Source organism: Pedobacter steynii, from assembly GCF_900103665.1.
Taxonomy (GTDB): domain Bacteria; phylum Bacteroidota; class Bacteroidia; order Sphingobacteriales; family Sphingobacteriaceae; genus Pedobacter; species Pedobacter steynii.
Window position 1 is genome coordinate 1 of sequence record NZ_FNGY01000016.1, and the last position, 115,343, is coordinate 115,343.

Genomic DNA, 115,343 nt, shown 5'->3' on the forward strand with positions numbered 1-115,343 from the left:
TCAAAAACATTGAATTCTTCCTTTTCAGACTTACTCAACTATATGCTTAAAATCGGAAAAACATATTACTGCTCCACAACATTTGGCATTGATCCATTTATTTTGAACAGAGGTGTAATCCAGAGCAAATGGAACATCAATTACAAAATATCCTTCATGGGCTTTCTCACTGGAACAACCTAAAGCATCAAACAGGTTTCTAATGTCATTAGTTTCTATCGCAGAATCAAATATCACAACTTGTACCGTAGAATTCCCAGAAGGTTCTACGGTATATCTATAGGTTAACCGCTCTTGACCTTCATCAAATTCTGCATAAACAATATCATCAGCTGCCACACTGGGGGCATAAAAAGGAATACTATCGAGTTTGTACAATCCCTTCTCTTTATCAATAATTACAGCCCACATTGTTTCAACGGTTTCTTGATCCAACACATTACTATAAAATTGAAAAAGTATTTTTACGTATTCTTCTTCAGCCATTTTGATCTATGGATAACTGAATTTATGCTTTTTTGGAAGAAACTAATAAATCACCTGCTTCTACATCCAAATAAACAGCGATTTCAAACAATTTTTTAATAGATGGCTGGGCCGAATTTGTACACCAACTGGAAACAGTTTCTGGTGCGATCTTTAAAGCATCGGCCAAATCTTTGTTCGTCTTCTTTTTTTCAGCCAATACTGACTTGATACGGTTATAAGTTGTTTTACTCATATAAACTGATGTAGAACAAATATAGCACTCACGAAACAATCACATTATTCATATTAATAACGTATTACGTCAATATATTAATGTTATTTATTATTTAATTTGTGTTTTACATTAACAATCACTAAGTTTGATAAAAATTGTTATTAATTAAATATTATACTTTTGTAATTCTAGTTACGAAAAATTAGGATTGCATACGAGCCTCGCAGCTAAATCTGGTAAATTTAATCTCAGCGAGCGTAAGTGTAGCATCCACCACCCTATAAATTAATAGGGCTGGTGCTCGCTTATGTATGTTGCTGAGATCCATTCCGAAAGGTTTGGTGGTTTACCAGAACCTAGCTGCAACAGATTAAGCGAGTTACCAGCCCTATTTAAAACAGCTGTGATAATTATTTAGTCCGAGGCTTGTTATTAAAACCCTTTAATAATGAGCAACAAAAGAAACCTTCGGTACAATCAGCTTACGGATGAGCAGATCCTAAACCCTCACACCTTCATTGCGGACTTTTGCAGACATGAAATTGACATTGAAGCATTCCGCACACAAATCCACGACCTGATTCGCTCAGCATGCAGTACCACACTGCATGGTAAAAGCGAAGAGTATTTTTATAATTACAGATGTTTACTTAAACTTCTAGAAGCTGGACACATCTTCTTTTGTAAGGGTACAAATCACTCGCTTCACAGTACTTCTTCCAATGCCTCACCTTGCGCAAAAGACCTCACGCGCTATTACAATGTATTAATAAGTACCCATTTTAAAAGCCTTTCTCAGGAAGAGATCAAAAATACCCATTGCTTTTTCAAAGACTTTTTCAGTTTTCTAAGCCTGAACGAATGGCGGTTAATGTTGAGCCGGATTGTAGAATATGCCTATCGTCAGGTGACCATTGATGAAGTTATTGAAGATGGAAGTGCGATGGTACTTGTTAAAGAATATCTGGAAAAGTTGATAGAGGTCATCTATCTGATTGACATTACTCAAACGGAACCCTATGTAAGCCATACCACAACCGTAAACTAAATCACTCGCACCCTTAAAACTAATGTTATGAATGAACAGATTAGCAAATACAGGATCAATGAATATTTGTACAACCTAGACGTGTGGCAATACCGCAAAGCAATACAACTTCTTCCGAAAATCTTGGGTGTTTCCTTAAACACATTTCACAATTACAGGAAGATTCTAATAAATGATGTTCAGGACATTCCCTACGAAAAAGTAGTCCTCATGGAACAATTGTTTGACTTTGAGCCAGGAACACTGGCAACGCAAAATCCGGGAGCCAGAAGTTTAAAAGAACTCCTCCATTGAGTGTTAAGCTTCTTACCACAAAGGCCTTTTCCGTAAACACCAAAGCAAAAACCCAATTGGGCAATGAGCCAAGGGATTTTGCAGGCCGAAAATGCGCGTGGGGCTATCCTATGCAAAGAAACCTTGCTAAACATAATAATAAAGATAGTATCCCCTACTGTATCCTCATTTCGCCCTTGAAATAGCTTCTACAAGCGAAAGGATCCCCGGAGGATCCTTCAAACCCTCATAGCTATAGCTTAGAGGCCATAAAGTAGGGTTCTACCCAACTTCCGCTTGCTCCTTTGACCCTTAATGCCTTAAAATAGACTACCTCAGTTTTTTTACATTAATCAGTAAACTCAAACACCATAAACTTACTAAATGTCCATTTTACAGAATTGTCGGTAATATCGGCATCAAATTTTAACATATCTTCGGTATAAGGTTCAAAAAGGGCACTTACAAAGCCTTCATTCTTAGCAATTTCATAGAGATGAACCAAAAGCATCTGAGCGTGTTTTAAGAATTTTTCGTGACGTGTTCCCTGATCTAGAATTTTTGAAAACTTAAGCTGCAATTGAAAAAAATCATTCTTCTCAATTAACGAATTGATATCTGCCGCAATTTGTTCACATTTTTCATTTTCCTTAATTACATGTAATAATTCATATTTTAATACCATGTTAAGAACAACGCTTTCATAATCCCCAATACTTTCGTGAAAACTGGCTGTCTTGTCCAGAAAGGAACACGCCTTAAGGATATCTGCTCTTCGGTCAACACTAATTTCCCATTTAGCGCTCAGGCTTTTGAAAGACCAGTTCTCAAAAAAGAGTTTGGTATAAAAGCACCTATAAACCCACTCTATTTTCAATCTACTAAGGTTACCCATTGAATGGATGTCATTATGCTTAAAAACATATTTCATCAGCGAATCAAGCCGTTCAAAATAATTATCCTGAATCAGTTTCCATTCGTCAAGCACTTTGGGCAGAAACCTCCTCCTACCTTCCCCAGTCCACGTATTTAAATTTTTACTTAGGTCATTTAGTAAAAATTCAGCCCCTACCTCTAGAACTCGAGCATATCCTAGTATCCTTGCTTTTGGGTTTTGCCGTTCTGACTCGACAATGCAGTTAACCCTATCACAGAAAACCATAAAGTTCTCATTTTCATCCCCTTTGCACTCCTTTATCCAGGCGTAAGCTTTTTCGAGTTGAAGGTATGAACCAATATCCTTTTTATTCATTATTTCTTCAGAAGCCTCTTTAAAAGCCTCTTTGCTTAGAATTCCTACTTCATATTTAGCCTGAAGAATAGAATATGCGAGACCTGTCTGAAGCTGTAAGTCAAATTCGCTACATCTCTTACTCGCTGCAAGTAAAAGGTCAAGAGATTTATGAATCTTACCTTTGTGGTAATAAGCCAACCCACAAACTAATTCAAACATTGCAGGAACATTTTCTCTTGGATGAGATCGTTGCTCTATCTGAATTATACCTTCAAAATTGGCCTGATTAAGCAAGTGTAAGCCGTGATCTGTAATAAACCGTATATTTTCTTCGATGCTATGGACATCCCTATTACTATCTATGAATATACCCGAAATAGAATCGGTATGCCTCAATAGGTCAAGATGGTTATTTACCGTTTTAAAAAACGAGCCCTGTTGAAGTGTGTTGTTATACATTCCTTGAATAACCTCTGAAGTCAATACTTTGCAAAACCTGACCTTGAACTGGTTTGGATATTTTCCAAGTTTATATTTCTCATACAATAGATTTCGAACTAAAGAAGATTCCTCTACATAAAAAATATCGTTACGAGAGTCATAAACCACATAGTAAGCGGGCATAACATAATTACTAAGATACCCTATATTGCTCACATCTAACGGGAATGAAAGAGAGCCATCTACATTAAGCTTGATTTTCGCAGTGGCCTTTAGCTGAATAGCAAAGCGAAAGTTGGTATAGCGGTTAAGTTCCTTTACCTCCACGATCAAATCAATCCCTTTATCTCTTTCTGTTTCCGAACGTAGCTCAAACTGTTCAGGTGGGAACAGAGGAGCCAATTTCTGTCTAGATACTGTTTCCAAATCTTCAGCTCTGCTTGACGCAGGAAGCGGTAGATTTCCAAAAAGGGCTTTATTCATTTGGTAGATTTATTTAAGTATTATGGCAATACAGTTATTAGCTTTTATCTATTAGCTTTTAGATTCAAATAAGTACGATACTCCTCTTGTATCATCCCAGCATTTATAAAATTATCAATTTCAGCACCGTACTCATCTAATGAAAAATCGATAGCTTCATCTAGTGTAGAAAAAGTGTTTATAATCCCTAGCGGCTCATCTGGATCCAATGTCGAAAATTCGTATACATCAATGAAATCTTCATTACCTTCATCAAAAGACTCAATGTAAGCAACGCTAAACTCACCATTATCTTCTTTCTCAAGGCTTATCCATCTCAAAATGATATAACTATCCTCTTGTTTGTATCCAAGCCACTGCTCTACTTTTCGACCTAGGCTTAGGTTCGTCCTAAGCTGTTCATTTTGTAAAAAAATCATAAATCCAAAGTCTAATGTTCATAATTAAGCCACGGTGTCAACTAGTCTTATATTTTTCCAAGTTTCAATTGCCCAATCCAAATCTTCCTCGTCATCAAAATATATAGCAACCTCTAAAACCTGCCTGTCTATAATTGAAAAACCATAAATGACCCTATAGCTTTTATCATTGTCATCTTCCTGTATCATATAACCTAACCTTGCAACTTCAGCGTCCGAAAAATCAAAAGTCATCAATGTTTTAGACACTGTCTGATTCCTATTTTCAATATCCTGGTTCCGCTCTGCATATATTGCCTCCTTACTTTTACCTTCTTCATTCCAGATTGCAATTCTTACAGACTTGTCACCAGTCGTATACAACAGATCACGACTTTCCTCCACCCTTCTCTCAAACAAATTATTAATGTCTATCAGCCAGTTTTCAGTTAATTTATGAGTAACCATATAATCATCTTCCATCTCAAAGTCTGAAACCTTATACCATTCGGTACTATCTTCAGTTTTTTCATAAACAGAACCAATTCCTTTGAATAAAAGATCCTCGATGGATGGATCAATTTTCAGAATTGTCGATGGATTATAAATCCCTATATTGCTGGGATCATCAGTATATTCTTCACCTTCAAATCCTGTAAAAATTCTCCAGCCACTATCTTCCGGACTCATTCTTTTTTCACGGTACATAAATCGTGGCTTGATTTGCTCATCCACAACCATTTTTGAAACCATTAATCCACCAATAGGCGGAAAGTTCTCAAAATTATTCTCTCGTTTATCCTCTTTCTTTTTGAAAAAACTCATATTTAAGTTGTTCGTACATTGACACTAATCTCTTGCTTTCAAACTCACCGTTTTCGCTTTACTTCTGCAAAAAAGATAGTAAATATTATTTAAATATTTATTATCTTTTTTATTAAAAAACGCTATGCAAACCAATATCAATAATAGAATAGGTGTATATATCCCACAGCAATACATTGATCAAATTGAAGAAGCAAATAAATTGTCGGTAAAGTTGGCACATTAAGGCCGAGTGTTTTTCGAAACACTCGGCCGTTAGAAAATCAATCGCCTACATTTAATAGGTAATCTTAATCTACAAATGAGCTATAAAGATTAACTAAAAAAATGCTATATCTTTAGTTAACATTCTAAATTATGCGCATCACAAAACTTAAAATACAAGGTTTCCGTTCTTTTGGTACCGAGTCAATCATCAAGATTTCCGGTAACCTAAGTACATTCATCGGTCTTAACAGCTCTGGCAAAACAGCTGCATTAGAAAGTCTCAGGAAGCTTTTTGGAAACACAAATCAAGAGCGTGAACTTTCACTTGAAGATTTCCATGTCGCTCAAAATGAAGACACTAGTAACACTGAAAACAAATCGCTATCCATTGAAGTTCGGATTGAATTTGAGGAGGAAGAACCTGAGTCCATTCCACATTTTTTCAATCACATGGTGGTTGACGATGAGGGCAAGAAACCTTATTTGAGATTACGGCTCGAGAGTACATGGACAAAATCGCTCGTTCAACCCGATGGAGATATCGTTTCAATGCTCTATTTTATAAAGGTTCCTGAAGGTGAAACGGAGGATGAGGATACAAAGCAGTTGTTTCCTAATTATCTGAAGAACCTTTTCCAGGTAATTTATGTTCCAGCAATTCGAAAGCCATACGACCAAATCAGGTATGCGACTGGAACAATGCTATTTCGGGTTTTAAGAAATATCAATTGGGAAGATAGTTTTAAGGAAAAGTTCAAGGATCAAATGAATAGCATTTCAAACGACTTCAAAGAGATCAATGAAGTGAAAGCTATTCAAGAATCTATATCCGGATACTGGTCTAAATTCCATAAAGATGAGCGTTACAGCTCAAGTGACCTAAATTTCGGTGGAAACGATGTAGATTCCGTTTTGAAAAAACTAGAAGTATCGTTCAGTCCATCAGCAACCATAAGGCCTTATTCGGTCAATGATTTAGGTGAGGGCTATCGCTCCCTATTTTATCTGACACTAGTCTGCGCCTTGCTTGATTTAGAAGAAAAGGCAATCGGAAACCCGGATGAGATTGGAATCACTAAACCGCTACTTACGATTTTGGCCATTGAAGAGCCGGAAAACCACATCGCTCCCCAGTTGCTTGGTCGCGTCATTAAAATTTTGAGCACGATTGGGGAAAAGAAAAACTCACAAATTTTTATTTCCTGCCATACTCCGGCCATTGTGAAGCGGATTCCACCTGAATCAATTCTACATTTCAGAATAACTAGCAAATTCGAAACAGCTGTCAGTAATATTGTACTGCCAAAAAAAAGTGATGAAGCATACAAATATATTAAAGAGGCAATACGTAACTATCCAGAAATTTACTTCGCTAAACTTGTTGTAATCGGAGAGGGCGATAGTGAAGAGGTATTGTTCAATCGCTTAATGCAGGTTAAAAATGTGGATTTTGATGACAATATTATCACCTTCGCTCCTTTGGGACATAGATTTGTAAACCATATCTGGAAGTTACTTAAGACCCTTAGTATTCCTTTTGTAACACTTTTAGACTTGGATACAGAACGTGAGGGTGGTGATTGGGGACGGATAAAATATGTTTGTCAACAGTTGATGGACTTCGGGGTAAAACGTGAAGACATTCTTTCTCTCGAAGATGGAAAGGTTATGAGTACGAAAGACTTTGATGAGCTCCATAAGGTGAAGATCAAAGTAAATGAGATCCCAATTATCAAAAGTTGGGTAAAGTTCTTGGAGTCATACGATGTTTTTTATTCATTTCCACTGGATCTCGATTTTTTAATGCTCGAGCATTTCACTGAAACATATAAGAATGCTATTCCAAAGAATGGCGGACCTGAAATCCCAGATGAAGAAAATGAAGAAGCTGAATTTAAGGAAAAATTGTCCACAGCAATACAGGCGACTCTGAAATCGAAATCGGCTACAGGAGCAATTTATTCTGAAAGTCAAAAGAGATTAATGATATGGTATAATTATCATTTTTTAGGCCGAGGAAAACCTTCAACGCATATACAAGCACTATCACTTCTAAAAGATAATGAGATTCTGAAAAATCTTCCTCCTGTATTTAATGCCATGTTTACCAGAATATCAGAAAAATTGAAATGAGACTAATCCAACCTAACGAATGGCATCCTGCTGACGGACTTGAATTAGAAGATAACGCTTTAGAGGTTGTCACTTCCAATGAAAACAATTTGGTTGTTGCGGGACCTGGTGCTGGTAAAACTGAATTGTTGGCGCAACGTGCCTGCTATTTATTACAGACTAATACCTGTAAATATCCGCATAAAATACTCGCCATTAGCTTCAAAAATGACGCTGCCTATAATCTGCGTGAGCGAGTAAGGCAGCGATGTGGCGAAGAGGCTTCAAAAAGGTTCGATTCTTTCACATTCGACTCATTTGCAAAACAAATTGTCGATAGATTCTGCGCGGCAATACCGGCTGACTACCGTTTGAGCAAAGATTATGAGATCATAATTCGGGACAATAGGATCAAAGACCTTTATAAGGCTGCATCATTGGATTTCTTCAATACAAAAGAGCATTTGATTAAATTTCATACAGAACAAGCATTGCCCATATCGGGCGGAAAAAATGAAGACATATATCGCAAAGCTGTCTGGAAAGATTTATTAACTGCTCAACCTCAACAATTGGTGTCATTTCCGATGTTAATGAGGATCGCTCAATTACTAATCGACACTAATCCACTAGTTAAAAAGTACCTTCAACAAACCTATCACTTTGTATTTCTTGACGAATTTCAGGACACCACCCAAGTTCAATATGATTTCTTCAAATCATGCTTTTTAGATAGCCCCTCGGTTTTTACTGCTGTAGGTGACGACAAACAAAGAATTATGGTTTGGGCGGGTGCGAAGATCAAAGTCTTCGAGGAATTTCTAACCGATACAACCGCGCAAAGTATTGCCCTAAGCTTGAATTTTCGGTCCGCGCCACGACTTGTTGAGCTTCAAAACTACTTGACGGAACATCTTCTGAACAAGCCAGATAAGGCGATTCCCTCAAAAAAATGGAAGGCTGATCAGGGTGAATGTGATGTTTGGCTGCTTCAAAGCCAAGAACAAGAAAAAAAATATCTCTTCAAAAAGGTAAGCCGTTGGCTGCAAAATGACTCTGTAAAACCACGCGACATCTGTATTTTGGTGAAGCAGCAACTGGAAGCTTATGTGGGCGACCTCATAAAATATTTCAATGAAAATGGAATAAACGCTAGGGACGAAACCATCTTACAGAACCTAATCACTGAAGATTTCGTGATTTACATTGTCAATTCGATGTATTTTCTAATAGATAAAAAAAATGGCGATGCTAAACGTTTAGCAATGCAATTTTTGGGAAACTTGCGAACTGAATTCTATGATGAACAACTGTTAAGGCTAGATTTGGGTTATAACAATTTCGTAGCTAAACTAAGGGGAAATTACCGCCGTCCTTTAACTGATAAACTGATGAACGATCTGATCCAGGAAATCGTTGACTTTGCAGGTATTGATAGAATCAAATCACATTTTCCACAATATAAAGTTGGAAGCTGTTTTTCTGAAGATTTGGAACGGGTTAAAGCCTTTATTAAAAATTATTATGCGATTCATAAAACATTAAAGCCCGCTTTAGATGGTTTTATGGGCGTGAATACCATTCCCGTAATGACTGTACACAAGAGCAAAGGCCTTGAATACCATACCGTAATCTTCGTTGGCCTTGAAGATGGAGCTTTCTGGTCATTCAATACTCAGGCAGATGAAGACAAGTGTACATTCTTCGTTGCACTATCAAGGGCGAAGGAACGTGTTGTCTTCACCTTTAGCAAGACTAGAAATTCTACAAGGAATTCAAACCAGTCCTTAAAATCCATCAGAGTACTATTTGAAGAATTACAAAAATCTAAAATTGCAAATATTCAAGAGATCAAATAATTCAACTATCAAAAAAAATGCTTATTTTTATGTCATAGCACTTGCAGCTAAAACGTACAAATAAAAGGTGAGCGATTCGGTGAGTACTAAATCCAAAACCTTCCAGATAATGAATAAACCCTGATTTTCGCACTAGGTGTGAATCCCAGCGGGATCACGAAAAGCCTCAGATTTCTCTGAGGCTTTTTGCATTTATATTAAAATAAAGATTGTGAAAATGGATCAATCTCAAATTTTCCGTAGCAAGAATGCTAGAAGAACTCTATATCCTTAACATATCTGAATAGATTACTATGCTATAGTTTAATTTTATAATTCAGCTATATAAAATTATATTTATATAGCTGAATTATACTTCCGGACTAAATCTACGCTGGTAATGGAGAAACAAGACTCAATTTTTTATCTCACCGCCAAAAAATTTTGGCAGACGGTAGTCAGTAATGAAGCGAGGATAGATATCTCTCAATTGCAATGGCAAATAGAGGTACATAAGAGAATGTTGAGTATTTTTCATGTCGGAGATTATTATTATGTTCTTTTTAATGTCTACAGGGGAGAAATAGAACACACAAGCGTGGAAGTTACAAATGTATTGGGGTACACGCCAGAAGAGATGACCATTCATCGTTTTATGGGAAATATACATCCTGAAGATAAACCCTATTTTTTATGCTTTGAGGATAAAATCGTTACCTTTTTTAATCTCTTGCCTAAAGATAAAATCAAGAATTATAAGATACAATATGATTTAAGATTGAAAACTAAGAGTAATAAATATATCCGAATATTAATACAATATTTGCCTTTGGATTATGACCAAAATAATTTTTATCGTAGTTTCCATATACATACTAATATCACCCACATTAAGCCGGAGGGTACTCCCCGTTTTTCGATTATAGGACTTGATGGAGAACCGTCTTACTACAATATACAGGACACAGAAGTCTTTACCAAGTCTTATGATCTGTTTACCAGAAGAGAACGGGAGATTTTAAAACTCATTGTAGAAGGTAAAAATAGTAAAACAATAGCCGAGGAATTGTACATAAGCTTACATACTGTTAATTCGCACAGAAAGAACATTTTGAATAAAGCTGGTGTTAAAACACCATTGGATTTGGTAAGAAGGGTTATAAGTGAAGCTTGGATGTAAGCTATACAAAAATCACTAGGACTAGGTATTTTTTCGTGTTTTTAGAAGACCTAATTTTATATTAAATATCAAGCAACAGGGTAGCTGAAAACTGCAAATTGAAAGAGTAAGCAAGACTTAAATTTAATTTTATGGCTAAAGACAACTTACCAATTGGAACAATCATGCCTTACGCAGGAGAAACGGTTTCATTAAACAACAACAATTGGAAAATTTGTGATGGGGATAGTGTTTATAAATCACATTATCCAATACTATGGAGCGTATTAGGTAATAGATGGGGTAAACACGAGGTTATAGGTGCAGACGTCAAATTCTCGTTACCTGATTTGAGGGGCGTTTTCCTTCGTGGCGTCAATGCTGACAGAACCGATAAATTTAAAGACCCCGATGTTGAATTGAGAACTGCGGTAACTGATGATAAAAGAAATGAAACTGGAAGTTTCCAATTGTCTGATGTTGGACAACATCAGCATTATATAAATCAAACCACAGAAGCAAATAAAGACGAAGCGGGCCCTCGAGATAATGTTGGGCCAATAACTCACGACCCGGCTGCAATTTACAAAAGTGTATCGCTTTTACCTGTCCCAACCGAACAAAATCCACATAATGAAACACGACCTTCAAATGCGTACGTTCATTATATTATAAAAGTAAAAGACGAATAGGCGCACACAACATCAATTTGGCAGCTAAAGTACTTTCATACAAGGTTCAATATCAGAAATTCTATTGAACCCTGTATACTAAAACCCCACCACATCTCCTACACTTAAACGGTTATCTGCTATTCAAATCGGCCGCACCGCTTAAAATTTGAACAATGGACAGAAAAGATTTATAAAAAACAGTTTATTGACAACTGGAGTAGCTTTGGTTCCTAACGAAATCTGGGCTCTTGACAAAAGCTTTAATGTGGGGATAAAAAGTTTGAATAAATTTGTTTCAAAATCCAACTTAAAAAGGTTTAAAATTTCTGACATTGGGACAAAGTTTTTTGAAACAGAATTAAGCATTGTAAAACCTACAACAAATTTCAGTCTACATAGAAAATACTTCATTTCCGAAAATATAAAAGTTATTTGCACACCTACACTTTTAGAAACAGACAATAACGAAAGTTTAGTATTCATACCCGAACTTTACAAAGACAAAAAACACAATGGTTTTATTGTAAAAGTTTGCGAAAATGGATGGTGTGAATTTAATGAACTGATAGTTTTGCTTCAATTTTTAGGAGATAGTTCAGCACATCTTTCTTTATAGCAGCAGAAACACTTCCATAGTCATTGATCAGATAGACTCTATTTTCCTTCATTTTGCCCGGAATACTAATATTCCTTTTGCGATGATCACCTACTCTCACTATCCTAATCGTATAATATCGACCAGAAGAAGAGTGAATTGTAATTTCATTGAAATCTGATAAATCCGGGTTATTATTCATATTCTTCTGCCCGGTTTCGGCATTAAGATAAATATCAGTGTTATCTATCTTGTAATGGGGATTATTATTATCGAAATTACGATAGGTTTGGGTATTGCCATGCTTTAAAATAAAATTTTTCACAGCCTCGAACCGATCAATCGTGAAATCGTCGGTTATATCAATAAAGTGAGCTTTATTAAAAGCAAGACATGGTATTAAGCAGGTAAACAGTAAAATATATTTCATGTCGGGCAGCGTTTATTTGTTTTATCCCAGGCTCTGTAAAAAAATGTTAAGATCTTCCTCTTTATCCAGTTCCAGTTTTTTGTATAAAATGATACTAAAACATCTTGTTTACAACGATAATCAAAAAAGTTATTTTTATCACAAATAAAACATGATCAGGCACATAAACCCAAATTTATTTGTACATAAACTTAAGTTTAGTAAATACGAAACAGAAATCGCAATTCTTGATATCGTTTTGTACAAGAAATTTAATATCAATGCACATATTTACACATTCGCTAGTCAATGAAGAGCTAACAAAATAGCCATTGCATTAATTGTGGTTGGAAGATAAATCAGGAAAAGATTAATTCCGGAATTAACCGGACAGCAAATGCCAGCCCTTATGATAACAACTATAATAAAGGTGATATTTATCAAAAACATGTTGAACGCTGATCGCTAATCTTTAACCAGGACCTCCGGGAAGATGTGCTAATTTATTCTTCAGAGACAGGTATTCTGTTTCCAAATTTCGAAAAGCTTTGTTGCTGCGCTTCAAGCATAATTCTATCTCTTTTTTCCGGGTTAAATATTTGGGCTCAACCTGATCAAACCTGGCTTTTAAGGTGATGTATTTTTCCTGAGCGGCCTGTTCTTTGGCACTTTTTACGGTCCCATTTATATTTCCCAGATAGATGCTGTTTGAAATCTGCTTTCCATCAGCTGATTTGAAGCAGGCATAGGCCTCTATGGGCTCATGAATGTAGACTTCACTTAAAGGGAGAATCACCTCACCGGAATCCCTTCTTGATGCATTCAGGAAGGATCTTCCATATTTTCTTGAGGGATAATAGAGCAGAATCATGAGGATATCATCACCGTCATGCCCTCCCGTATAGCTTTCCGGATTCCAGTTTAAGGTCAGTTCTGTTTCCGTTTTACTCATGCTGAAATCCCTTGCTCCGGGAAGCGTGCCATAACTGAGTACTACCTTGCTATAATCTACACTGATGTTAGGATATTCTCCCTGCAATGCCTGTTTTTTATTGTAAGAGACCGCCAGGTTGTGTGCATTTTTTACCGTTCCCCTGGCTTCCAGTTCAAAACTATTCCGAATAAACTCTTTCATCGGTTTTACAAGGCTCATCGTGACCTGCATCGCCTGATAATTGGCCAGTTGTTTAATGCTGGGTTTGCCTTGTTCACCGATCATCCGGCAGACTGCCTGTCCTTTAAGCATGTAGTACACCATACCTCCGATTTTCCCATTGGGATGACCAAAAGCGCTATTTGATAAGATTGCCATAATTTATAAGTTAATTGTGTAATTAAATATAGGTTTAATTTTTAGTTACAACAATAGTCGCATAACATTTGTTTTAACAGGAAATGCGGAAGCTGCATATAGCCTTTATAAAGACTCTTGAATTTTATGGAAATTAAAATAACTCTGAACGTTATAATGACAGCCTTTGAATGGGCTACAGGCCGGCTGAGGCCCTACCAACTCCCCTATAAAACCGCCATAAAATTCGCGTAATGGAAGAGCGCGTATAAAATCTTCCATTCATCTTTTTTGGCGAAAACAATACCTCAATAAAACACGAAATTGAACTATCATATAAAGAATAAAGAATATTCATAACTTCATACTAACCTAAATGTATCGTTTCGCAGAAACGAGCTATACGAAATAAACTAACGCTCATGCCAAACAATCTTCCCGTAGTAAATTGGGTCACGCTAGAAGGTGACTTTAAGGATTACCGTCCGGCAATTGGACCTGATGGTAAAAAAGTGGTCTTTGAAAGAAGCTTTAACGGCGAGACTCAGCTCTATATGGTCCAAGACCTGCAAGGCAACAATCCTCAGCCGCTTTTACCTCAGCAGGCCACCCTTGCTCAAACACGACCGGACTGGAACTGGATGAACAATACTATAGTGCTGAATATTAGCGATCAGGACAATGTCAGTGTCTGCACCGTTAATGCCGATGGATCTGATTTGACGAAGCTTTCCGGGACGGAGCGTTACTACTATCCGCAATGGGCCTCCCTATCTCCGGATAGCAACAACGGCTTTGTCGTTATGAATAATACCGACCTGGGAAACCCTAAAAGTACCCTTATAGACGGGCTCGGCAACATTATTCCCGGCTACATTGATATGAATGGAACGGATTCAAATGGAAAAGACATTTTTGGGGGCATGCCCGCTGTTTTTCCGGGTCAGAGCACATTGATTGCCTTTGCCGGGCAATCAAAATGGACACCTGCGACTAAATATAACCAGGATAAGAATTACATTTTCCTGAACACCGAAAATAACGGTGTATTTACTTCTTCGCCTATGGAGTCCTCAGCTTCTATCACAACATTCGACCCGGATTTTCAAGGTCGCGCTCCCGCCATCTCTCCCGATGGGAAGTTTATTGCTTTTGAGAGTACCCGCAATCATGGCTACTCCATATATCTTTTCAATTTGTCTGATCCAGACGCTATAGCTGTTCAGCTGACAGACACATCTGTTGCGCCGAATGCCCAGCACCCTAAATTCTCTCCTGATGGCCAACGCCTGATTTTCTGTGCAAATAACCCGGAAGTAAGACAACGCCGCATCGCCTGGATTGACATTTCGGAGTACTTATAATGCCTGTTATGGTTTTTACTTCCGTAAGGGTGATAATACCAAGTCCTGGGTATTAACAGATAACTAGAAGTAGACAAATGACAAAATTCACAGAAAGTACAGACAAAAAATTTGCTCAGGATATCATCGCAGGAGCGCCTAAACAGTCAAAAGCCTGGCTTGCGTTTGATCAGGAAGTTGGAGAAGTTGAAGCCAAAATTCCATTGAAATATAAAGAACTTATTTCAATAGGAGTTGCTTTAACCACTCAATGCCCATATTGCATAGAACGGCATATTAAACAGGCAAAAGAACTTGGGGTAACTCGGGAAGAAATCTCAGAAACGATTATGATTGCAGCTGCACTGCGTTCAGGTGCTGCAATCGGTTATGGTTTACTGGCAATGAAGCTATTTAAGGAATAAGATGAATTCAATTTTAAAAAGGGAACTACAACATTTCTTTTTGTTTTTCCCTTTTTAACTGCTGTATGCACTTGTATTGTTGGTTGGCTGCGGTGTGTTTATTTTTCCAACCCATTTTTTGCATCAGGCTTACCATTGGTTCTCTATGGAAGAAAATGGCTTTTAAGATACGTTGGCAGTTCCTGGTGATCTTTGCAAGCCAATACGCAATTTTTTCGTCCTTGCCTGGTTCTTTTTTCAACTCGAATGTAAACGTTTCGCTTTCTCTCAGATATTTCTCACAGTCTTCAACCGGAATGAGCTTATTATCTCTTAGCCTTTTCAGCCAAATGTTCCTGGCAATGGCAAATGTATATGTTTTAAGAGATGAGGTCAGCATAAAATCCGGCTGTCTTACTTTTTGAAGTAATACGATAACGGTTTCTTGATAAACATCTTCTGCATCTGCAGTAGTTCCAAAGTTTTGGGAAATATATTTAGCAACAGGAGGGAAATATAATTTATACAAAACTTCAAATGAAGCATTGCTTTCACTCCTAAGGTCTTCTAAAAGGTTATTATCAGATATTTTTCGCATTTGATTATATAATTTGTCACTTAACTATACCCAAATTGATGCAATATCACCCATTTTTTCTATTTTTCACCACCTGAAGAATAAAGGTTTTAATCCTTATAAACAAGCCCCAACTTTTTAAGTATTTCAAAGGCATTCACCAGGTTAAGATCACGCACAGGCAGGCACGCGAACATTTGGTACTCATCGAAATGGGTCCCTATCGCGATGAGCTTAAGGCCAGAATCATTCAAATGACCATTAAAATAGCGTAAAATAGCGGCTTCCCAATCAGCGTCATGAGTTACGTCTTCAATTTGTTGTTCGCCTGGATAAGGTAAAACAATGCCTAATTCCTGTACAGCTCCCAGCTTATTTACCTCCATAATTCCAATTTCTGCCCATTCCTTCCATTCAAAAGAGACGGACCTGTTTGCCTGCGCTAATGCTGAAGTAATTTGTTTCCATACCCACTTTAAATCAGGCGTCTTCTTAGCTGGGAGCTTTTTCGACGAAATTTCAGCTTCTTTCTCCGTTAAAATGAGAAAAAATAGATGGAGTAGTTCTGCCCGAACATCCATTTCGCTAAATTTAGGACCTGTCACCAGCTCGTATTCCATTCGTCTCCACAATACATCCAGCTCCTGCCAATCATCCTCATCCATAGTACCCTCGAAAAATTCCTTTTTGCGTACATGATAGAGCAGCTTTTTTACAGAAAGAACGTCTCCCTCAATTGACGCCTGGTAGGATCGTTCATCCCTAAAATTTGTATTCAATACAATCCGGTCTGGAAAAATATCATGTGTGACCTCTTCTTCAGCATCAAAATGAATTTGACCTTTTTCGCTTCCATACTTAGAGGTAATGAGCTGGACACTGGATATGGCAATAGCGTGCATCTTTTTTATTTATAGTGTGAGATTTATCAGTAAGGCAACTTATGCCTCAAATTTGCATAAAATTTTTTATCAATAGTACTTTCACCTCATGTGGAAACCTGGCTGTAACCATAGGTTCGACAGTTGGCGGATTGGCAATCCTGAAAGTTGGAATTCATCAGTTGCCCTGGATAAGCGTTATTCTGCTTGGCTTCTCGTTGCCGGCATCCTTCTTAAAATGAGCATTCAGTTGAAATAAAAGAAACCCTTTTGTAAAGAACTACGACCGGAGGGCGATCTCGCCCTCTCCTCTTATCCCTTAATTTAATGATAACACCTTACAGCTTCTATTTCCAGATTTTGTTGTTTCCAACGAACAGCGCTAAACAACTCCGTATTTCTCCCCTGCCTAAAAATGATCGACGGTTTCTACAAAACTTCCTGTCGCCTACATTTAGGGATTTTTCCATTTCGTTAAATGCGCAAATTCACATTACACTAACGAACTCTGCTATGAAACAACTGATCCGGCAATTAAAGGAAAAAATACTTTCGTACCAAAAAAGCTTTTACCGGTTTAAATCAATCCACAGAAAAATCATGTCTGAGTTATAAATGGCCAGCTGCGAAACAGCGCTGGCTCCTCCGCGAACAACTAAGTTCAAAATCCCTAAGCCTGTCATTATGAAGAAAATACTAACTACGCTACTCATCTCCTCCTGTTTATTGAATGTGACCGCACAAAATTCCTTACTATCCATTGGTACAGGAATCAATATTCCGGGTAAGACCATCAAAGAAAACACTGGCCTGGATAATGGATATGGCTTTAACGGCAATCTATATGTTCCCTTGTTTACAAAATCTTTTTCCATCGGCTTCAATGCCGGAGGAGAATATTTTACCGGAAACAAGCGACATGAGCTCAACAGCTATACTCCTTTCCAAATTACCGGACAAAGCAGCAATCCGGCAATTGGGCTTACAAACCTGGGGAGCCCTAAACAATCCGGCTTTAAAGCAGAAGGTGGTGCCCAGGCAAATTTAACTTTTGGGCCAGTCACCATTTCACCAATTTTGAATGCCGGTTATTTCAGCATGAAACAAAAAGGATTTTCTGCTACCCAAACGAGTACGGTAAATGGAAAAACTAATGAATACAATTTATACAGTCAGGCGGAAACTAAAACCACCGGATTCGTGATTATACCTAAACTGCGTTTCAGCTATTTCCCCGGGAAGTTTGGGTTTTATGTTGAAGGAGCATACAGCAACGGTCCGACAGTTAAAAATGAAAGCATGGTGTTTAAGCCACAGGGCAATGCAGATGCTCAGGGCTTTTACAATATTGATCAGATGCTGACTGGAACCAGGCAGCCTGCAACCAAAAACACCACATTTAACAGCCTTGCATTCAATCTTGGGATCAGTTTGGCACTGGGAAAAAGCAATTCCGAAAAAGAAACCAGAAGAGAAACAACAGCACCACAAGCCAGAGGAGAAAAGGAAATCAAAAGTACTGAGCAAATAAACGATGATTTGGACGCCTTTGCCGGACTACCGCTTATCAAACTTGAAGGTAGAACGGACGACCGGCAGGAATGTAAGCCCGTAATCCGGTATCCAAGACAAGGACAACGTTTTGGTGAAAAGGATCCGATAAACCTCCGTGTACACATTCCTACCAGTTATACCGGCGAAAAATCCATCCGAATTTATAAAATCTCCGACGATGAGGATTACCTAAGTAAGCTAAACCCCGGAGAAAGAGCGGGCCTCAGCGACCGCATGAGTCTTACCGTAAACACGCTGCTCGAACAAAGCGGGAAAAACAAACCATTTGTTAAAAGTTTAACTAAGAACGGCAATGAATACAGTTCCGTTCTTGATGGATTGGAAAAAGGCAGCTACATGGCTTTAGTTGGAGCAGACAACTGCCATGCAAACCCTGTTTCCTTTATTATTGGTTCCGGTTTACACCGCCTGGATGTATTGATTGATACTGCCAGATGTAAAGGTTTTAATGCCGCCGGACAACCTGTTTATACCATCGCCATCACCTTGAAAAATTTCAGTACAGCTGCAGAAAACATCACCTACGACTTTAACAACGCGGCCAACATCGCACAGAACGCAGCAATTCCAGGTAATTTAATTGCAAATATCGTATATGCCGGTGCAAACGGGACCATCAGCCTTTCGGCAGGAACATATCCGGCTAGCTTAGCGCCAGGTGTACAGCAAACCTTCAGCATTGACTATACTCCGGCCAATGTGAATGCAACCTGCTTAAATCTGAATGTTTACACCAGCAGCTTACAAGGCAATGCAACCGTCAATGACAATACCTTTTATTGTACACCAGTGATACAATGTGCTTGTAATTATTGCGATTTGATCAAATGGGAATTCTCAAAAGATAAAGTTACTGCGACTACCCAACTGACCAATAATAGCATCAGCTTATCTACCACCATCACTGCTCCTAATGTCAACATCAAGAACTTCAAAGCCGAGCTCATTAGTTTTACCCATGTTTCCGTAAACGGTACAGAAGAGTGTTTCAGTTGTAATAAGGACAGTCAGACTTTTGGAAATTTCAGTTCCGGAACATTTACTTCTGCAGGCTGGGGCACATTAAATGGTTTGTTTCCTGTCATTCCTGCCGGAGGAGGCAATACGCACCATACCCTGAGCTGGTTCTCTTTATCTCCACCCGTTACAGCACTTTCAGGCTCCAAAATAGACCTTAATATTTCGGCGCCTCCGTTCAGCACCTTAGCCTGTTGCGATGATGTGATCAGATTTTGTATTCGCTATAGCTTTACAAATGAGGATTGCCAGAGCTGCAGCTTTGTAAAATGCTATCAGGTTACCAGAAAACATAAATAATTAAGCGCTTTTAAATACATTCCGATGAACCCATCAAAAGCATACCGTTTATATACAGTAGCAGATCTGCTTTTGATCGCTTCATATCCATTAAAAGACAAATACACTCCTATGAAAAACATAATTTATAAAATATTCCTGTTGCCGGCATTAGTGCTTTTTGCAACAAATATGGTAAAAGCGCAATTGCCCTTAGCCTATGGTGATGCTGTGGCTACCCACAGCCCTATTCAAAATAGTGGTGTAGTTTTAAGAACTGTAAAAACTTCCAATACCTCAACCGCAACAACCGGTGCCAATTGGAATACACCCGCTATGACTCCGGCCGGCACCAAACCTTCAAACTGGAGTGCTCCAGGCTGGACGGTTCAAAAGCTGGGTTCTATTTTCGGGGTTACTATAGACGATAAAACTTCCGCACCTAATATTTATGTTTCCTCTACACAGATCTACGGAGGATCAGTACTCAATCAGAGTAAAATTTTCAGGATAGACGGAACCAGTGGCATTCCCACTCAGATATTCGATTTCTTAAATAAAGACCGTTCCTTAGGGAACTTAAAATACCTGAGAATCGGGACGGTGGAAAACATTTACGTTTCAAACTGGGACGGCGCCGGCTCCATCAACCGGATCAAATCCATCAATAACGGGGTAACCTGGACTGCGGCAAATACTTTTGTGGCAAAAGATAGCGGAGGCCCGTTAAAAAACACCATGCCCTACGGTATTGCCATCCGAAAGCTTAGCGGAACCGGAAATCCATATCGGTTATATTATTCCAGGATCAGCCTGCTGCAGCCCTATAGCGCAAATGACATCTGGTCGGTTGAGCTTGATGTAAACGGGGATTTTGATACCGCTACGGAACAGATGGAGACGCTAAATATCTCTTTGATGGCCGGCACTTCCACGGCCAGCTTCCCATACAACAATGGCATAGCCGTGATCTCCGACATGGCCTTTTCAGAAAGCAAGAATTCATTACTCATTGGTCAGCAAACCTGGCAGAACAGCAACCCGGCTACCTCTCAATTCGCCGTAATGGGCGCACATAATTCTAAAGTAGTGGAGTTCGACAATCAATTGCCTCTGGGAAGCCATTTATGGAATGTAAATACAAATTTATATCCTGCAGGAAATGGGGTGAACAAAAACTGTGCAGGAGGTGTCAGTTATTCCAATAACATCATGATGAAAGATGAACTTTCGTTTGCCTGTGACACCACCATATGGTTGTCGACGGACGCAATGTCTGCCCCCAATCCTTTGGTTTACGGAATCCAGGGCATGAGAAGAAGCCCAACGAATACGCTATGGAATTCCATCTGGATTGACGCCGATGACAACACCACAACCTGGGATAAAACAAGATTAGGAGATGTGGAAGTCTATAAGAAACCCCTAAACTGCAGCCCATGTTCCTGCGGCAGCTGGCAAGGAGGACCAACCTTAGGCGGAACCGCTATCCCTGCTACAGGAGGGACAGCCGCCGTGCCTTTAACCTACCCGCTTCAGTTTATTCAGGGAAATGTTTCCGGACTCCTCAATGCCGTTTATAACTGCAACGGCAATTGTGGGGCATCGTATTCCTGGCAAATCCTGGCCGCAAGCGGAGTCACTGTCGCAACAGGTACCAGTTTACCACTGGATTTAAAGCAATATAACAGCAAACTCAATTGTGGCGCCTATATCTTAGTGATCAAAGCAAAATGTGGGGATAGCGAATGTGAGAATCTGACCATTCCAATTACCATCATCTGCGAACCGCCCAGCTGCTGCCGTGCCGAAATCACCATTAAACAAACCGCAGCATCATTTAATGTCGTGACGAATCTCGCAAATCCAAATGCCTATTCTACCGGATCGGGTACATTCAGTATTTCCACAACCACACCGATGACTGAAGTTCGCGTCAGTGTAGAAGAGTTCCGATTGATCGCTTCCTCCCCAAACTGCCTGAACTGTAACAATCGCCCGGTAACCTGGGGCAACATCTTATCCGCCAGCTTAAATGCACAGCCCATGAATTTAAGTGGCTATATCGGTCCGGTAACCGGAAGTATCGCAGCGGATTACCGCGAGGCCGTATTAAATTCAACGGTTCCCATCTCCTTAAATCCGGGCATCCTTAACATAAAACTATCACTGCCAACTGTCACAGAGCTCAGCTGCTGCGAGGTCAAAGTATACCTCTGCTTAAAGTTTACCTTTAAAGACATCAATTGCAGGGAATGTGTACAGATGGTTTGCGGAGAATTCGCATTAAATCCGCGAAAACTAACCAGCCCAGGCACGGCTACACCCATAGGTCCTGCACATATAAAAACTTTCAAAGTTGAACATTAACAAGATGCGCTATATAAAGCCCCGCAGCCTGAAACGGTTGCCAGGCTTTCTTTTTCTAATCGGATGTTTGTCATCATCTGCACAAACCTTTACGACTAAAGGGACTTCCCTCTACGATTATTACGGATATTATTTCAGACAGGAGTTTAACATTGAAGTTACTGGCTTACCTGCTGTTGCCGACAGCAGTTTTGGCTTGACCTCTGTTTTACTCAACCTGCGTCATGAGCGTGTGAGTGATCTAAAAATAACTTTAGAAAGTCCGGATGGAGCCAGTATCTGGCTAACCAACCGTAATGGAAAAGATTCCGGAGCACATTATATCCATACCAGATTTTCGCAATTCGGCCAGTCGGGATTAATCAGTGCAGCAAGGGCACCCTTTACCGGGGATTACCGTCCGGATGGGCAACTGGAGTTTTTAAACCATGGACAAAATCCAAACGGCACCTGGAAACTGTACATAGAAGATTTAAAAAAGGATTTCAGCGGTGATCTGGACAGCATCCAACTGCTGTTTAGCCATCAACCGGCAAAGGCAATCATTAGAAAGAAGTGTGATTTTGAAAACATCGGATTATGCGACTGTCCGGATGGTGCGAAAAACTGCGATCTGCTGCCCGATTTAGTCATCATTCCTTTTTTTACGGAAAATCAGATTCAGGAATATGCATGGAATGACCCGGTTTACCCCCGACAATTACGACTTGCGGCAACCATAGCTAATATTGGTTATGGGCCGATGGAAATAAAAGGGGCAAAAGCTGAAAAAGAAGGCAGGCTATCCGTTAATCAGAGAATTTACAACCGAAAGAATGGCAAGCTCGCTTATCAGGATTTCCCTGCCGGAACGATGTATTTTGAGGACAAACCCGGGCACAACCATTATCATGTGGATGATTGGGTGGAATTCAGGCTTGTTAAAATCAGTAATAAAAAAAGAACGATCCTTACAAAAGGATCTAAGGTTAGCTATTGTTTGTTTACCACAGGCATCATTTATCAGAGCGATGGATTCAGTACCATTAACGGAAAGAAATATGGAGAAAACATGCCAAACTATGGTCTTGGGTACTACCCTTCCTGCAATTTTGATAAACAGGGAATCAGCGTTGGCGGCTATGACACTTATGGAATGTTGTATGAAGGTCAATACCTGGAACTACCTGAAAATCTGCCAAACGGGGACTATACTTTGGAAATAGAAATCGATCCGCACCATTGGTACAGGGAAAGCGATAAGAAGAATAATGTTTTCAGTATGAAGGTTCGTGTCGGAAAACAAGTCGTTTACCCCAGTCGAAGATAAGTAAAGCCGCTCTTCCCGCGATTTTTGCTTATTTTTACAAAAAAATCGAGTAATATGCCTTTTACGTCCTTAGGTTTATCACCTGCTTTAACAAAAGCACTGGTAGATCAAAATTTCACAGTACCCACTCCTATTCAACAAAGTGTTATACCCGCTATATTAGCTCATAAAGATGTTTTAGCCATTGCCAAAACAGGCTCCGGAAAAACGGCAAGTTATGTTTTACCGCTGCTAATGAATGTGCAAAAGACATTCGGACAAAAGAACCGCCACGCAAATGTATTGGTTTTAGTGCCTACCCGTGAGCTTGCAGAGCAGGTGAAAAATGTTTTTATCACTTTTAGTCAGCCGCTTCCCGAATCTATTAAAACGCTGGCTGTTTATGGTGGTGTTTCCATCAATCCACAAATGATGGCCATGCAAGGGATCAATATATTGGTTGCAACACCAGGCCGTTTATTGGAACTGGTAGCTTCAAATGCAGTTCATTTATCGGCTATTGAAACATTGGTACTGGATGAAGCAGACAAAATGCTGAACCTCGGATTTAAAGAAGAGCTGAACAAGATCTTATCACTTTTACCTGAAAAGCGTCAGAACATATTGTTGTCTGCCACATTGAGCAAAGATCTTCAGCATATCCACCAAATCCTGTTACATGATCCGGTGGTGATCAAGATTGAAGCGGAAGAGGAATCTTTGGACCTGATCAATCAGGTGGCATACATCGTTTCAGAGGAGAAGAAAGGTCCTTTTTTACGCTACCTGATCAACCATCATGACATGAAACAGGTATTGGTTTTTGCTTCTTCAGTTCATCAGGCGGATGCCATCGTGAACAAGCTCCGCAAAAACAACATTGATGCAAAAGCCATTCACAGCAAAAAAAGCCAAGGTGCCAGAACCGAAGCTTTACAACATTTTAAATCGGGTAAACTGCGGGTCCTGGTCGCCACAGATTTAATGGCCAGGGGAATTGACATTAATTTCCTTCCCTTTGTGATCAATTATGAGTTACCCCGTTCTCCTAAAGACTATGTTCACCGCATCGGCAGAACCGGTCGCGCAGAAGCCGCAGGAGATGCTATTTCGCTGGTTAGCCAACAGGAACTGCACCATTTTGAGGTGATTCAGAAAAAGATGGGTAAAAAGGTGAATTTGATTGACGGAGAAAATATCCTATAAAGCTTTTTCGGGATGTCCCGGCCGACATGATTTTAGGGTTAAGCTATTGATTTTCAAGATTAAAATAGTAATTTAATACTAACAAGCTCTGGATATAGACAGAGATGGCATAGATTATTAACCATTAAAATCAATAAAATGAAAATCGTAAAAATCGTATTATGTGTTCTTTTCGGTCTGATGTTTCTCAATGCCGGATTAAGCAAATTCTTCCATTATATGCCCATGCCGGAAATGACGGCAGAGCAAATGAAATTGATGGAAGCATTTGGCAGGATTTCCTGGCTGATGCCTCTGATCGGCGCAATTGAAATAATTGGTGGTCTGCTATTTATGTTACCTAAATACAGGGCCCTTGGTGCTATTGTCATTTTACCGGTAATGGTAGGCGTTGTGCTCCATAACGCTATTTTCGAACCATCTGGTCTGGCCATCGCATTGCCGTTTTTCTTCATCAACCTTTGGATGATTGGAGATAACTGGAATAAATACAAACCTATGATCAGCGATTCAAAGGTTTAATGATTTTTATTTGCAAACCGGTCGTATAGAGATCTACACGACCGGTTTGCTGCATTGATCTCCTTACTGCTTCAAAACCTTTTCAATTACTTTATCTAATTTCGGCTTATCACTTGCATAAGCTTCCAGGTTGTAAAGCCTTACTTTTTTAAATTCAATAGGATGGCTTTCACTCTGCAAAGAAATATAACCACCGGTTAAGGCTTTGCCATCTTCTTTCATCTTCGGATCATAATTGGCAACATTGCCACCACCGATTTGAGGTTTTGTATATTCCAGCACCACTTCCTTATCAATAATATGTTTAATCACTGAATCTCCCAAAACCAGGAATTTGGCGGTCACCCATTGATCACCGGCATAAGTCTTAGATTTTGAATCTAAACAATGTGGCGTAAATAGCTTCCCTTCATAAAAAACGGTTGTACCGGGAGTACATAAATTGCTCGTAGGACGGATATGTGTACCATCACCGCCTAAAATCTGCGCTTCTACAGAAATAGGAAAATCCTGGTTTTTAAGCATCGTTTCCGGTGCCTGACAGTGCAGCATCGCTCCGCTATTTCGCAAAGCCCAGCCTTCACCTCCTTTGGCCTGTTCCCCAACAAAACGATAGGTGACCTCCAGCAGATAATAAGAGAAAGGTGTTTTGTAAAACATATGCCCGTATTGCTGATCGAAATTTTCATAGCCATCATAATTCACTTTGATCAGGCCATCTTCGACACGAAAAGTATTCGCATAATTTTCGTTGTAATCATGTTTGGAAATTTTGATGTTCCAGTCTTTCAGGTCTTTTCCGTTAAAAAGATCTATCCAGCCCTTTTGGGCGGAAGAATGGTTGACAAATAAGAAAGTCAGGGATACAAATAGCGACAAGCCGATTTTTAGTTTCATACTTAAAAGCAATGGTTAGGCTTTAAAAATAGGAATTAAAATTCGCAAAAAATTCCAGAAGTTGATTTGTTTCCAGAAGCTATTTTATAAGTTTTAATCTCTCGATGAACGATTTTCCTTTGGTTTGAAGTTCATCATGATCTTTTTTTTGCGATAATAATCAGATCTGTTACCCCTGCTCCTTCCTGCATCAGATAGTCCTTACGTTGCAGGTTTACAATTTCAAACCCCTTTACTTTAAGCCCGTCGACAAGGTAGTCTTCCTGATGAAAATGAATATACATTTCTGCAATCCATTAATTCAAATGTGGCTGTTGGATTATTTGCTTTAGCAAGATCAATCATATTCAAAGATAGGTCAATGCCTAAGATGTTGAAATCAGGGCGTTTCTTTAACAAATATTTAATGATGTTACCTGGTCCGCAGGCAAGTTCTAAAATATCAGCATTTTCTTTTGTGATATGTTCACAGAATAAATCGAAGGATTCGTGATACAATTGCGTATCCATGAATTTATCCTGATATTCATTTGCACGTTTATTAAATACCGCTACGGCATTTTTTGTCTTATCCTTATTCATAGTGGTTCTGCAATTGATTACCTTGACCATTAAGTTAAAGATATATTCTCTTCTTTGTATAAGACAATTATTTCCATCTTTACAAAACAATATGCAAAACTATATTTTTGAAATTCAGTTAAAGGTAAGAGATTACGAATGTGACCTGCAGGGCGTGGTAAATAACGCGGTGTATCAAAACTATCTGGAACATGCCAGGCATGAATACCTGTCCTCAAAAAAGGTTTCCTTTAAGGAACTGGCAGAAAAAGACATCTTGCTCATGGTGTCCAGAATAGAAATGGACTTTAAAAGATCACTGACCTCCGGTGATACTTTTTCTGTGAAACTAAGAACAGAACGCCAGGGATTGAAGCTCCTGTTTTTTCAGGATATCTTTCGCAGTGCCGACAATAGCTTATGCCTTCAGGCTAAAGTTGAAGTGATTGGCAAAATAAATGGTAAACTGAACAGAGGAGACATTTTTGACACCCTGGATTTTAATTAAAAGGCTTACCTTCTTTCAGCAATTCTTTCTTTATACCGTACAATACATCGTTCAAATAAATGTTCTTTTCTGCTTTTTGCTCATGGTATCGTTCCAGTGCTTTGATACTGGCATAATGAACCACATTTACAATATAGCCACCTGAAATCGGGTAACTCTTTACAAGTTCAGGAATGTCAACCGTTTCCTCTTTTTCATTACAAAACCGGACGTCCCTCGGGAAGGCCAGACGCCATATTTTAGCCCGCTCCTCTGCTTCCGGTAAAGAGAATTTAAGGACCGCATTGAACCTGCGAATAAAAGCATCGTCAATGTTGTTCTTCATATTGGTGGCAAGAATCACCATTCCATTATAATCTTCAATCCTTTGAAGCAGGTAAGATACCTCCTGATTCGCATATTTATCATGGGCATCCCTCACATTTGTCCGCTTTCCAAATAAAGCATCCGCCTCATCAAAAAACAGGATCCAACCTTTATCTTCCGCCCTGGCAAAGAGCAGTTCGAGGTTCTTTTCCGTCTCTCCAATATATTTTGACACAACCATAGACAGGTCAATCTTATAGACATCTTTACCAACTTCCTTGCCCAGTAAGCCCGCAGTAAAGGTTTTTCCGGTTCCAGAAGGGCCATAAAGCAAAGCGCGGTAGCCTCTTCTCAGGCGATCGCCCATTCCCCATTCCCCAACCAGCTGATCATTGTATTTCAACCAGCTTTTCAGTTCATTGATCTGTTCTTTAAGTTCATCATTGATCACGAGATCTTCCCAGCCGAGGTCGGTATGAATTAGTTTTGCCGGAAAATTCATGCTGAATCTTGGCGGAATGGGCTTGCCATAAATGAAAGTATCCAAATACTCCGATGAGAGTGTAATTTTCCCACTCATTACCGGCTCTCCGGATGGCTGATCAGTTAACCATAGGATCTTGTTCTTCTCAAACAAATGATCCGGCCAAAACAGACGCTGAATCTCCAGACGCCGCTCAAAATCATCATCTCCAAGCAGGAAAACAGCTGTTTCCCCAGTGGGTATGAAGCCCCTGAAATCTTTTCCCCGTACACCTCCTATTCTTTGGAAATCTCCGGAATCCTGGATTTTATAACTGATCACCCGGTCAAACAGATCGGATTGAACATGCGGGACGAGTCCAATCATCAATAAAACGGCCTCATCGGAATTGAGTTGATGCTCCTGAATAAAGTTCGCCAAAGCCGCCGACCATTTGCCGGTATCCAGCACAGGCTCCTGATGGTCTTCATCTGAAGGGAACCAGGTATTGAGGCGATATAAAATCAATTGTTCCAGATACCTCAATTCTTCAGGGGCATTCCGGTCGGTAAAGGTTTGGGGCATATGACTTGAATTTATATTTTTTGTAGGATCATCTGGTGTTGTTTCTCTTTCATTATCGATTAACGTTCCAGCTTCGGCTGGATCAGACACTGCCGTAGCTGTTAAATCCGCGCCTAAAGAAGGCTGTTCCGTCCGACTGAATGGCCCTTCATTTTGATTTCTTCCAAGAATTGATTTTAACTTCTGTAAGTTCATTATCTATCGGTTAAGCCATTTTTGTGTCGCCGTCAGGTATTTCGAAATCTCCTTTTTCCGGAGCTTCCGGCTTTTCTATTTTCGGCTCCGGCGCCTTCACTTGATCCGGTATACAATTGCTCTTTTGATTAGGGTCTACATGTTTGCTCTCGCCGCAGCAATAGTTAAACATAAAATTCCAGCGCTCCGGCGGACAATTTGCCGGTCGGTCTACGTTTCCAGGCACAGGTTTCTTCTTAAAATAGTTTTTAACCTGATCGATGGAGTCTGAGCTCACGCAGGCATTTTCCCCTCCGGCTGCTGTGCCCGGAACCGGGCCGCAACCTTCCCATTGTCCGTTTTTCCAGCTCAAGGTAAAAGTCTGGTCATTCCTGTCAAAAGGCCCGCCTGGCTGAACGGCTGTTGCAGGGCTTTGTTCTTCCTGTTTTTGAATGTGCCTTTCCTGTATTTCTTCTGAATCTGGCTCCGGTTTTTCCTGAATTTCCTTATCTGCGGCCATCCTGGCATCGTTTGTCCCCTGCTTTTCATCCTCAGCGGAGGTCGCGAGGCGTTGCACACTACTGATGCTGCGTTCTTGTATTTCTTTCTTTTCTGAGGGCTTATTGACCACCTGGTCTGCAACTGCATCGGCCTCGTGCTCATGCTGATCACCAGGCTCATTTACCGTTAACTTGGCCTGAAAAAAACCGCCTGCAGTTTTCGCTGCAGCCTGTCCCTGCTGATTGCCGAAAAACGGTTTTTGCTTTGCGTCATCATGCGTATTTGCATTGCGCTGACGATAGACTCTTGAGCGATAAGGCATAATTTTAAGATTTAATCGTTAAAATAAAACAGGGCTTTTTCCCAGGCGTTCGTCCCTATACTAATCCCCAGCTTCTGCCCTTCTTCATTTCCCCGGGGAAAATGAATTCCCCCATACACCCGTGACAATCCTGCCTGTTCGGCAGCACTGGTAAATGTGGGCCAGTCTAAGCGGACTTCCGTACAGGGCACCTTACCCGGCTCGATAACAGAACTACCTGTTTTCAGCGTGGTGCAACCTCCAAAATGGTCGCTTCCCGTAAATTGCCTCAATACTGTGGCCGCAGCCCTGCTAAAACTGCTGTGTCCGGACACATGTTCGGGAAAGGGAGGTGTTTCAATATAGGAGACCCATTGTTCTCCTTTGATCGTCTGTGTCCCCTTACCCGGACCGCCCCAGGCCTGTACCTCCAATCCTTTATAAATTGTTCTGATCGCCGTTATCGGACGCACAGAATTGTAGTAGTATTTCGCTTCCCAGCAGGCGATTGAGGCATCAAACAAAGCATTGCTCAGGGCAAAAAACAACTTGATACCATCGGTATTCCGGTATTGTTCCCTTTCGGCAATAAATTGCGCGATCTCACACCAATGCCCCGGAGGACTAAAAGTTCCAGGGCCATCCGCCCAATAAGAAGCAATTGCTTTCTGCTCCTCCGTCAGTGCTGCGCTGATTTCCAGTACTTCTTTCACCTGTGGCCGGAAATCAAAATCTTCCTTCCGGAACGGGGGGGCCGGCCGGAACTGCCAGTTGAAATTTAAAGAGAATGATTTCAACAATCCCCAATGTGGACACAGGAATTGCTGGATAGCGCCCCCCTCTTTTCTCAGTGGCTGCCAAAAGCTCAGGTCGTTAACCTGATCCGGAGTGTTGACCGGCCAATAACCGGTATAATCAGACCAATGTGGCATGTGTAACGTGCCTTGCTGATTGGCACCATCCCCATGCCCCCTTTCTATCACCAGACGGCCAACCAGGTTGCCAATTCCCTGAGGCAGGGAGATGTCCAGGGTCGTATCATCCGGATCATAATCACAGGTACACATCAGGTCGCGGAACAGGTCTTTTTTTTCTGAAGGAAGTGCCAGCCAAAACAGGTCCATCAATACCCGATAGGCAGCATAGCTGAATGCTTTTCGGGTGTTCTCTTTTACACATTCCTGATCTGCCATTTTAATGTATTTTGCCGTCGTGGTACTGATGGCGCATTTATCAAAGACAGACCATGCATCATACATCGCAGTATGTGCCATCGCCAAAGCCCTGGCTGCCAGTGGCGGCGAAGTTTTAGTGAATTTAATGGCATCGAGGATGAGCTGATTCCATTGAAGGGCGAGTGGTTTTTCTGACATGGTTGTTTTTAATTTAATTAGAACAAAACGCCGTTATTATAACTTCTCCTGATTGCACTCCAGTTCTGATCGTCCTTAACGACACAATAGACCCTGCAATCAGGAGTGATTGGCACAGTCCTGAGCCAGCCGGAACATCGCGGACAAGGAACCCTTTCTGAGAAAATTGCCGCCAGCGTAAAATTACCGGCTCCAAATCGCCGGTTGGCTTCGATGAAAATCATATCTTCAGAATGGAGTCCCCCTCCGGGTATATTAGCAGCGGCCACATATTCGATGCTATTGTTAACCAAAAATTTTGCCACTGCAATATTGCTGGCTCTAAAATTAGCGACCGTGGTACCTGTAGCCGTTCTCAAAAGACAAGCAGGAACCCGAAGATCATCTGGGGTTGGCCCTACACCAATAAAGGGCATTGAGCCTCTGGTAAGGCCGAACATCAAGGATTTTTCGTAGCAAATACCTTTCTTTTTCTCACATGCATCCGGATTAATCCGATCCTTTCGTGCAGTCTGTAGCATCCCATTTGGAGATGTTGTAGCGGGACCGGTCGTTTGATGGGTATCAGGATCCTCTGTTAGTACTTCAGGTGATTTCCTGCCTTCCACTAAATTTTCTGTAGCTGTTCCATCGCTTACGCCATCTTCAAATTTAGCTGCAATCTGACCCGGTGCTGAAGGACTGACAGGCGCCGGTTGTGGCCGGGTAGGAAACGGAATTACCCTTCCTGGTCCGGCAGGTGCAGCAGGTGCGACCGGTTGAGGTTGTGGTTGTGGCCGCGGCGGCGGTATTGGTTGAGGTACCGGCGTAGGCTGTGGTGTTGGTTGTGGAGTTGGCTGTGGCGTTGGTTGTGGTGTTGGTTGCGGAGTTGGCTGTGGAGTGGGTTGTGGTGTTGGCTGTGGTTGCGGAACACCTTGAGGAGCGCCTTTTAGGAAATTGGCAATTAAGGTAACGAGCTCCGCCAAAAGTGCCATCAGGGCTTGCAGTACCAATGCCACACCCATTGCGATAAAACTTGCTACCGCAGTTAAAATGTCGATCTGGCGTTTTTCACAAAGCTGCCTTGCAGTATACAGGCGTATCAGGCTGATGATGACGGTAGCGCTTTCCGCAGCAAGGAAAGAAGTCATCAGTAACTCTCCTAGGGGCGCCATCGTAGCCACTCCTGCGAAGAAACCGGCCACAATACCGGGAACTACGCCAACTTCGGCCGCCGCAATTCCGCCCAGGACCATTTCTACCAGGATCACTATAATGGCTACGTATCCAATTAAAAGCCCTACAACATAGTTCAGCCTCCTCCATAAGGCCAAGGGGAAATCCAGCAGAATCATAAAGTTGGACCAGATATCATGAAGGCATCCAAGTGGATCATCGAAGAAATTCCTTGGCATATAAAGGCTGTCAACGGCGGTTGCCCAATCGTCGTACCAGAGTTGACTGAATTGTCTGAAGATCGCCCTGATCGTTGCAGGTGGCCAAAACATATTGACCACAGTGGTCCATAGCAATTTCTTAACGTCCAGTTCGGCCCAGGCCCTGGAGATATAGTACACAATCCCACTGCCCACTTCATCGAGCGTTGCGGTGCGTCTGTCTTCGGCATCTATAGGTACTCTTTGAACGGTACCGCTATCCCCTTCCTGCGCAGCTCCACCCGGGTAGTTTTGTCTTGCCATGTCATTTCCCAAAGTTTCTGCACGGCCGGGGGCTTCAGCGTCTAATTTCGCAGCAATCTGGTCCAGAAATGGCTGGATGGTGGCCTGTGGATCTTCAAACAATTTAGTGAAGTAATCAAATACTTCTTTAAGGCTCCGTACCATGGAAATCACCCTATCGATCGCGAATCCAATTACATTATCGGCGAAGGACCGTACCGCAGCCAATATCTCCTGTATCATGCTGGTCAGGCGTTGCCAAAGATCCGTCCAGAAAGCGCTAAACTGAGTCCATAAAGACCGAAGGCCACTAAAAAGCGAGCGGGCACTTTCTTGTACCCCTGCCGGCAACAGGTCAAATGCAACGTTGTCAAATAATCCTTCTATCGTCTCAAAAGTGTTGGTAATGAATCCAGAAACGGTATCCCAAACCCCTTGTCCGAATTGCAATACGCCATTGATGACGGAATTAATCCCCGTCCAAAGCGCAGAGGCACCCTCTTTTGCTGAATCCCAGATATTCCCCAGGAGATCGGCGTTCATCATTGATAATGCCGACATAAAGCCTGACAATGGCGTGGTAATGAAGTGGATTAAGTCGCCAAACCCGTTTTTAATGTCTTCAAAACTGGTCCGCCCGAATTCTCTGACACTGTCCCATTTTTCATTCAGCCAATTGATTCCGGTATCAACCAAATCGCTGATTTGTTCAAAGACCCAGTCTACTGCAGCGCTGGCCTGGTCGCCCACCCATTCTGCGCCATCGGCAATCTGCCCACCTACCCATTGTGCACCGTCAACTACGCCACCCGCCGCATCAGATGCCGTATCACTTACCCAATCTGCAGCATCACTCATCCAACCCGGCAACCGTTGAATTTTCCTTTGGGCGGGCTCAGACTCACCATTTTGTTGCAGGGTATGCGTCAACTCGTGTGCCAACAAGTGTTTTCCTGAATCTGATTCGGTATCGTACTTTCCTGAGTTAAAATAAATATCATTGCCATGTGTGAATGCCTGAGCATGTAAATCTTCACTCATTTGCTGGGCATTACTGCCGGTATGAATTCGCACACCAGAAAAATCAGCTCCAAATGAAGATTCCATCTGTGTGCGGGTGCTTTCCGGTAACGAACTGCCTGTTCCCGAAGAAGCGTTCAAATTACTTTCAATCGATGTCGGGGCGACTTGCGCGGAATGATCTTCTTCCTTTTTTTGTACTTTCTGTTCCTCTTCCTTTTCGCAGCTGGCACATTTACGCTGAACCGGTTTTTCATCTCCGGGAGGTTCTCCATTGCTCTCAAAAATCGGTTTACGCCGGAGTTCTAATGGTGATTCCTGAACCAAATCTTCCTCTTCTTTCTTTTGCAGTTGCTCTTCGTGCTCACAAGCGGAACATTTTGCCTGTATCACCGGGGTAACGGGACCGACCAATGGTTTGGCCTGAACGGCCGATTCTTTTTTTGTCAGCACCTGAGGTGTTGCGAGTCGCTGTACCACCTGATCTGCTCTGGCATCAGCTTCCTGTTCGTATTTATCGTTGGGCTGGCCTACGGTCAGTTTCCTTTGCACAGGGAATGAATTGCTGTTCTGCTTTTGAAAAAAGGGTGTTTCTGCAGAGGTATCACTGAGCAAAGCAGTATCCGCCCCCTTATTAAAGAAAGGAGTTCCGGATTTGGCGGGTGTTGCCACTGACTTCGCTTCGCCAGCTTTCATAGTTTATCTTTTAATACAACATTAAATCTTCTTCTATCTACACAAGGCTTGCTTCTACCTCCACTCTACCCGGATGACTTCCTTAAGCCAGGGCAATTTTATCATGCTTAAATTCCAGGGCAAATGATCCAGTAACACATCGATCGCTGCCTTCTCTACCTGCAAACCTATTTTTCCTTCCAGGACCTGTAGCTTTCCTGTTCGCTGTAAAAACCCTTCACGAAGGCCCGCAGGACTGGTATTCTTTAAGATCTCCCATGAAGCAATGGCTGCTTTCAATAAGGTATCGGCTTCTTCCATTTCCAGGGCAGACAGTTTAATACGTTTCGGTATCGGTTGATCGATCGGGTAAGCACAAAGGATTTTAGGCATCAGGAGTTCATACTCGTCGGCTTTCTTTTCGCCAGTGGCGAGATAATGCAATAAATAAATTGCTTTTTCCTGGGTATCTATGTTTAAAAACCGTTTCTCCTGCAGTAAACCAAGCAGCTGGAACAGGGAGTTCAAAAATGGATGGAGCAATACCAAACCGGCAGCGGTAGTAAAAACACCTTCCTGGATTTCCCCCTCCTTTTGATCCCGGACATTTACTTTTTCTTCCGGAAAAGATTTGTCCGCTGCCTGATCAATGTCTTCCGTGATACCGGTTGCTAAAAACACCTCTGTCTTGCCTTGTTCGGCAGCGCTGATCATTTCATGGATCTTAGACTCCAATACGGCCAGCAAAGCACTTCCACTTGTTTCAGCAGAAACCCTTAAAATCTGCTTCAACATGGCTTCATAACTCAAATTGAACACCCGGATCAGTTCCGCTGTTTTCTTTGCAGATCTGGATTTTTGCGGGGCAACTGACCAGTCTGAGATGCGGTCATTCATCTGATGGACCGCGGTAAAGAGTTTCGTTTGCTTTTCAGCCGTCAGTATTTCCACCAGTTTTTTCAGAAATGACAAGGGGTGCTGCCGGATGACCCTTAATACAAATGTATCATTCCCGCTGATCTCCCTTCTCAGGATTTCGGTACCCGCATAATCTGTAGCCAGCTCTTCCAGTATCAAATCGTACCATTTTGGATTGACCTGAGTCACCGTCCATGGCAAATATCCATTTTGCATATAAAAAACCCATTGCCTGTAAGCATTCGCCGGGGCGGAGCGTTTAACGGTTCTTAGCCCATCACCGGCCAAGACCTCTCCCTGAAAAATGGCTTTTTTGATTTCAGTTTTGAACAGCTCATAAAGATCAGGATTCCAAACGATCTGGCTGATTTGAGCCTCAGTAATCACACCGAGGTCAATTTCTATCCGGTCCAAAGAAATAACCTCCTCTTCTGTAGCCATTTTATCAAACTCATGCTCGAGCAAAGGGACGAGATACTTCCAGAACTGATCGCTGAATTGCTGTTGTATCTGAAAACTATCCAGCTGTTTATCCAACTGAAGGTCAATCTGCTGTTTTCTGATCAGGTGCTGCATCTCATTTCTTGTTAGTTCCTGTGAATACTGTCTTTATTTCATCGATATGCAGATTGGGCAGGTACTTTTTCAACTCCAGGCCATCCCAATGGTTAAAAATTGCGGCAACATCTATTTTTGCCTTCCTCATTTTTTCAAAAGCCGGGTTTAAAAGCTCCAATCCTCCGGTTTTTCCCTTTTTGAAAAACAAATGATCCAAAGTGTAGCCTGTTACATCTTCCAATAAATGGAGCACCTGATGTCTGTTGAGTGCCGGAACTTCTTTTCCGGAAGGCTTTTTATTTTGGATGATGTCCGTGACAATTGCTTCAAACTGAGCAATGTCCGGCGCTTTCTCCTGAAGGAAGGCCTGAACAGCCGCTACCAGTTTGTTTTTCTTTAATTTTTCGGCAATGTGTTCGGTGCGTGTCCGATAAGCTTCCACACGGTTTGCCCTGAAAACACGCTGATCCGCAGCGCTGGCCAGGGATTTAGGAATGGGCGCTGTACTGACCTTTTCCTTCTGCTCACAAGCGATAAATTCGTATTCCTCACATTGTTGTGTCCTCCAGCAGAAAGTCCTGTTGATCTGGTTCAGGAAGGCATTCGGATCTTTTTCTACTTTCGTTTCTTCGAAACAAGGACTTGGTTCCGGGTTCCCGTTTCCGCAAGGCAGACAGGTATCGCAATCCTTCAGACATTCATAATTTCTTCTGAACAGCAGTTTGAGAAAATCACAAATGGAAAAGTCCGTTTTGCAACCTTTCTTTCCGGCCAGCCAAAGGTGCCAGTTCTTATATTTACTTTCAAAACAACAGAAATCGTGTGGGGCCAGCCAAAGGATACGGAGCATCACATGGGCAGGTGCAAGCCGGTAAAGCATATCTTCCATCAACATACGTCCGGAGGCCGTACGGAAGCGCTCAGGCCATGCAGGCAAGACCACAGTTGCAATAAACGAGTACGGGTCATTGCCAGGAATAAAACAAATGTCTTTTTCTTCCGCGCAGGGATCATCATCACTGGCCAGCCATTTATAACCGCAATGACGTTTCTCTTCTCCACACCAGGAGTTTTGCCGGCATTCGCAATCTCCATAACAGCGGGGCCTTAGCAGGATATGTTCGGCCACATGTAAGCCTTCTGCATTGCTGAGTTTTTTTGTACGGTCGATAGCACTGCAGGCCATTTGTGCGGATTCATAACACTGTGGATTAAAGGCAATGCGATCGCCGGTGATCCTATACAAGGCAGACACCTGTTCATATGCTGACGCTTGTTCATGGGTACCTGTTTCCCCATGCGTCTGCGTTCCCGGGCGGCGTTCCTGAAGATTAAAATGAAGGGCGATGCCGAAAGAATTGCATTCGCAATCCGATACCCCCTGATAGTTTTCAAAAATGCGCAATAAGCGCCGGACCTCTGCAAGCACCCGAAGTGCTTCTTCGCAGGAAGCATAACTGCAAGGCGATTTCCAGGCCGTATAAGCCCCTGGCTCTTGCCCCTGTTCTTCACAACCACAAGGATCTTTAACCTGTTCTTCTTCCTCACAGGTACTGATACCCGGGAATTTCAATTCTATTTCAAAACGGTTTCTTTCTGTCTTTTCATCTTTACGTTTTACCAAAGGAAAGAAGTAAACAAAAGCACTTAATGTCGTCTTCCACTGGGCCAAACCATAATCTTTTGAATAAGATTGAAGAATGACCTTTCCTGCAGCGTCTTTCAAAAACAAGATACCGTTCTCTTCGGTATACACACTATCTGCCGCCCCTATACTGTCCAGTGCATCCATCAGGGAATCACAAGACACCTCGTTATCCAATCTCTGGAGCGCAAAAGGCTGACCGCCCCCGTCTAACAGCAACAAGGTTTTTTCTTTCGTGGTCAATCCATAGGATTGTTTTTCCATTAAGGTATTAAACTGCCTGTAGATCTCATTCAGGACTTCATTTCTTTTCTTAGCAGTATCATAAACACAAGGATGTACGACCAGATCTTCCCCGCAATTCAGGTAAAAGGTATAACAACAATCTTCCCTTCTCTGGTAGTTATGGAAGCCTTTGCCCGACTGTACTGCGCAGATAAATTTCTCCACCCCATCTTTACCCCAGGCTGAAGCTTCATTCATAAACCTAACACTGCTTTCTGCCAATACCTCACGCAGGTAGATCCTGTAAAAAGGCCCCTTTTCCTGGTCACATAAATCACAGTCTACATAGAGGTTTCCTGCAAAGCGAAGCAAGGCAATAAAGAACATAAAGTCTTTCATCGCTGCTTCCGGCGAATCATAATACTTCAGGCTTTGCCATGCTCCCGGATCTTTAGGATTGCTATAGGTACTGAAATAATAAACTTGCTTAACCGGCTTCCCTGTTTTACAAGGGTCGTTTGCGGCGCGATCTACTGCTTCACAGAACAATTGGCCAAAGGCCTCCGAGCCATACTCCACCCGTTTAATGGGATAAGTTTTGATCAGGTTGACCATAGTCTCCCTCAATGACATTCCTCCCGGATGACTTTCAATTTCCTTTTGAGTGGCTACCGGGATAAAGACAAGCGCCGTCTGATTTACCGCAGCAAATTGGCTTAGCGTTTGGGAAGGCTCATCCAGACTGATCTGATTGGCATAGCTATTCAGATCAGTGGCCAGTTCCAAAATAGAAAAGTAGTTTTCTTCAAAGGCCTGCAGGGCAAGCGTTTTAGAGGCATAGGTTTTCCAGCTCTCCAACAAAACGATTTCCTGACCGTTCAACGCTCCGGAAGTATACCAATAGTTGTGTGCTTTTAACTGATACCGGTATAATGGCGATCGGGAATTACCTTCTGAGATCTCATGAACGATATCTCCCCCCAGGCAAAGCTGCAGGTATTTCAAGTTGCGCCGCAGTGTTCTGGTCAGCTTCCTTCTGCTTAAACTGGCTTGTTCCTTGTCCGTATATCGGTCGAGGTAAAAAGCCAGAACATTGTCTTTGTCGACCAGCCGATAGACATACCTACCATCGCCATTGGATTCATCTACCGCTACCGCAGTACGGTAGGCAGGAGATTTAGTATTTCTTTTCAATCCGGCGATGTCCTTTTGCAATTCCAGCGCCTTAACCAGGGATTCCTCCTGCTGAGCAGCAGTATCCGCACTGGCAGCGGCATCAGCACCTTTGCTCATGCTCCTGCTAACCAGGTCAACGGCAGGCGTCTGGTTGTTTTTCTGCTGCACTCCCAGGAATGTACGTTCTCCGTTGCGCTGGATTTTTAAAGATGGAATGGCCTGATGAAATGCCTTTGCCGCTTGCAATCCTTCCGCCGGAGAGGAATATTCTAAGCTGCTTCGGAAATGGAAATCTGAGGCAGGATCATAACCCAACCGGTAATTAAACCGCCATCCACTGGCCACCGGTTCTGTTTTCAAGGTAAATTCGCGCTTCCGCACCAGGGCCACAATCTGCGCCTGCATCCTGGTCGCTTCTTCTAAAGTACTGAAATCGGAATAACAGGTCGCCTCCGGTTCATTGTTAAACACAATGCTGATTTTAAAACTACCCGATTCAGGACTGATCCGGTAATTGGCTTCATCTGCTGCAAGACTGATCACAAAATAGCAATGCTGGCGCGCGTCCTTCGCCGTTCCGAATTCCTTTTCCGGATAAAATTTAAAAGTGTTGTCGTTGTCCAGCAAATCATAGGTAAACAAGTCAGGCTTTCCAACAATGGTATTGTTGATGTCAATCTTGAAGGATTTAACATTCACAAATTTCAATGCCTCAGGATTCGTTTTGTTGAAGTATAAAGTGCCGGTTCCTGGTTTTACCTTTTGATCGCTCTGCCAGTTTTTCGCTTCATTGATTTTTGGGATCAGTGCTTTTATTCCAGCTTCGGCTTCCACCACACTGGCAAAGGAAGAAGCATGATTTTTAACGATATCACCATTATAATCAACCAGATGCAAGCCATACCTATAGTTACTGACAAACACATCTTCTTCGCTGGCTGTACCCTGGAACATCCGGTTAAAACTCGCTTTTACAGCATCCGCTTCCTGCGAGTTTTTATATTTTGTGACAAAAGGAACCACATTTCTATCGTCGTATTGCAGCTGTACAACGTATGCTTTCTCATGTGCAATGTACTGGGTTTTCAGTTTGTCCGGATCGGATAATGCTGCGAATACGCCTTTTGCAGCATCCTCTGCTTCAGCCCTGGAATCGAATTTCTCCGTCAGCGCAAAGAAAGTCTCCCCGGCAATTTTAACATTGACCAGGTACTGTTCGTCATATTGCTCCACCACAAAATTACAGAGGCTGTGCAACTGCTTATCCTCAATTCCAGCTAAATATTTAGCCTCCAACTCAAAGCCGGAAATGTTACTATTGTTCCATTTATTCTTAAAGTAATCATAGCCCTTTCCGCGATTGGCACTGAGCTCATCGTAATTGGACAGGAATGCCTCTTTCGCTTTAATGGTAGCTGTGGAACGTTCCTGAGCATTGAGTTTACCAAAGGAGAACAAAGCAAAATCGGTAAAACGCTCGGCAAAACGCGACAACAGGTGATCAAGAAAACCGTTCCTTCGCGTGGAATACAATTGCTGATCTTCAATTACCCTTTGCAGGTATCCTTTGGAAGAGACAATATTGAGCTCCAGATCAAAGGAAACATGATCGGCATCTTTAATAAAACTGCGGTAATTCTCATCAAATGTCCCGACATAAACCACTGAGCTTAAATGCAGTTCAGCAGCTTCAACTGTTTTAAAGCTTTTATTGCTGATCAATGAAAATTCATCGGACGAACTGTTGATGTAATAATAGATACCCGAAGTTCCTTCATTCAAAAAACCATGCTGAAACTGACGGTTATACAAGTCGTCCTTTAACCCGTTGATGGCAATTTTTTGCCTGGCCATTGATGGAAAAGTATAACCAGGAACTAAGGAAGGATCCACTTCTTTCGTTTGATTTTCACTGATCAACGCTTGTAAGTCTGCCTTTGAAATGACACGAATCAGAATACTTCCCGCTTTCCCCAATCCATTCAGCTCCCCTGCACCCATTGCAAACCGAAGCAGTTGGTTCAACTCCGGCAAGGATTCCAGTTCATTCAGAAAATAGGTACGTTGCAGATCCGGATCTCCTGAAGAAGACATCGCAAATAAGGACCTGATGTTTTTTAACTGCGCCAGATATCCGGCCAGTAACTGGTCAAAGAACAAGAGATAGCCCCTCAGCTGCAATGCCTGTGCTTTCCGATGGTTAGATGCATCTTCTGGCAATCCTCCCTCAGCAATACCATACACCCTTGGAAAGTCGTCCTGCAAGAGGAAATATTCGTCCAGATCGCTGTGATAAATGCCCTTAGGAATTTCTTTATCCAGGTATGCCGAAGGCGATTGGTACAAGACCTTGCCATTATGCGTAAAATTGATGTTCAGCAAGCCCTCGTACTTTTTAGCGTCAAATTCAATCGCCAATCCATTTCTGGTAAACTGAAAGCCGGAACAGGCCATGGAAAAATCAGGAATGTGGTTTTCAGGGAGCTTGAATTTCCAGTTGGAATTGGTTTTCAATGGTTTCTCCTGACAATTTCTTAGTCCGAGGTTGTTTACTTTTTTAACGCCCCCGGTTTCCAGTATGACCTGGTAAACATCAGAAAGATGGATTTCCTTTTTTAGTTTGAGTTTCATCAATTCCTCCGTATCAATAAAACCATGGCTTTCATTGACATCGTAAGGGCGGCCTGCAAAGATCTCATCTATGGCTTTATCCTGATCTAAAAGCTGCTGTAGCGTGTAAAACTGTGGAGAAGGCGAAAAGAAATCCCTTAAACGCTGCGTAAGGCTGAGGTATGTCTTTTCCGGATCGGTACCCTCTTCGAGTTCGATATCTGCACATACCCCGATCGAAAGCTTACACATCAGATAGACATCTACAAAATCCTCGCAGAAATTGCGGTGTGCCATCAATGTGCGCTTTACTTTATCAATGAGCGCATCGAAATAGCGCTTTGCATCAGCTTCCGTCTTGAAATCTGTTGCCGCATTCTTTTCCGGTTCAATGTAAACATGGTAAAGGCCGTTTAAAAATTCTTCACATTCCCGGTTTCCGGTCGACATCCCGTGTGTACCCGTTCCTGTTTTACAAAAATCATATTGATCTGTAGCAGGGCTGAGCCAGGCGTTCTTAACCCCATCAATGTCGATCAGTAATTTACGATAGTCGATGATCGTTAATGGATTGCAGGCCAGGATCTGCGCCGGACTAAAGAAATTATCGTCTTTCCCTGTTTCTGCAGGATTGCGCGTAAAAATATCTACCGCCGGCAGGTTTGTGCGGTAGCCTAAATCCAAAAGTGAATAACATAGGACTTCCAGTATGGTAATTCCAGGATCATGCACGTTATGGTCTGTCCAGATTTTTCCGGACAAGCGGCCAAGGTATTCAATCCCTTCTGTCCGTAATTTCTCAAAATCGAGGTACTCCGGAAAACCAGAATTGTTCTTGCTAATCACTTTGATATTTTGTTCCTCGTTTGCCATAATCATGCGTTGGGTCGAAAATTAATTTGATCCTTACAATAATCTCCAATGGGTTGAGGTCTGTTTTCGCATGGCGGATACTCCTTGGTATTTCCCCAGCTTTCGCAGTCCTGCTGCAAAATGCACACATCAATATCTCCCGCTATCAAAATAGAGCGCGGACTGATCGGGCAGATTGACTTTTGTTCAGCATTCACAATTGCCCCCTCATCTTCCTCATGCTGCATTTTTAATTCCACAAGGTAATCCAGGTAATCACGTGTTTCCAGGAAACCCACCATGTCCGACTGGTTGATGCATTGCCCAAAGCTGAGCTTATCGAATTCACCGATCGCCCATGGTGCCAGAAATGTTCTCAAATCCTGTTTCAGTTTTTCTTTATAAAAGTTTTCATCCTTCCCCTGATAGAGTTTTACTTTCAGACAGAAATTCACTTTTTCATACCTGGGGTTCATCACCCTTAGTCGCGCAAAAGGAGAATTTCGTTGTTTCAGGTAGCTTTGTATTTCTTCCAGCAGGCTCACCGGAACCCTTGGCTCAAACTGCTGTGCCGCTTTCAATTGATTCAGATCAGGGATCACCGCCAGCAATACATATCCTGGTGCCATTGGCATATCGTTCTGATACCGGTGCGCATTTAAGGCAAAGCTATGGTTGATACACTTTACCTTAAATAACTGAGGGAAAGCTTCTAAAGCCAGGCGTTCGTAATCAAACTTCTGAATTGCCCTGCCTTTATGCCTTAGCAATTCACTCACACGCGTATAAAAATGACCTTCGCCTTCGGATACCCTTCCGCCAAAAGAATCGAAAGGCTGACTTAGCTTTTTAACCGAAGCATCAGCTTCATTCAGCTTAGCCAATGCCCCCGAAGGCAAGGCTTGCGCCAGGCGAAGTTTGTCATTCGCCTCCGCATTGGTAAAGGTCGCCCTGACGGCCTGGGTATAGATCGCCATCGTCTCACTCACAGATTTACTACTGTAAGGAATGGCTGCTTTTATCCAGTGTAAACCTTTTGGAAGGACGGTATTTTCATCGCTCATATTGGCGGGCAAAGCGAATTTGATGATACCGGAAGTGGTCAGTGCATCGGTATCATCTTCCAGCACTTCAAATCCTTTACGCAAAGCTTTCCATGAGTTGTTTTCCAGGTAATACCATTGCACTTCAACCCTCTCAGATTCTGAATCTGCTGTGGCTTCCGCCAGCTGAAACAACACGTTCAGGTTGCTGCCAGGTTGCAGGTCTTTAAGACCAATAAACAGGCTGCCTTCTTCGCAAAACGTTGGGAACAGTGCGGGTTGCAATTCCAGTTCCTCAGGTTTATAAGTATCCGGAAAAGGATACAGGTGAATCAGGTCAATGTCTTTAATCGTTGCGGTAGCGGTATAATCCAGCGCGATGTTTTTTAACACCGGTGTCCATGGTTCGGCAGGAATGACGGCCTGAAACTGGTCATTGCCGGCAATGATGGTACTGATGGCCGCAATCTGATCCCGTAAAACGGTTACATTTCCCGTCAGGTTTTTATCGGTCGGGTGCAGGAAGCTTGGCCCATAAACGATTTCGCGAATCTCTTCAGCACCAGGATCATTGATCGGGCCGTCCCCATGAGGGCCGATTTTTGAAATGATCCCATCAGGGTTATCGTTGACCAGGTTTTCCACAAGATTTGCGATAACACCAGCCGCAAGCAAATCGTTTTTAATGTCGTTGGTACTAAATACAATCAGGTTGCCATTATTGATGTCGTAATAAATCGCATCTTCCAGCTTGTCGTCCTTAGGCCTTCCCAAAGCCATCATTTGCCTGGCCAGTACATAAGAATATACTTTATGACAAAAATCCTGGTTCTGCAGGTTCAGGCGGACAAAACCATTAAAGCTATCCACACCATATTTCAGAAATGGCTTATTGTCTACCACAAACTGCTGATTCAGACCAAAGAAAGAAGGCTCCAGGTGAATCGTTTGTTGAAAAGGATTTGCTGGTGTACAACTGCTGAATTTACCGTCGTCTGCAAACAACCTGCGGTCATTATATTTCTTAGCCAAGATCGTTACTTCTACTGTAGTGGCATTGCCATGTGTGGCTTCCCCTTTCCATGTCCCGTTTTCAAGGATGGAGAGGTTGATCAGGAACTTGTTGACATCCAGTCCGAATAAAGCCCCGTCTTTTAAATAGCCTTTATAATAATCCCTGAAATCAGTGGGTTTGTCTTTCCAGTCCAGATTGATGTAAATGTTGTCCCATTTTTTACCGAACACCTCTTTGCTGCCAATGTAAAAATTAGGACCTATCAGATTGGCATTGGTCGAAAAAGGTGGATCCAATGGGTTTTTAATGTCAAAATCGATCACCTCAGGTCTTGTTCCAAATGGATAAACGGGTCCGTTTACATGCTGTACACTTTCGTCATTTTGCACAATGAAGTTCTTCATTCCGCAAACCTGAACATGGATTTGGGTCTGGTTATCTGCTGCAATTTTCACATTTCTAAAGAAATGATATAAAGAAACCTGTTGAAACTGCTCTTTTGATTTCTTTTCACAACATTCCTCCTGACTGCTCCATTGCACGTCCTGTTTCCATTTCACCTTATCGTTCAGTTCAATTTTAACCACTGGCATGGTTGTGCCGAAATCTTCCTTCAATGCTTCTGCATTGTAAAAAGTAACCGCCTTTTGTTCCGGTAATAAGGTGGCAGTGATCGTGATTTTAAAAGCCCCGTCATTCCCTAAATTCAGGGGACTAAGTTTAATCAGCGGAACTTCTGCCGGACTGATCCATTCCTTTTCTCCGCTAAAAAGCACGTTTAAGGCCTTACCTGGCTTAAAAATCTCCGCCAGCATCTTTCTTTCTTCCTCATCAGGAATTGCCTTGAAAAACTCGGCCTCAGTTAATGTCTTTTCATACAATAAGGTAGCTACCGGACAATAACATAGCTTTTCTTTGCCCGGAATGGGCGTTTTGATCAGGATCCCATCCAGTGCGGCCTTTAGCTCCTTACTGATGCCTTTCTTCCATGCAGCAGCAATGAGGTCCCTGTTGATTTCATAATAGACCTGATTCAATGCTGCCCTCACCTTATGGTACAGCGCAGTTGCCGCAAAGAAATGCGGGGATTTGTTTTTTGCGGCCGTTCCAGCCCCTGTTCCCGGAGTGGTATGTTCCTCACAACATGGACTTCCTTTAACGGAAGCATCCGCCATCAGATAACTGCAACAATCATCCAGCAGGTTACAGGAAAGTGTAATGTTCACCGTTCTCGTTCCTTCACTCAGCAGCAAAACCGGAGAAGCGAGTATAAATCCCAACCTCGCATTGGGGTAAGGTTTCACAAATTTATGCTCCGGATCGATGTACTTACTGTATTGCGCACCTAAGGTTGGCCAGCTTGCCGGCACATCGTCTTTAAAGGCTTTAGTCAGGCCATCCGCTTTGCTGGCATCAGGCGCAATATATAAACCTTCCACAAAGGTATCGTCCCCATGGATCTGGTTATTGAGAAACAGCGTCCGCTGATCGGCAACCTGCGTTTTGTTGACCACAATTTCTTCATCAAGAGCAAACAGGATCTCGGTTTTGTTGCTATCCTTGCCATCTTTAACTAGCAATCCTTCTTTTAACAGGTATTTGTCCAACTGATTCTGAATCTCAAAAACAAGGTGCGCATGATCAGGTTTTGCCCCTTTCGGTTTCAGCGCTAAAACCTCTTTATAAAAGAAGTCCAGGTGTTTTTTAGAGAAAGAATTCAGGTCTCCCTGAAGGTGCTGAAACAGTTTTAAAAAGGAGAACAACAGCGCCAGATGCGGGGTATGTTTTTCTTTAAGTTCTTCTTTCAAAGGAAAGAAACTCTGCTCCATGCTTAAATCCGCGGTGCTTTCAATGAGTTGTATCGCATCCAGAAAGGGAGCCACCAACCCAACCATTTCATTGCGGAGCGCAATTAAGCGTTTCCGTTTCGTTGTTCCTTTCTCCGCAAATCCAGCTGCATCAAAATTGGCATAGGTATCGGTAATGTCCAGGCCCCAGACTTCATTGTCCAGCAGCTCGTTGAAATTAAGCGGTTTAAGCTGGTACCACTTTACACCGGCATTTAAGTCGACGATAAACATCTTGATCGGGTCAGTCAGCTTGTCTTTGATCAGTTTATCCAATAGCAGTTCTATCGGCAGGCCGGTATCCCTGAATTTTATGCTCCAGGTATTCAGCGGCCTGATGACGGTCTGAAAAACGTAATTGAACAGCAATTGCAGACTGGCTTTTCCTGGTCTTTTATCAAACAGCTGATGGTAAAAGGCAAGTTTATCGTTCACCTTATTGCGGTCGTACTTTAAGATGGCGCTCAAGGTAAATGGCAGGCTCGATTGGAAAAATGGCTGCCAGTCGGTCACCTTCATCTGCGGATCATAGTAATTGATGTGCCTCGACAACTGCACAAAATAATCCAGCAGGTCGGCCAGACTTCTGCCATCTATTTTCGCAGCCCCCGACAACAGGTCGTCCATTACCCGCTGACGCTGGCTGACGCCCGGATCATTCTGAAAAGGATGTATAGCTGAGCTGCATTCCATCTAAATAGGCTTTAATGCTTCATTTTTATAATAATCATACACATAATTGAACCTCGAATTGGTGCCCGGTATGGAATATTCCACACTGATCGTAAAACGTCCTTCGATGAGGTCAAAAGATTCACTCGCCGTTACCTCTATTCTTTCCGCTTTGATGCGGGGTTCATAAAACAGGATCGCATTGGTAACCCGGTCTTTGAGGTAACCGATCATAGAACTGTTCAAAGCTTCAAATACATAATCGTTCAGGTCGCAACCATATTGCGGCTGCATGACCCTTTCTCCCAGAGAAGTAGACAGCAGGATATTTAAGCTCTGCTCAATATCTTCCGCTCCGCTCACCATTTCGGCAGCCCCTGATTCCGGGTTAAACTCCGGAGGAAATGACCAGCCGGTTCCAAGAAATGATTTAAAAGATTTGTCCATATGCCCTGTTATTTAACCCATCATTTTATTTAACCCCCAATTTGTACCGTTGGTAATCCCGCTACGATCACGCCACCATGTGCAGTCAGGTCTCCCTGTCTTGCCGCAGGTCTGCCACCAATCAATACCGTTGCCGAACCTTTGACAATGGAATCCGGCGGACCGGTGCAGACCAACAGGTCGCCAACCACTGCTGCCGGCATACTGCCAATCAAAACCGTAGGCACACAAGGTCCCGAAACCGGGCCACCTACATGTGGCACTGGCCCTGTGAACATCGGGCAAACGTGCATATCGCTGATTCTTGCTGCTGAAGGCATAATTTTATTAATTTATCTTGACCAATGAACCACTGATTTCTGTAATCCCTGAAGAGGAAAGCTTTACCGCTGCGCCTTCCAATCCCAGGCTCGTATCTGCTTTCAGGGAGATGGAAGCCGCCCCGATAGACAAGCTTGCCCCGGCGCTAAGCGTCAGGTTCATCCCCGCTTTTATTTCCACATTGTTCGGGCTCTCCATCGAAACCCCACTGCTGTTCATCGTTACTTTATTGCTGTTCTGGTCTTTAATTTCGATTTTACTTCCCTGTTCATCCAGCTGAATGCTGTTTCCTGCAGGGGTATCTATGGTAATCGTTTTCGTATCGTCGTTAAAATGAATGCGCATATTGCTGCGGGTAAAAAAGCCTTTTTCGTGGTTTACATCCTTTCCCGGCAGTGGTGCTTTCTTTGCGCTGCTATTGAGCATGCCCAGCATCACGGCATGACGGGGATCATCATTGATAAAGCCGACGATCACTTCATCATCAATCTCCGGCCGGAAAAAAGAACCACGGGACACTCCTGCATCCAGGCAGGCAATCCTCACCCATGTGCCATTGGAAGTATTGTCGATCACCGGAATCTTCACCAGAATCCGGTCTTCTCCTTCCGGATCGTTCTCCAGCTGCAATACTTTGGCAATTTGTAACCCTTTAATGCCGCCAATTAAACCAGCAGCAGAAAAGTCATTGATGTCCGGATGAACGGCACTATAGCGCTCGGGATCGAGCCCAAACTGAATGTGGGTATACCAGGAACCATCTCCCATATCCTGCTTTACAGCAGTCACATAGGCGTTCCCGTTGAACCTCTCGCCAACCCCGCTGAGCCTTAACATATTTCCAGGTTTTATCCCCGAAAAGCCGGTTACCCTTGCCCTGCCCCTGATTTTTGCCAGGCGGCTGCGCAATATCGTTCCCTCGGCCCAGTTTTGTAATTCCTGCTCCATCAGGTGGCCACTATGGTTGAGCTCAAATTTATCGAGATCTACCGCCGCCGCCAGGTCTGCTCCCGAAACATTTCCATGTTGGGTAAAGGAACTTGCTTCCGAAACATCGGCTTTAAACAGGTTTTGTGTCTTATAATCCCAGGAAACGGCCTCTACATTAGCCCATTGTGTCCTTGCATCCATTTCCGCTTCAAACTCAATGATGGAAGATCCATAACTCACCTGTAAAACCGGTGCCGCTGTCGTATCCGGCCGGGAAACTTTGACGGTGCCATCGTCCACATTGACCAGCATGCCGTTTGCTTCTGCCCGGAGTAACATAAAGTCCCAATTGCTCAGGTGGTGTTGTACGAGTTCCTTATGTTGCAGACTGGTCGTGGTAATGTCTCCCTGCAGGCCGCTGTAATCCCCAATCAGCCGATCGAAAACCTCACTATCTTTGACATTCAGGAAATAGCGGCTATGGCGACCAATCGTCATGCGTAGCGCTAAATCCCGGCATTCTATCAATAACTGGGTGTTTCCGTTTTCTTTTACCTTGATGGTATGTTTGGTGATGATCCCTTTAAAGGCCTGGGTATTGTTGCCGTCGAAACCCATTTTGATAATGATCTGTTTTCCGGGCACAAAATCTTCTTTATTGCTGATTTCAAAATCGGCCAGTGCCGCATCCCCATCTTTCAGGAGGATTCTGGCAGTAGGTATCCGGTTGATTTCCTTTTCAATGGAAATGCTCAGCACCTCATACGAAGCATCCATAGCCGCACCGTCCAGCAATATATTGAAACTGGATACATCATGCGTCGAGGGATTGGGTATGATCAGTTCTTCCATCAGATTTCATTTTTATTAAAGGGTGGAAAATAGATGTCGTTCCCTGATTTCAGCTTTTTAAGCGAAATGAGGTTGTTGGCTTTGGCGACCTGCATAAAGTATTTCGGGTCATTGTAAATCGAATACGTCATCAGGTCTAAGCGGTCTCCCTGTTTGATCGTCCGGTGGTGGGTAAGGTCCGGCGAAGCCGGTGCATCTTCGGCAATCCGTGTTTCCCGGGACTGGTAATCCAGGAAAGTGGCGCTTAACTTCGCCCTTAATGGGGTACCATCCGGTTTGAACAGGGTATAATTTACATCCAGGTTCGTGAGCACACAGCGGAACCTGATTTCCGATCCCCAGATGATCAGCAGGAAATTTGGCCGGTGAATGTCGCCCTGGTAATTATAAGCACAGTTCATGAAGATTTTCAGCTGTTCATAAACCGGCTTTTCTTTATATTCCTTCCAATAGCCCTCCATCGTGCCGGTGCCATCGAGGGTAAACTCCAGTTTAAGCTCTTCCGGTGCTGTGGATTTAAATTTTACTTCCGGTGCACCACTTCCGTGTGGGCGCTGTACATCATGTTCAATCTTATAATTTTTGGTAAAGGTTTCGGGATTGATGGGCGCAACGAAAGCAGGTTTATTCGTCTGCTCCGCATCCTTGATCTGGAATTTGCGGTCAGTAAAGGAATAAATCAGTAGTTTCTCCAGTTTTCCGGACATGTAATCAGCGCTCATTTCTTTCTTTTATAATTTCCAGTACCTTTTCAACACAAGTTTTCACCAGCTCCTCAGAAGGAGGAACACCATTATTTGGCGCAGAACCGCTATTGAGGTCCTGCAATACCGTGGCTTTGATCACCAATTCTCTTATTTCAATCGGCATATTATGATTTTTGAAAGATCAGACGGTTATAATTCAGTTCCAGGGTTTCGATCAGGACATCCCCTCTCGTTCCGTTCAGCTCGGCGATTTTCCAGCTTCGCGGCCATACATTGTTAATTTTCCAATGCATCAGACTTTGATGCTGTTCGTCCAGCAGGCTGATGACAACGGTCTCCAGTGTTTCATAAATCTGGTCGTCAAAAGCCTTTTTCAGCCAGTCTGTAAGGCCTGAAGTCCCCGGTGCGAGCAGTCCGCGTTTTAAAATCAGCGGGCCATACTTACGCCGGGTAGGGATCACATGTTCAAATCTGTTTTCCCCACCTTCTTTTACGGTTTCCGTATCGATGGTGGCATCTAAGCCTGTTACAGACTGAAATTTCACATCTACAGATTTCGCGCCCTGCAGCTCAAAATTCACTGCAAAATGAAAGTTGACGGTTTGATAAGTTTGATCGGCCATGGTTCTGCTGGATTTATTTTTTCGCCTCTACGATGGACAACCCTTCATGTACCAGCTCTATCGTCTCGATGGCTACTTCATTGGCATCCGATTTCAGATTGGTGGATTGCACTTTTGAAGGCCAGGCCCTGGACAATGTCCATGAAATGATCGGCTGATGTTCCTCGTCCAGCAAGCGGATCGTGACATCCCTCCTGAACTGCTCCTTTCCTTCCTGGAACATCATTGTTTTCTTCCATTGTTCAAAAAACTCGAAATCGCCGAGAAAGGTTCCCCTTTTCAGGACCACATTCGCATATTTGGTAAGTCCTGGTTGTTTTGTTTTATTGTAAGTCGGGCTGCTGCCTTCCCTGTATTCAATTACCTCCGTTTCAAAATCAAGTCCGCTTACTTCTGTAAACCCGATTCTTGTTCCTCCCCAATCCAGTTGAAAATGAAATTTAGGAAGAGGATAATTCTTTTTAGGATCCGTTGCCATAATGGTAGGTTTTATTTTTATGGTATTTATTTACACTTATTTGCAGGATTCACCTCTTCAATTGCTTTCTCCAGACTTTGCTTGCAGGATAATAAAGCATCTCTTTTCTCTTTTGCTGCATCGAGGTCTTTTTTAAGCTGAACCACCTCATTCTTTAATTTTTTATAGTCATTTTCCAGGTGGATGAAATACTCATCTTCATCTATTGGTAAAGAGATACGTGGTTCCAGGCAGCAACATTCTTTCGCATATCCGCTATGTTCAATTTTAGCCTGCTGCTGCGGATAAGGGTTAGGATTAGGCTGCTCGCCACAGGTACCTCCGCAATTGAATTTCTTCTTCCAGTAAAGGATCACTTCTTTCAGTCCATAATCTTCGCAGATGCTGAGGTGCATGCCATAGGCAAGTTCCAGCGCGGTTACAATCTGTGTAATCAGGACATCCCGGGTCAGGATCACCGCATCGAGTTTCGCCCCGTAATTTTCAATACACTTCATGATCCCTACTCCTGGTGCCAGTTCCGGTCTTTTCAGGCATTGGATGCATTGAATCAGCTTATCATAAGAAGCTTTCAGTTTATCCACGCGGATATACAGGTCTTCCGTCATACAGAACAGGATTTCAATGGCATCGTTCGTTTTCTCTGTCACCATGCAGACCTTACAGAGGTGCAGGGTAAACAGTTCTAACTGGCGACAAAGCGCATCGGCTTTTTCATCTGTTGCTTCCCAATCCGACCACCATCCTTTAAGCCTTTCCAGCTCTTCAACGGTCAGGTTATATTCTGTTTCTTTATTCTGGGCATCTGCATTAGCCTGCTTCCAGTCGGCCGTAACCTGCACCAGATCTTTTACCCAGGCATCATAACAACAATCCCCTCCAGGGGTCTCATTTCCTGGATTTTTATGACAACAATCAAATATATCTCTGTCAATGTTGCATATTTTATCGTAGACTAACATAGTAGTGATTTTAATGATTTAACAAATTAGCGCCAGCCCATCAAGGCTTAATCGCAGGATGAATTATCTGAAGGGTTTTCACAGGAATAGACCTCCGTAACCTCTTTACAGATATCGCAGATGTCGCATTTACATTTTTTAAGCCTGTTGTCATCGTCGCCTTTCTCGCCATCACAGCCACAACCGGCAATGCATTTACATTCATGGTCACACAGGTAATCTTTGGTTTCATCCAGCGTGCCCACCTCATTGCGTTTGTTATACAAGGCATAACCAGACTGGGTAACCGTTTTGGTAGACAGCACAAAATCTTCCTGTGCCTTTTTCAGGCTTAGTCCTCCGTTAGTGGTTTGCGCCAGAATCAGGTCGTCAAACGCTTTCGCGTTGGCGGCAAAATCCTGTTGAAATTTCTCCAGGGATTTGATATTGGAAAAAGATTGAATGCCTACAATTTCGGCAGCAGAATTAAAGATGATGTCAATATCCTGGCTCAGGCCATCTGGTATCGTAATCAGATCGTCCAGAATCTGACAAACATTGCGACATGGGTCTGGTCTTCTGGCCGAATCTTCCTGTTTCGTCTGGTCATTACAATCGTCGCCCTCGCTGCAACCTAATATTTTCATTTGCACTGCGCTGCAGCTGTCCTTTCTGCAGCCATCCAGTTTCCCTGCGGCTTCCCTCAGTTCTCCAAACTTTGCTTTCGCTTCTTTTGCCGTTTTCACTACCGCTTTTAATGCAAGCACCAATGCGTCATTCTGAGCGATATCAGCAGTTACATTTTTCTTTATTTCGTCTGAAGCCGTGATCAGCTCCACCCCGATTTTGAGTTCCAGGTTCCTGACCAGCAGGTAGTTTTTTTCAGTTTTCACAAAAGCGCATTTCCTTTTCTGGTAGATCATTACCGCACCATCGTAGGTCAGCTCGCTTTCACCGAGCTCAGCGACCTTCCCTTTCAGCCTTTTGCAGTAGTCCTCCTTCAGCAGGTGGATCGTCTTTTGTGTTGCTGTCTCTGCTTCTGCATCATTGCAATTCCCATTTTGTGGTTCCCGAGAACCTGAGCTTTCTATAGACATGACAATAGATTTAAGTTCAATAAATAACAATTCGATGATTAAGACTCAGCCAGCATTTTATGCATAAACCTGAGGATAATAAACTCTGCCGGACGAACAGCGGCCATACCGATTTCGACGATCATCCTTCCCTCCCAGAGGTCGAGCTCTGTCATCGTTTCCCCAAGTCCGATGTGTACAAAAAAGGCTTCTTTAGTGGAAGCGCCCATCAGTGCGCCTGATTTCCATTGCTGGGTCAGGTAGTTTTCGATCATCGATTTCACCCTTACCCAGGTATTGCGGTCGTTGGGTTCAAAGACGAACTGTTCCGTTGCATTTTTCACAGATTCTTCGACCATACTGAAGAAGCGTCTTACCGGCACATAACGCCATTCATTGTCGTTTCCGGCCAATGTTCTCGCGCCCCAGATGATGGCCGGTCCACGGCCTGCAAAAGAGCGGATCACATTGATGGATTTACCCGCCTGAGCATCTACATTGAGCCCCATTTGCTCGCTATGCGTAACGAGGTACTGCGGCCGGATGGCATTGGCAATATTGATATTCGCCGGTGCTTTCCATACGCCGCGCGCATTATCCACCTGTGCATATACCCCAACCATCGCCACAGAAACAGGCAATAACATCTGGATATTCGTAATTGCACTTTTAGCCTGAAAATATTGTGCATTTTTTGTCGCCAGCAACTCAGAGAGTTTCGTTACGCCGGCAATGCCTGTTATTTTAACCAGATCATCGTTGTCTTTAGACTGATCTCCGACTACTTTATAGTTATAATCGACTCCTGAATATATTTTCGGGAAATATACCGCAGCGTATTTCAGAAAATCGGTAGGGCCTGATAAGGTATCACGCAGAGCCTTGATATCCAGTTCCCATTCTTCCAGATTGGCCACGTCATGGTAAACATCCAAAACGGTAAACCGGTCCTGCAGCTCTACACATTGCTGAATCGCCTGGGTATGGATGTCGTAATAATCTGTCAGCGTTGCCAGGTTAACCGAATCCGGAAAGACCAGTAAGGTAACCTCATTAATTTTAGCCACCTGTTTTAGTCCGGCCGACAAGTCTGCCGCCATCACCAACCCTCCGGTATCCGTATAATTCCCTACAGAAGTGATCCAGCAGGCCCCTCCACCGTTTCCGAAAAACAGCTGCAGGGAGTAATACATGAGAAATTTAGACCGCTTCGTTTCGTCAATCTTCCCATTCACCTCATTTTTACCGGCAGTGGTATCAAAAACGACCGTCAGGCTTTCCTTTTCAGGATCAGGGTAGCCAAAAAACTGTTCATACTGCAACAGGGATTCGATGCGCCAGGGCTTATTTTTCAGGTCATCGGTCTCTTTCCATTGCGCTTTTTCGGTATAACCGATAAATGCCGGAATAGCTGTTTCTACTGATGCAATAGAAGGTGGGAGATGCGGAATTTCCTCAATATAAACTCCCGGAGTTTTATAATCTTGCATAACAAATGTTATTTAGTTTAAAATTTTAAATACATTTTTAGATTAAGGTGCCAATGGAAACAGGGTTGATTCCTGCACCATGATATCACTATACAGTTTATTATTTTCAAAGGTTAAAGTCTGATAAGGTTCTGGGTTGGGCAGGTAATACAAGCTGTTATCGGGCTTACGAAATAAGGTCTGGCTATAGGTCAGCGATCTCGGCTTTTTAGCAACGAGTGCCCCATTTTTGTAGAGTAGAAAATCCGGATGAAGACCTGATTTCAAATTCTTCCTGCGGTTATTGATGTAACGCCAAAAGGACGGTTTGCTTTTAAAATTGAGCTCAAATACCGGCGGAAGCGGGTTTACGGTCTGATCAGGTTGTTTCCTCGTGATCAGACGGCCAAGATTGTCGATCAGGTTATACGCCGGTACCGATGTTTTCACTTTCATTACAATCAGCGCGAGGCTGTCCCTGATCTCCTGTTCATCCTGGTAAAAGAGGAGTTTATGGGTTTTGTTATAACCTCCGTTTCCGGTTACCTTGAGGCTATACACCATTTTATCTGTGATTGCAGCGGCCGGAATCTGTAATACTTTTTTAGGATCTATGGCCAGCTGAACTTTACGAAAGGGCTGGCTTCCTTTAAACTGATATTTATCGATGGTATTCCCATCTTTATCTTTGAGCAGGAAGTCTGCTTTGGTAACTGCACTGCCTTTTGGGAAGGCATAATAGAAGTTGAGCGGCAATAGCAACCTGTCATTTTCATTGGCAAAGGCCTTGCCGGACAAGGAAATCCATTGTACCGCATCGGCATCGTCTTTATAAAACTCCCGGTAGTCATTGGCCGCGAATTTGGTCAGCTCCCCCTGTTCGTAAGTTGCACCTGCATCAAACGCGGTAATATCGGCAGATAAAAAAGGAAAAACTCTTGGCCCCGTCACGGTATTCTCATTAGAGAAGTAATAAACAGCCGGCAAAACTCTTTCCATTTTAGCATTCGTAAAACCATCCAGACGCTGACTTTTCTTAACTGCCAAGACGGAGATACACAAATCATCGGGTAAAGTAAACTTAGGTTCATAAACAACCGTTCCTCCAGGTAATTTCTTAGAGATTACCTGAACGGCTACTTTAAATCCGGCATAAGCAGGGATTAATTTCAAATGATAATTATCAAACAGTACCTTGGTTTTTTCGGGTATCTCAAAAGCAATTTCATCTTCTATATTTTCGGCATCGCCATCAAAGCGTTGCTTTAAAAAGTTCAACCGGTCGGCCTGTGCGGGAAAATCAAATATGCTCTTCCCCTCTTTATCTGTCAGATAAAATTCATGCAGCAGTCGCATTTCAAATAAGATCTTATAAACCGTATTCATCAGTTGTGCCCGGATAAAGTGGATATATTGGTTTCTATTTCTTCGATCAACGGTACTTCTCTCACGGTAGCATGTTCAGAGATGGCTACCAGTCTGAGTTTATACATGGCAAAAGGAACCTGTCGTCCGCCCAGTGAGCCCCATAAATGGTTGATCTGCTCGAAAGTGAGTGTATATAGTTCCATGGTAAAGGTAAGGTCTTCGGTATCGCTGGGATCTGTTGATCCTCCGCTTCCCGAACTCGCAGAAGCGAATGAGGTTTTGCTCTGCAGGAAACGGATCACAGCAGAAAGTCTTTTGAGTGCCAGGACATAGCCATCGCCAAAATAATTACAGCTCAATAGCACGTACAGGTTTAAGTAGACCGGGGCATTTTCATAAATCGCCGTTCCGGAAGGGAAACGTTTTAAAGGAGATTGATTTTTGAGGGTGCTTTCTTCTTCAATGTTGACCAGACTGATGACAATGCTATCGGTCAGACTGGTGCCACTTGCTGTTTCCGACAAACCGATATTGTCAATGATGACATTCGCAGCATTGTCGCCCTTAGCAATAAGGTAACTGGTCAGTTCTGATTTTAACAATTGGAGCGTCTTGTCAATCATGGCTAAATAATTATCAGATTAAAGCTCCGCAAGTTTTGGGGTAACTACAATAGCTACCATTAGTCATTTGTATCAAAAAAGATACCCGCAATTCCTAAGTGGATGCGGGTATTGATTTGTAAGATCATGATGGTTTCTTTTGATTAAATGATATGAAATGACATGGCGAATTTCGTAAGCTGACAGAGGTTATTTATTTCCAGCTTTCTAATGATATTCTTCCGGTGATTGTTAACCGTATGCGTAGATATGTACAGGATCATGGAGATCTCACAACTGCTTTTCCCCTCCACAATCAACTTGATGATCTCTTTTTCCCTTTTGCTTAACAATTCAAAGCGGCTATGGTATTTTTGCGCATAATCTGCTTCTTCAAGGCTTTCTGATCCGCAGCCGGAGATGTTCAGCTCAAAAGCATAATGAAACAATATCGGAGAAACTTCTGTTTCAGCGGAGGATGTTTTAGCGGAAGATGTTTCAGCGGAGCAACAAAGCCTGGAGGTCGAGAAGTGCCATTTATAATCCGATTTTTTTGACGGCCTCAAACGTTGAAAAAAGAAATGAACCTTCCAATGCTCCTTTTCCCGGATGGCATCAAACAAGTCCGGTTCGATGACAAGATCATCTTCCGGAGGAAAGAAAAATTCAAAGTAAGCCAGCCAAAGCCGATGTGCTTCTTTATCGTTTTGGTTCAGGAGCCTCGATTCTACTTGATTGGCATAATTACTTACCATTACTTTTTGATTATCTACCAGCACATTTCCAAGAAAGTAATCGCCAATTTCAGTTGCATGAAATTTCTTTTGCATGATCAGGCTAATGACATGATGCATTTGTTCCGGGCAAGTCCCCACCTGCTCAACCGGAATAGAATGTACTAGATTCATAGGGTATGATTCTTTAGTAAGCGTACTGCACAACACCCATGTATTGTAAATTGTTTTTAATTTCTTTTTAAAAATAAATTTGTTTTTAAAACGCAGACAACAGACACATACATCTATATTTCAAGTCATTACATCATAGAATTAAAATCAACCGCTTCCTTAAAACGTTTTACAATCGCCGCTTAGCGAAAATCGGGAGCTCTTTAACTCACATCATCACCAATGCAAATGCGCTAAAACCCAACATGGCCCATGGGGCATTATGAATGGTTCCCAAAATAGATCGGGAGGCTATTGGCAAATTCAGATGCTTCTGTTGCTGTTGCGATCATGTAATTTTGCTCAATGCTTTACCGGCGATAAAATTCCGGATACGCCGGACTGAGAACAGCTTGTTCTATTCCTGATAATCAGTGATGATATAAGTAATTCCATTGCTGTCCAGGTAACTTTTCAGCACTTCCAACCCTGTCCATAGAAAAGAAGCAGCAAACTGACAGATGTAGATTCCATCTATTTCAAATATGACAATCAGGTTGGGCATCTGCCCTTTATTTTCCGGATGTCTGAATTGCCGGTTTTCCTTACCTTGAAAACTATATTTTTTTTCAAAATACGGATTCCGTTCCAGCAGGCCAGCAATCTCCTGAATTTGTCCGGTAGTAAAATCAGCCTTTATTTTATACTCAAAACCCATTTCTTTTAATTTTCGGAAGGAGAATATTTCTCCAATGTGCCTGATTAATGTTCTTTTATTGCGGCGACCATCAAAAAAATCGGCCTGCGTTTTTCATCTTTCATCTCCGGATAAGCGATTAATGTTTCTTCAGCGGGCTTTGGCTCAGAAATCCTTCTCAAACGAAATTGGGAATCGATCAGTGCATTAAAGACCGTTTCCACTGTCCTATGGTATTTAGTAACCGTATGACCGAGAAAACTTGTTCGTCTGATTCCTTCCTCCTGATAATGGTCTAATGGCCAGTGCAAGCGGTTTCCAGCCTCATCTACATACCAGTCCTGCTCAGGCCTGGAGGTAAATACAGGATGTTCCTGTGAAAAAATAAAATGTCCGCCTGGTTTAAGGCAATGGTTTATTTTCCGGCAGATCAGGCTAAAATCTTTCACATAATGAAATGCAAGGGAGCTGATCACGACATCAAACTCCTCCTTAGAAAAGTCGATGTCTTCGATTGCCATCTGACGGTATTCGATATCAAGGCCAACAGATTTATTTTCCGCAGTTTCCAGCATCTTCTCCGAAAGGTCAATTCCAACCACTCTTTTTGCGCCTTGTTGTTTCGCATAGATACAATGCCAGCCAAAACCACAGCCCAGGTCAAGAACTGATTTCCCTTCAAAATCAGGCAGCATTTTTTGCAATACCTGCCATTCCCCTGCAGCATTTAATCCTTCAACAGAACGTGGCATATTGCCATAGCTGACAAAGAAACCGGGATCGTCATATTTATTTTCTTTCATCTTGGATGGGTTAAGGGCTTCAAAAAAGGGAAAGCTTTCAAAATTTAACACTAGCTTTAATAAACAAAGATGCTCATCATTTGTTGAGTATCCATCTATTTATTTAAAACCAAACCCTACATGAAAACAATTCTCAGTTTCACAATTACGCTATTTTCTATGGCATTATTGAGTTGCAACAGTCAAAAGGCCGGAAACAATTCACAACAACAGGTCAATCCGGATGCCAAAGTAATGGTTGGTGGCGACAAAGATGAGCATGGCTGTAAACCTTCTGCCGGTTATCAATGGTCGGCCATAAAACAGGAATGCATACGTCCATTTGAACTATCAGACAAGTTGAAAGACCTGACAGACGATACGATGGCCGCTTTCCTCCTCTTCTCTGAAAATAAAAAACAAGTCGAGATTTTTGCAAAGGACTTTAAAACCCCATTGGTGATTAGCGCTTCCGAAAATGAGGTGTATATCTCCACGGATAAAATTTACAAACTACAAAAGGACGCACAAAATCATTGGGTGCTGTATAAAAATGAAGCTGGGAAAGAAAAAGCAATTCTACAACAGGGCTAAGCACATCTCTAAAAAAACAGGTTTCCTTCGGGAAACAAACCGCCCGCTGAAATTCTCATTTCAGCGGGCGGTTTCGTAAAAAAGATCAGGTTTACCAGGCGATGCCGTAATCTTCACCATGGTTGCTTGATCCGCCCCAGAAACTACCATGTTTCCAGTCGAAATAAATGGCATTGATTGGTCCGCTGGTACGGTCAGAAAAACTTAAGGTATATCCCATTCTCTTTAGCTCTTCCCTTGCGGTGGCTGTAGTATTGCTATTTAACAGAATCTGACCCGGTTTAGGCTTTCGGTCTTCCGTTTTTGTACCTCCCAATGATAACCATAGCTGATTGGTATTGATATTTGCTGCTTCTGAAGCCTGTTGAACATTCATCCCAAACTCCGTCACATTTAAAAAGAATTGCAATAAATTCTGATCCTGCGTATCTCCACCCTGTACAGCTGAAGACAAAAAAGGCTTTCCATCTTTTAATGCAAGTGATGGCGACAGCGTTACCCTTGGTCTTTTTCCCGGGGCAAGAACATTGAAAGGGTTCAATGTGGAATCCAATACAAAGCTTTGCATGCGCTGGCTCATCCCTATTCCTGTTTCACCAGCAATACAAGCCGGAAGCCAGCCACCACTTGGGGTTACAGAGACCACCCAGCCCTCTTTATCAGCCGCTTCTATAGAGGTGGTTCCTGCCCATAACCGTTCATGGTACACCTCCTCCGGCGAATTGTTCAGTTGACCAAGATCGTGCTTAGGCGCAAAATTTCTTTTGTTGGTATCCAGTTCATACCCTCTTTTTTTAAGGAGGTTCAGGTAGGGATTCACCTTACCTTCAAATGGATATGGATTTCCGGGACCGATATCTGGATTGTTTTTATCGAACTGAATCAATTGAGCCCTTTGTTTGGCGTATTCCTTACTCAACAAGCCTTTAATCGGCCCTTTAGGATTGGTTGCAGGGTCGCCATAGTAAAAATCACGGTCTGCGAAGGAAAGGTTCATCGCCTGATATAGGGTATGAATATATTTCGGGCTATTGTAGCCCATTCCTTTAAGGTCAAAATTTTCCAGGATATTTAAAGCCTGTAACATTGCCGGCCCTTGTGTCCATTGCTGTAATTTATAGACATCCACACCTTTATAATTTACGGTCAGGGCTTCTTCTTCCAGGGGCTTCCATCTGGCAAGGTCTTCCATGGTAATCAAGCCTCCCTGCTCCCGGCAACCACGTACAAATTCTTTGGCGATATCACCTTTATAGAAGCGGTCGTAAGCAGCCATTAAAGCTTGTTTCCTATTCTTTCCTTGTTTAAGGGCTGTTTTTTCTGCCTCCACCATTTTAGTTAGCGTGGCTAGTAAATCCTTTTGTACAAAGATCTCCCCTGCTTCCGGAGCTTCTCTTTTTTCTCCCTGATGGGTCAGAAATACCTTTTTACTATAAGGCCACTGTTTGATCAGATCCTTTCCACGTTCCATGCTGTTTGCGGCTTGTGCTTCGATCGGATAACCTGCAGCCATTTCCATTGCCGGGGCAAGTACCTGTTCCAGACTAAGGGTTCCATAATTGATCAGCATATAGATGAGTCCTCCCGGTGTACCCGGTGTAGTCGCGGCCAGGGCACCATATTCCGGGGGGAAGTTATACCCTTTATTTTTAAAGAAATCTACCGTTGCACCCGTTGGTGCCACGCCCATGGCATTAATGGCAATGACCTTTTTAGTTTTAGGATTATAGATCAATACCTGGGTTTCTCCACCCCAGCTTAAGGTATCCCACATCGTGCAGGTTGCAGCGAGCATCGCACAGGCCGCATCAACGGCATTTCCCTTTTTTTGAAAGGTCATTGCCCCTGCTGTGGCCGCTAAAGGTTTACCCGTAATGGCCACCCAGTTGCGGCCATGCAATACTGGCTTTTGCGTTTGTTGTGCAGACAATGGCAATATAGACGCTGCCGAAAGGAACAATGCGGAGAATAAGTGTTTCATAAAAATCTATAAGTACTTAAAATTACTTAATTTTGAAAGAAGCCCAAAGAACAATAACTAGTGGCTTGTCACAATATAGCTACCGGTTGCTGTGCGTTATCGGCCATAAGCTGTCCGCTAATGGACAGTAAAAACAGCCAATACTGTTAATCCGCTTATTTAAAGCACTATAGCAACCCACTTAAAAATGGCATACGATTCGTTTATAGGAAATCAAATCAAGAGCTATGTTTAGATTAAACTTTAAAATTGCCTTCAGAAATCTATGGAAAAATAAGGGATACGCCTTTATCAATATCCTTGGATTGTCTATTGGCATGATGAGCTGTATCCTTATTTTCATTTTTATCCGTCATCAGTTGAGTTTTGATAGTGGTTATAAAAACGAAGACCGTATCTATCGTTTTGTGACCGACTGGAAGTACAACAGTTTTGAAGATCATAGCCAGGGCATTCCTGTTCCGCTCCCTGATGCTGCAAGGAATGAGTTTGCTGCATTCGAAAAGGTAGCTCCCATTACAAAAAGTAACGGTGTGGTCCGCATTAAAGATGAGTATGGAAAGGATATCGTAAAGATGTCGAAAGAAGTGTACTATACAGAACCTGATTTTTTCGATATTTTCGACATTGCCTGGATCTCCGGCAAGCCGAAGGAGGCCATCAAGGCACCCAATACCGTGGTACTTTCTGAAAGTACGGCGAAGCTTTTTTTCGGGACTGCAGAAAAAGCAATGGGCAAAAGCATCTTTTTGGGCAGAAAAACCATTCTGAAGGTTACCGGCGTATTTAAGGACCTTCCCGGGAACAGCAGCTTTACTTTAAATATAGTGGTCAGTAATGCCAATAATCCAAATAAAAAATGGGCCGCATGGGATTCCGTAAGTTCAAATATAGAATGTTATGTTTTGCTGAAAGCCGGAGTCTCCCTTTCTGACCTGGACCAACCCCTGCAGCAATTCAACGATAAATACTATAAACGTAAAAATATAGCAGGCAATCAAACGAATGCATTGCAAGCCTTAAAGGACATTCATTTTAGCGATCGATATGGCAATTTTGCCGAGCGGACCGTCACCAAAAAGGAAATTTATGGATTGGCCATCATTGGTTTGTTTCTGATCCTCACTGCCTGCATCAATTTCATTAACCTGGCCACTGCACAGGCGATCAACAGGTCTAAGGAAGTGGGTGTCCGTAAAGTGATGGGCAGTAAGCGCAAGCAGCTGGTCCTTCAGTTCCTGACGGAAACCTTCTGCATCACTTTCCTGGCTCTGCTCATTGCCTGTGTTTTAACAGAATTTGCCTTACCTCAGATGGAGCAATTGTTTAAAGCCAGGATGTCTTTCAGCCTGCTTGAACATCCTGTAATTTTCGTCTTCCTTCTTTTGCTGGTGGCTTTGGTTAGCTTGCTTGCCGGATTCTACCCCGCACTGGTGATGTCTGGTTTTAGCCCGGCACTGGCCATAAAAAATAAAGTGACCGTCAATTCCGGAAGCCTGAGCCTGCGCAAGGTGCTCGTAGTAGTACAATTTTCAATTACCATCATCCTTGTGATTTCCACCTTAATCATCTTACAGCAGATGAAATATATCAGAGAAAAACCGCTGGGCTTTAATAAAGAAGCAGTTGCGATGATTTATGTACCTGGAGATAGTCTGAGTATGGGGAAATTCGATACGTTCAAAGAAAGGGCTTTACGGATCCCGGGGGTAAAAATGCTGAGTTTTGGACAGAAAGCCCCTTTGTCTATGGATATGCAAACCACTAATTTCTCTTACAACGGAAAAGAGAATAAGGATTTTGAGCTCCGGCTGTATGCAGCCGATGAAGATTACTTTAAGCTTTTTGAGCTGAAATTTGTGGCCGGAAAAGCCTTCCGAAAAAGCGATACGATTTCCGGCTATGTGGTCAATCAAACCTTCCTGAAAAAAATCAATGTATTAAAACCTGAAGATGTTTTGGGCAAAATCATTGATCAAAATGGTAGAAAAGCAGCGATTGTAGGGGTTTTAAAGGACTTCAACGACCAGAGCCTGCAGCAAAGCATTTCTCCGCTGGCCATTTATAGCGAAAAAGACAACTATTACAGGATCGCCGTCAAGATAGATGGCAAGCAGGTATTGAACACGATGGAAAAGGTGGAAAACTTATGGAACAGCACTTTTCCGGAGCAGGTTTATCATGCCCAGTTTATAGACGATGCCATTCATGGTTATTATGAGAATGAGCGTGTGATGGGGATTTTGTTTCGCGTCTTCGCCGGAGTGATCATTTTTATCTCTTTCATCGGCTTGTTCGGACTGATTTCTTTTGTCGCCTCGCAAAGAACAAAAGAAGTCGCCATCAGAAAGGTATTGGGCGCCTCTACCCTGGAAGTGGTTAAAATGCTCAACAGTTCCTTTCTGATCATGGTATTTATCGCCAATCTGCTCGCCTGGCCCCTTGCTTATTTATTTGTATCCAAATGGTTGTCCGGTTTTGCGTACCGCACAGAAATCAGCATCTGGCCTTTTGTATTGGCGATGTTGACCTCGATGCTGCTGACCCTGATTACGGTCAGCATCCGGTCCTATAAAGCAGCCGTAACCAACACCATCGATGCACTTAAATATGAATAGTAGTTTACCGTTTTAACGGGAAGGAAAACCAGTCTGTGCGCCAGGCAAAGACCGGCAACCAAAACTAAATTACAACCGACGCTCAGATTCGTCAATTGGGAGGTCATTAATACTGGCATAACGTTTTTCCATTAAGCCATCTTCATTGAACTCCCAATTTTCATTTCCATAAGCCCTGAACCACTGTCCCTGTTTGTCCTGCCATTCGTATTCAAACCGCACGGCGATTCTGTTGTCGGTATAAGCCCACAATTCCTTTTTCAGCTTATAATTCAGCTCTTTTTCCCATTTCTCTTTCAGGAATTCCTGAGCTGCTTTACGCCCGTTTACAAACGTAGAACGGTTTCTCCATTCTGTATCCAGCGAATACGCCAGAGAGATTCGTTCAGGATCCTGTGAATTCCAGGCATCTTCAGCAAGTTGAACCTTTTGAACCGCTGTTTCAAAGGTAAATGGCGGTACCGGATATTTCTTTTCCATGATGTTTTGTTATTTATTTAAGACAAAAATACAGGAGAAGCTCCAGCTTTAAAAACGATTAAAAGCGATACAAGGAATCACAATTAATGATTCAACGAACGAGTTAGCAGTTCAGTGAAGAAATCTTGGCTCAGTGAAAGAATCAGTAATTCAACAAGGAAGGCTATTAGTTTTGATGAAGCGCTGCTGCCTCCTGTAATCTCTTTTCTTTCGCCTTGCGGAGAAAACGGAAGAGCAAAAAGCCAATTAACAAGGTAATAAAGCCCTGTATCATCACAGTATCCGGTGTTCCGATCAATTGAGATAATGTTCCGATCAACAGCCCACCCAGGGGTTGCATTCCAAAAAACGCCATCGCATAAAAGCTAATCACCCTTCCCCGCATTGCCGGATCTACGGTAGTCTGAATGAGCGTATTGCTGATCGTGATCTGCGACATCATCCCGAAACCAGATATTGCGGCAAAGACCAGTGCGACCGGATAATAAGTGCTGTGCGAAAATAAAACCAGTCCGGCGCCAAAGATGAGGGTACTGATAGCCAGGATTCTCCTCAGGTTCCTGCCGGGTTTAAGAGAGGCCAGAAAAATTGCCCCGGAAAAAGCACCGAGTCCAATCACACTGTCGATCACGCCAAATGTAGACGCTGTGCCTTTAAAGATGTCTTTTGCGTACACCGGAATCAGGGTACTAAATGGCAAAACAAACAGGCTGATCAATGCCAGCATCATGAGCACATAAGAGATAGAAGGTGTTTTTCTGATGTATTGAAAGCCTTCTTTAAGTTCTCCAAAAATGTTCTTTGGATGAGCTGCCGCTGTAAATTTTGGCAGCCTCATCATCAATAAAGAGCCGATTACCGCAATAAAACTGAAGGCATTTAGCCCAAAGCAAATGTCTTCTCCAAATTTCTCGAGAGCAAGTCCGGCCAGTCCGGGTCCGATCAACCGGGAAAGGTTCACCATAGAAGAATTCAAAGCCAGTGCATTGGGCAGGTCGGCTTTATTTTCTACCATTTCATATACCAAAGATTGTCTTGCCGGTACATCGAAAGCGTTAATGATTCCCAGCATGGCACTTAAAGCAATGATTTCCCAAACGGAATAGTCTTTAAAGAAAATCAGCAAAGTCAGGAGTACTGCCTGCAGCATCGAAGCCACCTGAGTAAGCAGCAAGAGCTTATAGCGGTTATAACGGTCTGCCGCTACCCCACCCAGAAAAGAAAACACAAATGATGGAAATAAGCTGGCAAAGAGCGTCAGTCCAAGCATAAAATTAGAATGCGTTTTCTCGTAAATCACCCAGCTGACTGCCGTTTTTTGCATCCAGGTCCCAATCAGGGAGACGGATTGTCCGGTAAAATATAATCGGTAATTGCGACTCTTAAATGCGTTGAAAGTACTTATATCCATAATGATTTGCCCCTGAAGGACCGAAAGAATTCCGATAATGACGGAGCAAAAATCGTCGCAGAAATTGAGCCAGAATCCCGGGTTTAGGAAAGATCATGAAATTATTACTGTTAATTAATGATGATCATTGTTTTACAATGGGCAATGTGATGCTGGAAGGGTATTGTTTTGAAGTGTAAATCCTTTGTGTTGCTTTTTGATAATCATTCGCTGTGGCTTTAAAAATATTAAGCACAAAGCGTTGGGGATTACGGTCGTACAGCGGAAACCAGCTACTTTGAACCTGCACCATGATTTTATGCCCCTTTTTAAAAACATGATTAATTTGGTGAAGATCAATCGAATACTGCGCCACTTTATTTGGTACAATGGCTTCTGGCTTTTGAAAGCTATTGCGGTACCTGCCTCTTAAAATTTCGCTCGCGATCATCAGCTCATATCCCCCCATTGTTGGTTCGGACTTGTAATCTTCAGGATAAACATCAATCAATTTGACAATCCAGTCTGCATCTGTTCCGGAAGTAGCCGCGTATAGATTTGCCAATATCTTTCCCGAAACAGCAATATCCTGATCAAGCGGATCTGTTTCAAAACTAACCACATCAGGTCTGTCTTTTACAAAACGCTGGTCTTCAGTCAACCATGAACTCCAACGCGAACCTCGTTGAAAGGTAGCCTCGATAGGTCGGGGACGATAAGGAACAGGATGTGCCGGATCGGACACGTAAGCAACATATTGGTTTGCAGGTTCCTGAGGTGTTTCAAATGAGAGCTTTCCACAGCCATGAAAATAAATATTTTTGGCCATGACACCAGCAACAGGCCATTCTGAATACGTTTTCCAGGTATTGCTTCCAGTTTGGTAAGTAATCGCTTTTGGAAACCGGCCTTCCCCTTTTCCTTTCAGGTAATAAGCAAACCAGGGTGCCTGAATTTCTGTACGGAATTTATCACTTGTGGGGCTGCCGAATTTGATATTACCCAGTTGATCACCTGCCCAATAAGCCCATTGCCCATGATTCCAGGGACCAATAACAATGGTGTTTTTATTACCTGCTCCCTTTTTCTCCAGTGTTTCATAGATCTTTAACGGGCCATAAAAATCCTCCTGGTCCCACCATCCGGCAACATTCATTACTTGCACATGCGAGGTGTCCAATTGATTCGATACCGCCTGCTTCTGCCAGAACGCATCGTAATCCGGATGTTGTATAAAGTTATTCCATGTTGGGAGCTGATGATGAACATACTTTTCATTGATATTGGACAAAGGGCCTAATTTTAAATACCAGTCGTAAGTGTCATAAATTGGAAATGAAAACGTGGTATCGGTTTTGGCGGCTTCCTGACTAAATACATATTCAAATCCGTAGCTCAACCTAAATGCCCCGTTATGATGAAAATCATCCCCCATATACATATCTGCCGGAGAGGCCTGCTCAGAAACGGCTACCAGTGCAGGATGAGGTTTTACGGCGCCCATTATTGCTGTCCATCCATCATATGAAATGCCATACATGCCTACTTTCCCGTTGTTGTTCTTTATATTTTTTAACAGCCAATCGATCGTATCATAGGCATCAGTAGATTCATCAATTTCCTTGCTTCCCTTAGGATGACTTGATCGCATCATTTGATATGTCCCCTCCGACTTATGCCTGCCACGGATATCCTGATTCACGAAGATATACCCCTCCTTAGCCATAGGCATTACATAATCATTTTTACCAGGTTCTATAAACTGATGAGCGCCGTAAGGTGTCCGGGTTAATAAGAAAGGTAGCTTTTCCAGAATTGCCGCAGGGCGATAGATGATGGTACGAAGCCTGGCTCCGTCACGCATACTGATCATTACTTCCTCTCGGATATACGACAGGCCTTGACTTTCCTGTGCCTTAACAAAAAGGTAAAAACTTAATAATGGTATGATCAGAAGAAACCGATATTGCTTTATCATTGATTTGAGCTGTTGTCTTTCTACAAGACAACACTACTAATGAAATGTTGCAGGAAAATAAACCTTTCCATCAATGATGGTCGTTTCAACGCTCCGGATATGACGGATATCCTTCATAGGATTTTTGCTCAGAATGATCAGGTCGGCCGATTTCCCCACCTCTACTGTTCCCCAGCTATCCTGTTCGTTAAAAAACATGGAAGGAGTAACTGTGGCCGATTGCAGAATTTTAAAATTACCAATTCCGGCAAGAGACCAGTTCCACATTTCTTCATGCATATTAAAACCGTTCATTTGAAAACTATTTCCGGCATCACTGCCTGCCAGCAACAAACACCCCTTATCGCTGAGTTTTTTTAACAATTGCTGTTTTCTGGCGAAAATAGCCAGGCCGGCTTCTTTTCCGGCAAGCACCTTCTCTTTTCCTTTTTTCTCTATTTCTGCAGCATATTCCTTTTCCCATTTGTCCCGGTATTGCTTTGGCGAACTGGCATAAGTCAGCCTTTTTTTATAATCATCCGGATACTGTAAATTCATGGAGAAAAGGTCCCAATCCAATGTCGGACAGTTATAAACCGCCTTATCCTTTGTCAGACTGATCATTTTTTCCAATTGAGTTTCATCGGAGATGCCATCATATCCTGCCAGATGTTCTATGCTTTTATAACCGGAGTTCAGTACTTTTTCCAAACTTACCGCCCTTGGAAAATGCCCGCAAACGGTGACCTTATTTTTGTTTGCAGATTTCATCAGGTTGTCAAAGGTTTCTTCATCAGCCAGGCTCAAAAGCTTGATAAAGCTGATCCCGTTCTTTTTCATGTCCATCATCAGGCTATCAAATTGACTTACGCTATAGCGAATGTCTTTTCGGATGAGCTGACTGTAATGAAGCTTTGGACTGATCAGGTCAGGCGATTTTTTTAATCGTTCCCGGATGGCAACCTGTGAGGTGCCGGAGTTCATGATCCGGATGTGGGTAACCCCCGCTGCCACGTTTTCCAGCAGTAAGGTATCGACCTGCCCTTCTGCCGGAAAATGACTGTGCATTTCAGCCAGACCGGGCATTAAAAATTTGCCCTCTGCGGAAATCACCTTTACCCCTTTGGCAGGCCGCAGGTTTTTGAAATCATCAATCCGGACGATTTTTCCTTTTTGGATCAAAACACTTCGCTTTATGAGCAGGTTTGAATCCCTCATAGAGAGAATATTGACATCTTTAATGATCAGGTCATGAGCTTGCTGTGCAAATGTATGGCAGGTCAGTGCCATCAGTACAAAAGAGAGGAGCGATAATTTCAGTTTCATATTTTTCTATTTCATTATCCGGGGGGAACAGCAGTCCTGAGTTTGATTCAAAATCTTCATGTTGATACCCCAGACTAAGCAAATACCTTTATTTTTTTCTTATAAAATGCATGGAAAGACCTGATGTAAATACTGCTAAAATAATATAAAACCAGGCAAATGACTGTTCTCGTATAATTAGTAATGTCAAAAAGGCGCTGAGGGCTTAAAAGCAACAAGTAAAACGCCGTGCTCAGAAAACAACCATATAATCCAATCCTAAGTAAAAATACATTTTTCATAGATGGCTTGACTAAACTTCTGTTTACAAAATAGGTTCTATATAGATAGACCAGAATTGGGTAAAGCGCAGCAAAAAACATCGCATAGATCAAAAAAACAGGATTAAAGACACCGTATGTCATTTGAGAATAAAATACCAAGCATAAACACAGCAATGAAATGTTGTCGAACGATTTGAAAGCGCTGAGTTTGCTAAACGTTTCTTTCATTAATAATCCGCCAGAGCTAAGGTTCAGTTCTTCCAGACTAATGGCTTCATTCTTTAGGATTTGCTCATGCCCCCCGAAATTGTCATTTACAAGCTCAGGAATAAGTCGCGAATCGAATGGTCCTTCCCTTTCTTCCAGAATACTCAGCACATGATCATATAGCTCATCATAAGTTTCCTGATACCTGGTCAGGGTAAAGAGGTATTGGCTTACTTCTGTTAGTTCTTCTTTGCTTAGTTTCATCTAGTATGACGGTTTAAGGTTTAACAGCAATTGGAGATTTTGAATAAAATCCCTGGCTTCCTGCAATTTATTCAGGACTTCTGCTTTACCATCCTTTGATAACGCATAGTATTTTCTCAGCCTATTGTCTACGATCTCCGTCGAAGTTTCCAATAAGCCTGCCGCTTCTAATTTATGTAATGCAGGATATAAAGCCCCTTCTTTTAATAACAACTCTCCTTGCGTAACAGACTTCACCTTCTGGGTAATTTCATAACCGTACATACGTTCATTCTCAGATAAGAGATGGAGAATGATGGTCTGTAGCGTTCCTTTAAATAATTCATTACTGATTGCCATAGTTCAAATATAGTATTTATTTACATACATAGCATTCTTATGTATATAAATAAATACCTATCCTATATTTGCCCATATTCCAATGCAACAAGAGGAAATATGGAAGTGGTCCTTAGTGATCCAGGTACCAGAAAAAGAAATGATCCCGGAGGCTGGCTCTCATGAAGAATTGCTGGAACAAAAAGGCCTGTACTATGCCATGTGGCGGCAACAAGTTGGAGAAAGGAAGTGATTTTTTAACTTTGCGAAATGATACATGCGAACCTCCTCCTGATCCTTGCTTTATTTTTTGCAATGGCACTCCTTTACCTGCTAAGCCAACGATGGAAAATCTCCTACCCCATTTTCCTGGTTATCGGCGGGCTAGGCATCAGTTTTATTCCCGGTATCCCTCCAATAAATATAGATCCTGACATTGTATTTCTCATTTTCCTTCCTCCTTTGCTTTTTGAAGCAGCCTGGTATACTTCATGGAATGAATTCTGGAAATGGAAAAGATCGATCCTCTTACTCGGTTTTGGACTGGTCCTGATTACCTCCCTTGCGATTGCCTATTTCTCCGTTAGCATTATTCCCGGGTTTACCCTTGCCTTAGGTTTTCTGCTTGGCGGAATCATTTCCCCTCCGGATGCCGTAGCCGCAACTTCCGTGCTAAAAGGTGTAGACATGCCAAAACGAGGATTAACCATGCTGGAAGGCGAAAGTCTGGTCAACGATGCTGCTTCATTAACGGTATTCCGCTTTGCTTTGGCTTGTATCCTTACCGGGCAGTTTGTATTTCAAAAAGCGGCAACAGATTTTATCATTCTCGCCGTAATGGGCGTCGTTGTCGGACTGGCAATTGCACATATTCTTTACCTCGTACTTCGGTATTGGGCAAAATCATCCAGCATCACCACACCAATTACGCTGATTGCACCATACCTGATGTATATTGTGGCAGAACAATTCCACTGGTCGGGCGTGCTGGCGGTCGTGAGTGGTGGTCTGTTCCTTTCTTTCCGTTCCAATGATTTCTTAAATTACCATACCCGTCTGCAGACTAAAGAAGTATGGGCTACGGTTGGCTTTTTACTCAACGGATTTGTTTTTATCCTCATTGGCCTGGAATTACCAGTTATTGTGGAGGGTCTGGAGGGTTATTCCATAGATGAGGCAATTAACTATGCCTTAATCATCAGTGCAATCGTGATCATCGCCAGGATCATTCTCGTATACCTGGTGACCTTTATTCCAAGGTTAAGCCGAAAAATAAGGCAACGTGAAAAGAGTCCCGGCCTGAAACTGCCATTCATTATTGGCTGGGCAGGCATGCGCGGTGTAGTTTCCCTGGCTTCAGCTTTGGCCATTCCACTTACTTTAAGCAACGGAGCAGCATTTCCACACCGGAACCTGATTTTGTTCATCACCTTCATTGTCATCCTGATTACCCTGGTCTTTCAGGGACTCACCTTACCTATTTTCCTTAAACTGTTAAAAGTGGAAGAAATAGACGACCATGTTCCTTTTGATCAGCAAAAAGAAGCCATTCACCTGTTGTTGGCTAAGGAAGCTGTTCTATACCTGGACAACAAATACAGTAAAGAAATGGCTGATTTTGAAACGATCCGGAGGATCAAAGAGCAAATGGAACGCAGCATCAGGGCCACAGAACAAACTGTTGCCGAGCAAAAACAACAGGTCGCTTCCGTACGAAAGCTGTATAAAAAAATCATGCTGGACCTCACTACCTTCAGAAGGAAAGAACTGAATAAACTCAGGGCGACTAAAAAATACGATGATGAGGTGCTCAGAGATATGGAAAATAACCTGGATCTGGAAGAAGCACGTTTTTACAAACATTAAAGCACCTCAGCCAACAACCTCACTGTTCCTGGAAAAAGCCCCGGAACAGCGAGTGCTGAATCTTCATATTATGATATAGATATATCAAGATATCTAAAACAAGTATCCAGCAGCTGATAAGGAAGTTCCGCTGTTAGTCCGGGTTCTGACTGCGTCCCGCTTGTAAACAAATATTTTAAACTTAAACCTGTCTGAAACTTATGATGGGTAATTATGGAAGGAACCAATACAGAAGGGACATAACCATGCGTGATCTGATGGAGGCTAAAAAAATTCAGCAAAGCCCGGGCATCCATTCTTTCTTCCTCACCCGCGATGTGTAAGGAGCAACCACAAGTCAGCGCTGACCAGATTTCCCAGGCTGAAATGTCAGAGGACAGACCTGCAACTAAACTGAGCCGGCAATTTTCGTCCAGTCCAAATTTATGGTTATGCCAGCTCACCAGGTGCTGAATAGATTCATGCTCTACCATTTCCCTCCCAGGCTTCCCGGTAACTCCGGAAGTATACATCACATAAGCCAATGAGTTTTCGTCCGGATAAACGGCTATCGGATCTGCAGGATATTCGTTTAGATCGGAAAGCTGGTCCAGGAAAAGTAACTTCGTTTCCTGATCCAGATCTGAACCGAGATTCCGGTTGGCAATAACCAGCTTCGCCTCCGTATGGGCTATGATAAAGGAGATGCGTTTCGGCGGATAAACCGGATCAATGGGAACATAAGCCGCCCCCGCTTTTAAAATGCCAAGAACAGCAACCAACCATTCAATAGACCGGTCCATGCATACCGGCACCAACTGCCCTGTACCTATTCCTCGGCCCAGAAGGCAATTTGCCACCTGATTACTGCTATGATCCAGTTCTTTATAACTCAGCCAGTCTGCTCCAAAAAATACCGCCGGATTTTCCGGATAACGATAGACCTGTTTTTCAAATAAGGAGACCAGGCCCTCTTCCATTGGATAGCCTGTATCATTAAATAAATTCAGGATTTCACGTGTTTCTTCCATACTCAGTTGCAAATTGGAAGATTCAGTAGCCGCTTTTCTTTGAGGTGATTGTTGACTAGACATACTGATCTATCTTTAATGGTAAAAAATCACTAATAATAAATCTATCGGCATTTAATCCCTTATCACGAAAATACTTTATATTTCAGTATACGCTATCACAACCAACAGATCAACTTCAAATTAACCATTCCTTTTTGTTTTTCTTATACAAGCGCCTTTTTATTCAAAAAATGAACAAAATGATTGAAATTGTAATTGTGAATAAAAAAAATATGGCTATTTAATAAAGTCTGTTACTTTATCCAAAAGCTTTCCTCCTTTATCTTTTAATGACTTCCCCTGATCGGTAATCGTCTGCGTGCTCGTCATATTTTGCATCCCGGCACTGATGGCCTTAAATTGAGCAATGGTTGCAAGAATCTCTTCCGCATGACTTACCTTATTCTCTTTTAACAGCTTCTCCCAATCCACCTTTGCTAAAACAGCCATGACGTACCTGGTGGCGATCTTACTGATGAAAAACTTATCGTAGATCCCATTAAGTTTAGCATCAGGTTCACGCGTTTTCAGGTAATCAATCGATTCCTGAACAGAAGCCTTCTCACTATCCGTCAGCAAAGCACTGGTTTTAAGCTTGGTAAGCGATGCAATGGCCTCCTTCTTTTTCCCTCTTTTTAGATATACAAAGCTCTCTATGCTCCATACTGTTTCATTCTGGATACCCAATTTATGGGCATCCTCCAGAAAGGATTCAAAATCATCCAGTGCCCTTTCCTCATCCACCGCTCTTTCCATCATCAAACGGTCAAACCCTCTGAAAAGATGATTCAGCCCATGAAAGGCAGTATGTGTCTGTTCGTTATTGAGTTTACCCCAATTAAAAAAGGCCCTGGTATACGGAAGGTCTACTTCTTTATTTTTCTCCAGCCATTTGATGTTGTTACTGATCTCATCCTCCGACAAATAATAGAACCTATTGGAGAAGAACAAAAAGCCACGTACGTACTGAAGCAAAGTTTTCATTTCACTATCCGGTAATTTATCCGGCTGTGTTTTACTGCATTCATACAAAGAAACTTCGGCCCCTAAATCCCGGGTGGCCAGCACAAGCACGCTTAAAACTGCATGTTCTATATTTTGCAGGTAAACTTTATCTGCTTCAGAGCGTTTCGCAACGGCTTTCACAAAGTTTTGTTTCTCCTCAGGCGAACCATAAACCGTGGCTACACCATCGAGCACAGGAGGAAAGATGTCCTCATCTGTTTCTATGATAAAGTTTTTAATCCTGCGGTAATCCCGGTACATGAGGATCATGTCCGTAACCGGAATGTCCTTTTGTCCCGCCGACATTTTGGAAAGATTGCCGGTTACTGATTGTAATTCCTTGGAGTGCTGCTGATATTGCGGCATTGTCGTATCCTGCACTCCTGCCGAACGCAGTCCGATTTTCCCGAACTTCCAAACAATTATTTTATCAGAAGTAAGACTTTTAACTAATGATAAACGGTCTTTTTCGAGCAATACTTGATCTGTCTGTTCGCTTGAACATCCAAGTGCTAAAACAATAAGAGATAAGGCAATATATTTTTTCATATCCGGATTCTTCTATTTTCGTACGACATTTCATTGCTCCGGAGCCAGGTGCTTTGAAATGTCGCAGATATTTTGAGGTGAATCTAGGAAAAATACTTTACCATTTCATCTCGCCGGTATTCACTTTTGCACCGAGCTGCAATGCAATTTCAAATGTGGCATCCGGATAACGTTTTTTCATGGCGTCAATCAGCTCTGCGGAAGTTTTTACTTTCCCCAACTCTTCTGCATAAGCTTTGAGGTAAGCCTTGTCGTACTTCAACGATTCGATGTTTAATGCGGCGCCATCTCTATGGTGTGCAGGAATAATGATTGCCGGTTTCAGGGATTCAATTTTATCCAGTGCAGTTAACCATTCCTGGCGCTTTTCAGCCGAAGCATCGTCGGCAAGCCATAAATGAAAACCGGTACCGAAAATATTAATTCCGCCAACCACTGCTTTGATCGAGGGAATCCAAACAAAGCTCCGTTGGGCAGCACCTTCCACACTGACGATCTCCAGCTTATTGCCTTCCAGATCCAGGCTGTTTCCTTTCAATACCTGTGGCAATACCACATTCTTTGTCCCATTGTCTCCTAATTGTGGTCCCCATATATCCAGTTTCTTCTGAGCAGTTTCTTTAATGTGTGCTACCGTTGTTTCGGTCGCATAAACCGTTACTCCCGGGAAATAACTTTTGAAAACTTCCAGTCCGAAGTAAAAATCAGGATCGCCATAGCTCACGAAGATGGCTTTTAACGTTTTGCCGCTTGCTTTGATTTCTTCCGCTACCTTTTTGGCATCAGGCAATGTAAACTGGGCATCTACCAATATCACATCGGTTTCACCACTAATGATCACTGAGGCGACACCGAAACTGGTCTCAGCAGCATGGTACACGTTAAGTTTTAACGGACCAGCATCAATCGCTTTAAATGTTTGTGCTGTTGCATTCATGTTTAACAGGATTAAAAGGAATAAAATGGTTGTTGAAAGTATAGTGTATGGTTGTCTTTTCATGATTTCTAATAAATAATTATACTAAACTGGTTTCAATGCGGCTGAAAATCTCCTCCAGGGAAGAATAGCCTTGTTCTATAAGCAAGATTTCTGATCCGGTATCCAACAATAAAGTCGGATAGGACATGGCATAATCTGCTGCTTTCGCAAAAGCTTCCTGAGTGGCTGTTTTCATTTCCGGACTATGAAAGTGTTTGAAAAACAGGTCCTTTTCAATTCCCAATGCATCCAGGATCTCCTGATAAGTCAGGTCCAGATTCAGGTCTTTGCCATAGAAATACCGTTCTTTTTGTACCGCAGCAGCAAAAGCAACGTTCTTTTCCGGCCAGAACTGCTGTACGGTCACGATGGCCCTGGATGGAACCTCACTATCCAATACCACTTCATCCTGACTGATAAACTTAAAATAAGCGTCTCCAAATGCGGTCCCGGTAAGGTTTGCAATTTGCTGGTCGTGTTTCATAAAATAGGCGGCCATTTGTTTGCTTTGTTTACGGACATTCTGCCCTGCCCACATTCCTGCGGGAATGATTTCAAATGGAATGCTGTCTTTATACCTTTCGGCGGTCTGCAAAGTATTCCCGTAATTTCCGTAGCACCATCCGCAAAGCGGATCCATCACATATATGAGTTTCATTATTTTTTGGTTTTGCTTTCCAGCGGTCAAATGGGCCCCCTGATGTGGGGTTTCCTATGCGCTGATCATTAGGACAGCAAAATTAGAACACCTGAAGCCGGGAAAAGTTGAACTAGTTCAAAAAAGAAATTTACCTCAGCTTAGATAGCTTTTTTCTGATCTTACTGAGGAATTCGTGGGAGATGCCAAGATAAGAGGCAACCTGGAGTTGCGTGAGGCGCTGTTCCAGTTGCGGATATTTCTCTATGAACTCGATATAGCGCTCATCGGCAGTCTTTCCCAGTGCAGAAATCATTCTTCTTTGCAAGGCGACATGCGTTTTCTGTGTCATGATGCGGAAAAGCTTTTCTACCATAGGGATTTGTTCATAGAGTGCTTCTTTATAAGGCTGGGTAATCAGGAGCACTTCACTGTCTTCCAGCGCTTCAATATTTAAAATTGAGGGCGTATTATTCGTAAAACTGTCAATATCGGTGATCCACCAGTCCTCGATGGCAAAATATAAAATCCGTTCCTGCCCTTGTTCGTCGAGGTAATACACCCTTAAACAACCTTTAATCACGAAGCCTTCAAATTTGCAAATCTGCCCTGCCCGCAGGAGAAACTGTTTTTTTGCTATTTTCCGATGATAAAAAGGCTTGGTAAACTGTTCAAAATCCGCATCGGAAATCGAAAGATGTTTTTCAATATTTTTACGGAGTAGCTCAAACATGTTCCTAAGGTAGGATAAAATGGAAATTAACAACAGTTCTGCGAACAAATACATCGGAAAATTGTTTTAATTTAACCCTATAATCATTCCCCTATTTATTAGCTATGTCATCTGAAAACGAGAAAGAAAACACCTTTTACATTGGCCTTTGTATGGCCGGCGCTGTATCTGCAGGCGCTTATACTGCCGGAGTAATGGACTACCTGTTAGAAGCCCTTGCCGAATGGGAAAAGAGAAAAGCTGAACCCGGCGTTCCCAAACACAAGGTACAAATCCCGGTAATCGGTGGTGCTTCTGCCGGAGGGATGACGAGCATTCTGACCTCAACCGTCCTGAACAGCCTGCATATCCCTATCGATAAACCGGGGGAGAACATCCTCACGGAACACCCGGAAAACAAGTTTTACCATACCTGGGTAGACCTCAGTCAGGGGGATATTTTAGAGAAAATGCTCGACACCGCCGACATCAAAGAACGAGGCCTGGTTTCCGGGTTAAATTCTGCATTTATTGATGAAATCGCGCAGCGTGTGGTGGCCACTGAAGCCGACCGGAGCAAATGGCGTCCTTTACCGGCTTTCATTAAACCGGGCTTAAAGATTTTCAGTACCCTGACCAATCTGGAAGGATTCAGCTATACCGCAGATTTTGGTCCCGATAAACCACAAACCAGAAAGTACCATATGTCCATTCATAATGACTATGCCTGCTTTGAACTCACCGAAGAAAATATCATTGGTCCAAATGGCGGATGGGTCCCCCTGAACCTCAAAAACGACCTCAATATTGACCTGGCCAGAGATGCAGCGATTGCTACCGGAGCCTTCCCTATCGGATTAAAATCCAGGATCTTGAACCGGGATGCTTCCTATGTCAACGCCAACCTCTGGTTAAAAAAATACCTAACCAATAACCCCCTGGCCCCTGGCAATTACCAAACACTCAATGTGGATGGCGGACTGATCAATAACGAGCCTTTTGAAAAAGTGCGGGATGTGCTTTATGAAGTTACCGGACAGGAAGCCAAAGATTACCGCGATTTCCATCGGTTTACCTCGACCGTATTGATGATTGATCCATTCCCAAGCGAAAAGCCGAAACCAATCTCCAAATTACAGGACCTGATGAATATCCTTGGCCTCACACTCAGTTCAATGATCAACCAGATGCGGTCAAAACCATTGGAAATCTCAGATGCTTTAAGTACAAGCTGTGCTGGTCAGTTTTTGGTGGCCCCTTCCAGGATCGTGAACGGCCCTGAAGGAGAACAACATGTTACCGGCGAAATGGCCATCGCCTGTGGCACCTTAAACGGTTTCGGAGGATTCCTCAGCAAAGAGTTCCGTGTTCATGATTATTTTCTGGGCAGGCACAACTGCAAAATCTTCCTCAGGGATTACTTTACCATCCCTGAAAGTGCGTTGGAAGAACATGTCATATTCAAAGAAGGCTATGCCAATGCCAACCGCGACCGGTTTAAATCAACCAAAGATGGAGGATATCAGATTATCCCCATCTTCGCTGAAAAGACCGACTATACCTTCCCCCAGCTTAAGTTTAAGTCGGGGGAAAGCTGGCCGGTTCTCGAAGATCAGGACATTGACCGGTACAAATCGAAGCTTAAGGAACGCATTCAGGCCATTCTGTTAAACGTTGCGGAGCTTAGTGGCACCAGTAAATTTCTGATCTGGGCGGGTGCAAAGATTGTACTCAACAGGGTGCTCTCCAATGCCGTCATCAGGAAGATTAAAAAAGACCTGATCACCTGGAAGTTGCTGAGGGCTGAATAATCCCTTAGTTTAAGGCCTGATAAAGGGCAATCTGGAATTCTTCCCCTATACTAAAATAGGGAGAAAGATATTCCTGTGTGAACAGGATTGCAATCAGGCCTTCCTTTGGATCTGCCCATCCATGTGTATTAAACGCACCTCCCCAACCGAAGGAACCCAGACTTAAGGGCGACAAATAATCGTTCTTCGCCGTTTCCAATGCGAAACCAGCTAAGCTAAACTGAAAGTTTTCCGGTTGCGGAGGCATGGCCGAAATCCTGACCTCATTTCCCAGCTGGTTTTGCAACATCAGCTCAATGGTCTTCACACCAATCACCCGTTTGCCATTAAATAAACCTTTGTTCAGGTAGAGGCTGTAAAAATTAGCCATATCCCTTGCCGTAGCGCTTAACCCTGCTCCCCCCGACAGATAGCTGCCCTTAAGGTTCGGAAAATTCGGATCAACGCCTTCATACAATGGATGATTTACTTTAACCAGCTGATCCCCCGCAGTACTTTCGTACAGGCCAACCAATCGGCTTTGTTTTTCCAGTGGGAGATGAAAATAGGTATCTTTCATCTCCAGTGGCCGGAAGATCCTGTTTTCCATAAAGATGTCCAGGGCTTGTCCAGACCATACTTCGATGAGGTAGCCCAGCAAATCAATATTGAGCCCATAGGTAAAAGCTGCTCCAGGTTGGTGTTGCAAAGGCATGCTGCCCAGCAATTCCATTTTCTCTTTCAATGTACCGGCAGTAGTTCCAATGCCGGAAGGAATTCCTGCCTGTTCATAGATCTTCCACATTGTTGGATCGCTGAAAACTGCGGGATAAGCAATTCCGGAAGTGTGTCGCAGCAGGTCACGCACCGTAATCTCCCGCTTTGCGGGTATAGTGGTATAGGTTTTTGACTGCGCATCATAAGCTTTCAAGACGGAAGGTGCTTTAAATGCCGGAATATATTTGGAGATGGGGTCATCAAGCAGGAATTTCCCTTCTTCCCAAAGCATCATTACCCCCAGACTGGTGATGGCTTTTGACTGGGAGGCAATCCTGAAGATGTCGCCGGTCTGCATCTTTCTCTTGCTTTCCAGATCAGCATAGCCAAATACTTTCTCATAAACCACCTTTCCGTTCTTTAGCACCAATGCCGTGGCGCCCGGAATGTGTTTTGCATTGATCTGACGCTGAATCAGGGCATCAATTTTCAGCAGCCGATCCTGGTCAAACTGCCTTTCCTGTGCTTGTACCCCGGTAAGAAAAAGAATAGAAAATAAAGTGCTGCCGATGACAGCCCTGTTTATCGTTGTTAAGTTCATCACTAATTTTCGTTAATTGATTTTAATAAAAGGTTAGTTTGCCGCTGAAACCACTGTTTCAACTGTGGTGAAATTTTGCTCAGTCAGCTTTTCTTCTCTCGCGCTGAGCAACACGAGTACAATAGAAAACAGAACGAAGATCGCGCCTATCCAAGGTGCAGCAGCTAAACCCAAGACAGAAGAAACTACCCAGCCACCTGCATACGCACCTAAAGCGGCACCTGCATTAAATGAGGCGATATTAAACGCGGATGCCACATTTGCCATCGCCGGATTAATTCGCTCTGCAGTCTGAACAACAAAGAGTTGAGATGCCGGAACTGTACCAAAAGATAAGGCACCTACGACAAACAACGTGAGCACTGCCGGAACCGTATAGTGTACGGTAAAACTGAAAATCAGCAGCACCACCGCCTGTAAGACCAACATCCATAACAATGCTTTAAGTGGCATTTTATTGGCTACTTTCCCACCAATGATATTCCCGACCGCAATCGCCACACCGTAGACGAGCAACATCAGGTTGACCATGTTCTTAGACATCCCTGTTAGCTCCGTCAGCAATGGAGAGAGGTAGGTGAACACCAGAAATACCCCTCCGTAATTAAATATGGTGGTCAGAAAGGCGAGTAATAATTTCTTATTGCCCAGAATTCCGAATTGCTCTTTTATAGGCGCAGCAGCTTCATTTTTGATGTTTCCGGGTAGCAAAATGAGGTTTGCCAGCAATCCAATCAGCCCCAGCCCTGCTACCCCAAGAAAAGTAGCACGCCAGCCGAAATGCTGACCGATCATTGTTCCCAGCGGAACGCCAACGGCCATTGCTACAGTTAAACCAGCAAACATAATGGCAATTGCACTGGCACGCTTATCAGCCGGAACCAATGCGGCAGCAATGGTGGCGCCCACAGCAAAAAAGACCCCATGGGCAAATCCGGTAACGATCCTTGCCAATACCAATGGAATAAAGCCCGGTGATATTCCTGCCAGCAAATTACCTGCAACAAAAAGCAGCATCAGGTAAATCAGCAAAGGTTTACGGGGAAATTTATTGGTCAGGGCCGTCAAAACCGGGGCACCAATCGCGACCCCTATTGCGTAGAAACTCACCAGCAATCCTGCTGAGGGAATAGAAATAGATAAATCTTTAGCCACTGTAGGCAATAAGCCCACGATGACAAACTCTGTGGTACCAATACCAAATGCGCTGATGGTTAATGCCCAGAGGGCAAGCGGCATTCCGGTTCCGGCGTTTATTGTTTTGTTGTTCATGATTTTCATATTAGACATTGTCAACACAAAGGTCAGCGCTCTACAACTATAAATGAAATAACATGATTTATAGTTTACTATAAATATAATTATAGATAATACCCCTGAATATCCGTAATTTTGAGCATGGTAAATTTAGAATGGTACCGGACATTTAAGGCGATCTATCACACCGGCACTTTAACCGGGGCAGCGCAGGAGCTCCTGATTTCACAACCCAATGTGAGTCAGCATTTGTCGGCATTGGAAGCCCATATCGGAAAGCAGCTTTTTGAGCGAAAGCCAAGAAGAATGGTTCCTACAGACTATGGGAAGTTATTTTACACGCAAATTATTGAAGCGATGGAGAAACTGGAAAATGTGGAAGCAGAGTTCCGGTATATCCGTTCCTCCAATATTCCCCTTACCTGTATTGGTGCTCCTAAAGAGTTTTTCTATACCCTCCTGAGTCCGGAGATCAGCAAAGCGCCTGCAAATTTCGTTTTTGAATTCGGGCTGACTAAAAACCTGATGGAGAAACTGGGCAAAGGCAAACTCTATTTTGTAATTGCCACGCATTGCAGCGATGAAAAAGACATTGTTTACGAGCCGATCAGAGAAGAGAACTTTGTACTCGTCGCCAATGCTGAACTGGACACGCAGGAATTTGATGCCTATATCGCCAATGGCGAAACAGATAAAGCAGAAAAATGGCTGTGTGAGCAAGATTGGTATGCCTATAGCAGTGACCTCGCCATCATCCGGCGGTTCTGGCTGGAGAACTTCAAAAAAAGACCGTCCATAAAACCACGTTTTATCATCCCTGATTTCAATTCCATTCTCAAAGGCATCAGCAAAGGAAACGGATTGACCATCGCTTCTGACTACCTCGTGAGGGAATTACTCGAAAAAAAGGAACTCAAAGAAGTCTGGAAAAGCCATAAGCCTGCTACAAACACCATTTACCTTTGCTATGATAAAAACAGGGCTACCACAGGGCAAATAGAAATGGTAAGAAAACTGGTACAAAAACAATAGATTTGTAAAACATGACCAGGATTTTTACGCTCGGCCTTCTTTTTTGCCTCCTCTGTCTTTCCGTTACCGGCCAGGATCATCAACTCGTATTGCGTGGTAAAATCATGACTGCCCTGGCTGAGGAAAAACTGGCGGGTGCAGTATGGTCTACTGTAGATAGCAATGGAGTGGTTTTAGCGGATGCTTATGGCACTAAATCTTCAGGATCAAAACGTCCGTTATCTGCCACAGACCGCGTGCAGGTAGGCTCAGTTACAAAAACACTCTTAGCAACCGGTATTTTCAGACTGGTTACCCTCCATAAATTAAACCTGGATACCCCGGTAGAGGAAATACTACCCGGAATCAGGTTTGAAAACCAATGGGCCCCGGGCAATCCGGTCACCGTGCGCCACTTATTAAACCATACTTCCGGCATGGAGGATTTAAGGTTTTGGCAATTTTTCAGCAAAAAAGTGAATCCCAGCACTCCTCTGATGGACAATTTTAGCAGAGACCCTTCTGTTCTGCATATTTACACCAAACCTGGTACTCAGTTTGCCTATTCCAACATGGGGTACACCCTCCTCGGGATGGTCATTGAAGCGGTAACAAAACAACGCTATGAAGATTACCTTGACAGGTTTCTTTTGAGCCCTCTGGGCATGACCCAAAGCACATTCCACTTTGTGACGCAACAAGGTAAAAATGCAGACAAAGACCTTGCGATGGGACATCTGGAAGAAATGAGGCCACAGCCAACGGTCCCAATGTACCTCAGGCCAGCCGGACAATTTACGACTACAGCTTTTGATATGGGGATTTTCATACGTTTCCTGTTGAGTGATGGCAGCCTGCAACATGCTCCTTTTATCCGGGAAGACCTGCTCCGCGCTATGGGGAGCCCGGCTGCAACTGAAGCCATTGAACAAGGCCTTGAGATTGGCTATAGCGGCGGACTAATGAAGCGGGATTTTAATAAAGTTATCGGATATGCACATGCAGGCAATACCATCGGCTACCATGCGATGTTATACCTCTTTCCGGCAGAAAAGAAAGGTTTCTTTATTTCCCATAACATGGATAGCGAAACCGCAGATTATGAGGTCTTCAATAAAATACTGCTCCAGTCGCTGAACCTCAGAAAAGCTAAAGAACAGCCACTGGCGGAAATGCCGGCAGATATCAGCAAATGGAAAGGCAATTATATCGCCGTAAGGGATAAGATCAAATCTTTCGCTTACCTGGACTTTCTGACCGGATTTGTAACCATCCTTCCTCAAAAGGAGCAAGTTATTTTTCGCCAGTTTCAAAAAGACGATAAAGTATTGAGTCCTACCGGCCATCACCTCTTCAAATCGGCCGATAAAATGATTTCCTCTCATGCCTTTTATTCCGATGCTGCAGGAAATCAATTGATCAGCACAGGCTTCAAAACGTTTAAAAAGATCAACTCTCTTTATTTATGGGCAATGTGGCTGAGTTTCATACTGGGTATCCTTGCGCTGCTCTATCTGTTCTTCAGCGGATTGCTAAAACTGATGACGCAAAGAATGGCCTTTTTGAAACAAATCAATGCAATTCCTTTCTTTTCCATCTTGCTCCTATCGGTTCCTGTAGCCTTATTTATGAATCAGGATTTTACGGCGCTCGGAGATGTAACTCCGGCGGGCATCAGCCTGGGCATCCTGACTTCAATACTTCCCATCGCCATCCTTGCAGGCACCTGGGCGAATCTCCGCAATAAAAAACCTTCCAGAACTTCGGGAATAGAACTCCTGGCATTGATCCTTGCTTTGCAATTCTTTGTCGTACTGATCTGCTGGGGCATGATCCCTTTCCTGATCTGGGTTTAACCCCCTTTCGCCATCTGCCAGGCTCCCACAGAAGCCCCTCAATGCCATTTCCTTGTAAAAACGAATCGTCCGACAGAAAAAAAATAAAATTTGACAAATACAATTGCAAGAAACTGCTTACCTTTAAGTAACTCATTTGCAAAACGATATGAAAACAAGCCACTTAAATTATCCTGATCCAAGGGAGGAAGGGGATGAAAAACAAAGGAAGTATGATGACGATGAATTTGACCAGGACATTGAAGAACCCTGGAGAGAAATGGACGATGATGAGGATAATGAGGACTATTACGACGATTAACCTTCAACGTGCTTTTTAAAGAATTCTAACATCTTATTAAATTCCGTATAAATGTCTTTATCAAGAGACATTTATACGGACAAAATATTTCTGGCCCAGACCAGACCGGCTAAAAATCACAGCCCAAAATTGACGCGTAATCACGGCCCTGTGATTTACCAAAAAAAAGCAAAAAATTCTACTTGTAAACTTATTTCAGTGTAGGTATGGCCAGAGCAGGACGAATAGGACACAGCTTCGGAACATCGAAATACCTGCTTGCAGCTATACAGGTTCTGACCACGCTTTATACACGCTCTATACTCGGTGCAGACCCGCTTGAAAGCCTGTTAAAGGCGGGTAAGCATCGACGATAAATCGAGTCATTTCCAGGTATTTCCCTAGACTGCCCCCTACCTGTTATGGCGCATAGATTTGTAAGGGAAAAAGGTGCTGCAGGACGATAAAAAAAATGGGGAGCCGACCGCTGTCAACTCCCCATTTTTTCGTAACAATTGTCATTACTGACTACTGCATTCTATAGCTATTTCTCTTTACCATAGTCAAAGTTTACCAACCACTGGATGCCAAATCTGTCGGTCAGCATTCCAAAATAGGCGCCCCAAAAAGTTTTTTCAAGCGGCATCACCACTTCACCACCTGCAACAAGTGCATTGAAAATCTGATCAGACTCCGCTTCGCTATCCGTATCCACGGAGATGGAGAAATTATTGCCCATGTTTAGTTTTTGCCCCATTGACTCTAATGTATCAGTTCCCATCAATACATTTCCATCTCCAATCGGCAAAGAAACGTGCATGATTTTATTTCCATCTTCGGCAGACATCTTGTCTCCGTCGGGCATATCTTTAAACCGTTGAATCACCTGAAATTCTCCCCCGAAAACAGATTTGTAAAAATTAAATGCTTCTTCCGTCTTTCCTTCAAAATTTAAATAAGGATTAATTGCTGCCATGTTTTGTTTTTTTTAGTGGTTACGTGTTAAAAGGTTTCAAGTACTAACTAAAGATATCCAGTTAATTCTGCGAGTCAAATTTATTCCATATATATTCAGCAAAAGAGGCAGTACAAGACAATAACAGGGGGTAATCGCGACAAGCTATCCCCTCCCATCCTAATTATCTGAGAAATGTAATTTTGGGAGAAAACCGGGTTATAATTAGGGCTTCATTTTTAAAGTTGTATTTTTGATGCAACTTTAAAAACACACTATGCTTAGCACATCAGAAATTGGCTTAATTAAAGCCACAGTACCCATTTTAAGAGAACACGGAGTGTTGTTAACCCAACATTTCTACAAAAGAATGTTCAGTCATAACCCCGAGCTTAAACATGTTTTTAACATGGGAAACCAAAAAAATGGCAGTCAGCAAACCGCGTTGGCCCTTGCGGTTCTCGCTTATGCCGAACACATTGAAAACCCATCTGTACTCCTCCCCGTTCTTCAAAGAATAGGCGATAAACATACCAGTCTGCAAATCAGCGCAGATCAATACGATATTGTCGGCAAACACCTTCTCGCCTCCATAGCAGAAGTACTCGGAGCAGCGGCAACAGACGAGCTGATCGGCGCCTGGGCGAAAGCCTACGGACAACTGGCAGACCTCATGATCAATCTCGAAAAATCGATATACCTGCAAAAAGCGGCAGTTAAGGGTGCCTGGAACGGCTGGAGAAAGTTCATCATTGATCAAAAAATACCCGAATCGGACGAGATTACTTCCTTTTACCTGCGCCCGGAAGATGGACTGGAGGTTGCGATGCATCAACCCGGTCAGTATCTGAGCGTTAAGGTCTTCATTCCCGCATTAGACATTTATCAGCCAAGACAGTACAGCATCTCCTCCGCCCCTGACGGGCACTATTACCGCATTTCTGTGAAGAAAGAAGCCGGGACTGCCGACAAAGAAGATGGCACGGTATCCAATTACCTGCACGATGTACTGCAGGAAGGCGATGTACTGGAAGCCAGTACTCCTGCCGGTGATTTCGTTCTGAACACCAATATAAGCTCGCCTCTCGTGCTTTTGAGTGGCGGTGTAGGCCAGACTCCATTTGTATCCATTATGGACTTCCTGAGCAGCGCAGATCAGCAACGTCAGGTGAGATGGGCACATGCCTGCAGGTCTGAAAGTGTACATGCTTTTCGCGACCAGGTCAAAAACTGGGAGGCAGCACACGATTGGTTTGAACATATCGTATTCTATGAAAATGTTCAAAACGAAGATCAGCACACCCGTTCCGGAAGAATGGATGTTGCGGAAATCAGCGAAATGCTCCTGATACCGGAAGCAGATTATTATCTTTGCGGTCCTAAACCCTTTATAGAAAAAACGATTGCTGACCTTTCTGCTTTAGGAGTAGATCGCAAAAAATTGTTTTTTGAAGAGTTTGGTCCGCAAACGATTCAAATGAATTAACATCATATCAATGAAACTGAACCAATTTACAGATTACGGATTGAGGATCCTGATGTATATGAGCCGCAAGCCGGAACACCTTCCCGCTACGACCATTACAGAGCTGGCCGACCGGTTTGGGATATCAAGAAACCATCTCGTTAAGGTGGTTCAGTTTCTTTCTAATCAACAGATTATAGACGCACAAAGAGGCAGAGGCGGTGGCTTACGGCTCTTCGCTGCTCCTGAAACTTACAAGATCGGAAAACTGGTCCGCCTGCTGGAACAGGATGAAGACCTGATCGATTGCCAGAACCCGCTTTGTATTCTTGCCGGCGACTGTGGTCTGAAAAACATCCTTGATGGCGGACTGGAAGCGCTATACCTTTATCTGGACAGGTATACCCTGGACGACATCAGCAAACCTGCAGTCAGTAAAACGCTGGAATCCCTGTTCTCTGATCTCCCTGATCAGAAAATTTAATGCTATTCTTCTATCATTTTTAGCGGAATAGTTGAAAAAATAATTCTTTCTAAATACATTTAACACCCTAACAATCACCAATGCTTCATATTTACAATGCAACTTCCAGCGATTTCCCTATCATTCAAGAGATCGCATACATCACATGGCCGGATACTTTCGGTGCCATTTTATCAAAAGAACAGATCAGTTACATGGTCGAAATGATGTATAGCACTGCCGCTTTAACGGAGCAGACCACGCAAAAAAAACATCAGTATCTCCTTGTTAAAGACGAAACAAAACATTTAGGTTACGCCTCTTATGAACTAAATTACAAAGGCTTATCGAAAACAAAAATCCATAAAATCTACATCCTTCCTGAAGCCCAGGGTAAAGGTGTAGGTAAATTATTGATGAACACCATTACAGACATTGCCAGGAAAAATCAGGATACCATTTTATCCTTAAATGTGAACCGGGACAATGCTGCTTTTGATTTCTATAAAAACATAGGCTTTGAAAAAGTTGGAGAAGAAAACATCGATATCGGAGATGGCTTCCTGATGGAGGATTTTATAATGGACAAAAAACTAGTTTAACCCAGATACCTGTTGGAATATTTCAAAAAGCTCCTTGACTTACTAAAAATAGAGCGCGAAGAAGACTTGAGGTCTTACCTAAAATTAACTGAATCGTCTTCTGTCGCAGAGCGACGGGCCAATGGACTGTCCTGGTATCCAATCGCCATCAGGGGTTCCGAGATGAGCCGTGGCGACTATTTAACTGTAGAAATAGAGCGTACTACCCACCAGGAACTCTCCCATCAGCTTCGTTTTGGCGCTTCAGCGGTGTTGTTCTCTAACCACGATGCCAAAGACCGTGTAGAAGGAACCATCACCCACCAAAGCGGCAACAAGCTTAAAATCACTTTAAAAACAGATGAGCTGCCAGACTGGACACGTGATGGTAAGCTGGGAATCGATGTATTGTTTGACAACAACAGTTACGATGAGATGCAGACAGCCTTGAAACAGGCAGCCATTTCGGCAGAAAACACTGAGGATCAGCGCCTGGTCAAAATCCTGACCGGCATCAGCAGCCCGACCTTTTCTAATCAGCCCCCTCATTATGCCATCCCCTCGTTAAACGAAGTACAACAGCAGGCGGTAGATAAAATCCTTTCTGCACAGGAACTGGCCATCGTTCACGGCCCTCCGGGAACCGGAAAAACGACCACCCTGGTGCAGGCCATCAAAGCATTGATCAAGCAGGATCACCATCAAATCCTGGTGGTTGCGCCAAGTAATACGGCTGTCGACCTCTTAACTGAAAAACTCGATGAACAGGGCTTAAATGTACTTCGGGTAGGAAATCCTGCCAGAGTATCGGAGAAATTGCTCTCCCTCACCCTTGATGGAAAAATGTCTGAACATCCGAGTATGAAGCAGGCACGTGCATTTAAGAAGCAGGCCAATGAATTCAAAAACATGGCCCATAAGTATAAGCGGAACTTTGGAAGGGCAGAAAAAGAACAACGCAAAGCCCTTTTTGATGAAGCCCATAAGATCATGAAGGAAGTAGGCAACACAGAACAATACATCATTGATGATCTGTTGAGAAAAGCTCAGGTAGTTACCGCAACCCTGGTTGGCGCAAACCATTATACCATCAGAGGCCTTAAATTTCATACTGTGGTGATTGATGAAGCCGGACAAGCCCTTGAACCCGCTTGCTGGATCCCGATCCTGAAAGCTAAAAAAGTAATATTTGCCGGTGATCATTGTCAGCTTTCCCCAACCATCAAATCCAATGAGGCGGCAAAAAACGGCTTAAGCACTACATTACTTGAAAAATCAACAACAGCTCACCCTGAATCAGTTATATTACTTGAAGAGCAATATAGGATGCACGAAACCATTATGGGTTACTCTTCAAAGGTCTTTTATGAGAACAAACTGAAAGCACATCAGTCCGTAGCCAATCACCGCCTATTTGCAGATGATACACCCCTCGCTTTTGTGGATACCGCAGGCTGTGGATTTGAGGAAAAATCAGAAGGAACAAGTACCACCAATCCGGAAGAAGCGGTGTTCCTGTTCAAGCACCTGACACAAATGGTGGAGCAACTGAGCGCGCATTATACGGCTGATGAATTCCCCAGCATTGCGGTGATCTCGCCTTATAAACAGCAGATCTTCCTGATGAAAGAACTCCTGCAGCATTCGCCTTTGCTTCAGTCTTATGGAGACAAAATTTCGGTAAATACCATTGACAGTTTCCAGGGACAGGAACGGGACCTGGTTTATATCAGCATGACCCGGAGTAATAATGAAGGGACGATTGGCTTTCTGTCTGACACCCGCAGGATGAATGTAGCCATGACCAGAGCAAGAAAGAAACTGGTTGTAATCGGTGATAGCGCCACACTTTCCAGACTGCCTTTTTACAGTGATTTCATTAGCTATGCAGAAACGCATAACGCCTACCAAAGTGCCTGGGAATTTGCAGACATTTAGCCTGCAAACCCATGGAATAAACATTCCAATTCACCAATACTGCAATTTAAATCAATTAATATACAAATAGTTAAGTACAAAAATATAATGTATAAGTTTAATACTAATTTCAGTTTTGCTATGCGGCTTAAATTTGGCTCAATCAAACTTATTTGTCGATAAAGGTGGCTTAAAATTCATTAAAAAGCCATAGTCTTCCCCGAGAATTCGAGCCAAAATTGTATTGCATTTTCCATCAGTAATTTTCATCATGGCAAGAAGATTTTAAATCTATCCGTACTTCGGAACCGTTATTTTCTACTGTCCTTGTTATGCATCACCTTTCTGAAGGACAAAAAGCAGGATCAATATCAGCGTATATCTCATAAAAATTCTTTTAGGCGTATTCGAAACTCATTTAAAGAAACATAGAGCCCTCTTTGTGTTTTTCAGACTAATGACATTATCTGAACTAAATTATTTCAACAGTCATCTTTTAATTGGCTTTCCCGGCAATCGAGTAAAAGCCTGACATCTCCTCCAGCCCTGATCAAACATTTATTCTTCCAAAAAGGCAATTTGTTCTTTTTTGGAAGAATATTTCCGCCTGATTAAGTTTTCTGGAAAAGACTGATTATTAAGGCAATTCAGTGATAAATTTTGAGGATGCGGGAAATCAAAGAAATTTAATCTATTTTTTTTTATAATTTATTAGCAACTTAATATAAATTTTCTACCTTTGCACTCCCGAAACAAGGGAACATAAATGATTCCGTAGCTCAGCTGGTAGAGCATTACACTTTTAATGTAGTGGTCCTGGGTTCGAATCCCAGCGGGATCACCAGAAATAGCAACAGAGCGTTTAGAAAGCCTGCAAATCAATTGATTGCAGGCTTTTTGCTTTTACGGGATATATACAATACTTTGCCTACAAAATATAGTCACCTACTCTTTTGAGCGCACTCTTCAATTAATACAAAAAGCAGCAAGGAATACTAACCTTTGCAGCAACTCTTTTCATTATATGTTTTAGAATCGATCACTAGTTATTTAAAAGATGTCTTAAATTAATGAAACCTACCTTCCATCTGATTCTTTTTCAAACACATTCCGCAATATCATGCCCCTGCACCCGGATAAATATGTATCGGGAATTCAGAAGGGATATACCGAACAGTATCCCCATTATACCAGTCATCCAATCCGGTTATGTTTAGTAATATGTGGTATACATAGTTTTCTGTTTCCTTTTGATAAATACCAAAATCAGGTAAATCCTTTTGTATAGCATCCATTTCTTCTACATACGAGTCATGAATACGCTCAGTTTCCTGCATAGCTTCCTCCAGGGATATTTTATCCTGATGCATCAATACCATGATATGGTTACACACTTCAAACTGGTCGTCAGCCATCTCTTTTTCCAATGTGTACCAATCATTCTGGATAGACATAATCCTACACAATAAGGTTCTCAGTCGCATGATGACAGGATGCTCTATAATAATCTTTGGCAGCATAAAGTTGGTACCGGCCTCAATCATATCTCCATAAACATACATCGCAATAGTATATTCTCTCAGAAACTGCAATCGTAACAAACTCGGATAGCGGCCCTCGAGACGATAAGGAGCTTCTTCCATTATACCATAAGTTGTGTAGCGGTATAAATTCTGGGCAAGTCGCCCCATCCATTCAGAAGGCATATAAGTCAGGAATTCGTCTCTACATTTTGCAATCTGCCAGTACAGACCAATATCGGTTGGCTTAGGCGCATCTCCCAACATCACTCCAATGATACGATCTCTTTCTATCGCTACTTTATCTACCGGCCAACGCTCATAATAATCATCATACAAAGTAAGCCATATAAAGAAACGGGCAATTGGCCGAAGATGGTCAACATTAGTAGTTGTAGGAGACATCCAGGATGCACCATTAGCCAAATTGTGTCCTTTGATTTTTTCTGATGCTTCGCTCATAAAAGGTTTATAATCTTCAACCAGCCACTGCTTTTCTTCTTCGGTAAAATAGTAGGGATGAGCCGGAGCGACATGAGGCCAGGGATACTTAAGACGCGACATATTTAATTTCCGTTGCATAATTTTTTTTGATATTAATATTGTTGATTAAGATTTTAAGTTAGCTACTCTTTTTATTGAGGCTGGCTTTGGCTCAACCTTTCTTTTAATTCCAGGGCACTTGGAAATTCTGTTTTATTATAGCGATCAAGCTTGGTTGAAATATTTTTCCAGCCGCTAAGTACCATACTCATATAATGCACCCAGTTCACAACAGCATCCTGCCATATACCGAAGTCAGGCAAAGAAGCCTGTAAGGTTGTAAATTCTTTCAGGTCTTCATTATGAAGACGTAAATCTTCAAGACAGGCCTCTTTCAGGGACATCTGATGCTCATGTTGAATCACTTTTACAATATTGTAATAAACACTGTCGGTAGCCTCATCTTTCAGTACAGATTGTACTTCATTGAAAAAAGTAACCAGGTGACAGGCCAGCGCTTGTAAACGGATGATCACCGGATGCTCATGGATCTCCTTCGGAAGAACGATTCCTGTCTCCAATTCTGTAAGCTGCAGGAAAGGATAAAGGCAAATTGAATTTTCACGTAAGGCAATACATTCACTTACACTGGGATAGGCTTTGTTTTTCTTGTATTTTAATTCAGTTTCTAACCCTATAAAATATTTGCTGATCATTTGTGTAAACCGGGAAACTGACTCCTGGGGAATAAACTGCAACAGCTCCTGTCTCAATGTGGCCAGCATAGCACCTAAGGGTATTCCTGAATCTGCAGCACTGATCTCGCCACTGAGTATGGCAATTGATTGGGCATGTACATATCCGATATCTTCAGGTTCACTTTCTTCATAAAGATCATCGTTGTAGAGGGTCCATAGCATCAGTCTGCAAATGGGCTTGAACCGTTCAGGTGAGGCAGTTGGGAACCATTGGGCCGCGATATGTGCCGTCTTGGTTTTTTTGTACTTTTCGCGGAGATCGGGATTCTGCTCATAAAGCCAGAGATATTCCCCATCGATCCATTGATTTTCAGTGACCTCCTGTAACTGATCAGCATGAGGGTTCTTTAATGTCGGGAATGGATATCTGAACTTATCGCGAAGCAGTTCGAGAGTGTTAAAATTTTCATTGCTCATGATTTTGTGTTTTAATGGGCTATGTTTTCATATAATGTATAATTTATTTACAATATAGCATCTTATTATAAGAAATCCTATATCATAAAATGACACATCACACTAATTACCAATCAGATACAATCATGAACAAGGTAAACTACACACACATCAATCATCATTAAACTAAAAAAATATTTTCTACAAGAAATAAATACCAATAAACACACATTAATTTACCAAAAATAAAACCATCAGACACATTCCTTTTAAACCAGCCAGGTAAATACGATAGGCGCTCTATCAGCCATGCGATTAACCAAAGCATCTTTAATTTTGTTAATTTCTTTAATATGCATTTAAAACAATTATCATTTCGTTGTTGTTGAACAAACTGAATTAACCATTAGCTATTCCATAGCTCATTTAGACTGCCGATGCATAAAACGACGACTTCCAGCAAAAAAATGCGCCTTTCAAAACTCCTGCTGATTTTCGGTCTTGCAATTTTATTGGCTGCTGAAGGGTATTTTGGTTACCAGTTACACCAGCTTTCAGAACAGCAGGAAGAGATCAAGGAAGATTACGCCAATATCAACAACATTAGCTCAGGACTGTTCTCTGTGGAGCAATGGCGCGACAAAGTCTCGGCGATTGCAGCCCGGCAGATCCGTGATTTCACACTTAGCCCAAAACAAAAGAAAGACCTTCAGAAGGAAGTCGAGCAAGTCATCATCGCCCTGATTGATAAGGCGGAAGCGAAGATCAACAAGCCTAAAAAGACCATCGACGGAAAAATAAGGAAATTCCTGGTTAAAACTTTCGTAAATACCGATGACTTCCGGAAACAGGCGCCCTCCTTCGCAAAAAAAATCATCGCCAAGGTTTATAATCCCACTAATAAAAGGCAGCTCAGCAAAATGGTAATGTCCAAGTTTGATGCACTGGAACGTGCCGAATACCTGGACAGTGCAGTGGCTGCAACAAAGGCGGCAACAGAGAAAATCTATAAAAAACATGGCGCATCCTCTAATGAAGAATTAAACAATAAACTCAATTCCTCTTTGTCGCAGATCAGGACTTCGACTTACAATTACTCCTTCGCGATGCTGGCTTGTATTGCGATCGTGTTGTCGTTATGGTGGATATTAAGAAAACGGGTTGACTTACATGCCCCTCTTTTCATCATGTCATTGATGTTCGCCTTCATTTTGCTTTTTATAGGCTTAACGGCCTCCATGATAGAAGTCGACGCACGCATCAAAGCCCTCGATTTTGTGCTGCTGGGCGAACATGTCGTCTTTGAGAACCAGGTATTGTTCTTTCAGAGCAAGAGCATTCTGGACGTGGTCAGCGTATTGATTGGCCAGCCCGCTATAGACGCGGTCCTGGTGGGAGTTCTGATATTGATCTTCAGTATCCTCTTCCCTATTATGAAGCTCAGCGCTACCGGCATCCACCTCCGGAGTAAAAAGAACATTGCCAGGAACAGGATCATCAGGTATTTTGCCTTTCAATCGGGTAAATGGAGCATGGCTGATGTCATCGTTATCGCAATATTAATGGTATATATCGGTTTAAATGGCCTGTTAGACAGTCAGCTGAAGAGCCTGAACATAAAAAGTGATGATCTGAATGTCATGACCACCAACAATACTGCGCTCCAGCCAGGATTCATCATCTTCATCAGCTTTGTATTATACGGCCTTATTTTATCTACCATCCTAAAATTCATTTCTCCCCATGAAAGCCACTAAAAAAACAGTCCTTCCCAACATTCTGCTCCTGGTTGGCCTGAGTCTGCTGCTTTGCGGAGAGGCCTGGTTTGGATACCGGGTATCTACGCTTTCCAGTCGGCAGGAAGAAATCAAGTCAGATTACAGTGTGGCCAATAACATCACCTTCGGCATCTTATCTGTAGACCAGTGGCGGGAGAAAATGGCCGCTGTGGTGGAGGGAAAAGTCAATGAGTTTAACATGACCACCCTGCAGAAAAAAGAACTCCAGAAAAAGGTGGAGCAACAATTAAACAGTCTGCTTGGCAAAGCTGTAAATGAGTTCAATAAACCGCAGAAGAGTATCGGCGGCAAGCTCAAAAAACTCGCCTTCAATGCTATGGTTGACCAGGAAGAAATCCAGGCCGAGGTACCCGCTTTCGCCGCGACCATCGTTGCCAGAATCAATAAGCCTGCAAGCAAGAAAAGGCTCAAAAACATCATCAGCAGCAAAGTTGACCAGCTGGAGAAGGAAACCTTCGACAACACCGAGCCGGCCAGCGTCACCGTAAACAGGCACATTTATAAAAAATACGGGGTATCAACCAGTCATGCTTTTGACAAAACCGTCAATACTCAGCTAGCCATCATACAGAAACTTACGCGGAATTACACCTATGCGATGATTGGCTGTGTGCTGCTGGCCCTCTGCCTCTGGTTCTTCCTTAGAAAACATGTGCGCCTTCACACCACGCTATACATCCTTTCTCTTCTGTTTGCCTTCGTCCTCTTATTTGTAGGAGTCACCGCTACGATCATAGAAGTTGATGCGCGCATTCAGTCCTTAAACTTTACGTTGCTCAGCGAAAAATTAGCGTTTACCAATCAGGTGTTATTTTTTCAAAGCAAAAGTATAAGCGGGGTGGTGAAATCACTGGTAGAACAGCCTAAACCCGATGCAGTACTGGTGGGCATCCTCATCCTGCTCTTTGTTATCGTTCTGCCTGTACTCCGGATGATCGGCAAGGGCATTCTGATCTGGGGCCGGGATAAATACGCAGAAAATAAACTGATCCGGTTTTTAGCGTTGGATTTAGGGAAATGGGATATGGCTGATGTAATGGTTGTCGGCATTGCGATGACTTATATCGGCTTAAACGGGATCCTCCAAAGTCAGCTCTCGGGGTTAAATATACAGGAAGAATTGCTTTCTACGGTCACACAAAATAATACCTCATTGCAACCAGGCTATTATATTTTTGTAGCCTATGTGGTCTATGCAACGATATTGTCCATGATCTTGAAACGAATAAACCCATTAGAAAAACCGGTAAACGTTCCGGCAGCTTCGTAAAATGGTTGTCTTATTTTATAAAATAGCCTACCTTACACAAAACCTTCACCTATGAAAATTGCTGTCTTCAGTACCTGTAAATATGATCGTGATTTCCTCCAGGAATACAATACTGATCATGAGTTAACTTTTTTTGAATCTGCACTCAATCTACAGAATGTAGCTCTTACTAAAGGCTTCCAGGCCTTATGCCTGTTTGTAAATGACAGCGCAGACCGGGAAGTCCTGCAGGCATTGAAAGCGAATGGGATAAGACTTATTCTGTTAAGATGTGCGGGATTTAACAATGTAGATATAGCAACTGCTGCTGAGCTGGGAATTAAGGTCCTCAGGGTCCCTGCGTATTCTCCGGAAGCGGTGGCTGAGCATGCCATGGCAATGATCCTCACGCTTAACCGTAAAACACATAAGGCTTACAACCGAATCAGGGAAGGCAATTTCTCTCTTGAAGGCTTGATCGGGTTTAACCTGCACAAATGTAAAGTGGCGCTAATCGGAACCGGTAATATAGGAAAGGCTTTTTACCGAATATTAAAAGGATTCGGGTGTATGGTGGTTGCCTATGACCCATATCCAGATGCAGCGCTTATTGAGGAAGGCTTAGCTTATGGCACTATGGAAGAGGCGCTTAAAGATGCAGAAGTAGTCTCCTTGCATTGCCCGCTGACTGAAGAGACGCACCACATGATCAACGCCGATACGCTTAAGCTTTTTAAAAAGGGCGCAATGCTGATCAACACCAGTCGCGGAGGACTCATTCATACACAAGACGTAATCGAAGCCTTAAAATCAGCTCAGCTTGGTTATCTTGGACTCGATGTCTATGAACAGGAATCGAAGCTTTTCTTCCAGGATCTTTCAGGAGACATTATACAGGACGATTTGATATCAAGACTGATTTCTTTCCCGAATGTGCTGATCACCTCCCACCAGGGATTTTTCACCAGGGAAGCGATGCAGCAAATCGCAGAAATTACATTTGCAAACGCAGATGCTTTTGAATCCGGACGAGTTCTTGTTAATGAAGTAAAAGCTTAGGACTGATCATTGCGTTTTGTTTAGTCTTTTATTTCTTTGAAGATTTTGCTGTTTTATTGAATTCAAGGCATAGGTTTACAAAGTATTCAAAGTCATTTTTTGCTTTAATCCCTTCCGGATTGATGTAGCAATAACCTTTATATTCTTTTCCTTTCATTAACATCGTTTGATAACCATGTCTTTCTGCAATTTCTTCCTGCAATTTTGGGTCGAAACGACACATTAGATTTTCGCCGCTTACACAAACGCAGGTCTTCCCATTGACCATAAAATTTAAAACGTTAAACATTTTCTTTTCTTCAATTTCCAGTTCTGGTATTTCAGCAAGGTAAGCTCTTAACCTATCTGCAAGCCTGATGTCGTAATCCATAATTTGAGGTTATATCGTCCACTTATTTTCTGGAATGAAGTCCGATAGTATTGCCCTCCGTATCGATGATCATGGATACAAATCCAAACTGTCCTATGGACATTTTTGGTGTACTGATTTTTCCACCGGCTTTTTCAACGCGGGCCTCTTCAGTAACACAATCTTCGGAAACAAAATAAACGATGGTATTACTTCCATTAGCAAGCCTCTCTTCTTTTTCAACTAATGCACCGGAAATATTCAGGCCTTCATCGTCTGAAGGAAAGGCGGATTGTTTCCCCCACTCTATTGGAAAGTCAACCAGCTGTATGTTGAATACCGTTTCATAGAATTTTTTTGCACGTTCTAAGTTTGACACATTAATATCAAACCAGCCAACAGGATTTACATTTGTCATGATGAATTATTTTAAGTTAGACAGCAAAGCTAGCCTGCCCTGATCACCTAAAATTGTAAAAATGCGTCAGGACTCCTCTTTACGATCAAAAATCAATGACATCTTTAAAAGGTCTCCATAAAACTCTTTGGGTGTAATTCCGGTAAACTCTTTGAAATCTTTAATAAAATGTGCCTGATCGTAATATTCGTTTTCGTAAGCCAAAGCGGTTAGGTTCGTGATTTTTTTACTCAGCAAGACTTTGAGTGTAGCCTGCAGTCTTATTGTTTTTGAAAGCTGCTTCGGGCTTAACCCGATAGCTGAGGAAAATTTGCGTTCCAACTGTCTGCGCCTGATCTTGCTTTGCCCGGAAAGTTCATCCACAGAAAGTTGTCCGTTAGCCGTCAAAATAGTTTCGACGGTTGATTTTACAATTTGATCAACGGCTGCCACATCCCTTAACCGGTTGAATAAAAATGCTTCGACAAGATTTATTCTTTCCAAAGTTGAGCTGGCTTTTAAAATACTTTGTTCGATTTCCTGTCCGTCTTTTCCAAACAATTTATCCAATGGAACGGCTGTATTCTCCATTTCCCGGATGGGAAAGGTGGCAAAAGGTAAAAATCCATTCGGATGAAAGCAAACAAAAAAAGTCCCGGTTTCTCCGGCTGGCTCTACTTCAAACGGCCCCGTCAGCTGTCCGATGACAAAGCATCTCGGAAGCTCAACACAATTTCCGTTTTCCCTGTAATGTTTATACAAGTCGCCGTAGTGAAAAATCATTTTCATGCAGCCATCAGGAACGATGGTATTTTTTTTGGGCGTTTTTTCTTTAGGGCTTTCCAATGTCCAATAACATTTGACAAATGCTGCTAAATCCTTGTGCGTTTCAAATATCCGGGAGTTCATCGTACTTATTTTAGCAAGTTTAAATATTGTTAATTTTAGAAGAGAACATCTAAGACAATATTTTTAATCTAAAATCGCTGGCAACAAGTATTTTTCTACAATTTCGTCAGCCTGAGCATGTGCAAACGCTTTACCATAAGCGGAAGCGGTGATCACGATTACAATAGGCAGCTCTTTGAATAGGTAGATCTTGTTCCCGCCATTTCCACTACTATAGTATGCCTGATAAGATTTACCAGCGACAACAAAAGCTTTGTTCCAGAAAAGAAGTCCATAAAAACCGGTTCTATCGGCTGGAAGGACCTGCAACGGCGAAAGACTTTTCTCTACCCAGGATTTTTCCAGCAGCCGTTTGCCATTATATACGCCCCCATTTGAATACAACTGACCATACTTCGCAAAATCGAGTGCACATAACCGGAGCCCGCCACCACCAAAAGGTTTCCCCTGAGGTGTTCGTGCCCATTCAAATTTAGCAATGCCCAATGGGGCAAATAGCTTGTTATTAGCAAAAGCCTCTACACCACCCGGTATATTTTTATCGAGTATGTCCATCACCAAATTAGTGCCTGCGGTAAAATACGACCAGCTTTTACCGTTTTCACGATCAGCAACCATCGAAAGGTCAAGTGTAAACTTTGTATAATCGGCTGTTGGATACATATTCTCTTCATTGCCGGCAGAGCTTTCCAGCTCATCATTGCCCTCAAATGCAGCACTCATGCTCAGCAGGTCTATAATTCTTACACTATCCTTTTTACCACTATGGTTGGCATAATCCTGAAGCTTATAGAAATCCTTTAGTACCTGGTTTTCAGAACGGATAAAACCGGCTCTGATGGCCATTCCCGTAAGTGTTCCCGTCATGGATTTACTCACTGACCTCGGATCGTGGAGCGTTTCTCTTTTTTCCCCGTTATAATACTGTTCCAGCAGCAATTCCCCTTTCTTCAGGACCACGATTCCATTGATCATGCGATAAGTCTGATCAGCAACCTTTGTATTGAGCGCAACAATCAGTTCCTTATTCAGCTTCGCTTTGGAAAGCTTAAAGCCACTTTCTGCGGCTATGTGTTGTGGCCCCATTGTCAAGGGATCGATTTTCTTTGGAATTCTTGTTATATTGATTTGTGCCTGTGCCTGCACTTCACTATATTTTATTCCGTTTTGTTCCACATAAACGCTCACCCGTATTTCCAGCTGCTTTGGCTGCCTACTTAAAAGCGACATCCCGGCTTTTGCCATGAAGCGGTCCCAAAGGTTAATGCTCCATAAACCCGACCTGTTTGAGCTGATCAGCACGATATCCAGCGGGCGCTTAGTGGTTTTATCTTGTGGCAGGATCGCTCCCGGCCCAAGGTTTTCTGAATAAACCTTTTTACCATCCAGATAAAAATCGAAGCTGTAGTTGCCGATAGCCAATAGATCCTCCGTTTTTACTGAAGGGGAGAGTTTGGCGAGTTCAGTCTGAAGGGAAGCATCCGGCGACAGTAACAGATACAAATCCTTGTCTGAACCGACATTATAAGAAGAAATCGCAGGACTAGTCTGGATTCCCTCTCTTACAGGCCTGACATCAAAAAAAGCCAGTTTCTGTGCATAGGATTGCAAGGCAAAAAGCGGGAGTGTAAAAAGAAGGACTATGGTGTGAAATTTCCGGATCATAATTTTTTTTTTGTAAAAATAAGGCAGGGCGACGGCCCAATATAGAACGAGATTAACATCCGGCTAAAATTTTAGGAGCTGCCTGAAAAACAATGGCGTATTCCCGCTAAAAGCTTTGAAACAGCGGATCATATGACTATGATCGGCAAACCCGCAGCTATGGGCAATCGTACTCAGTGAACTTCCCTTAAGAGAAAGCTGGGAAAATGCCCTTTCTACTTTTAACAGACGGATATATTCGGCGATGGTACAACCAAAGTATTTTGTGAACGACCTTGATAAATGGACCGGATGGACTCCTGCTACGGCAGCGATCGCCTTAAGGTCCGGCGGACAAAGATAATTATCCTGAAGCAGCTCCCCTACTTTATCGACCCATGAGGGTCTAAACCGGGATTCCTTTGTACCGGAAAAAAGCGGACTGACGGCTTCCATTACCAGGTTTTGAATGCCAAGTGTGGTCATGTCATCCGCAATCTGACTTTCCCTTAGCAATTTGTAAAATAAGATTTTTGTTTTGGGACAAGATATTTCAAAGCTTCCCTCTCTTACCTCCTCATTGGGATACATTTCCCTGATCCAGCGGCTCTCAAGTTCCAGGTGCATGCCACGGGTTTCTCCCGGAGGCTTGATATTGTAATGCGATTCCTGGACATGATGGAACAACAGGCTTCCTGCCGAGAGGTTCACTTTGCCTTTTTTATTGCCCTCGATTACCTTTCCTGTCAGAAGAAAGGTAAAATAGACATTCTCATGGTGGTGCCAGTCCACATAATCGTGGGTATAGGCCGTGTTGGTCAGAATTAGTCCGCCTGTTTCCAGTTTCTGACTCGTTACGCCGAAGAACTCACCTGAACTCAATTTTTCCATAGCCTGATTTAGAATCTCAGATGGAAGATTTGTTACGTCAAATTATTTGAATCAATTAAATAAATCTGTTCTTTTGTTCCGTACGTAATTTGCTCGTGATCAACGAAAGCTCAATTGAAGACACCATTCTGATAAAATGATCGCTTCATCACCATTAAAGGAAAATATATTCCAATGAAAAAACTGATCGACACGAAGGCCTTCAACGATATTGAAGTCGCGCTTTCCAACAACCCAAACCTCGCTAACGAAGGAATTCCATATGACGACCAAAACACCACTAAAGCGCATCCATTGCATCGCATCTGTGACGGCGTCTTTTCGGGAACGTATACCGAGGAAGATGCCATTCAGATGGCAAAGATCTTTCTTAAATACGGGGCCGATATCAATGGTGGCGAATTAAAAGAAAAAAATGACTCCCCGCTCACAGCGGCATCGAGCTTAAATGCAGATCAGGTCGCTATCTTTTATATGGAAGAAGGCGCCGACATCCATCATGTGGGTTGTCATGGAGGAACCGCATTGCATTGGGCCTCCTGGTGTGGAAGAGGTAAAGTCGTTGAAGAACTCATAAAAAGAGGAGCAGAAATTAATAAGCGCTGTATAGATTTTAAAGCCACGCCGCTCTTCTGGGCAATTCATGGTTTAAAACATGGAGGCTCAAATGGTTTGAGCGGGACTTTGGAATGCGTCAAAATCTTAATTCAAGCTGGTGCAGATAAAAATACGCCCAATGTGGATGGAGACACAGTGTACGACATGTTAAACGATAAAGATGAAGCATTAAAGGAGCTATTGAAGGTGTAACAGCTGTATTTTTTTCGATAGTGTGACCAACAGCGCATGGCGATTCGTACATTAGCCTTATAAACCAACTCTCAAACAATGGATAACTTTTCATTAACGGCACTTATTTCAATCCCTGAGGAGGCCGGCTATTTTTTCCCTGACAGACATTTCCAACGCATTTCCAGGGGCTTCCTCTACAGCGTAATGATTGATAAACTGGAAGGAATCTCCAGGATCGGGAAGATCGTGATCAACACCGATTCAGACAGAATCAGAAGCAGTTACTCACGCTCCGACAAAGTAAAGGTGATCAACGTCTATAAGGCAGAACCTCAGGAGATCGAGCTGGAACTTACCTCCGACCGCGCGACCGCAGCAATCCTGGAACATGTGGAGGGAGAACATTTCCTGCAACTCGGCCCGATTTTCCCTTTCCTGAAACAAGAGACCATCGGGAACGTGATCGAAACCTACGACAAGTATGTGGTTAATCCGGAAGACCGCGCCAACGATTCAGTATTTACGATCAAGACACTGAACCGCAGATATTACGATAGCGACAAGGATTTCATACGCGAAGACAGACCGAACACCTTTGTAGAAGACGGCATATTGCATGTATTTAACCGCAAAACATTCCTTGCCGGGGGCAACCGTAAAGTAGGTAAAAATCCTTTTTCCTATGGCATAGATGATATCGAGAATCTGGCCATCGATTCGGAGGAGAACTACCAGCTCGCCGTTCTTGTCGACGAGAACCGTCGCCGCTTTCCCCGTGTTTTCGGCAGGTAGGCCTTTAACGGGCGTAGATTTAATCAATAAGTAGTCAAATGAATAAAGATCAATAAATGAAAATATACCTAAAGTCGTCCCTCATAGCTTTTATTGCGCTAATGCTCTTTAGCCCTGCTTATGCTCAAAAAAATGCGATTGCTGAATTACATACCGCAGCATTCATAAAGTATTTTAATGCGGGAAAAGCAGATAGTCTGTATACGCTTATGGCTGAGGAAGTTCGATCAAAACTTCCTTTAACCACACTGGGCTCAGCAATAGCACAGATAAAGGGGTCACTGGGCAATTTAACGCGGAGTGACTATGTGGGTATTCAGCAAGGAACCGATGTATATATGGCAACGTTCGAAAAACCCGGGATGGTTTTGCATATTAATATGGATAAGGCTAACCAGGTTATTGGTTTTTTCTTAATGGAGGATAAACGAAAATTAACGGAAGATAAACGAGAATTACCCGGCTCGGTTACCATCAATGCAGGAACTGCGGTATTAAAAGGAACGCTTTCTCTCCCGCAAGTAACGGCCCCCGTCCCTGTAGTACTGTTAATTGCAGGATCAGGCCCGACAGACAGGGATGGAAATTCTCTATTAATAAACGGTAAACCAAACTATTTTTTACAGGTCAGCGATGCGCTGAAGTCAAAGAACATTGCAGTATTTAGGTACGATAAGCGCGGGATTGGTCAAAGTACATCGACTAAGGCCCTCTCTGAGGTTACTTTCGAGGATATGGCTGAGGATGCCCTGGCCGTGATTAAAATGTTGAAAGCGGATAAACGCTTTTCAAAGGTTATTGTGGCAGGACATAGTGAAGGCTCCTTAATAGGAATGTTGGCTTCCGAACGTGAAAAACCAAATGCATTTATCAGTTTATCAGCTCCCGGCGTACCTGCTGATGTAATTTTAAAAACGCAACTTAAAAGCAAGGTCTCCACTATTGATTACGCAAAGGCGGCTTTAATTATTGATAGTATAAAGGTTGGCCATTTCACCAAACAGAAAATGGATGCCGGTTTCAATATGCTATTCAATACGGCTTTGCAGCCTTACCTGTATTCATGGATGAAATACGACCCCAAACAGTCCATCAAAAAGTTAGCCATACCGGTGTTAATTGTACAGGGTACACACGACATTCAGGTCAGCGTAAACGACGCACAGTTACTGAAAAAGGCCGAACCTCATGCGGTGTTGAAATTGATTCCGGGAATGAGTCACATTTTGAAGGCCGGTCCTGCTGACCCCGTACAAAATGCAGCTACTTATACCAGGAGTGATTTGCCGCTTCATCCAGAATTGATCCCCACATTGGTTAAATTTATTGATGGCCTTCCGGTAATAAAAGCGCCATAATCAAATCCATCACAGGTTCCGATTAATACTAAGTCAATATGACGTATTAAAAGCTAAACTATTTTGCCATAAAAAAATCAGGACAACGCTGAAGGCCTACCCTATGAATAATAAATCCAGTACAATTAGGTTTTGATGTCTGATTTGCAGTTCCGGCTGAGGCTCAGGAAATGAAGAAAAACAGAAGAAAAATGCCTAAAGTGAAATTGACGGGCCTTCGAAGGGTACAGGCAGGTAAAAGCGTCCGGTACTTAAATTCTGTATCTTAAGAATCTTTTTTGCGGCTTTATCCAGGAAAACCTTGAAATAATGCTTATCCTTCGAATTCGCCTTCTCTAATACCAAAATCTGTTTTCCTTTTTTCTGACTGACCTCATAAACAGCCAGATTTGTAGAAAAGCTATAGAAATTCCGCCTTACTTCATAATCGGGTTTGGAACTCTTCTGAAGGCTGACCGTATCTATAGCCATCGCCTGCCGGATCGTAGCACCACCGTCAAACTCAATCGCTTCGCGAAAAACATCCTTCGCTTTAATCAGTGTATCCGCATTGAGCTGCCATGCGAAAGCCAGTGGCGATTCCTGACCAGCCCGATCAATGAGCTTTAACAGCGGAGAGGAGGCCAGGGCTAATTCCCGGCTGTCAACATCTATTTTTAGAATTTTAGGAGGCAGGAACAGTGGTTTTGATTTGACCTGAGCCGTAGTAACCAGGCAAAAAGAAGCCAGGAATATGGCCAGGATAAAAACGCGTTTTAAAGGATGATAGGACATAACTTCTAAATTCAAAAAAAATCTTATTATGCCCTCCATGGGCAGTATTACCAGTCCACAAACATATGAATTTAAACATAAAAGTAGAACCGCTAAATCTCGTATTTAATGAGCCACTAAACGCTGTCCAAACGGGATTTCTTCCATTCCTGGTTCAGTCCGTCAAGAATGCGTTGATATTCCTCACTGAAAGCTTTAATCTTCAAAACATCCTGATCAGCTCCTTTTTCAAAAAAATCAATGGCGAAACGTAAGGCATAAAACCTGTTCAGCGCCTCATTGTTAGCCACCCATAGGGTTTTAAAATTGAAAAAGGTGTTGTAATAATTGACAATGGTGACCAGACTGGAGATCAGCAAAGCGATAATACGGATCTCTTCTTTATAATCCTGCAGGTTTAGTCCCAGAACAATGGTCACCAAAGTAGAAAGTATTGCTACAGTGATGTAAGTGTTGAATGCACTCCTGCGATAGTAGACACGCCGCCCATCGATCCCTTCGATTCTTTTCTGAATACTGCCTTTTAAAAAAGTCAATTGCTCGTTTTCCATATTTATTTTTTAGGATGGTGGTGTATAATTCTATTGGCCAGTTCACTCAGCCGCTCTGATTTTTTCAAAAAGATGGCATCTACGTACTTAGGTGTCACTTTCAGTTTATGAATGGAATTTGAACGTATGGAAGCAGACACAATTTTTTCCCTGGCATGATTGATCTGTCCCTCGTTATAATAATCCAGGGCCTCAAAGTATTCGATTTCCATCTCGGTTGAGGGGTAAGTCGGATGCTCATCGAACAATAGCCCGATCAGCTCAAAATAATTCCTGATGTCGTCAATATGCTTTCTTGCCATGCTGATCAGCGAAAAATCAGGATCGTCCTGCAGTTCATATTTTCGGATTTTCATATCTGCCAGAGAGTTCAGTAACGCGGTATAGTTCTTGATAATCAGCAGCGAAACCGGGCTTCTGTATTCCTCGTTGATCAACAGCTGAAAACGTTGTTCGGCCATATGCAGGTATTGTATTGCGGCATCAATATCCGAACGCAATTTCTTAAGATCAGCCTGCTCGTCTGACTTCAAAAACTGATAGACCTTGGAAAGATAACATAGCCCTATTCCCTGGAAAATACGTGGATCATCGAGATCCGGATTAATGAGCTCCAGGCCGCGGCTGATCCCTTTATCTTCCTCCAGATTTCTCCTATACAACCAAAGCAACATATAGACAATTTCTACCAGAAGCTCATTTCCTCCCTGCTTATAAACCAGTTTATTGGCTTCAGCAATGCGGTCATAGTCAATCGAAGTATATTGATGCACAATGATTTCAAACTGCCTTTCCAGATTCAGGATCACCTTTTCCTCTAAGCCCTCATACATCGCAGGATCCTGCCCCAGCGCAATTGCCCTTCGCTGCACCACAAAATTCAGATAGGTAAAAACCATTTCTTTTACCGAGTTCGAATACACGTTATTTTCGAGCAGATAGAGCTCATCGATCACCTCTTTTACACATCCTCTGATCTGGTCAAAATCAACCTCCTGCATCTCCACATTCAGGTTCAGAAACTCATAGAGTTTCTCCATCAAAGGGGGGTAAATCGAGTTGTTTACAAAAGGCAGTATGGGGAGATGCTGATAGGGATTACGGATGATGTCCTTGCCATAGCGATATTCCGGCTCATAGTCCATCCCACCCCAAAAGGCATCTGCTACATCAAAAGTCTGATTTAAAACCGCTACTGCAGATTCCAGTTCATAAAGACGCGATTTATGGATGTCCCGGTTTTTGTCAATTTCCCGCATGATCTGCAACAATTCCTCCTGATCAAGTGCAGTCCGGCCTCCTTTATCGCTGAGCTGGGAAAAGGTCGACTTATACTTCTCATATATACTGTAATAGAAATGATTGTCCAGGATATTGGATTTATGGTCGAAGTATCCCTTCACCCTGAGCAGGGTGAGTTTATCCGCTTCATCTGCTGTTGCATCAAGCCAGTTATCCGTCTTGAGTTTAACGAGTAAGCTCCTCAGGTCTCTCAGGATCAGAATTGCTGCATCCAGATCTTCTTTAAACTCGTTCTTCAGGCGGTCAAACAAAAAATACTGAAAGACATTTCTGTGGGTATCTCTCTCTTCCTCCAGCCCGCTTCCAGTCTTCTGAAGACTAGACCTGACCTTAAAAATTTCTCCCGTTTTCCTTGCCGAAGAAAGGTAAATCAGGGTATACTTCAAGTCCGTCTCTTTCATTCCGGAATTGATCTGGCCAACACGTTCAATCACCTGTATATCCCTAAAGGTATTTTCCAGAAAAACATGCCGTTCCGCCGGAGGTACTGAAATCAGATTTTTCCTGTTGTTCTCTACATAAGCCCTGAACAGCTCCACAGAAAAATCAGTTCTTTCGCTCTGCTCAAAAAGCCTTTCAATCTTAGAGATATCTCCTTTATTCGGGATATTGATGCCGGAAATGTCCAGCCGGTCGCGGATGAAAACAAAAAACTCATTGAGTATCGTATAAGACTTGTCGTTCAAAATCAATAAGAGCAGGATCACCTCAAAATTATTTCTGAAAAAGGCTGCTGACTTTTCCGGATGGTTCAGAAAATCACCGGTCTCTGCTTTAAGCGATTCCAGGTTTCCGATCACTGCACCTGCATGGCTCAGGTGTCGCGCAAGCTTGTTCTTCGCCGCCACCAGCTCCACCTTATACTCCTCTAAAAGAATACATTTGGTCTTGTTCAACTCGCCAAAGAAATAATCATAGCAGATAAACTTCTGCGCCTGAAAATGGGAATCCCCCTTTGAAAACAACTCAATCTCGATATAAGGGAGGTAGTTTTCCATCACATCGTAAGTATCCAGTGCATAGAGGAATTCATAGCCCTCACTATGAAGCTCGAGGTCCGTAATGATATTGTCAATATCTGAAGGGCTAAAACAGTTGAGTATAAAATGATAATCAGTATCCGTTTGTTGCATATCGGTTGTTGTTATTTAAAAAATCGAATAATAGCCTCTACTGACTGGTCTAATGAACTGGATTCACTTTCCCTAAGCACATCCTCTGCTTCATCTGAGGCGCCATCCAGGACTTTATCTAAGGGTTCAATGGCCGTTTCATACAGCAGTTTATCTACGTTGATCCCCACTTCCAGAACAGAGGTGTCGGGAGAAATACCCCTTACGCTCACCTTCTGAGAAAGAAAGGATTCTATTTCAGACTGCTGAAGAATGATATATTCGGAACTGAGCAAAAACTTATAGGCTTCAGTATGACCAAACAGAAAGGTTTTGAGCAGCTCGCGGTCCTTTTGCACAAATACCATGATCAGTTCACTCATCATCTGTTTATGCTCAGGAACCTGCAGACAGTGTTTATTCGCCAGCAGCTCAATTTTCAGGTTATAATTGTTAAAAAAAGCCCGGTCCTTATTTAAAAAAGCAATATCTTCCAGCCTGATGCTGTTGTTCCTTTCTTTAAAACGCTGGTATTTTTCCAGTATTTTTTTCAGTACCGCATGGCTGTGTGTCACGTAATCGGTGGTATCCATAAAAGGCAGATCAGGACTGATTTTGTAGTCCAGCCCCTTCTCCCGGAGGTTCTCATTAGAATCACAGATCAGTTCAATTCTTTTCTGGTAAAGGTTCAGAAAGGAGCTGATCATTAACCTGGAATGGACCGACAAATCTTCAATGCTCAGCAAAGGAAGGAGCTGAAGTTCCATCTCCCGCCTGGTTCCGAATTTCAGTTCCGACGCACCGGTCAGAAAACTATAGAGGTAATCTTCATTTTCAGTCACAACAACAGCTTCCCCGGGAGGACTTAAAATGGGCCTGGTAATCTCAATCGGCCTAAAGCCGGTGATCTTCTCCCCCTCTTCCACCTGCACGTAATAGTCATCTCCCTTTTTAAACAAGGAGGTCATGAACTTATCCGCGTCGAGCGAAGGCTGGAGGACGCCTGCGTATACATATCCTTTCATATTAAATCAGAATTAAGATAAGCCAGTTATAATTTCTTCTACTTTTCTACTCATCAGGTCCTGATGTTTCCAGGCCTCAAGGGGAATTCCCGGCCTGGCAAGACTCTCCTCATGCCCATATTGGTGCAGCTGGATATTTGGAAACTGGTTCTTGAAATTCGTCCCCCAATACACAGTATTGTAAAACTCATAAGGCAAAACCAGATGGGTCGGCGTAAACTGAATCACCTTATCACATTGTGCCTCGATGGAAAAAAACTGTGGCCCGACTTTTCTTTCTCCCCTTGTAGCCTGCTGGTACAGGTTAATTAAGTGGCCGATTTCAAGGCAGCAATCTTTGTGTTTCGAAAGCTCTTCTACATTGACCTTCGACTGGATATAGGCCTCATTATTCCCAAAAAGAAGCTTAATGAAGGCCAGCACATGGAAAATATCGGGGTCTTCTAAAACATAATTTTCTTTATGAAATATGGATTTCATCCGTGTAAATCCTCCGGAATCAAAAGGTAAAATCCGTTTAAAACTATCCGTACCGATGGTTTTAATGTCAAAAATAAAGGTCATTGGAGGATCATCGGTATAGCTGGACAAATCTTCTGAAGTTATGTAAGACGATTTGCCATAGAAGAAATACACCAGGTTTTCATTATAGACCTTGCAGGGCTTCGGAATCGCCCCCTTTTCATGCATGATGCTAATCGCATATCCCTGTGTCGTAGTATGACAAAGCGGCAAAAATTTAATCTCTTCTTCCGATTGAGGTTTTAGTTCTTCAATGACATCCCTAAAAGATTTAATATATGGTCCCATAAGAATCGTTGTTTGGTTGAGCGTTTTGGTTGAGCATATTTAATTTAACAATTGCAAAAAAATCCTTCAGTCCAGGAGGCGACAGAAAGCGGAGTGGCAAATCATGAATCGTCATTCTCCACGTAGAAAACAACCAATCACCCAACGGAAATAAAATCAGGCAGGCAATTTTAAGGAGTTTGAAGACAAAAAAAAATACTTAAAATTAGGTATATGTAAAAAACACCATCGGTTGTTTTTGTAATTCATTCTTAAAACATCCGCACACCTATTGCTTTTTACGTAAAAAATTGTTATTATTGAATTAATTAACCCTATAAAACGCTCTCCTTATGGAAAATCAAAAGTCAGCCCACCTGGGCTGTACGCATTGCGCGTGCAACAATCCAATGTGGAACATCCTCGAAGAGGAATTATTTCATCCCGAAAAAATCTCGAAAGCTGCGGAAGGACTCAAACATCATGCTTCCCCGGAAGCCTTATCGCTGGTGATTTCGGGCGGTACCATCAGACCGCTTACAGATGGAGAAATGAATACTGTTGAAGCCATCGGCATTCACCAGGGTAAAGTAATCGCTACCGGTAAAAAAGATGATGTCGAAACTGAAATGCGCAATCAGGGTATTGCCTTTGCATCCAGGCAGCTCGAGGATTACGAGGTCCTGCTCCCGGGATTTATAGACCCGCATGTTCATATCGTTCCAACTGCGCTACTGATGGGATGGCTGGATTTGAGCAGGTTCTATGACCAGAAGTTAAAACCAGAATATACACCAGATACGATTGCCACCCTCATCAAAGAGGAACGGAATGGCCCCAATAAAGAGAAATACAACAAAGGAGCCTGGCTATTGGGTAAAGGAGCTGATCCGGCATTGATGCCTTTTGTATACGACGATCCCAATGCGGAAAATGGCATTGGTTTGACGACTTTCACCTGCGATTCATTAGACCTGATCGTTACAGATGTGCCCCTGCTGATGTTAAGCGCATCTATGCATACCGCCTATGTCAATACCAAAGCACTACAACTGACCTATGATCATACTCCAGACATCAACGACAAAATGACTTTCGAGGAGTATAAAGCAAGTAACCACGGACAACTGCAGGAAGGCCTTGGAATGGAGCCTGCTTTAAAAACCATCCCGCTATCACAACTTGCTGAAATGGTGATTGGTTGTTTTTCTCATCTGCAAAAGTTTATTGAAGAAGCAAACAGACGCGGAAATACCTTCCTCTATGATGCGGGAATGAATGATGTGTTCAAAAGTCTGCTCAAGATCTACCTTCAGTTTTACCCGAATAACATCCGGATTGGCGCCGCAAAGATGTGCAGTACACAAAAAGATGCCGATAAACTAACGCAATACGAACCGGTTACCGAATACTCGGATATCTATTATGGAAATGCGAAAATCATCTCCGATGGTTCTAATCAGGGTTTAACAGGCTACCAGTCTGAACATTATTGCTGTCTGCCGGATTCTAAAGGGAAATTTAATTTTACAACAGAACAGGATCCTGAACCCGTCGAAGTTCCGGCACCCTACAGAGAACTCCTGAATACCATTGCCATAAAATGGGGCTGGCCACTCATGACCCATGCAAACGGAGATGAAGCCATCAACTTTACCATCAAGGTATATGAAGAGGTGATCAAAAACCAAACTGGCAGCCCGGTCAGACACCGGATAGAACATGCCTCTTTACTTTCAGATCAAAACATTAAGGACTTGAAAAGACTGGAAATTCTGCCAAGTTTCCTGATTGGACATGTCGGATACTGGGGCTACGCTTTCCGTACAGCTATATTTGATAAAAAGGCGGAAATTCTGGACCGCTGTAAATCGGCACTTGATGCGGGATTAAGGATCTCCCTGCATACCGATTGTGAAGTGACCCAACTTGGCCCCTTACGCATGATGGAACAATCGATTACCAGAATCATGGAAGCAACACCGGAGAATCCTGAGGCTCATGTCCTGAATGCGGCAGAATGTATCAGTCCGGAGCAAGCCCTGCGCGCGGTAACCACTGATGCGGCTTACCATTGCTATGCTGAAAAATGGGTAGGCAGCTTGGCGGCCGGCCATTTCTCAGATTTTGTGATCCTTAAACAAGACCCCCTCCATCTGAAAAAGAATTACATGCACATGCGTGATATCGAAGTCCTGGAGACTTGGAAAGGAGGAGTAATGGTTCATCAGCTCGTTGTTCCCGAACAGGTTTTGAGTAACGCTTAAAATGTATAAAGCAGGTCTATCCATTGCGGTGTTTAGCAAGGATAGACCTGTTGATTAGTTTGCCCTGTTGTTTTCTGCCTGCCCTGTTGCCTTATTTTTGTAACTGTTGTTTTTCAGCTTCCCAAAACTATAGGTCGCCATCAGCCTGAAATAATTGTTGTTATAGGTTCTGTTATAGAAGATGTCCGTTTGCCCAACGCTGTAATTTCCGGAACTATTTGTTTTACTGAAAATATCGTTTGCCAAAAACTTTAACTTCAGCGCATCGTTAAAAAACTCTTTATCAATACCAATGCTGACTGATGATCTGCTTCGGTCCTGATATAACCCGGAGGACCTGTCGCCAAGATACCAGGCCAACAATTGCAGTTTAAACAGGTTTTTCACCTTAAACGTATTGCTGGAATACAAATACCATTGCGGCCTCGAAGGCTGAGAAACAAAAGAAAACTCATCGTCTATCATTTTAGTATAACTCAGGTTCGCCGTATTTATGGCCGTCCAGAATCCAACACCCGTGGAGACGGAAAGCGCAGCGAAATAAGCATGACTTTTATCGAGGTTGATGCCTTTTAAAACATAGCTGTTGGGCGTATTTCCCCTCAAAGCAGCGGCAGTAAGCGGATCAATCACATAATTATAACCCACTCTCAGGTCAACTTTCCGGTAATTTGCCCCCAATTCAAAGGAATGGACTTTCTCCGGCTGCAGATTGGGGTTTCCTTCAATAGTGGTAAAAGGATCCTGATAAATCACAAAGGGATTTAATGCCTGATACCTTGGCCGGGTAATCCTCGACACGTAAGCAGCACTTAATTTAAGCTGATCAGAAATCATCCTGCTGAGCAGCAGGTTCGGAAAAACATTAAAATAGTGATCACGGATCACCTGTCCTCCCCCCACACTTGTATTCAAGGTATAATTGGTCCATTCTCCCCTAAGGCCTATTCCGAAGTTCGTTTTGCCGATCATCAAACCGCTGTAATTGAGATAAGCAGCCGGTATTTTTTCCCTATATTCAAAATCACTGGATAAGTTTTCATCCGGCTTAAAATCGCCGCCATTGTCTGCGATCAGGAAATTTGTACCTGAATTGGTATTCACATAACTGAATTTAAGCCCAAACTCCAGCTTCTCTCTGCTACGGAACACTTTTGTATAATCAACCTGGGTACTGGAAATCAGAATTTTGTGCTCAACATCATTTTTTAAGGCCCTGAAACCATCCGTTCCATCAATCAGACTCCGTTCATCAATAAGATCATTGATGTCGGCATGATAATCCGAATACTGACTGCCGACAAATAATACAGAACCCAGCGTGTCTGTCGTCTGGTTGTAATTAAGGGTAAAGGAGTGGTTTAACCGCCCTTCGTCCTTTTTGATATCGCTCGTGTAAAATCGTGTCCCTTCCCTGGTGGTAATGCTGTTTCTACTGTCCTGGCTTCCGCCCTGTTTTTCTAAATTGCCGCTGTAACCTAAGGAAACACTCTGATCCTTACTGATATTGTACTGAGCACCCAATCCATAATTGGAGAAATTACGGAGTTTACGTCGCCAGTTTGTGGTTAATTCTGATCGTAAATAATCATTTTCGGAAGGCCTGGTTCTGGTAGTATATAACCGCTCCCGGTTGCTCCCCTGAAACAGCCCATAGTTCCCTACCAGCGCAAATTTTCCCTTGTTGTAATTGAGATCAAACATGGTATTGGTATTCGCACCCGCAAACTCAGACGCCGTAACCTGCTGGCCGACAGACCCGAGAACGCCCATTCCTGTATTCACTTTGGTAATGATATTAATGACCGCTTTTCCTTCCGCATCATATTTTGAAGAGGGATTGGAAATGACCTCAATCTTCTCGATCTGCGAAGTGGGAATAGAAGACATGCGTTCAGCAGTAATGAGCCTGCCATTGAGGTAAATGGCAGCTTCACCTTTACCTGCCACAGCAATCTGTCCGTCACTGACGATGACATTGGGAGCCCTGCTGAGTATCTCTGTCAGGGAACTGCTATTCGCAAGAATGGTATTGGCGACCTTCACTTCCAGGTTGCCATTGCTCATATACCTGGTTAACGGCTGCTGGGCACTGATCCGAACTTCATTCAGTTGAAGGTGATGCTGTTTTACAATGATTGTTCCCAAATCAACATGTGCTGCCCCTTTGTATTTGATCCTGATCAGGGTATCGGCAAAAAGTAAGGAGGTTAATTTCAAGGTGATTTCTTTCTGATTGATATCTGACAACTCAAAGCTGCCGTTGAGGAAACTAATGCCTTTTACAAAAGTGGGATCTTCAGCAGAGTGGAGCAGTGCATTTCCCATAAGGGGCTCTTGTTTTGAATCGATCACCTTTGCAGAGATGCTCCGGATATTTTGAGCATTTGATTTTAAGGACTGAAAAAATAAAGTAGTGGTACTGAGGAATGCGATCAGCAGGATTTTCATTTGTGAACTGGGTTTGGTTTTTCTTTTTCACAAACGTCAGGAGTAAATTCCCGCAACAGGTAGCGGAAAGCAGAATCAGGAGTACGGATTTATCAATTCGTACAAAAAGGGTTCTTTATAAGGAGATAGAGGCCCCTTTTTGCAGGATACTTAATACACCTGAAATTACTTTTTCAATGTATTCTGCTGATAACTCAGGGGCGTGGTCCCCGTAATTTTTTTAAAAGCAGCAAAGAAAGTAGATTTTGAGTTAAAACCTACTTCATAACCTATGGATTCCAAGGTAAGCCGATGATCTGTTGAGATGATCCGGCAAGCTTCATTGATCCTGAATTCGTTGACAAACGTGGTAAAGTTTTTACCGAGGTTATCGTTCAATAGTTGCGACAATTGATGACTGCTCACATGGATCCCTTTTGACAGGTCGCTTAATTTTAAATCCGGGTTTCTGTAAACCGCCTGCTCGGTCATCACCCTTTCCAGCTTTCCAAGTAAAGTTCCGGCCTCTTCTTCCTGTAGTTTTTTACCGGTGTACTTATTCGGACTGAACAGAAACAAATCGTCGGTCTTCTTTCTGTATAAAAGCACTGAAATAATCAGATACAGGATCAGAGAAAAGCCAATGGAACCACTGATATAAGAAGTAAACGGCGCCCGGATCATCGCTAGA

At 42.7% G+C, this 115,343-nt stretch carries 95 protein-coding genes and 1 tRNA gene (1 of these 96 running past the window's edge); 34 read left to right on the top strand and 62 right to left on the bottom strand.

The window, feature by feature from the left end:
• Positions 1 to 30: 30 nt before the first annotated feature.
• Positions 31 to 486: a DUF4265 domain-containing protein gene (locus BLQ87_RS30545; RefSeq protein WP_074612702.1), complete on the bottom strand. Its 456-nt coding sequence runs from the start codon at positions 484 to 486 to the stop codon at positions 31 to 33.
• Between the two features lie 22 nt (positions 487 to 508).
• Entirely contained in the window at positions 509 to 721 is a 213-nt protein-coding gene (locus BLQ87_RS30550; RefSeq protein WP_074612703.1) for a helix-turn-helix transcriptional regulator, read from the bottom strand.
• 430 nt (positions 722 to 1,151) lie between these two features.
• Here BLQ87_RS30550 and BLQ87_RS30555 point away from each other — a divergent pair, with 430 nt between their 5' ends.
• Together BLQ87_RS30555 and BLQ87_RS30560 are read left to right on the top strand one after the other, a co-directional pair.
• On the top strand, positions 1,152 to 1,751 hold the full coding sequence (locus tag BLQ87_RS30555; protein WP_074612704.1) for a hypothetical protein: 600 nt from the start codon (positions 1,152 to 1,154) through the stop codon (positions 1,749 to 1,751).
• A gap of 27 nt (positions 1,752 to 1,778) precedes the next feature.
• Entirely contained in the window at positions 1,779 to 2,045 is a 267-nt protein-coding gene (locus BLQ87_RS30560) for a hypothetical protein (protein ID WP_074612705.1), read from the top strand.
• Between the two features lie 328 nt (positions 2,046 to 2,373).
• Here the strand turns inward: BLQ87_RS30560 and BLQ87_RS30565 are convergent, their stop codons facing one another.
• The 3 genes from BLQ87_RS30565 to BLQ87_RS30575 are packed head-to-tail and all read right to left on the bottom strand — an operon-like array spanning position 2,374 to position 5,405.
• Entirely contained in the window at positions 2,374 to 4,182 is a 1,809-nt protein-coding gene (locus tag BLQ87_RS30565; protein WP_074612706.1) for a DUF4365 domain-containing protein, read from the bottom strand.
• Between the two features lie 44 nt (positions 4,183 to 4,226).
• Positions 4,227 to 4,601: a hypothetical protein gene (locus BLQ87_RS30570; protein ID WP_074612707.1), complete on the bottom strand. Its 375-nt coding sequence runs from the start codon at positions 4,599 to 4,601 to the stop codon at positions 4,227 to 4,229.
• A gap of 24 nt (positions 4,602 to 4,625) precedes the next feature.
• Entirely contained in the window at positions 4,626 to 5,405 is a 780-nt protein-coding gene (locus BLQ87_RS30575; protein ID WP_074612708.1) for a DUF2185 domain-containing protein, read from the bottom strand.
• Positions 5,406 to 5,762: 357 nt separating this feature from the next.
• On the opposite strand from BLQ87_RS30575, the gene BLQ87_RS30580 reads away from it, so the two are divergent.
• The 5 genes from BLQ87_RS30580 to BLQ87_RS33635 all read left to right on the top strand — a co-directional run bounded on the left by BLQ87_RS30580 (position 5,763) and on the right by BLQ87_RS33635 (position 12,011).
• A complete protein-coding gene (locus BLQ87_RS30580) occupies positions 5,763 to 7,745 on the top strand; it encodes an ATP-dependent nuclease (RefSeq protein WP_074612709.1) in 1,983 nt (660 codons plus the stop codon).
• Positions 7,742 to 9,583 carry a UvrD-helicase domain-containing protein gene (locus BLQ87_RS30585; protein WP_074612710.1) on the top strand — a complete coding sequence of 614 codons (1,842 nt, stop codon included), beginning with the start codon at positions 7,742 to 7,744 and terminating at the stop codon, positions 9,581 to 9,583. The genes BLQ87_RS30580 and BLQ87_RS30585 overlap by 4 nt, the downstream gene beginning before the upstream one ends.
• A gap of 379 nt (positions 9,584 to 9,962) precedes the next feature.
• Positions 9,963 to 10,742: a helix-turn-helix transcriptional regulator gene (locus BLQ87_RS30590; protein ID WP_216857886.1), complete on the top strand. Its 780-nt coding sequence runs from the start codon at positions 9,963 to 9,965 to the stop codon at positions 10,740 to 10,742.
• A gap of 131 nt (positions 10,743 to 10,873) precedes the next feature.
• Entirely contained in the window at positions 10,874 to 11,413 is a 540-nt protein-coding gene (locus tag BLQ87_RS30595) for a tail fiber protein (protein ID WP_074612711.1), read from the top strand.
• 187 nt (positions 11,414 to 11,600) lie between these two features.
• Positions 11,601 to 12,011: a hypothetical protein gene (locus BLQ87_RS33635; RefSeq protein WP_143010599.1), complete on the top strand. Its 411-nt coding sequence runs from the start codon at positions 11,601 to 11,603 to the stop codon at positions 12,009 to 12,011.
• Here the strand turns inward: BLQ87_RS33635 and BLQ87_RS30605 are convergent.
• Together BLQ87_RS30605 and BLQ87_RS30610 are read right to left on the bottom strand one after the other, a co-directional pair.
• A complete protein-coding gene (locus BLQ87_RS30605) occupies positions 11,950 to 12,420 on the bottom strand; it encodes a hypothetical protein (protein ID WP_074612713.1) in 471 nt (156 codons plus the stop codon). The two genes, BLQ87_RS33635 and BLQ87_RS30605, sit on opposite strands and share 62 nt — an antisense overlap.
• Positions 12,421 to 12,871: 451 nt before the next feature.
• Positions 12,872 to 13,711: a DUF6266 family protein gene (locus BLQ87_RS30610; protein WP_074612714.1), complete on the bottom strand. Its 840-nt coding sequence runs from the start codon at positions 13,709 to 13,711 to the stop codon at positions 12,872 to 12,874.
• Between the two features lie 401 nt (positions 13,712 to 14,112).
• Here BLQ87_RS30610 and BLQ87_RS30615 point away from each other — a divergent pair, with 401 nt between their 5' ends.
• Both BLQ87_RS30615 and BLQ87_RS30620 read left to right on the top strand, forming a co-directional pair.
• Complete coding sequence (locus tag BLQ87_RS30615) at positions 14,113 to 15,054, top strand: TolB family protein (protein ID WP_074612715.1); 942 nt, start codon at positions 14,113 to 14,115, stop codon at positions 15,052 to 15,054.
• Between the two features lie 77 nt (positions 15,055 to 15,131).
• Positions 15,132 to 15,458, top strand: a complete 327-nt coding sequence (locus BLQ87_RS30620; protein WP_074612716.1) for a carboxymuconolactone decarboxylase family protein — start codon at positions 15,132 to 15,134, stop codon at positions 15,456 to 15,458.
• A 25-nt stretch (positions 15,459 to 15,483) separates the two neighbouring features.
• Here the strand turns inward: BLQ87_RS30620 and BLQ87_RS30625 are convergent, their stop codons facing one another.
• Entirely contained in the window at positions 15,484 to 16,035 is a 552-nt protein-coding gene (locus BLQ87_RS30625; RefSeq protein ID WP_074612717.1) for an RNA polymerase sigma factor, read from the bottom strand.
• Between the two features lie 89 nt (positions 16,036 to 16,124).
• Positions 16,125 to 16,916 (bottom strand): DUF6630 family protein, encoded by a 792-nt coding sequence (locus BLQ87_RS30630; RefSeq protein WP_074612718.1) that lies wholly within the window; start codon positions 16,914 to 16,916, stop codon positions 16,125 to 16,127.
• 663 nt (positions 16,917 to 17,579) lie between these two features.
• Here BLQ87_RS30630 and BLQ87_RS30635 point away from each other — a divergent pair.
• The 5 genes from BLQ87_RS30635 (at position 17,580) to BLQ87_RS30655 (ending at position 25,152) form a co-directional block, all read left to right on the top strand.
• Complete coding sequence (locus BLQ87_RS30635; RefSeq protein ID WP_143010600.1) at positions 17,580 to 19,787, top strand: hypothetical protein; 2,208 nt, start codon at positions 17,580 to 17,582, stop codon at positions 19,785 to 19,787.
• 111 nt (positions 19,788 to 19,898) lie between these two features.
• A complete protein-coding gene (locus BLQ87_RS30640) occupies positions 19,899 to 22,136 on the top strand; it encodes an NHL repeat-containing protein (protein ID WP_074612720.1) in 2,238 nt (745 codons plus the stop codon).
• A gap of 4 nt (positions 22,137 to 22,140) precedes the next feature.
• Positions 22,141 to 23,445, top strand: a complete 1,305-nt coding sequence (locus tag BLQ87_RS30645; protein ID WP_083362146.1) for a proprotein convertase P-domain-containing protein — start codon at positions 22,141 to 22,143, stop codon at positions 23,443 to 23,445.
• A gap of 54 nt (positions 23,446 to 23,499) precedes the next feature.
• On the top strand, positions 23,500 to 24,630 hold the full coding sequence (locus BLQ87_RS30650) for a DEAD/DEAH box helicase (RefSeq protein WP_074612721.1): 1,131 nt from the start codon (positions 23,500 to 23,502) through the stop codon (positions 24,628 to 24,630).
• A gap of 138 nt (positions 24,631 to 24,768) precedes the next feature.
• Positions 24,769 to 25,152: a DoxX family protein gene (locus BLQ87_RS30655; protein WP_074612722.1), complete on the top strand. Its 384-nt coding sequence runs from the start codon at positions 24,769 to 24,771 to the stop codon at positions 25,150 to 25,152.
• Positions 25,153 to 25,215: 63 nt separating this feature from the next.
• On the opposite strand, the gene BLQ87_RS30660 is transcribed toward BLQ87_RS30655, so the two are convergent.
• Positions 25,216 to 26,049 carry a 3-keto-disaccharide hydrolase gene (locus tag BLQ87_RS30660; RefSeq protein ID WP_074612723.1) on the bottom strand — a complete coding sequence of 278 codons (834 nt, stop codon included), beginning with the start codon at positions 26,047 to 26,049 and terminating at the stop codon, positions 25,216 to 25,218.
• Positions 26,050 to 26,286: 237 nt separating this feature from the next.
• Positions 26,287 to 26,631 (bottom strand): class I SAM-dependent methyltransferase, encoded by a 345-nt coding sequence (locus BLQ87_RS30665; protein WP_074612724.1) that lies wholly within the window; start codon positions 26,629 to 26,631, stop codon positions 26,287 to 26,289.
• 91 nt (positions 26,632 to 26,722) lie between these two features.
• Between BLQ87_RS30665 and BLQ87_RS30670 the strand changes: the two genes are divergently transcribed.
• Positions 26,723 to 27,118: an acyl-CoA thioesterase gene (locus BLQ87_RS30670; protein ID WP_074612725.1), complete on the top strand. Its 396-nt coding sequence runs from the start codon at positions 26,723 to 26,725 to the stop codon at positions 27,116 to 27,118.
• Here BLQ87_RS30670 and BLQ87_RS30675 read toward each other — a convergent pair.
• From BLQ87_RS30675 to BLQ87_RS30775, 22 genes are all read right to left on the bottom strand, one after another.
• A complete protein-coding gene (locus BLQ87_RS30675) occupies positions 27,111 to 28,667 on the bottom strand; it encodes an ATP-binding protein (protein ID WP_245723965.1) in 1,557 nt (518 codons plus the stop codon). The genes BLQ87_RS30670 and BLQ87_RS30675 overlap by 8 nt on opposite strands.
• Before the next feature lie 10 nt (positions 28,668 to 28,677).
• Positions 28,678 to 29,469, bottom strand: a complete 792-nt coding sequence (locus tag BLQ87_RS30680; RefSeq protein ID WP_074612726.1) for a hypothetical protein — start codon at positions 29,467 to 29,469, stop codon at positions 28,678 to 28,680.
• Positions 29,470 to 29,480: 11 nt separating this feature from the next.
• Positions 29,481 to 30,821, bottom strand: a complete 1,341-nt coding sequence (locus tag BLQ87_RS30685) for a vanadium-dependent haloperoxidase (RefSeq protein ID WP_074612727.1) — start codon at positions 30,819 to 30,821, stop codon at positions 29,481 to 29,483.
• Positions 30,822 to 30,838: 17 nt separating this feature from the next.
• Positions 30,839 to 34,195, bottom strand: coding sequence for an eCIS core domain-containing protein (locus BLQ87_RS30690; RefSeq protein WP_074612728.1), 3,357 nt, complete (start codon positions 34,193 to 34,195; stop codon positions 30,839 to 30,841).
• Between the two features lie 54 nt (positions 34,196 to 34,249).
• Complete coding sequence (locus tag BLQ87_RS30695) at positions 34,250 to 35,668, bottom strand: contractile injection system tape measure protein (RefSeq protein ID WP_074612729.1); 1,419 nt, start codon at positions 35,666 to 35,668, stop codon at positions 34,250 to 34,252.
• A gap of 1 nt (position 35,669) precedes the next feature.
• Positions 35,670 to 42,179, bottom strand: a complete 6,510-nt coding sequence (locus BLQ87_RS30700) for a hypothetical protein (RefSeq protein ID WP_143010601.1) — start codon at positions 42,177 to 42,179, stop codon at positions 35,670 to 35,672.
• Positions 42,180 to 42,181: 2 nt separating this feature from the next.
• Positions 42,182 to 46,756 carry a baseplate J/gp47 family protein gene (locus BLQ87_RS30705; RefSeq protein WP_074612731.1) on the bottom strand — a complete coding sequence of 1,525 codons (4,575 nt, stop codon included), beginning with the start codon at positions 46,754 to 46,756 and terminating at the stop codon, positions 42,182 to 42,184.
• Entirely contained in the window at positions 46,757 to 47,182 is a 426-nt protein-coding gene (locus tag BLQ87_RS30710) for a GPW/gp25 family protein (RefSeq protein ID WP_074612732.1), read from the bottom strand.
• Positions 47,183 to 47,211: 29 nt separating this feature from the next.
• The gene (locus tag BLQ87_RS30715; RefSeq protein ID WP_074612733.1) at positions 47,212 to 47,502 is read right to left on the bottom strand and encodes a PAAR domain-containing protein; all 291 of its coding nucleotides are present in this window, start codon (positions 47,500 to 47,502) and stop codon (positions 47,212 to 47,214) included.
• Between the two features lie 7 nt (positions 47,503 to 47,509).
• On the bottom strand, positions 47,510 to 49,285 hold the full coding sequence (gene vgrG, locus BLQ87_RS30720; RefSeq protein WP_074612734.1) for a type VI secretion system tip protein VgrG: 1,776 nt from the start codon (positions 49,283 to 49,285) through the stop codon (positions 47,510 to 47,512).
• Positions 49,285 to 50,007, bottom strand: a complete 723-nt coding sequence (locus BLQ87_RS30725) for a CIS tube protein (RefSeq protein ID WP_074612735.1) — start codon at positions 50,005 to 50,007, stop codon at positions 49,285 to 49,287. Before BLQ87_RS30725 ends, vgrG begins: the two co-directional genes overlap by 1 nt.
• Positions 49,997 to 50,155, bottom strand: coding sequence for a DUF5908 family protein (locus BLQ87_RS33925; RefSeq protein WP_172665002.1), 159 nt, complete (start codon positions 50,153 to 50,155; stop codon positions 49,997 to 49,999). Before BLQ87_RS33925 ends, BLQ87_RS30725 begins: the two co-directional genes overlap by 11 nt.
• Before the next feature lies 1 nt (position 50,156).
• On the bottom strand, positions 50,157 to 50,615 hold the full coding sequence (locus BLQ87_RS30730; protein WP_074612736.1) for a phage tail protein: 459 nt from the start codon (positions 50,613 to 50,615) through the stop codon (positions 50,157 to 50,159).
• 13 nt (positions 50,616 to 50,628) lie between these two features.
• Positions 50,629 to 51,093 (bottom strand): phage tail protein, encoded by a 465-nt coding sequence (locus tag BLQ87_RS30735; RefSeq protein ID WP_074612737.1) that lies wholly within the window; start codon positions 51,091 to 51,093, stop codon positions 50,629 to 50,631.
• Positions 51,094 to 51,119: 26 nt separating this feature from the next.
• Entirely contained in the window at positions 51,120 to 52,055 is a 936-nt protein-coding gene (locus BLQ87_RS30740; RefSeq protein WP_074612738.1) for a hypothetical protein, read from the bottom strand.
• 47 nt (positions 52,056 to 52,102) lie between these two features.
• Entirely contained in the window at positions 52,103 to 53,131 is a 1,029-nt protein-coding gene (locus BLQ87_RS30745) for a hypothetical protein (protein WP_074612739.1), read from the bottom strand.
• Between the two features lie 38 nt (positions 53,132 to 53,169).
• The gene (locus BLQ87_RS30750) at positions 53,170 to 54,600 is read right to left on the bottom strand and encodes a phage tail sheath family protein (protein WP_074612740.1); all 1,431 of its coding nucleotides are present in this window, start codon (positions 54,598 to 54,600) and stop codon (positions 53,170 to 53,172) included.
• A 42-nt stretch (positions 54,601 to 54,642) separates the two neighbouring features.
• A complete protein-coding gene (locus tag BLQ87_RS30755; protein ID WP_074612741.1) occupies positions 54,643 to 55,965 on the bottom strand; it encodes a hypothetical protein in 1,323 nt (440 codons plus the stop codon).
• Positions 55,965 to 56,570 carry a Pvc16 family protein gene (locus BLQ87_RS30760; RefSeq protein WP_074612742.1) on the bottom strand — a complete coding sequence of 202 codons (606 nt, stop codon included), beginning with the start codon at positions 56,568 to 56,570 and terminating at the stop codon, positions 55,965 to 55,967. The genes BLQ87_RS30755 and BLQ87_RS30760 overlap by 1 nt, the downstream gene beginning before the upstream one ends.
• A gap of 143 nt (positions 56,571 to 56,713) precedes the next feature.
• Positions 56,714 to 57,457, bottom strand: coding sequence for a response regulator transcription factor (locus BLQ87_RS30765; protein ID WP_074612743.1), 744 nt, complete (start codon positions 57,455 to 57,457; stop codon positions 56,714 to 56,716).
• Positions 57,458 to 57,854: 397 nt separating this feature from the next.
• Positions 57,855 to 58,154, bottom strand: coding sequence for a hypothetical protein (locus BLQ87_RS30770; protein ID WP_074612744.1), 300 nt, complete (start codon positions 58,152 to 58,154; stop codon positions 57,855 to 57,857).
• A 44-nt stretch (positions 58,155 to 58,198) separates the two neighbouring features.
• On the bottom strand, positions 58,199 to 58,936 hold the full coding sequence (locus BLQ87_RS30775) for a class I SAM-dependent methyltransferase (RefSeq protein WP_074612818.1): 738 nt from the start codon (positions 58,934 to 58,936) through the stop codon (positions 58,199 to 58,201).
• A 120-nt stretch (positions 58,937 to 59,056) separates the two neighbouring features.
• Between BLQ87_RS30775 and BLQ87_RS30780 the strand changes: the two genes are divergently transcribed.
• Positions 59,057 to 59,509, top strand: coding sequence for a hypothetical protein (locus BLQ87_RS30780; RefSeq protein WP_074612745.1), 453 nt, complete (start codon positions 59,057 to 59,059; stop codon positions 59,507 to 59,509).
• Positions 59,510 to 59,600: 91 nt separating this feature from the next.
• On the opposite strand, the gene BLQ87_RS30785 is transcribed toward BLQ87_RS30780, so the two are convergent.
• Entirely contained in the window at positions 59,601 to 61,490 is a 1,890-nt protein-coding gene (locus BLQ87_RS30785; RefSeq protein WP_074612746.1) for a gamma-glutamyltransferase family protein, read from the bottom strand.
• Between the two features lie 227 nt (positions 61,491 to 61,717).
• Here BLQ87_RS30785 and BLQ87_RS30790 point away from each other — a divergent pair, with 227 nt between their 5' ends.
• Entirely contained in the window at positions 61,718 to 64,108 is a 2,391-nt protein-coding gene (locus BLQ87_RS30790) for an ABC transporter permease (RefSeq protein ID WP_074612747.1), read from the top strand.
• Between the two features lie 69 nt (positions 64,109 to 64,177).
• Here BLQ87_RS30790 and BLQ87_RS30795 read toward each other — a convergent pair whose 3' ends face one another.
• The 6 genes from BLQ87_RS30795 to BLQ87_RS30820 form a co-directional block, all read right to left on the bottom strand.
• Positions 64,178 to 64,588, bottom strand: coding sequence for a nuclear transport factor 2 family protein (locus BLQ87_RS30795; protein WP_074612748.1), 411 nt, complete (start codon positions 64,586 to 64,588; stop codon positions 64,178 to 64,180).
• Positions 64,589 to 64,754: 166 nt separating this feature from the next.
• Positions 64,755 to 65,999 (bottom strand): MFS transporter, encoded by a 1,245-nt coding sequence (locus BLQ87_RS30800; RefSeq protein WP_074612749.1) that lies wholly within the window; start codon positions 65,997 to 65,999, stop codon positions 64,755 to 64,757.
• 124 nt (positions 66,000 to 66,123) lie between these two features.
• On the bottom strand, positions 66,124 to 67,956 hold the full coding sequence (locus BLQ87_RS30805) for a CocE/NonD family hydrolase (protein WP_083362148.1): 1,833 nt from the start codon (positions 67,954 to 67,956) through the stop codon (positions 66,124 to 66,126).
• 36 nt (positions 67,957 to 67,992) lie between these two features.
• Positions 67,993 to 69,261, bottom strand: coding sequence for an amidohydrolase family protein (locus BLQ87_RS30810; RefSeq protein WP_083362149.1), 1,269 nt, complete (start codon positions 69,259 to 69,261; stop codon positions 67,993 to 67,995).
• A gap of 74 nt (positions 69,262 to 69,335) precedes the next feature.
• Positions 69,336 to 69,995 carry a hypothetical protein gene (locus tag BLQ87_RS30815; protein ID WP_074612751.1) on the bottom strand — a complete coding sequence of 220 codons (660 nt, stop codon included), beginning with the start codon at positions 69,993 to 69,995 and terminating at the stop codon, positions 69,336 to 69,338.
• Positions 69,996 to 70,334 (bottom strand): PadR family transcriptional regulator, encoded by a 339-nt coding sequence (locus BLQ87_RS30820; protein ID WP_074612752.1) that lies wholly within the window; start codon positions 70,332 to 70,334, stop codon positions 69,996 to 69,998.
• 249 nt (positions 70,335 to 70,583) lie between these two features.
• On the opposite strand from BLQ87_RS30820, the gene BLQ87_RS30825 reads away from it, so the two are divergent.
• The gene (locus BLQ87_RS30825) at positions 70,584 to 72,179 is read left to right on the top strand and encodes a Na+/H+ antiporter (RefSeq protein ID WP_074612753.1); all 1,596 of its coding nucleotides are present in this window, start codon (positions 70,584 to 70,586) and stop codon (positions 72,177 to 72,179) included.
• Positions 72,180 to 72,247: 68 nt separating this feature from the next.
• Here BLQ87_RS30825 and BLQ87_RS30830 read toward each other — a convergent pair whose 3' ends face one another.
• The 5 genes from BLQ87_RS30830 to BLQ87_RS30850 form a co-directional block, all read right to left on the bottom strand.
• Entirely contained in the window at positions 72,248 to 73,252 is a 1,005-nt protein-coding gene (locus tag BLQ87_RS30830; protein WP_083362150.1) for an AMP-binding protein, read from the bottom strand.
• A 216-nt stretch (positions 73,253 to 73,468) separates the two neighbouring features.
• Positions 73,469 to 74,785: a short-chain dehydrogenase gene (locus tag BLQ87_RS30835; RefSeq protein ID WP_074612755.1), complete on the bottom strand. Its 1,317-nt coding sequence runs from the start codon at positions 74,783 to 74,785 to the stop codon at positions 73,469 to 73,471.
• 97 nt (positions 74,786 to 74,882) lie between these two features.
• Complete coding sequence (locus BLQ87_RS30840; protein ID WP_074612756.1) at positions 74,883 to 75,785, bottom strand: MBL fold metallo-hydrolase; 903 nt, start codon at positions 75,783 to 75,785, stop codon at positions 74,883 to 74,885.
• A gap of 16 nt (positions 75,786 to 75,801) precedes the next feature.
• The gene (locus BLQ87_RS30845; protein ID WP_216857888.1) at positions 75,802 to 76,422 is read right to left on the bottom strand and encodes a DsbA family protein; all 621 of its coding nucleotides are present in this window, start codon (positions 76,420 to 76,422) and stop codon (positions 75,802 to 75,804) included.
• Positions 76,423 to 76,552: 130 nt separating this feature from the next.
• Complete coding sequence (locus BLQ87_RS30850) at positions 76,553 to 77,134, bottom strand: Crp/Fnr family transcriptional regulator (protein WP_074612821.1); 582 nt, start codon at positions 77,132 to 77,134, stop codon at positions 76,553 to 76,555.
• A 104-nt stretch (positions 77,135 to 77,238) separates the two neighbouring features.
• Here BLQ87_RS30850 and BLQ87_RS30855 point away from each other — a divergent pair, with 104 nt between their 5' ends.
• A complete protein-coding gene (locus tag BLQ87_RS30855; RefSeq protein ID WP_074612757.1) occupies positions 77,239 to 78,924 on the top strand; it encodes a patatin-like phospholipase family protein in 1,686 nt (561 codons plus the stop codon).
• A gap of 4 nt (positions 78,925 to 78,928) precedes the next feature.
• Here the strand turns inward: BLQ87_RS30855 and BLQ87_RS30860 are convergent, their stop codons facing one another.
• Together BLQ87_RS30860 and BLQ87_RS30865 are read right to left on the bottom strand one after the other, a co-directional pair.
• Entirely contained in the window at positions 78,929 to 80,221 is a 1,293-nt protein-coding gene (locus BLQ87_RS30860) for a serine hydrolase domain-containing protein (protein WP_074612758.1), read from the bottom strand.
• A gap of 33 nt (positions 80,222 to 80,254) precedes the next feature.
• On the bottom strand, positions 80,255 to 81,493 hold the full coding sequence (locus tag BLQ87_RS30865; RefSeq protein WP_245723966.1) for an MFS transporter: 1,239 nt from the start codon (positions 81,491 to 81,493) through the stop codon (positions 80,255 to 80,257).
• A gap of 126 nt (positions 81,494 to 81,619) precedes the next feature.
• On the opposite strand from BLQ87_RS30865, the gene BLQ87_RS30870 reads away from it, so the two are divergent.
• The 3 genes from BLQ87_RS30870 to BLQ87_RS33930 all read left to right on the top strand — a co-directional run bounded on the left by BLQ87_RS30870 (position 81,620) and on the right by BLQ87_RS33930 (position 84,646).
• Entirely contained in the window at positions 81,620 to 82,510 is an 891-nt protein-coding gene (locus tag BLQ87_RS30870; RefSeq protein WP_074612760.1) for a LysR family transcriptional regulator, read from the top strand.
• 11 nt (positions 82,511 to 82,521) lie between these two features.
• Positions 82,522 to 84,345: a serine hydrolase domain-containing protein gene (locus tag BLQ87_RS30875; protein ID WP_074612761.1), complete on the top strand. Its 1,824-nt coding sequence runs from the start codon at positions 82,522 to 82,524 to the stop codon at positions 84,343 to 84,345.
• A gap of 148 nt (positions 84,346 to 84,493) precedes the next feature.
• Positions 84,494 to 84,646, top strand: coding sequence for a hypothetical protein (locus BLQ87_RS33930; RefSeq protein ID WP_172665003.1), 153 nt, complete (start codon positions 84,494 to 84,496; stop codon positions 84,644 to 84,646).
• Positions 84,647 to 85,169: 523 nt separating this feature from the next.
• Here BLQ87_RS33930 and BLQ87_RS30880 read toward each other — a convergent pair.
• A complete protein-coding gene (locus BLQ87_RS30880; protein ID WP_074612762.1) occupies positions 85,170 to 85,601 on the bottom strand; it encodes a VOC family protein in 432 nt (143 codons plus the stop codon).
• 256 nt (positions 85,602 to 85,857) lie between these two features.
• Here BLQ87_RS30880 and hmpA point away from each other — a divergent pair, with 256 nt between their 5' ends.
• From hmpA to BLQ87_RS30905, 5 genes are all read left to right on the top strand, one after another.
• Positions 85,858 to 87,066: an NO-inducible flavohemoprotein gene (hmpA, locus tag BLQ87_RS30885; RefSeq protein WP_074612763.1), complete on the top strand. Its 1,209-nt coding sequence runs from the start codon at positions 85,858 to 85,860 to the stop codon at positions 87,064 to 87,066.
• 10 nt (positions 87,067 to 87,076) lie between these two features.
• Positions 87,077 to 87,529 (top strand): RrF2 family transcriptional regulator, encoded by a 453-nt coding sequence (locus tag BLQ87_RS30890; protein ID WP_074612764.1) that lies wholly within the window; start codon positions 87,077 to 87,079, stop codon positions 87,527 to 87,529.
• Positions 87,530 to 87,609: 80 nt separating this feature from the next.
• Positions 87,610 to 88,110, top strand: coding sequence for a GNAT family N-acetyltransferase (locus BLQ87_RS30895; protein ID WP_074612765.1), 501 nt, complete (start codon positions 87,610 to 87,612; stop codon positions 88,108 to 88,110).
• Between the two features lie 12 nt (positions 88,111 to 88,122).
• Positions 88,123 to 90,027: an AAA domain-containing protein gene (locus BLQ87_RS30900; protein ID WP_074612766.1), complete on the top strand. Its 1,905-nt coding sequence runs from the start codon at positions 88,123 to 88,125 to the stop codon at positions 90,025 to 90,027.
• A 747-nt stretch (positions 90,028 to 90,774) separates the two neighbouring features.
• Positions 90,775 to 90,850, top strand: a tRNA-Lys gene (locus BLQ87_RS30905).
• Positions 90,851 to 91,124: 274 nt separating this feature from the next.
• Here BLQ87_RS30905 and BLQ87_RS30910 read toward each other — a convergent pair.
• Together BLQ87_RS30910 and BLQ87_RS30915 are read right to left on the bottom strand one after the other, a co-directional pair.
• Complete coding sequence (locus BLQ87_RS30910; RefSeq protein ID WP_143010603.1) at positions 91,125 to 92,090, bottom strand: terpene synthase family protein; 966 nt, start codon at positions 92,088 to 92,090, stop codon at positions 91,125 to 91,127.
• A gap of 71 nt (positions 92,091 to 92,161) precedes the next feature.
• Positions 92,162 to 93,184 (bottom strand): terpene synthase family protein, encoded by a 1,023-nt coding sequence (locus BLQ87_RS30915; protein ID WP_074612768.1) that lies wholly within the window; start codon positions 93,182 to 93,184, stop codon positions 92,162 to 92,164.
• 446 nt (positions 93,185 to 93,630) lie between these two features.
• Here BLQ87_RS30915 and BLQ87_RS30920 point away from each other — a divergent pair, with 446 nt between their 5' ends.
• Genes BLQ87_RS30920 through BLQ87_RS30930 form a run of 3 tightly spaced genes read left to right on the top strand, consistent with a single transcriptional unit; the run spans position 93,631 to position 97,270 of the window.
• Positions 93,631 to 94,920, top strand: a complete 1,290-nt coding sequence (locus BLQ87_RS30920) for a paraquat-inducible protein A (RefSeq protein WP_245723967.1) — start codon at positions 93,631 to 93,633, stop codon at positions 94,918 to 94,920.
• A complete protein-coding gene (locus BLQ87_RS30925; protein ID WP_074612770.1) occupies positions 94,907 to 96,232 on the top strand; it encodes a paraquat-inducible protein A in 1,326 nt (441 codons plus the stop codon). Before BLQ87_RS30920 ends, BLQ87_RS30925 begins: the two co-directional genes overlap by 14 nt.
• 51 nt (positions 96,233 to 96,283) lie before the next feature.
• Positions 96,284 to 97,270: a 2-hydroxyacid dehydrogenase gene (locus BLQ87_RS30930; RefSeq protein WP_074612771.1), complete on the top strand. Its 987-nt coding sequence runs from the start codon at positions 96,284 to 96,286 to the stop codon at positions 97,268 to 97,270.
• A gap of 28 nt (positions 97,271 to 97,298) precedes the next feature.
• Here BLQ87_RS30930 and BLQ87_RS30935 read toward each other — a convergent pair whose 3' ends face one another.
• From BLQ87_RS30935 to BLQ87_RS30955, 5 genes are all read right to left on the bottom strand, one after another.
• Positions 97,299 to 97,640, bottom strand: a complete 342-nt coding sequence (locus BLQ87_RS30935; RefSeq protein WP_074612772.1) for a TfoX/Sxy family protein — start codon at positions 97,638 to 97,640, stop codon at positions 97,299 to 97,301.
• 22 nt (positions 97,641 to 97,662) lie between these two features.
• Positions 97,663 to 98,037, bottom strand: a complete 375-nt coding sequence (locus tag BLQ87_RS30940) for a VOC family protein (RefSeq protein ID WP_074612773.1) — start codon at positions 98,035 to 98,037, stop codon at positions 97,663 to 97,665.
• Positions 98,038 to 98,103: 66 nt separating this feature from the next.
• The gene (locus BLQ87_RS30945) at positions 98,104 to 98,925 is read right to left on the bottom strand and encodes a helix-turn-helix transcriptional regulator (protein WP_074612774.1); all 822 of its coding nucleotides are present in this window, start codon (positions 98,923 to 98,925) and stop codon (positions 98,104 to 98,106) included.
• A 63-nt stretch (positions 98,926 to 98,988) separates the two neighbouring features.
• The gene (locus BLQ87_RS30950; RefSeq protein WP_074612775.1) at positions 98,989 to 100,590 is read right to left on the bottom strand and encodes a serine hydrolase domain-containing protein; all 1,602 of its coding nucleotides are present in this window, start codon (positions 100,588 to 100,590) and stop codon (positions 98,989 to 98,991) included.
• 63 nt (positions 100,591 to 100,653) lie between these two features.
• On the bottom strand, positions 100,654 to 101,460 hold the full coding sequence (locus BLQ87_RS30955) for a helix-turn-helix domain-containing protein (protein ID WP_074612776.1): 807 nt from the start codon (positions 101,458 to 101,460) through the stop codon (positions 100,654 to 100,656).
• 174 nt (positions 101,461 to 101,634) lie between these two features.
• Here BLQ87_RS30955 and BLQ87_RS30960 point away from each other — a divergent pair, with 174 nt between their 5' ends.
• The 3 genes from BLQ87_RS30960 to BLQ87_RS30970 all read left to right on the top strand — a co-directional run bounded on the left by BLQ87_RS30960 (position 101,635) and on the right by BLQ87_RS30970 (position 104,402).
• Positions 101,635 to 102,270 carry an ankyrin repeat domain-containing protein gene (locus BLQ87_RS30960; RefSeq protein WP_074612777.1) on the top strand — a complete coding sequence of 212 codons (636 nt, stop codon included), beginning with the start codon at positions 101,635 to 101,637 and terminating at the stop codon, positions 102,268 to 102,270.
• A gap of 78 nt (positions 102,271 to 102,348) precedes the next feature.
• The gene (locus tag BLQ87_RS30965; protein WP_074612778.1) at positions 102,349 to 103,044 is read left to right on the top strand and encodes a glycosyltransferase family protein; all 696 of its coding nucleotides are present in this window, start codon (positions 102,349 to 102,351) and stop codon (positions 103,042 to 103,044) included.
• Positions 103,045 to 103,100: 56 nt separating this feature from the next.
• The gene (locus BLQ87_RS30970; RefSeq protein WP_083362152.1) at positions 103,101 to 104,402 is read left to right on the top strand and encodes an alpha/beta fold hydrolase; all 1,302 of its coding nucleotides are present in this window, start codon (positions 103,101 to 103,103) and stop codon (positions 104,400 to 104,402) included.
• Positions 104,403 to 104,597: 195 nt separating this feature from the next.
• Here the strand turns inward: BLQ87_RS30970 and BLQ87_RS30975 are convergent, their stop codons facing one another.
• From BLQ87_RS30975 to BLQ87_RS30995, 5 genes are all read right to left on the bottom strand, one after another.
• Positions 104,598 to 105,191, bottom strand: a complete 594-nt coding sequence (locus tag BLQ87_RS30975; protein ID WP_143010604.1) for a hypothetical protein — start codon at positions 105,189 to 105,191, stop codon at positions 104,598 to 104,600.
• Between the two features lie 101 nt (positions 105,192 to 105,292).
• Positions 105,293 to 105,727, bottom strand: a complete 435-nt coding sequence (locus BLQ87_RS30980) for a DUF4231 domain-containing protein (protein WP_074612780.1) — start codon at positions 105,725 to 105,727, stop codon at positions 105,293 to 105,295.
• A gap of 2 nt (positions 105,728 to 105,729) precedes the next feature.
• Positions 105,730 to 108,162 (bottom strand): hypothetical protein, encoded by a 2,433-nt coding sequence (locus tag BLQ87_RS30985; RefSeq protein WP_074612781.1) that lies wholly within the window; start codon positions 108,160 to 108,162, stop codon positions 105,730 to 105,732.
• A gap of 11 nt (positions 108,163 to 108,173) precedes the next feature.
• Positions 108,174 to 109,166 (bottom strand): hypothetical protein, encoded by a 993-nt coding sequence (locus tag BLQ87_RS30990; protein ID WP_074612782.1) that lies wholly within the window; start codon positions 109,164 to 109,166, stop codon positions 108,174 to 108,176.
• A gap of 12 nt (positions 109,167 to 109,178) precedes the next feature.
• On the bottom strand, positions 109,179 to 109,976 hold the full coding sequence (locus tag BLQ87_RS30995) for a hypothetical protein (protein WP_074612783.1): 798 nt from the start codon (positions 109,974 to 109,976) through the stop codon (positions 109,179 to 109,181).
• A 332-nt stretch (positions 109,977 to 110,308) separates the two neighbouring features.
• On the opposite strand from BLQ87_RS30995, the gene BLQ87_RS31000 reads away from it, so the two are divergent.
• Entirely contained in the window at positions 110,309 to 112,222 is a 1,914-nt protein-coding gene (locus BLQ87_RS31000; protein ID WP_074612784.1) for an amidohydrolase, read from the top strand.
• Between the two features lie 54 nt (positions 112,223 to 112,276).
• On the opposite strand, the gene BLQ87_RS31005 is transcribed toward BLQ87_RS31000, so the two are convergent.
• Both BLQ87_RS31005 and BLQ87_RS31010 read right to left on the bottom strand, forming a co-directional pair.
• Positions 112,277 to 114,673: an outer membrane beta-barrel family protein gene (locus tag BLQ87_RS31005; RefSeq protein ID WP_074612785.1), complete on the bottom strand. Its 2,397-nt coding sequence runs from the start codon at positions 114,671 to 114,673 to the stop codon at positions 112,277 to 112,279.
• A 165-nt stretch (positions 114,674 to 114,838) separates the two neighbouring features.
• Positions 114,839 to 115,343 carry the 3' portion of a helix-turn-helix domain-containing protein gene (locus BLQ87_RS31010; protein ID WP_074612786.1) on the bottom strand. 557 nt of this gene lie beyond the right edge of the window, so only the last 505 of its 1,062 coding nucleotides appear in the window; its start codon lies off the right edge, out of view — the gene reads right to left on this strand; it ends in the stop codon at positions 114,839 to 114,841.

Bases quoted from the DNA above. Each gene is read 5' to 3' on its own strand.
- BLQ87_RS30545 (WP_074612702.1), bottom strand. From the start codon at position 486: ATGGCTGAAGAAGAATACGTAAAAATACTTTTTCAATTTTATAGTAAT.
- BLQ87_RS30550 (WP_074612703.1), bottom strand. From the start codon at position 721: ATGAGTAAAACAACTTATAACCGTATCAAGTCAGTATTGGCTGAAAAA.
- BLQ87_RS30555 (WP_074612704.1), top strand. From the start codon at position 1,152: ATGAGCAACAAAAGAAACCTTCGGTACAATCAGCTTACGGATGAGCAG.
- BLQ87_RS30560 (WP_074612705.1), top strand. From the start codon at position 1,779: ATGAATGAACAGATTAGCAAATACAGGATCAATGAATATTTGTACAAC.
- BLQ87_RS30565 (WP_074612706.1), bottom strand. From the start codon at position 4,182: ATGAATAAAGCCCTTTTTGGAAATCTACCGCTTCCTGCGTCAAGCAGA.
- BLQ87_RS30570 (WP_074612707.1), bottom strand. From the start codon at position 4,601: ATGATTTTTTTACAAAATGAACAGCTTAGGACGAACCTAAGCCTAGGT.
- BLQ87_RS30575 (WP_074612708.1), bottom strand. From the start codon at position 5,405: ATGAGTTTTTTCAAAAAGAAAGAGGATAAACGAGAGAATAATTTTGAG.
- BLQ87_RS30580 (WP_074612709.1), top strand. From the start codon at position 5,763: ATGCGCATCACAAAACTTAAAATACAAGGTTTCCGTTCTTTTGGTACC.
- BLQ87_RS30585 (WP_074612710.1), top strand. From the start codon at position 7,742: ATGAGACTAATCCAACCTAACGAATGGCATCCTGCTGACGGACTTGAA.
- BLQ87_RS30590 (WP_216857886.1), top strand. From the start codon at position 9,963: ATGGAGAAACAAGACTCAATTTTTTATCTCACCGCCAAAAAATTTTGG.
- BLQ87_RS30595 (WP_074612711.1), top strand. From the start codon at position 10,874: ATGGCTAAAGACAACTTACCAATTGGAACAATCATGCCTTACGCAGGA.
- BLQ87_RS30605 (WP_074612713.1), bottom strand. From the start codon at position 12,420: ATGAAATATATTTTACTGTTTACCTGCTTAATACCATGTCTTGCTTTT.
- BLQ87_RS30610 (WP_074612714.1), bottom strand. From the start codon at position 13,711: ATGGCAATCTTATCAAATAGCGCTTTTGGTCATCCCAATGGGAAAATC.
- BLQ87_RS30615 (WP_074612715.1), top strand. From the start codon at position 14,113: ATGCCAAACAATCTTCCCGTAGTAAATTGGGTCACGCTAGAAGGTGAC.
- BLQ87_RS30620 (WP_074612716.1), top strand. From the start codon at position 15,132: ATGACAAAATTCACAGAAAGTACAGACAAAAAATTTGCTCAGGATATC.
- BLQ87_RS30625 (WP_074612717.1), bottom strand. From the start codon at position 16,035: ATGCGAAAAATATCTGATAATAACCTTTTAGAAGACCTTAGGAGTGAA.
- BLQ87_RS30630 (WP_074612718.1), bottom strand. From the start codon at position 16,916: ATGCACGCTATTGCCATATCCAGTGTCCAGCTCATTACCTCTAAGTAT.
- BLQ87_RS30635 (WP_143010600.1), top strand. From the start codon at position 17,580: ATGAAGAAAATACTAACTACGCTACTCATCTCCTCCTGTTTATTGAAT.
- BLQ87_RS30640 (WP_074612720.1), top strand. From the start codon at position 19,899: ATGAAAAACATAATTTATAAAATATTCCTGTTGCCGGCATTAGTGCTT.
- BLQ87_RS30645 (WP_083362146.1), top strand. From the start codon at position 22,141: ATGCGCTATATAAAGCCCCGCAGCCTGAAACGGTTGCCAGGCTTTCTT.
- BLQ87_RS30650 (WP_074612721.1), top strand. From the start codon at position 23,500: ATGCCTTTTACGTCCTTAGGTTTATCACCTGCTTTAACAAAAGCACTG.
- BLQ87_RS30655 (WP_074612722.1), top strand. From the start codon at position 24,769: ATGAAAATCGTAAAAATCGTATTATGTGTTCTTTTCGGTCTGATGTTT.
- BLQ87_RS30660 (WP_074612723.1), bottom strand. From the start codon at position 26,049: ATGAAACTAAAAATCGGCTTGTCGCTATTTGTATCCCTGACTTTCTTA.
- BLQ87_RS30665 (WP_074612724.1), bottom strand. From the start codon at position 26,631: ATGAATAAGGATAAGACAAAAAATGCCGTAGCGGTATTTAATAAACGT.
- BLQ87_RS30670 (WP_074612725.1), top strand. From the start codon at position 26,723: ATGCAAAACTATATTTTTGAAATTCAGTTAAAGGTAAGAGATTACGAA.
- BLQ87_RS30675 (WP_245723965.1), bottom strand. From the start codon at position 28,667: ATGAACTTACAGAAGTTAAAATCAATTCTTGGAAGAAATCAAAATGAA.
- BLQ87_RS30680 (WP_074612726.1), bottom strand. From the start codon at position 29,469: ATGCCTTATCGCTCAAGAGTCTATCGTCAGCGCAATGCAAATACGCAT.
- BLQ87_RS30685 (WP_074612727.1), bottom strand. From the start codon at position 30,821: ATGTCAGAAAAACCACTCGCCCTTCAATGGAATCAGCTCATCCTCGAT.
- BLQ87_RS30690 (WP_074612728.1), bottom strand. From the start codon at position 34,195: ATGAAAGCTGGCGAAGCGAAGTCAGTGGCAACACCCGCCAAATCCGGA.
- BLQ87_RS30695 (WP_074612729.1), bottom strand. From the start codon at position 35,668: ATGCAGCACCTGATCAGAAAACAGCAGATTGACCTTCAGTTGGATAAA.
- BLQ87_RS30700 (WP_143010601.1), bottom strand. From the start codon at position 42,179: ATGGCAAACGAGGAACAAAATATCAAAGTGATTAGCAAGAACAATTCT.
- BLQ87_RS30705 (WP_074612731.1), bottom strand. From the start codon at position 46,756: ATGGAATGCAGCTCAGCTATACATCCTTTTCAGAATGATCCGGGCGTC.
- BLQ87_RS30710 (WP_074612732.1), bottom strand. From the start codon at position 47,182: ATGGACAAATCTTTTAAATCATTTCTTGGAACCGGCTGGTCATTTCCT.
- BLQ87_RS30715 (WP_074612733.1), bottom strand. From the start codon at position 47,502: ATGCCTTCAGCAGCAAGAATCAGCGATATGCACGTTTGCCCGATGTTC.
- vgrG (WP_074612734.1), bottom strand. From the start codon at position 49,285: ATGGAAGAACTGATCATACCCAATCCCTCGACGCATGATGTATCCAGT.
- BLQ87_RS30725 (WP_074612735.1), bottom strand. From the start codon at position 50,007: ATGAGCGCTGATTACATGTCCGGAAAACTGGAGAAACTACTGATTTAT.
- BLQ87_RS33925 (WP_172665002.1), bottom strand. From the start codon at position 50,155: ATGCCGATTGAAATAAGAGAATTGGTGATCAAAGCCACGGTATTGCAG.
- BLQ87_RS30730 (WP_074612736.1), bottom strand. From the start codon at position 50,615: ATGGCCGATCAAACTTATCAAACCGTCAACTTTCATTTTGCAGTGAAT.
- BLQ87_RS30735 (WP_074612737.1), bottom strand. From the start codon at position 51,093: ATGGCAACGGATCCTAAAAAGAATTATCCTCTTCCTAAATTTCATTTT.
- BLQ87_RS30740 (WP_074612738.1), bottom strand. From the start codon at position 52,055: ATGTTAGTCTACGATAAAATATGCAACATTGACAGAGATATATTTGAT.
- BLQ87_RS30745 (WP_074612739.1), bottom strand. From the start codon at position 53,131: ATGTCTATAGAAAGCTCAGGTTCTCGGGAACCACAAAATGGGAATTGC.
- BLQ87_RS30750 (WP_074612740.1), bottom strand. From the start codon at position 54,600: ATGCAAGATTATAAAACTCCGGGAGTTTATATTGAGGAAATTCCGCAT.
- BLQ87_RS30755 (WP_074612741.1), bottom strand. From the start codon at position 55,965: ATGAATACGGTTTATAAGATCTTATTTGAAATGCGACTGCTGCATGAA.
- BLQ87_RS30760 (WP_074612742.1), bottom strand. From the start codon at position 56,570: ATGATTGACAAGACGCTCCAATTGTTAAAATCAGAACTGACCAGTTAC.
- BLQ87_RS30765 (WP_074612743.1), bottom strand. From the start codon at position 57,457: ATGAATCTAGTACATTCTATTCCGGTTGAGCAGGTGGGGACTTGCCCG.
- BLQ87_RS30770 (WP_074612744.1), bottom strand. From the start codon at position 58,154: ATGGGTTTTGAGTATAAAATAAAGGCTGATTTTACTACCGGACAAATT.
- BLQ87_RS30775 (WP_074612818.1), bottom strand. From the start codon at position 58,936: ATGAAAGAAAATAAATATGACGATCCCGGTTTCTTTGTCAGCTATGGC.
- BLQ87_RS30780 (WP_074612745.1), top strand. From the start codon at position 59,057: ATGAAAACAATTCTCAGTTTCACAATTACGCTATTTTCTATGGCATTA.
- BLQ87_RS30785 (WP_074612746.1), bottom strand. From the start codon at position 61,490: ATGAAACACTTATTCTCCGCATTGTTCCTTTCGGCAGCGTCTATATTG.
- BLQ87_RS30790 (WP_074612747.1), top strand. From the start codon at position 61,718: ATGTTTAGATTAAACTTTAAAATTGCCTTCAGAAATCTATGGAAAAAT.
- BLQ87_RS30795 (WP_074612748.1), bottom strand. From the start codon at position 64,588: ATGGAAAAGAAATATCCGGTACCGCCATTTACCTTTGAAACAGCGGTT.
- BLQ87_RS30800 (WP_074612749.1), bottom strand. From the start codon at position 65,999: ATGGATATAAGTACTTTCAACGCATTTAAGAGTCGCAATTACCGATTA.
- BLQ87_RS30805 (WP_083362148.1), bottom strand. From the start codon at position 67,956: ATGATAAAGCAATATCGGTTTCTTCTGATCATACCATTATTAAGTTTT.
- BLQ87_RS30810 (WP_083362149.1), bottom strand. From the start codon at position 69,261: ATGAAACTGAAATTATCGCTCCTCTCTTTTGTACTGATGGCACTGACC.
- BLQ87_RS30815 (WP_074612751.1), bottom strand. From the start codon at position 69,995: ATGAAACTAAGCAAAGAAGAACTAACAGAAGTAAGCCAATACCTCTTT.
- BLQ87_RS30820 (WP_074612752.1), bottom strand. From the start codon at position 70,334: ATGGCAATCAGTAATGAATTATTTAAAGGAACGCTACAGACCATCATT.
- BLQ87_RS30825 (WP_074612753.1), top strand. From the start codon at position 70,584: ATGATACATGCGAACCTCCTCCTGATCCTTGCTTTATTTTTTGCAATG.
- BLQ87_RS30830 (WP_083362150.1), bottom strand. From the start codon at position 73,252: ATGTCTAGTCAACAATCACCTCAAAGAAAAGCGGCTACTGAATCTTCC.
- BLQ87_RS30835 (WP_074612755.1), bottom strand. From the start codon at position 74,785: ATGAAAAAATATATTGCCTTATCTCTTATTGTTTTAGCACTTGGATGT.
- BLQ87_RS30840 (WP_074612756.1), bottom strand. From the start codon at position 75,785: ATGAAAAGACAACCATACACTATACTTTCAACAACCATTTTATTCCTT.
- BLQ87_RS30845 (WP_216857888.1), bottom strand. From the start codon at position 76,422: ATGAAACTCATATATGTGATGGATCCGCTTTGCGGATGGTGCTACGGA.
- BLQ87_RS30850 (WP_074612821.1), bottom strand. From the start codon at position 77,134: ATGTTTGAGCTACTCCGTAAAAATATTGAAAAACATCTTTCGATTTCC.
- BLQ87_RS30855 (WP_074612757.1), top strand. From the start codon at position 77,239: ATGTCATCTGAAAACGAGAAAGAAAACACCTTTTACATTGGCCTTTGT.
- BLQ87_RS30860 (WP_074612758.1), bottom strand. From the start codon at position 80,221: ATGAACTTAACAACGATAAACAGGGCTGTCATCGGCAGCACTTTATTT.
- BLQ87_RS30865 (WP_245723966.1), bottom strand. From the start codon at position 81,493: ATGAACAACAAAACAATAAACGCCGGAACCGGAATGCCGCTTGCCCTC.
- BLQ87_RS30870 (WP_074612760.1), top strand. From the start codon at position 81,620: ATGGTAAATTTAGAATGGTACCGGACATTTAAGGCGATCTATCACACC.
- BLQ87_RS30875 (WP_074612761.1), top strand. From the start codon at position 82,522: ATGACCAGGATTTTTACGCTCGGCCTTCTTTTTTGCCTCCTCTGTCTT.
- BLQ87_RS33930 (WP_172665003.1), top strand. From the start codon at position 84,494: ATGAAAACAAGCCACTTAAATTATCCTGATCCAAGGGAGGAAGGGGAT.
- BLQ87_RS30880 (WP_074612762.1), bottom strand. From the start codon at position 85,601: ATGGCAGCAATTAATCCTTATTTAAATTTTGAAGGAAAGACGGAAGAA.
- hmpA (WP_074612763.1), top strand. From the start codon at position 85,858: ATGCTTAGCACATCAGAAATTGGCTTAATTAAAGCCACAGTACCCATT.
- BLQ87_RS30890 (WP_074612764.1), top strand. From the start codon at position 87,077: ATGAAACTGAACCAATTTACAGATTACGGATTGAGGATCCTGATGTAT.
- BLQ87_RS30895 (WP_074612765.1), top strand. From the start codon at position 87,610: ATGCTTCATATTTACAATGCAACTTCCAGCGATTTCCCTATCATTCAA.
- BLQ87_RS30910 (WP_143010603.1), bottom strand. From the start codon at position 92,090: ATGTCGCGTCTTAAGTATCCCTGGCCTCATGTCGCTCCGGCTCATCCC.
- BLQ87_RS30915 (WP_074612768.1), bottom strand. From the start codon at position 93,184: ATGAGCAATGAAAATTTTAACACTCTCGAACTGCTTCGCGATAAGTTC.
- BLQ87_RS30920 (WP_245723967.1), top strand. From the start codon at position 93,631: ATGCGCCTTTCAAAACTCCTGCTGATTTTCGGTCTTGCAATTTTATTG.
- BLQ87_RS30925 (WP_074612770.1), top strand. From the start codon at position 94,907: ATGAAAGCCACTAAAAAAACAGTCCTTCCCAACATTCTGCTCCTGGTT.
- BLQ87_RS30930 (WP_074612771.1), top strand. From the start codon at position 96,284: ATGAAAATTGCTGTCTTCAGTACCTGTAAATATGATCGTGATTTCCTC.
- BLQ87_RS30935 (WP_074612772.1), bottom strand. From the start codon at position 97,640: ATGGATTACGACATCAGGCTTGCAGATAGGTTAAGAGCTTACCTTGCT.
- BLQ87_RS30940 (WP_074612773.1), bottom strand. From the start codon at position 98,037: ATGACAAATGTAAATCCTGTTGGCTGGTTTGATATTAATGTGTCAAAC.
- BLQ87_RS30945 (WP_074612774.1), bottom strand. From the start codon at position 98,925: ATGAACTCCCGGATATTTGAAACGCACAAGGATTTAGCAGCATTTGTC.
- BLQ87_RS30950 (WP_074612775.1), bottom strand. From the start codon at position 100,590: ATGATCCGGAAATTTCACACCATAGTCCTTCTTTTTACACTCCCGCTT.
- BLQ87_RS30955 (WP_074612776.1), bottom strand. From the start codon at position 101,460: ATGGAAAAATTGAGTTCAGGTGAGTTCTTCGGCGTAACGAGTCAGAAA.
- BLQ87_RS30960 (WP_074612777.1), top strand. From the start codon at position 101,635: ATGAAAAAACTGATCGACACGAAGGCCTTCAACGATATTGAAGTCGCG.
- BLQ87_RS30965 (WP_074612778.1), top strand. From the start codon at position 102,349: ATGGATAACTTTTCATTAACGGCACTTATTTCAATCCCTGAGGAGGCC.
- BLQ87_RS30970 (WP_083362152.1), top strand. From the start codon at position 103,101: ATGAAAATATACCTAAAGTCGTCCCTCATAGCTTTTATTGCGCTAATG.
- BLQ87_RS30980 (WP_074612780.1), bottom strand. From the start codon at position 105,727: ATGGAAAACGAGCAATTGACTTTTTTAAAAGGCAGTATTCAGAAAAGA.
- BLQ87_RS30985 (WP_074612781.1), bottom strand. From the start codon at position 108,162: ATGCAACAAACGGATACTGATTATCATTTTATACTCAACTGTTTTAGC.
- BLQ87_RS30990 (WP_074612782.1), bottom strand. From the start codon at position 109,166: ATGAAAGGATATGTATACGCAGGCGTCCTCCAGCCTTCGCTCGACGCG.
- BLQ87_RS30995 (WP_074612783.1), bottom strand. From the start codon at position 109,976: ATGGGACCATATATTAAATCTTTTAGGGATGTCATTGAAGAACTAAAA.
- BLQ87_RS31000 (WP_074612784.1), top strand. From the start codon at position 110,309: ATGGAAAATCAAAAGTCAGCCCACCTGGGCTGTACGCATTGCGCGTGC.
- BLQ87_RS31005 (WP_074612785.1), bottom strand. From the start codon at position 114,673: ATGAAAATCCTGCTGATCGCATTCCTCAGTACCACTACTTTATTTTTT.